This is a genomic window from Thalassiella azotivora (assembly GCF_054781695.1).
On the sequence record NZ_BAAGTX010000003.1, the window covers coordinates 57,672 to 170,552 of the forward strand.

At 75.3% G+C, this 112,881-nt stretch carries 110 protein-coding genes, 3 tRNA genes, 1 other RNA gene and 1 pseudogene (2 of these 115 running past the window's edge); 55 read left to right on the forward strand and 60 right to left on the reverse strand.

Going from position 1 to position 112,881, the window contains the following annotated elements; all coding sequences use genetic code 11:
- Both ACYVQV_RS02990 and glnA read right to left on the reverse strand, forming a co-directional pair.
- Positions 1 to 397: the 5' portion of an SDR family oxidoreductase gene (locus ACYVQV_RS02990; protein WP_461021777.1), read on the reverse strand. 359 nt of this gene lie to the left of the window's left edge; 397 of the gene's 756 nt are visible here — the first part of the coding sequence; the start codon lies at positions 395 to 397; its stop codon lies beyond the left edge, outside the window.
- A complete protein-coding gene (gene glnA / locus ACYVQV_RS02995; protein ID WP_461021778.1) occupies positions 394 to 1,749 on the reverse strand; it encodes a type I glutamate--ammonia ligase in 1,356 nt (451 codons plus the stop codon). Before glnA ends, ACYVQV_RS02990 begins: the two co-directional genes overlap by 4 nt.
- 194 nt (positions 1,750 to 1,943) lie before the next feature.
- Here glnA and ACYVQV_RS03000 point away from each other — a divergent pair, with 194 nt between their 5' ends.
- From ACYVQV_RS03000 to ACYVQV_RS03010, 3 genes are read left to right on the forward strand one after another with little or no spacing between them, the layout of a single operon-like run.
- Entirely contained in the window at positions 1,944 to 3,719 is a 1,776-nt protein-coding gene (locus ACYVQV_RS03000; RefSeq protein WP_461021779.1) for an NAD+ synthase, read from the forward strand.
- Positions 3,720 to 3,765: 46 nt separating this feature from the next.
- Positions 3,766 to 4,617 (forward strand): 3-methyl-2-oxobutanoate hydroxymethyltransferase, encoded by an 852-nt coding sequence (gene panB, locus ACYVQV_RS03005; protein WP_461021780.1) that lies wholly within the window; start codon positions 3,766 to 3,768, stop codon positions 4,615 to 4,617.
- 49 nt (positions 4,618 to 4,666) lie between these two features.
- Positions 4,667 to 4,846, forward strand: coding sequence for a DUF5302 domain-containing protein (locus ACYVQV_RS03010; RefSeq protein ID WP_461021781.1), 180 nt, complete (start codon positions 4,667 to 4,669; stop codon positions 4,844 to 4,846).
- Between the two features lie 19 nt (positions 4,847 to 4,865).
- Here ACYVQV_RS03010 and ACYVQV_RS03015 read toward each other — a convergent pair whose 3' ends face one another.
- Together ACYVQV_RS03015 and ACYVQV_RS03020 are read right to left on the reverse strand one after the other, a co-directional pair.
- A complete protein-coding gene (locus ACYVQV_RS03015; RefSeq protein ID WP_461021782.1) occupies positions 4,866 to 5,750 on the reverse strand; it encodes a TIGR03621 family F420-dependent LLM class oxidoreductase in 885 nt (294 codons plus the stop codon).
- Between the two features lie 76 nt (positions 5,751 to 5,826).
- On the reverse strand, positions 5,827 to 6,615 hold the full coding sequence (locus tag ACYVQV_RS03020) for a helical backbone metal receptor (RefSeq protein ID WP_461021783.1): 789 nt from the start codon (positions 6,613 to 6,615) through the stop codon (positions 5,827 to 5,829).
- Positions 6,616 to 6,700: 85 nt separating this feature from the next.
- Between ACYVQV_RS03020 and ACYVQV_RS03025 the strand changes: the two genes are divergently transcribed.
- On the forward strand, positions 6,701 to 8,272 hold the full coding sequence (locus ACYVQV_RS03025) for a phytoene desaturase family protein (protein ID WP_461021784.1): 1,572 nt from the start codon (positions 6,701 to 6,703) through the stop codon (positions 8,270 to 8,272).
- 25 nt (positions 8,273 to 8,297) lie between these two features.
- Here the strand turns inward: ACYVQV_RS03025 and ACYVQV_RS03030 are convergent, their stop codons facing one another.
- A complete protein-coding gene (locus tag ACYVQV_RS03030) occupies positions 8,298 to 8,708 on the reverse strand; it encodes an SRPBCC family protein (RefSeq protein WP_461021785.1) in 411 nt (136 codons plus the stop codon).
- A gap of 100 nt (positions 8,709 to 8,808) precedes the next feature.
- Positions 8,809 to 8,997 carry an SPOR domain-containing protein gene (locus ACYVQV_RS03035; protein WP_461021786.1) on the reverse strand — a complete coding sequence of 63 codons (189 nt, stop codon included), beginning with the start codon at positions 8,995 to 8,997 and terminating at the stop codon, positions 8,809 to 8,811.
- Positions 8,998 to 9,104: 107 nt separating this feature from the next.
- Here ACYVQV_RS03035 and map point away from each other — a divergent pair, with 107 nt between their 5' ends.
- Together map and ppgK are read left to right on the forward strand one after the other, a co-directional pair.
- Positions 9,105 to 10,007, forward strand: a complete 903-nt coding sequence (gene map / locus ACYVQV_RS03040) for a type I methionyl aminopeptidase (protein ID WP_461021787.1) — start codon at positions 9,105 to 9,107, stop codon at positions 10,005 to 10,007.
- 139 nt (positions 10,008 to 10,146) lie between these two features.
- Positions 10,147 to 10,905, forward strand: a complete 759-nt coding sequence (gene ppgK, locus ACYVQV_RS03045; protein WP_461021926.1) for a polyphosphate--glucose phosphotransferase — start codon at positions 10,147 to 10,149, stop codon at positions 10,903 to 10,905.
- Between the two features lie 54 nt (positions 10,906 to 10,959).
- Here the strand turns inward: ppgK and ACYVQV_RS03050 are convergent, their stop codons facing one another.
- Together ACYVQV_RS03050 and rnpB are read right to left on the reverse strand one after the other, a co-directional pair.
- Entirely contained in the window at positions 10,960 to 11,718 is a 759-nt protein-coding gene (locus ACYVQV_RS03050; RefSeq protein WP_461021788.1) for a hypothetical protein, read from the reverse strand.
- A 605-nt stretch (positions 11,719 to 12,323) separates the two neighbouring features.
- Positions 12,324 to 12,714, reverse strand: an RNA gene (gene rnpB, locus ACYVQV_RS03055) — RNase P RNA component class A.
- A 66-nt stretch (positions 12,715 to 12,780) separates the two neighbouring features.
- Between rnpB and ACYVQV_RS03060 the strand changes: the two genes are divergently transcribed.
- Both ACYVQV_RS03060 and ACYVQV_RS03065 read left to right on the forward strand, forming a co-directional pair.
- Positions 12,781 to 13,404, forward strand: coding sequence for a chloramphenicol phosphotransferase CPT family protein (locus tag ACYVQV_RS03060; RefSeq protein WP_461021789.1), 624 nt, complete (start codon positions 12,781 to 12,783; stop codon positions 13,402 to 13,404).
- A gap of 17 nt (positions 13,405 to 13,421) precedes the next feature.
- The gene (locus ACYVQV_RS03065) at positions 13,422 to 14,237 is read left to right on the forward strand and encodes a MerR family transcriptional regulator (RefSeq protein WP_461021790.1); all 816 of its coding nucleotides are present in this window, start codon (positions 13,422 to 13,424) and stop codon (positions 14,235 to 14,237) included.
- 23 nt (positions 14,238 to 14,260) lie between these two features.
- Here the strand turns inward: ACYVQV_RS03065 and ACYVQV_RS03070 are convergent, their stop codons facing one another.
- Complete coding sequence (locus ACYVQV_RS03070; RefSeq protein ID WP_461021791.1) at positions 14,261 to 15,655, reverse strand: RNB domain-containing ribonuclease; 1,395 nt, start codon at positions 15,653 to 15,655, stop codon at positions 14,261 to 14,263.
- A gap of 180 nt (positions 15,656 to 15,835) precedes the next feature.
- Between ACYVQV_RS03070 and ACYVQV_RS03075 the strand changes: the two genes are divergently transcribed.
- A complete protein-coding gene (locus ACYVQV_RS03075) occupies positions 15,836 to 16,609 on the forward strand; it encodes a YaaA family protein (protein ID WP_461021792.1) in 774 nt (257 codons plus the stop codon).
- A 24-nt stretch (positions 16,610 to 16,633) separates the two neighbouring features.
- Here the strand turns inward: ACYVQV_RS03075 and ACYVQV_RS03080 are convergent, their stop codons facing one another.
- The 6 genes and pseudogenes from ACYVQV_RS03080 to ACYVQV_RS03105 form a co-directional block, all read right to left on the reverse strand.
- Positions 16,634 to 17,929: an O-succinylhomoserine sulfhydrylase gene (locus ACYVQV_RS03080; RefSeq protein ID WP_461021927.1), complete on the reverse strand. Its 1,296-nt coding sequence runs from the start codon at positions 17,927 to 17,929 to the stop codon at positions 16,634 to 16,636.
- Positions 17,924 to 18,376: pseudogene (locus ACYVQV_RS03085) on the reverse strand (reverse transcriptase-like protein); the annotation flags it as partial. The pseudogene ACYVQV_RS03085 and the gene ACYVQV_RS03080, both read right to left, overlap by 6 nt.
- Positions 18,325 to 19,068, reverse strand: a complete 744-nt coding sequence (locus ACYVQV_RS03090; RefSeq protein ID WP_461021793.1) for a zinc ribbon domain-containing protein — start codon at positions 19,066 to 19,068, stop codon at positions 18,325 to 18,327. The pseudogene ACYVQV_RS03085 and the gene ACYVQV_RS03090, both read right to left, overlap by 52 nt.
- Positions 19,065 to 20,207 carry a Nif3-like dinuclear metal center hexameric protein gene (locus ACYVQV_RS03095; RefSeq protein ID WP_461021928.1) on the reverse strand — a complete coding sequence of 381 codons (1,143 nt, stop codon included), beginning with the start codon at positions 20,205 to 20,207 and terminating at the stop codon, positions 19,065 to 19,067. Before ACYVQV_RS03095 ends, ACYVQV_RS03090 begins: the two co-directional genes overlap by 4 nt.
- Positions 20,208 to 20,408: 201 nt before the next feature.
- Positions 20,409 to 20,481, reverse strand: a tRNA-Val gene (locus ACYVQV_RS03100).
- A gap of 155 nt (positions 20,482 to 20,636) precedes the next feature.
- Positions 20,637 to 21,113: a peroxiredoxin gene (locus ACYVQV_RS03105; RefSeq protein WP_461021794.1), complete on the reverse strand. Its 477-nt coding sequence runs from the start codon at positions 21,111 to 21,113 to the stop codon at positions 20,637 to 20,639.
- A gap of 71 nt (positions 21,114 to 21,184) precedes the next feature.
- Between ACYVQV_RS03105 and ACYVQV_RS03110 the strand changes: the two genes are divergently transcribed.
- Positions 21,185 to 22,162 (forward strand): maleylpyruvate isomerase N-terminal domain-containing protein, encoded by a 978-nt coding sequence (locus ACYVQV_RS03110; protein WP_461021795.1) that lies wholly within the window; start codon positions 21,185 to 21,187, stop codon positions 22,160 to 22,162.
- 59 nt (positions 22,163 to 22,221) lie between these two features.
- On the opposite strand, the gene ACYVQV_RS03115 is transcribed toward ACYVQV_RS03110, so the two are convergent.
- The gene (locus ACYVQV_RS03115) at positions 22,222 to 22,650 is read right to left on the reverse strand and encodes a DUF3052 domain-containing protein (RefSeq protein ID WP_461021796.1); all 429 of its coding nucleotides are present in this window, start codon (positions 22,648 to 22,650) and stop codon (positions 22,222 to 22,224) included.
- A 177-nt stretch (positions 22,651 to 22,827) separates the two neighbouring features.
- On the opposite strand from ACYVQV_RS03115, the gene ACYVQV_RS03120 reads away from it, so the two are divergent.
- Together ACYVQV_RS03120 and fdhD are read left to right on the forward strand one after the other, a co-directional pair.
- The gene (locus tag ACYVQV_RS03120) at positions 22,828 to 23,676 is read left to right on the forward strand and encodes an SMP-30/gluconolactonase/LRE family protein (RefSeq protein ID WP_461021797.1); all 849 of its coding nucleotides are present in this window, start codon (positions 22,828 to 22,830) and stop codon (positions 23,674 to 23,676) included.
- Positions 23,677 to 23,680: 4 nt separating this feature from the next.
- Entirely contained in the window at positions 23,681 to 24,535 is an 855-nt protein-coding gene (gene fdhD, locus ACYVQV_RS03125; RefSeq protein ID WP_461021798.1) for a formate dehydrogenase accessory sulfurtransferase FdhD, read from the forward strand.
- A 90-nt stretch (positions 24,536 to 24,625) separates the two neighbouring features.
- Here fdhD and ACYVQV_RS03130 read toward each other — a convergent pair whose 3' ends face one another.
- From ACYVQV_RS03130 to ACYVQV_RS03140, 3 genes are all read right to left on the reverse strand, one after another.
- Positions 24,626 to 24,814 carry a DUF1918 domain-containing protein gene (locus tag ACYVQV_RS03130; protein WP_461021799.1) on the reverse strand — a complete coding sequence of 63 codons (189 nt, stop codon included), beginning with the start codon at positions 24,812 to 24,814 and terminating at the stop codon, positions 24,626 to 24,628.
- 75 nt (positions 24,815 to 24,889) lie between these two features.
- Complete coding sequence (locus ACYVQV_RS03135) at positions 24,890 to 25,405, reverse strand: NUDIX hydrolase (protein ID WP_461021800.1); 516 nt, start codon at positions 25,403 to 25,405, stop codon at positions 24,890 to 24,892.
- The gene (locus tag ACYVQV_RS03140; RefSeq protein WP_461021801.1) at positions 25,402 to 25,824 is read right to left on the reverse strand and encodes a secondary thiamine-phosphate synthase enzyme YjbQ; all 423 of its coding nucleotides are present in this window, start codon (positions 25,822 to 25,824) and stop codon (positions 25,402 to 25,404) included. Before ACYVQV_RS03140 ends, ACYVQV_RS03135 begins: the two co-directional genes overlap by 4 nt.
- Before the next feature lie 202 nt (positions 25,825 to 26,026).
- Here ACYVQV_RS03140 and aceE point away from each other — a divergent pair, with 202 nt between their 5' ends.
- Positions 26,027 to 28,765, forward strand: coding sequence for a pyruvate dehydrogenase (acetyl-transferring), homodimeric type (gene aceE, locus ACYVQV_RS03145; protein WP_461021929.1), 2,739 nt, complete (start codon positions 26,027 to 26,029; stop codon positions 28,763 to 28,765).
- A gap of 127 nt (positions 28,766 to 28,892) precedes the next feature.
- Here the strand turns inward: aceE and ACYVQV_RS03150 are convergent, their stop codons facing one another.
- Positions 28,893 to 29,624 (reverse strand): hypothetical protein, encoded by a 732-nt coding sequence (locus tag ACYVQV_RS03150; protein ID WP_461021802.1) that lies wholly within the window; start codon positions 29,622 to 29,624, stop codon positions 28,893 to 28,895.
- Positions 29,625 to 29,815: 191 nt separating this feature from the next.
- Between ACYVQV_RS03150 and ACYVQV_RS03155 the strand changes: the two genes are divergently transcribed.
- From ACYVQV_RS03155 to fabF, 5 genes are all read left to right on the forward strand, one after another.
- A complete protein-coding gene (locus ACYVQV_RS03155; RefSeq protein WP_461021803.1) occupies positions 29,816 to 31,102 on the forward strand; it encodes a PucR family transcriptional regulator in 1,287 nt (428 codons plus the stop codon).
- 78 nt (positions 31,103 to 31,180) lie between these two features.
- On the forward strand, positions 31,181 to 32,203 hold the full coding sequence (locus ACYVQV_RS03160; protein WP_461021804.1) for an ACP S-malonyltransferase: 1,023 nt from the start codon (positions 31,181 to 31,183) through the stop codon (positions 32,201 to 32,203).
- The gene (locus ACYVQV_RS03165) at positions 32,200 to 33,219 is read left to right on the forward strand and encodes a beta-ketoacyl-ACP synthase III (protein WP_461021805.1); all 1,020 of its coding nucleotides are present in this window, start codon (positions 32,200 to 32,202) and stop codon (positions 33,217 to 33,219) included. Before ACYVQV_RS03160 ends, ACYVQV_RS03165 begins: the two co-directional genes overlap by 4 nt.
- A gap of 146 nt (positions 33,220 to 33,365) precedes the next feature.
- Positions 33,366 to 33,614: an acyl carrier protein gene (locus tag ACYVQV_RS03170; RefSeq protein WP_461021806.1), complete on the forward strand. Its 249-nt coding sequence runs from the start codon at positions 33,366 to 33,368 to the stop codon at positions 33,612 to 33,614.
- Positions 33,615 to 33,735: 121 nt separating this feature from the next.
- Complete coding sequence (fabF, locus tag ACYVQV_RS03175) at positions 33,736 to 34,977, forward strand: beta-ketoacyl-ACP synthase II (RefSeq protein WP_461021807.1); 1,242 nt, start codon at positions 33,736 to 33,738, stop codon at positions 34,975 to 34,977.
- A gap of 112 nt (positions 34,978 to 35,089) precedes the next feature.
- Here the strand turns inward: fabF and ACYVQV_RS03180 are convergent, their stop codons facing one another.
- The gene (locus ACYVQV_RS03180) at positions 35,090 to 35,593 is read right to left on the reverse strand and encodes a DUF3145 domain-containing protein (RefSeq protein ID WP_461021808.1); all 504 of its coding nucleotides are present in this window, start codon (positions 35,591 to 35,593) and stop codon (positions 35,090 to 35,092) included.
- A 331-nt stretch (positions 35,594 to 35,924) separates the two neighbouring features.
- Between ACYVQV_RS03180 and ACYVQV_RS03185 the strand changes: the two genes are divergently transcribed.
- Both ACYVQV_RS03185 and ACYVQV_RS03190 read left to right on the forward strand, forming a co-directional pair.
- The gene (locus ACYVQV_RS03185) at positions 35,925 to 36,350 is read left to right on the forward strand and encodes a hypothetical protein (RefSeq protein ID WP_461021809.1); all 426 of its coding nucleotides are present in this window, start codon (positions 35,925 to 35,927) and stop codon (positions 36,348 to 36,350) included.
- A 175-nt stretch (positions 36,351 to 36,525) separates the two neighbouring features.
- Entirely contained in the window at positions 36,526 to 37,173 is a 648-nt protein-coding gene (locus ACYVQV_RS03190) for a hypothetical protein (RefSeq protein WP_461021810.1), read from the forward strand.
- A gap of 205 nt (positions 37,174 to 37,378) precedes the next feature.
- Here ACYVQV_RS03190 and ACYVQV_RS03195 read toward each other — a convergent pair whose 3' ends face one another.
- Together ACYVQV_RS03195 and ACYVQV_RS03200 are read right to left on the reverse strand one after the other, a co-directional pair.
- Entirely contained in the window at positions 37,379 to 38,161 is a 783-nt protein-coding gene (locus tag ACYVQV_RS03195) for an ABC transporter permease (protein ID WP_461021811.1), read from the reverse strand.
- Positions 38,158 to 39,114, reverse strand: coding sequence for an ATP-binding cassette domain-containing protein (locus ACYVQV_RS03200; RefSeq protein WP_461021812.1), 957 nt, complete (start codon positions 39,112 to 39,114; stop codon positions 38,158 to 38,160). Before ACYVQV_RS03200 ends, ACYVQV_RS03195 begins: the two co-directional genes overlap by 4 nt.
- Positions 39,115 to 39,263: 149 nt before the next feature.
- Between ACYVQV_RS03200 and ACYVQV_RS03205 the strand changes: the two genes are divergently transcribed.
- Positions 39,264 to 42,137: a putative bifunctional diguanylate cyclase/phosphodiesterase gene (locus tag ACYVQV_RS03205; protein WP_461021813.1), complete on the forward strand. Its 2,874-nt coding sequence runs from the start codon at positions 39,264 to 39,266 to the stop codon at positions 42,135 to 42,137.
- On the opposite strand, the gene ACYVQV_RS03210 is transcribed toward ACYVQV_RS03205, so the two are convergent.
- Both ACYVQV_RS03210 and ACYVQV_RS03215 read right to left on the reverse strand, forming a co-directional pair.
- Positions 42,072 to 42,503, reverse strand: a complete 432-nt coding sequence (locus tag ACYVQV_RS03210) for a hypothetical protein (protein ID WP_461021814.1) — start codon at positions 42,501 to 42,503, stop codon at positions 42,072 to 42,074. The genes ACYVQV_RS03205 and ACYVQV_RS03210 overlap by 66 nt on opposite strands.
- A complete protein-coding gene (locus tag ACYVQV_RS03215; RefSeq protein WP_461021815.1) occupies positions 42,500 to 44,104 on the reverse strand; it encodes an LLM class flavin-dependent oxidoreductase in 1,605 nt (534 codons plus the stop codon). The genes ACYVQV_RS03210 and ACYVQV_RS03215 overlap by 4 nt, the downstream gene beginning before the upstream one ends.
- 138 nt (positions 44,105 to 44,242) lie before the next feature.
- Between ACYVQV_RS03215 and ACYVQV_RS03220 the strand changes: the two genes are divergently transcribed.
- Positions 44,243 to 45,040, forward strand: a complete 798-nt coding sequence (locus tag ACYVQV_RS03220; RefSeq protein ID WP_461021816.1) for a YwiC-like family protein — start codon at positions 44,243 to 44,245, stop codon at positions 45,038 to 45,040.
- A gap of 61 nt (positions 45,041 to 45,101) precedes the next feature.
- Positions 45,102 to 45,178 (forward strand) — tRNA-Ile (locus tag ACYVQV_RS03225).
- Between the two features lie 36 nt (positions 45,179 to 45,214).
- Here the strand turns inward: ACYVQV_RS03225 and ACYVQV_RS03230 are convergent.
- Entirely contained in the window at positions 45,215 to 46,420 is a 1,206-nt protein-coding gene (locus tag ACYVQV_RS03230; protein WP_461021817.1) for a VOC family protein, read from the reverse strand.
- Between the two features lie 90 nt (positions 46,421 to 46,510).
- Here ACYVQV_RS03230 and ACYVQV_RS03235 point away from each other — a divergent pair, with 90 nt between their 5' ends.
- Complete coding sequence (locus ACYVQV_RS03235; RefSeq protein ID WP_461021818.1) at positions 46,511 to 47,086, forward strand: DinB family protein; 576 nt, start codon at positions 46,511 to 46,513, stop codon at positions 47,084 to 47,086.
- A 15-nt stretch (positions 47,087 to 47,101) separates the two neighbouring features.
- Here the strand turns inward: ACYVQV_RS03235 and ACYVQV_RS03240 are convergent, their stop codons facing one another.
- On the reverse strand, positions 47,102 to 47,707 hold the full coding sequence (locus ACYVQV_RS03240) for a CueP family metal-binding protein (protein ID WP_461021819.1): 606 nt from the start codon (positions 47,705 to 47,707) through the stop codon (positions 47,102 to 47,104).
- A gap of 96 nt (positions 47,708 to 47,803) precedes the next feature.
- Positions 47,804 to 49,228, reverse strand: coding sequence for a hypothetical protein (locus ACYVQV_RS03245; protein ID WP_461021820.1), 1,425 nt, complete (start codon positions 49,226 to 49,228; stop codon positions 47,804 to 47,806).
- 111 nt (positions 49,229 to 49,339) lie between these two features.
- On the opposite strand from ACYVQV_RS03245, the gene ACYVQV_RS03250 reads away from it, so the two are divergent.
- The 8 genes from ACYVQV_RS03250 (at position 49,340) to ACYVQV_RS03285 (ending at position 55,035) form a co-directional block, all read left to right on the forward strand.
- Positions 49,340 to 49,816 (forward strand): TspO/MBR family protein, encoded by a 477-nt coding sequence (locus ACYVQV_RS03250; RefSeq protein WP_461021821.1) that lies wholly within the window; start codon positions 49,340 to 49,342, stop codon positions 49,814 to 49,816.
- On the forward strand, positions 49,813 to 50,694 hold the full coding sequence (locus ACYVQV_RS03255) for an oxygenase MpaB family protein (RefSeq protein WP_461021822.1): 882 nt from the start codon (positions 49,813 to 49,815) through the stop codon (positions 50,692 to 50,694). Before ACYVQV_RS03250 ends, ACYVQV_RS03255 begins: the two co-directional genes overlap by 4 nt.
- A 68-nt stretch (positions 50,695 to 50,762) precedes the next feature.
- Positions 50,763 to 51,950: an EAL domain-containing protein gene (locus ACYVQV_RS03260; RefSeq protein ID WP_461021823.1), complete on the forward strand. Its 1,188-nt coding sequence runs from the start codon at positions 50,763 to 50,765 to the stop codon at positions 51,948 to 51,950.
- A gap of 61 nt (positions 51,951 to 52,011) precedes the next feature.
- Positions 52,012 to 52,185 (forward strand): DUF1059 domain-containing protein, encoded by a 174-nt coding sequence (locus ACYVQV_RS03265; protein WP_461021824.1) that lies wholly within the window; start codon positions 52,012 to 52,014, stop codon positions 52,183 to 52,185.
- Between the two features lie 106 nt (positions 52,186 to 52,291).
- Positions 52,292 to 52,957 (forward strand): fasciclin domain-containing protein, encoded by a 666-nt coding sequence (locus ACYVQV_RS03270; RefSeq protein WP_461021825.1) that lies wholly within the window; start codon positions 52,292 to 52,294, stop codon positions 52,955 to 52,957.
- Positions 52,958 to 53,129: 172 nt separating this feature from the next.
- Positions 53,130 to 53,996, forward strand: coding sequence for a hypothetical protein (locus tag ACYVQV_RS03275; RefSeq protein WP_461021826.1), 867 nt, complete (start codon positions 53,130 to 53,132; stop codon positions 53,994 to 53,996).
- Positions 53,993 to 54,430, forward strand: coding sequence for a phage holin family protein (locus ACYVQV_RS03280; protein ID WP_461021827.1), 438 nt, complete (start codon positions 53,993 to 53,995; stop codon positions 54,428 to 54,430). The genes ACYVQV_RS03275 and ACYVQV_RS03280 overlap by 4 nt, the downstream gene beginning before the upstream one ends.
- Positions 54,406 to 55,035 (forward strand): DUF3618 domain-containing protein, encoded by a 630-nt coding sequence (locus ACYVQV_RS03285; protein ID WP_461021828.1) that lies wholly within the window; start codon positions 54,406 to 54,408, stop codon positions 55,033 to 55,035. Before ACYVQV_RS03280 ends, ACYVQV_RS03285 begins: the two co-directional genes overlap by 25 nt.
- Before the next feature lie 26 nt (positions 55,036 to 55,061).
- Here the strand turns inward: ACYVQV_RS03285 and ACYVQV_RS03290 are convergent, their stop codons facing one another.
- The gene (locus ACYVQV_RS03290) at positions 55,062 to 56,627 is read right to left on the reverse strand and encodes an SDR family oxidoreductase (protein ID WP_461021930.1); all 1,566 of its coding nucleotides are present in this window, start codon (positions 56,625 to 56,627) and stop codon (positions 55,062 to 55,064) included.
- Between the two features lie 171 nt (positions 56,628 to 56,798).
- Here ACYVQV_RS03290 and ACYVQV_RS03295 point away from each other — a divergent pair, with 171 nt between their 5' ends.
- Positions 56,799 to 57,860 carry a polyprenyl synthetase family protein gene (locus tag ACYVQV_RS03295; RefSeq protein WP_461021829.1) on the forward strand — a complete coding sequence of 354 codons (1,062 nt, stop codon included), beginning with the start codon at positions 56,799 to 56,801 and terminating at the stop codon, positions 57,858 to 57,860.
- A 4-nt stretch (positions 57,861 to 57,864) separates the two neighbouring features.
- A complete protein-coding gene (locus ACYVQV_RS03300; protein ID WP_461021830.1) occupies positions 57,865 to 58,794 on the forward strand; it encodes a phytoene/squalene synthase family protein in 930 nt (309 codons plus the stop codon).
- On the opposite strand, the gene ACYVQV_RS03305 is transcribed toward ACYVQV_RS03300, so the two are convergent.
- Positions 58,791 to 59,615, reverse strand: coding sequence for a YhjD/YihY/BrkB family envelope integrity protein (locus ACYVQV_RS03305; protein ID WP_461021831.1), 825 nt, complete (start codon positions 59,613 to 59,615; stop codon positions 58,791 to 58,793). The genes ACYVQV_RS03300 and ACYVQV_RS03305 overlap by 4 nt on opposite strands.
- A 208-nt stretch (positions 59,616 to 59,823) precedes the next feature.
- Here ACYVQV_RS03305 and ACYVQV_RS03310 point away from each other — a divergent pair, with 208 nt between their 5' ends.
- Positions 59,824 to 60,879, forward strand: a complete 1,056-nt coding sequence (locus ACYVQV_RS03310; protein WP_461021832.1) for a lysylphosphatidylglycerol synthase domain-containing protein — start codon at positions 59,824 to 59,826, stop codon at positions 60,877 to 60,879.
- Positions 60,880 to 60,900: 21 nt separating this feature from the next.
- On the opposite strand, the gene ACYVQV_RS03315 is transcribed toward ACYVQV_RS03310, so the two are convergent.
- Positions 60,901 to 61,203: a hypothetical protein gene (locus tag ACYVQV_RS03315; protein ID WP_461021833.1), complete on the reverse strand. Its 303-nt coding sequence runs from the start codon at positions 61,201 to 61,203 to the stop codon at positions 60,901 to 60,903.
- Positions 61,204 to 61,611: 408 nt separating this feature from the next.
- On the opposite strand from ACYVQV_RS03315, the gene ACYVQV_RS03320 reads away from it, so the two are divergent.
- Together ACYVQV_RS03320 and ACYVQV_RS03325 are read left to right on the forward strand one after the other, a co-directional pair.
- Positions 61,612 to 62,262, forward strand: a complete 651-nt coding sequence (locus tag ACYVQV_RS03320; protein WP_461021834.1) for a response regulator — start codon at positions 61,612 to 61,614, stop codon at positions 62,260 to 62,262.
- Positions 62,259 to 62,699 carry a response regulator gene (locus ACYVQV_RS03325; RefSeq protein ID WP_461021835.1) on the forward strand — a complete coding sequence of 147 codons (441 nt, stop codon included), beginning with the start codon at positions 62,259 to 62,261 and terminating at the stop codon, positions 62,697 to 62,699. Before ACYVQV_RS03320 ends, ACYVQV_RS03325 begins: the two co-directional genes overlap by 4 nt.
- Before the next feature lie 22 nt (positions 62,700 to 62,721).
- Here the strand turns inward: ACYVQV_RS03325 and ACYVQV_RS03330 are convergent, their stop codons facing one another.
- The gene (locus ACYVQV_RS03330; protein WP_461021836.1) at positions 62,722 to 63,528 is read right to left on the reverse strand and encodes a sensor histidine kinase; all 807 of its coding nucleotides are present in this window, start codon (positions 63,526 to 63,528) and stop codon (positions 62,722 to 62,724) included.
- 112 nt (positions 63,529 to 63,640) lie between these two features.
- On the opposite strand from ACYVQV_RS03330, the gene ACYVQV_RS03335 reads away from it, so the two are divergent.
- Both ACYVQV_RS03335 and ACYVQV_RS03340 read left to right on the forward strand, forming a co-directional pair.
- A complete protein-coding gene (locus ACYVQV_RS03335) occupies positions 63,641 to 64,621 on the forward strand; it encodes a universal stress protein (RefSeq protein ID WP_461021837.1) in 981 nt (326 codons plus the stop codon).
- A 382-nt stretch (positions 64,622 to 65,003) separates the two neighbouring features.
- The gene (locus tag ACYVQV_RS03340; RefSeq protein WP_461021838.1) at positions 65,004 to 66,053 is read left to right on the forward strand and encodes a universal stress protein; all 1,050 of its coding nucleotides are present in this window, start codon (positions 65,004 to 65,006) and stop codon (positions 66,051 to 66,053) included.
- A 98-nt stretch (positions 66,054 to 66,151) separates the two neighbouring features.
- Here the strand turns inward: ACYVQV_RS03340 and ACYVQV_RS03345 are convergent, their stop codons facing one another.
- The 11 genes from ACYVQV_RS03345 to ACYVQV_RS03395 all read right to left on the reverse strand — a co-directional run bounded on the left by ACYVQV_RS03345 (position 66,152) and on the right by ACYVQV_RS03395 (position 78,460).
- On the reverse strand, positions 66,152 to 67,528 hold the full coding sequence (locus ACYVQV_RS03345; protein WP_461021839.1) for a hypothetical protein: 1,377 nt from the start codon (positions 67,526 to 67,528) through the stop codon (positions 66,152 to 66,154).
- A gap of 209 nt (positions 67,529 to 67,737) precedes the next feature.
- Positions 67,738 to 69,111 carry a hypothetical protein gene (locus ACYVQV_RS03350; RefSeq protein ID WP_461021840.1) on the reverse strand — a complete coding sequence of 458 codons (1,374 nt, stop codon included), beginning with the start codon at positions 69,109 to 69,111 and terminating at the stop codon, positions 67,738 to 67,740.
- A 184-nt stretch (positions 69,112 to 69,295) separates the two neighbouring features.
- Positions 69,296 to 70,663, reverse strand: coding sequence for a hypothetical protein (locus ACYVQV_RS03355; protein WP_461021841.1), 1,368 nt, complete (start codon positions 70,661 to 70,663; stop codon positions 69,296 to 69,298).
- Positions 70,664 to 70,814: 151 nt separating this feature from the next.
- Positions 70,815 to 70,887, reverse strand: a tRNA-Asn gene (locus tag ACYVQV_RS03360).
- 73 nt (positions 70,888 to 70,960) lie between these two features.
- Positions 70,961 to 71,518: a hypothetical protein gene (locus ACYVQV_RS03365; protein ID WP_461021842.1), complete on the reverse strand. Its 558-nt coding sequence runs from the start codon at positions 71,516 to 71,518 to the stop codon at positions 70,961 to 70,963.
- Positions 71,519 to 71,542: 24 nt separating this feature from the next.
- Entirely contained in the window at positions 71,543 to 73,495 is a 1,953-nt protein-coding gene (dnaG, locus tag ACYVQV_RS03370; protein WP_461021843.1) for a DNA primase, read from the reverse strand.
- A gap of 20 nt (positions 73,496 to 73,515) precedes the next feature.
- A complete protein-coding gene (locus ACYVQV_RS03375; RefSeq protein WP_461021844.1) occupies positions 73,516 to 74,814 on the reverse strand; it encodes a deoxyguanosinetriphosphate triphosphohydrolase in 1,299 nt (432 codons plus the stop codon).
- Entirely contained in the window at positions 74,811 to 75,428 is a 618-nt protein-coding gene (locus ACYVQV_RS03380) for a YdcF family protein (RefSeq protein WP_461021845.1), read from the reverse strand. The genes ACYVQV_RS03375 and ACYVQV_RS03380 overlap by 4 nt, the downstream gene beginning before the upstream one ends.
- A complete protein-coding gene (dusB, locus tag ACYVQV_RS03385) occupies positions 75,425 to 76,588 on the reverse strand; it encodes a tRNA dihydrouridine synthase DusB (RefSeq protein WP_461021931.1) in 1,164 nt (387 codons plus the stop codon). Before dusB ends, ACYVQV_RS03380 begins: the two co-directional genes overlap by 4 nt.
- A 62-nt stretch (positions 76,589 to 76,650) precedes the next feature.
- Entirely contained in the window at positions 76,651 to 78,036 is a 1,386-nt protein-coding gene (locus ACYVQV_RS03390; protein WP_461021846.1) for a glycine--tRNA ligase, read from the reverse strand.
- A 64-nt stretch (positions 78,037 to 78,100) separates the two neighbouring features.
- Positions 78,101 to 78,460: an antibiotic biosynthesis monooxygenase family protein gene (locus ACYVQV_RS03395; RefSeq protein ID WP_461021847.1), complete on the reverse strand. Its 360-nt coding sequence runs from the start codon at positions 78,458 to 78,460 to the stop codon at positions 78,101 to 78,103.
- Between the two features lie 79 nt (positions 78,461 to 78,539).
- Here ACYVQV_RS03395 and ACYVQV_RS03400 point away from each other — a divergent pair, with 79 nt between their 5' ends.
- The 5 genes from ACYVQV_RS03400 (at position 78,540) to ACYVQV_RS03420 (ending at position 82,294) form a co-directional block, all read left to right on the forward strand.
- Positions 78,540 to 78,878 (forward strand): DUF6703 family protein, encoded by a 339-nt coding sequence (locus tag ACYVQV_RS03400; protein ID WP_461021848.1) that lies wholly within the window; start codon positions 78,540 to 78,542, stop codon positions 78,876 to 78,878.
- A gap of 69 nt (positions 78,879 to 78,947) precedes the next feature.
- Positions 78,948 to 79,967, forward strand: coding sequence for a metal ABC transporter substrate-binding protein (locus ACYVQV_RS03405; protein WP_461021849.1), 1,020 nt, complete (start codon positions 78,948 to 78,950; stop codon positions 79,965 to 79,967).
- Positions 79,964 to 80,770 (forward strand): metal ABC transporter ATP-binding protein, encoded by an 807-nt coding sequence (locus ACYVQV_RS03410; RefSeq protein WP_461021850.1) that lies wholly within the window; start codon positions 79,964 to 79,966, stop codon positions 80,768 to 80,770. The genes ACYVQV_RS03405 and ACYVQV_RS03410 overlap by 4 nt, the downstream gene beginning before the upstream one ends.
- A gap of 25 nt (positions 80,771 to 80,795) precedes the next feature.
- A complete protein-coding gene (locus tag ACYVQV_RS03415) occupies positions 80,796 to 81,827 on the forward strand; it encodes a metal ABC transporter permease (protein ID WP_461021932.1) in 1,032 nt (343 codons plus the stop codon).
- 71 nt (positions 81,828 to 81,898) lie between these two features.
- The gene (locus tag ACYVQV_RS03420; protein WP_461021851.1) at positions 81,899 to 82,294 is read left to right on the forward strand and encodes a Fur family transcriptional regulator; all 396 of its coding nucleotides are present in this window, start codon (positions 81,899 to 81,901) and stop codon (positions 82,292 to 82,294) included.
- A gap of 35 nt (positions 82,295 to 82,329) precedes the next feature.
- Here the strand turns inward: ACYVQV_RS03420 and ACYVQV_RS03425 are convergent, their stop codons facing one another.
- From ACYVQV_RS03425 to ACYVQV_RS03470, 10 genes are all read right to left on the reverse strand, one after another.
- A complete protein-coding gene (locus ACYVQV_RS03425; RefSeq protein WP_461021852.1) occupies positions 82,330 to 83,205 on the reverse strand; it encodes an isoprenyl transferase in 876 nt (291 codons plus the stop codon).
- A complete protein-coding gene (gene recO, locus ACYVQV_RS03430) occupies positions 83,202 to 83,933 on the reverse strand; it encodes a DNA repair protein RecO (RefSeq protein ID WP_461021853.1) in 732 nt (243 codons plus the stop codon). Before recO ends, ACYVQV_RS03425 begins: the two co-directional genes overlap by 4 nt.
- Before the next feature lie 48 nt (positions 83,934 to 83,981).
- The gene (locus ACYVQV_RS03435; protein ID WP_461021854.1) at positions 83,982 to 85,541 is read right to left on the reverse strand and encodes a diguanylate cyclase; all 1,560 of its coding nucleotides are present in this window, start codon (positions 85,539 to 85,541) and stop codon (positions 83,982 to 83,984) included.
- A gap of 154 nt (positions 85,542 to 85,695) precedes the next feature.
- Positions 85,696 to 87,432, reverse strand: coding sequence for a 2-isopropylmalate synthase (gene leuA, locus ACYVQV_RS03440; protein WP_461021933.1), 1,737 nt, complete (start codon positions 87,430 to 87,432; stop codon positions 85,696 to 85,698).
- Positions 87,433 to 87,642: 210 nt separating this feature from the next.
- Positions 87,643 to 88,674 (reverse strand): aspartate-semialdehyde dehydrogenase, encoded by a 1,032-nt coding sequence (locus ACYVQV_RS03445; protein WP_461021855.1) that lies wholly within the window; start codon positions 88,672 to 88,674, stop codon positions 87,643 to 87,645.
- A 114-nt stretch (positions 88,675 to 88,788) separates the two neighbouring features.
- Positions 88,789 to 89,709, reverse strand: coding sequence for a GTPase Era (gene era, locus ACYVQV_RS03450; protein ID WP_461021856.1), 921 nt, complete (start codon positions 89,707 to 89,709; stop codon positions 88,789 to 88,791).
- Complete coding sequence (locus tag ACYVQV_RS03455) at positions 89,706 to 91,022, reverse strand: hemolysin family protein (protein WP_461021857.1); 1,317 nt, start codon at positions 91,020 to 91,022, stop codon at positions 89,706 to 89,708. Before ACYVQV_RS03455 ends, era begins: the two co-directional genes overlap by 4 nt.
- Positions 91,019 to 91,480 carry an rRNA maturation RNase YbeY gene (gene ybeY / locus ACYVQV_RS03460; protein WP_461021858.1) on the reverse strand — a complete coding sequence of 154 codons (462 nt, stop codon included), beginning with the start codon at positions 91,478 to 91,480 and terminating at the stop codon, positions 91,019 to 91,021. Before ybeY ends, ACYVQV_RS03455 begins: the two co-directional genes overlap by 4 nt.
- Complete coding sequence (locus ACYVQV_RS03465) at positions 91,477 to 92,670, reverse strand: PhoH family protein (protein WP_461021859.1); 1,194 nt, start codon at positions 92,668 to 92,670, stop codon at positions 91,477 to 91,479. Before ACYVQV_RS03465 ends, ybeY begins: the two co-directional genes overlap by 4 nt.
- Before the next feature lie 85 nt (positions 92,671 to 92,755).
- Entirely contained in the window at positions 92,756 to 93,151 is a 396-nt protein-coding gene (locus ACYVQV_RS03470; protein ID WP_461021860.1) for an HIT domain-containing protein, read from the reverse strand.
- 228 nt (positions 93,152 to 93,379) lie between these two features.
- Between ACYVQV_RS03470 and ACYVQV_RS03475 the strand changes: the two genes are divergently transcribed.
- From ACYVQV_RS03475 to ACYVQV_RS03485, 3 genes are all read left to right on the forward strand, one after another.
- On the forward strand, positions 93,380 to 93,976 hold the full coding sequence (locus tag ACYVQV_RS03475; protein ID WP_461021861.1) for a SigE family RNA polymerase sigma factor: 597 nt from the start codon (positions 93,380 to 93,382) through the stop codon (positions 93,974 to 93,976).
- Complete coding sequence (locus tag ACYVQV_RS03480) at positions 93,973 to 95,031, forward strand: Gmad2 immunoglobulin-like domain-containing protein (RefSeq protein ID WP_461021862.1); 1,059 nt, start codon at positions 93,973 to 93,975, stop codon at positions 95,029 to 95,031. The genes ACYVQV_RS03475 and ACYVQV_RS03480 overlap by 4 nt, the downstream gene beginning before the upstream one ends.
- Before the next feature lie 257 nt (positions 95,032 to 95,288).
- Positions 95,289 to 96,230, forward strand: a complete 942-nt coding sequence (locus ACYVQV_RS03485; RefSeq protein ID WP_461021863.1) for a hypothetical protein — start codon at positions 95,289 to 95,291, stop codon at positions 96,228 to 96,230.
- Positions 96,231 to 96,378: 148 nt separating this feature from the next.
- On the opposite strand, the gene dnaJ is transcribed toward ACYVQV_RS03485, so the two are convergent.
- Together dnaJ and hrcA are read right to left on the reverse strand one after the other, a co-directional pair.
- Positions 96,379 to 97,494: a molecular chaperone DnaJ gene (gene dnaJ / locus ACYVQV_RS03490; protein WP_461021864.1), complete on the reverse strand. Its 1,116-nt coding sequence runs from the start codon at positions 97,492 to 97,494 to the stop codon at positions 96,379 to 96,381.
- A gap of 109 nt (positions 97,495 to 97,603) precedes the next feature.
- Complete coding sequence (gene hrcA, locus ACYVQV_RS03495) at positions 97,604 to 98,623, reverse strand: heat-inducible transcriptional repressor HrcA (RefSeq protein ID WP_461021865.1); 1,020 nt, start codon at positions 98,621 to 98,623, stop codon at positions 97,604 to 97,606.
- 231 nt (positions 98,624 to 98,854) lie between these two features.
- Here hrcA and ACYVQV_RS03500 point away from each other — a divergent pair, with 231 nt between their 5' ends.
- The 3 genes from ACYVQV_RS03500 to ACYVQV_RS03510 all read left to right on the forward strand — a co-directional run bounded on the left by ACYVQV_RS03500 (position 98,855) and on the right by ACYVQV_RS03510 (position 101,220).
- Positions 98,855 to 99,745, forward strand: a complete 891-nt coding sequence (locus ACYVQV_RS03500; protein ID WP_461021866.1) for a DUF3097 domain-containing protein — start codon at positions 98,855 to 98,857, stop codon at positions 99,743 to 99,745.
- A 123-nt stretch (positions 99,746 to 99,868) separates the two neighbouring features.
- Positions 99,869 to 100,498 (forward strand): DUF4870 domain-containing protein, encoded by a 630-nt coding sequence (locus tag ACYVQV_RS03505; RefSeq protein ID WP_461021867.1) that lies wholly within the window; start codon positions 99,869 to 99,871, stop codon positions 100,496 to 100,498.
- Positions 100,499 to 100,725: 227 nt separating this feature from the next.
- The gene (locus ACYVQV_RS03510) at positions 100,726 to 101,220 is read left to right on the forward strand and encodes a DUF4870 domain-containing protein (RefSeq protein WP_461021868.1); all 495 of its coding nucleotides are present in this window, start codon (positions 100,726 to 100,728) and stop codon (positions 101,218 to 101,220) included.
- A gap of 3 nt (positions 101,221 to 101,223) precedes the next feature.
- Here the strand turns inward: ACYVQV_RS03510 and hemW are convergent, their stop codons facing one another.
- Complete coding sequence (gene hemW, locus ACYVQV_RS03515; protein WP_461021869.1) at positions 101,224 to 102,525, reverse strand: radical SAM family heme chaperone HemW; 1,302 nt, start codon at positions 102,523 to 102,525, stop codon at positions 101,224 to 101,226.
- A gap of 85 nt (positions 102,526 to 102,610) precedes the next feature.
- Here hemW and ACYVQV_RS03520 point away from each other — a divergent pair, with 85 nt between their 5' ends.
- Complete coding sequence (locus ACYVQV_RS03520; protein WP_461021870.1) at positions 102,611 to 103,141, forward strand: GNAT family N-acetyltransferase; 531 nt, start codon at positions 102,611 to 102,613, stop codon at positions 103,139 to 103,141.
- Here ACYVQV_RS03520 and ACYVQV_RS03525 read toward each other — a convergent pair.
- From ACYVQV_RS03525 to lepA, 4 genes are all read right to left on the reverse strand, one after another.
- Positions 103,128 to 103,769, reverse strand: a complete 642-nt coding sequence (locus ACYVQV_RS03525) for an MOSC domain-containing protein (protein WP_461021871.1) — start codon at positions 103,767 to 103,769, stop codon at positions 103,128 to 103,130. The two genes, ACYVQV_RS03520 and ACYVQV_RS03525, sit on opposite strands and share 14 nt — an antisense overlap.
- 47 nt (positions 103,770 to 103,816) lie before the next feature.
- On the reverse strand, positions 103,817 to 105,622 hold the full coding sequence (locus ACYVQV_RS03530) for an AMP-dependent synthetase/ligase (RefSeq protein ID WP_461021934.1): 1,806 nt from the start codon (positions 105,620 to 105,622) through the stop codon (positions 103,817 to 103,819).
- A gap of 123 nt (positions 105,623 to 105,745) precedes the next feature.
- A complete protein-coding gene (locus ACYVQV_RS03535; protein ID WP_461021872.1) occupies positions 105,746 to 106,768 on the reverse strand; it encodes a DMT family transporter in 1,023 nt (340 codons plus the stop codon).
- Positions 106,769 to 106,770: 2 nt separating this feature from the next.
- Positions 106,771 to 108,663, reverse strand: coding sequence for a translation elongation factor 4 (gene lepA / locus ACYVQV_RS03540; RefSeq protein ID WP_461021873.1), 1,893 nt, complete (start codon positions 108,661 to 108,663; stop codon positions 106,771 to 106,773).
- Between the two features lie 47 nt (positions 108,664 to 108,710).
- Between lepA and ACYVQV_RS03545 the strand changes: the two genes are divergently transcribed.
- From ACYVQV_RS03545 to ACYVQV_RS03560, 4 genes are all read left to right on the forward strand, one after another.
- Positions 108,711 to 110,156 carry a CoA transferase gene (locus ACYVQV_RS03545; RefSeq protein ID WP_461021874.1) on the forward strand — a complete coding sequence of 482 codons (1,446 nt, stop codon included), beginning with the start codon at positions 108,711 to 108,713 and terminating at the stop codon, positions 110,154 to 110,156.
- Between the two features lie 10 nt (positions 110,157 to 110,166).
- Positions 110,167 to 110,784: a type II toxin-antitoxin system PemK/MazF family toxin gene (locus ACYVQV_RS03550; protein WP_461021875.1), complete on the forward strand. Its 618-nt coding sequence runs from the start codon at positions 110,167 to 110,169 to the stop codon at positions 110,782 to 110,784.
- A 199-nt stretch (positions 110,785 to 110,983) separates the two neighbouring features.
- The gene (rpsT, locus tag ACYVQV_RS03555) at positions 110,984 to 111,244 is read left to right on the forward strand and encodes a 30S ribosomal protein S20 (RefSeq protein WP_461021876.1); all 261 of its coding nucleotides are present in this window, start codon (positions 110,984 to 110,986) and stop codon (positions 111,242 to 111,244) included.
- 200 nt (positions 111,245 to 111,444) lie between these two features.
- Positions 111,445 to 112,881 carry the 5' portion of a short-chain fatty acid transporter gene (locus ACYVQV_RS03560; RefSeq protein WP_461021877.1) on the forward strand. It continues 3 nt past the right edge of the window, so the window shows 1,437 of its 1,440 coding nt (coding positions 1–1,437); its start codon is at positions 111,445 to 111,447; its stop codon lies beyond the right edge, outside the window.

The following is a 112,881-nucleotide window of genomic DNA, read 5'->3' on the forward strand; positions in this document are numbered from 1 at the left end:
CGCGCAGGACCGTCCAGCCCGTCCCCGAGCCCGCCACGGCCTCCTCGGCGGCGACCTTGGCCCGGTACAGCGGGAACGGCACGCGGTCCGAGCCGAGGATCGAGAGCAGGACCAGGTGCTCGGCTCCCGCGGCCCGCGCCGCCTCGGCCAGGCGCGCCGTCCCGGCGGCGTCCACCGCGGTGGGGTGCCGGGGGTCGCTGTGCAGGGCCACGACGGTGCGCACGCCGTCCAGCGCCCGGGCCAGGCCGTCGCCGGTGCGCAGGTCGAGCCGGCGCTGCAGCGCCGGGTCGCCGTCCGCCGAGCGGCTGGCCACCACGACCGGTACGTCCGCCGAGCGCAGGAGCGGGACGAGCCGCGACCCGACGAGCCCGCGGCCGCCGGTGACCAGGACCGTCACAGCACCGGCAGGTAGCGCCGCAGCTCGTACGGCGTCACCTGCATGCGGTACTCGTGCCACTCCTGGCGCTTGTTGCGCAGGACGAAGTCGAACACGTGCTCGCCCAGCGTCTCGGCCATCAGCTCGGACTCCTCCATCGCCTCGATCGCCGCGTCCAGGCTGGTCGGCAGCGGCCGGATCCCCAGCGCGCGGCGCTCGGCGTCGGTGAGCAGCCACACGTCGTCCTCGGCGCCCTCGGGCAGGTCGTAGCCCTCCTCGACGCCCTTCAGCCCGGCGGCGAGCAGCACCGCGAACGCCAGGTACGGGTTGGCCGCGGCGTCCAGTGCCCGGTGCTCGACGCGGCTGGACTGGCCCTTGCCCGGCTTGTACATCGGCACCCGCACGAGGGCGGAGCGGTTGTTGTGGCCCCAGCAGATGTACGACGGCGCCTCGCCGCCGCCCCACAACCGCTTGTAGGAGTTGACGAACTGGTTCGTGACGGCGCTGATCTCCGCGCCGTGGTGCAGGATCCCCGCGATGAACTGCCGTGCCGTGCGGCTGAGCTGGTACTGGGCGCCCGGCTCGTGGAAGGCGTTGCGGTCGCCCTCGAACAGCGACATGTGGGTGTGCATGCCCGACCCGGGGTGGTCGGCCAGCGGCTTGGGCATGAAGCTGGCGTACACGCCCTGCTCGAGCGCGACCTCCTTGATGACCGTGCGGAACGTCATGATGTTGTCCGCGGTCGTGAGCGCGTCGGCGTAGCGCAGGTCGATCTCGTTCTGCCCCGGCCCGCCCTCGTGGTGGGAGAACTCCACCGAGATGCCCATCGCCTCGAGCATGGAGATCGCGGCCCGGCGGAAGTCGTGGGCCGTCCCCCGCGGCACGTGGTCGAAGTAGCCGCCGCTGTCCACCGGGACCGGCTCGGCGCCGGAGCCGGGGTCGGGGCCGTCACCGCGGAACAGGTAGAACTCGATCTCGGGGTGCGTGTAGAAGGTGAAGCCCCGGTCGGCGGCCTTCTCCAGCGTCCGCTTCAGGACGTTGCGCGGATCGGCGAACGCGGGGCGACCGTCGGGGGTGAGGATGTCGCAGAACATCCGCGCCGTGCCCTGGGCGCCGTGGTCGTCGCCGCGCCAGGGCAGCACCTGGAACGTCGACGGGTCCGGCTTGGCCAGCATGTCGGCCTCGGACACCCGGGCCAGCCCCTCGATGGCGCTGCCGTCGAAGCCGATGCCCTCGGCGAAGGCCCCCTCGAGCTCGGCCGGGGCGATGGCCACGGACTTGAGGAAGCCCAGGACGTCCGTGAACCAGAGCCGGACGAACCGGATGTCGCGCTCCTCGATCGAGCGCAGGACGAACTCCTGCTGCCTGTCCATGGCTCCCCTTCGTCGCTGAGCGGTCCGGCGCGGACGCCTCCGGACCGTCCGGCGGTCCGTCTCGCGGTCCCGCCGCGGAGCAGTCTGCTACGGACCGCCGCCGGGCGGGCAGGGGCCCGCCACCCCGTGGACCGTGACCCGGGCCACGCGGCCGCGCCCGTGCGCCGGTGCGACCGGTCACTAGGGTGGCCGGTATGCCGCAGCTGCGACTCGCCATGGCACAGGTGGACCCCACCGTCGGCGACCTGGCGGGCAACGCCGCTCTGGTCCGGGAGTGGACGGCCCGCGCCGCGGACGCCGGCGCCCACCTCGTCGCCTTCCCCGAGATGGTGCTCACCGGGTACCCGGTGGAGGACCTGGCGCTGCGCTCGTCGTTCGTCGAGGCGTCCCGCGCCGCGGTCGGCGACCTGGCGCGCGCCCTCGCGGACGACGGCCACGGCGACCTGCCCGTCGTCGTCGGCTACCTCGACCGGGCGCAGGGCGCGGACGCCGACCTGGACGGCGACGGGGTCAGCGAGGACGGCCGCACCGGCGTCCCCAAGGGGATGCCGCAGAACTGCGCCGCCGTGCTGCACGGCGGCCGGGTCGTGGCCCGCTACGCCAAGCACCACCTGCCGAACTACGGGGTGTTCGACGAGTTCCGCATCTTCGTCCCAGGTCGCGACCTGACCGTCGTCCGGGTCAAGGGCGTCGACGTGGCGCTGGCGATCTGCGAGGACCTGTGGCAGGACGGCGGCCCCGTCGCCGCGACCCGCGACGCGGGGGCCGAGCTGCTGCTCGTGCTCAACGGGTCCCCCTACGAGCGGGACAAGGACGACACCCGCCTGGCGCTGGTCGAGCGGCGTGCCCGGGAGGCCGGCTGCTCGCTGGCCTACCTCAACCTCGTCGGGGGCCAGGACGACCTCGTGTTCGACGGCGACTCGCTCGTCGTGGACCCGCAGGGCCGGGTGCTGGCGCGCGCGCCCCAGTTCGAGCAGGACCTGCTGGTGGTCGACCTCGACCTGGAGTGCTCGACCGTCGACGCCGACCCGCCGCCGGCGGGTGTGCAGCACGTCGTCGTCGACGAGGAGCCGAGCGAGCCGTACGAGCCCCTGCCGGCCCCGCACGCCGACCGGCTGGACGACGTCGGCGAGGTGTACGCGGCGCTGGTGCACGGCCTGCGGGGCTACGTGCGCAAGAACGGGTTCCGCTCGGTCGTGCTCGGGCTGTCCGGGGGGATCGACTCCGCGCTCGTCGCCGCGGTCGCCGTCGACGCGCTCGGCGCGCCGAACGTCGTCGGCGTCGCGATGCCGAGCAGCTACTCCAGCCAGCACTCCCAGGACGACGCCCGTGAGATGGCCGACCGCACCGGCCTGTCGTTCCGGGTGCAGCCCATCGCCGCGATGGTCGACGCGTTCACCGGCCAGATGGACCTGCCGGGCGTCGCCGAGGAGAACCTGCAGGCCCGCGTCCGCGGTGTCGTCCTCATGGGGCTGTCCAACGTGGAGGGCCACCTGGTGCTGGCCACCGGCAACAAGTCCGAGCTCAGCGTCGGCTACTCGACGATCTACGGCGACAGCGTCGGCGGGTTCGCCCCGCTCAAGGACGTCGCCAAGTCGCTGGTCTGGGAGCTGTCGCGGTGGCGCAACGCCGAGGCGCAGCGACGCGGCGAGACCCCGCCGATCCCGGAGAACAGCATCTCCAAGCCGCCGTCCGCCGAACTGCGGCCGGACCAGGTGGACTCGGACTCCCTGCCTCCCTACGACGTGCTGGACCCGGTGCTCGCCGCGTACGTCGAGCAGGCGAAGGGACGCTCCGAGCTCCTCGCCGACGGCTTCGACCCCGAGGTCGTCGACACGGTCGTCGCCCTCGTGGACGGCGCGGAGTGGAAGCGCCGCCAGTTCGCCCCCGGCACGAAGATCAGCCGGGTCGCGTTCGGCCGCGACCGCCGGCTGCCCGTCACCACGCGGTGGCGCGAGGTCGAGTCCTGACCCGAGCCGGCCGACGACCACGACACCAGCCCCAGGAGCAGCGCCGATGAGCGAGACCCCCGCCCCCTACGGTTCCGGCCCGGCGGCCACCGAGCCCCGGCGCCGGGTGCGCGTCCACCACCTGCAGCAGCTGACGGACCGCGGTGAGCGGTGGGCGATGCTGACCGCGTACGACCAGTACACCGCGGAGGTGTTCGACGAGGCCGGCATCCCCGTCCTGCTCGTCGGCGACTCGGCGAGCAACAACGTCTTCGGCTACGACACCACCCTGCCGGTGACCGTCGACGAGCTGCTGCCCCTGGTCCGCGCCGTCAGCCGGGCCGCGCGCCGCGCCCTCGTGGTCGCCGACCTGCCCTTCGGCTCCTACCAGGAGTCCCCGCAGCAGGCGGTGCGCACCTGCGTGCGCTTCATGAAGGAGGGCCGGGCGCACGCGGTGAAGCTCGAGGGCGGCCGGGAGGTCGCCGAGCACGTCCGGCTGCTCACCGACTCGGGCATCCCCGTGATGGGGCACATCGGCTTCACCCCGCAGAAGGAGCACGTCCTGGGCGGCTACCGCGTCCAGGGGCGGGGCACGGCCGCGGAGGAGCTGGTCGCCGACGCCAAGGCGCTGCAGGAGGCCGGGGCGTTCTCCGTCGTCCTGGAGATGGTGCCCTCGGTGGTCGCCGAGCGCATCAGCCAGGACCTGACCATCCCCACGGTGGGCATCGGCGCCGGGGCGGGGTGCGACGCGCAGGTGCTCGTGTGGCAGGACATGGCCGGGTTGCGCGGCGGCCGGGTGCCCCGGTTCGTCAAGCGGTACGCGGACCTGCGGGGCACGCTCCTGGACGCCGCGCGCACGTACGCCGACGAGGTGCGCGGCGGGGTCTTCCCGGCGCCGGAGCACGGGTTCGAGGACTGACCGCGAAAAGCCCTGTCCCCGTCGCCCGCCGGCGGGGCAGGATGGCGGCATGAGCGAACCCAAGGAGACCCCGACGACGCCGGCCGAGGACGCCCGGGCGCGCTTCCGGGAGGCGCTCGACCGCAAGAACGGCAAGCACGCCGACCCGCTGGCCCACAACCCGACCGTGGCGCACCCGCACACCTCGCCGGCCAAGCCGCAGCGCAGCTTCCGCCGCAAGTCGGGCTGACGGGCCGCTCGGCCCTCGGTCAGCCCCGGGCGGCGCGGGCGACCGCGAACAGCCCCTGCGCCGACCGGCCGTGGGTGCTCCAGGAGCGGACCCCCCAGCGTCGCGACCGGCGCACCAGCTCGGCGGCCGCCTCGTCCGGGTCGGCGGCCAGCAGCAGGAACGGGCAGTCGAGCAGCTGGTCCACGCCGAACCCGCTGTCCTCGGCCAACCGCTCGGCCGACTCGACGGGGTCGGCGTCCACGACGACCCACTGCAGGAGCACGTCGAGCTCCGGCGCCCGGCCGTGCTGCTCCGCCACCCTGCGGACCAGGGCGACGCGCTCGTCGGTCGTGGCCGTGTCCGCGAGGGTGAAGGTGCCCGCGCGCTCGCCGGGCACCTGCAGCAGCCCGGCCAGCCCCACCAGGTCGGCGGTGCGGGCCGCCACCTGCAGGGCACGCTCCCCCATCCCGGCGACCATCACCGGCACGGGGCGCTGCTCGGGCCGCGGTGAGTGCCCCTCGTCGGCCAGCCGACGGCGCACCTCCTCGACGAGCTCCTCCGTGCGCCGCCAGCGCCGCTCGATGCCCGGGAACTCCAGCCCGGCGTCCTCGTGCTCGTGCCTCATGTGCCCGGCGCCGACGCCGAGCTCGACGCGGCCACCGCTGAGGACGTCGAGGGTGGCGACCTCGCGGGCCAGCAGCGCCGGGTTCCAGAAGTAGGCGTCGAGCACGTAGGTCCGCAACCTCACGGTCCTCGTCGCGGCGGCGGCGGTGGCGAGGACCTGGAACGGTGCGGGGGCACCGAGGTGGTCCGCCATCGTCACGACGTCCATCCCGGCGTCCTCGGCCGACCGCGCGAGGGCCTGCAGGCTCGCGCCGTCCGTCCAGTCCCGCAGGGACACACCGAACCTCAGGTCGTCGCTCACTCCCGCAGCCTCGTCACCCGGCGCCTCGGCGTCCAGACCTGTTCACCCACGGCGTGCGCCACCCGGGCCGCTCGGATCAGCCGGCGTGCTGCACGGGTGCGCCGAGCTGACGGGTCAGGACGTCGACGGCGTCCACGAGGCTCGGCCCGTACCAGGTCAGGTGCCGACCCGAGGCGAGCGCGCACGGCAGCCCCGGGAACGCCTCCGGACCGTCCTGCGCGGTGAAGGCGTACGGCTCGTCGGGCAGGACCACGAGGTCGTGCTCCGGCAGGTCCGCCAGGTCGACCCGCGGGTAGCGCTCCGGGTGCCCCGCCAGCACGTTGTCGACGCCCAGCCTGGCCAGCACGTCACCCGTGAACGTGTCGCGCCCGACGGCCATCCAGGGGCGCCTCCAGATCGGCACGACGGCTCGTCGACGGCGTCCGCCGGGACCGTCGCACCGGCCCGCCGCGGCGGCGTCCCACACCCGGCGGGCGTCGTCGAGCCACGCCGGCGCGCCCGCACCGCAGGCCGCGAGCAGCCGGGCGAGCGAGACCAGGGCGCCGTCGACGGTCCGCACGTCCGTCACCCACACGGCCAGGCCGGCGCCACGCAGGACGGCCAGGTCCTGCTCGCGGTTCTCCTCGGCGTTGGCGAGCACCAGGTCGGGGCGCAGGTCGACGACCGCCTCGACGTCCGGGTTCTTGGTCCCCCGCACGCGACGCACGTCGAGGTCGCCGGGGTGGGTGCACCAGTCCGTGGCCCCGACCAGCAGGCCCGGGTCGGTGGCCGCGACGGACTCCGTCAGCGACGGCACCAGCGACACCACCCGGCGCACGTGCTCGGGAACCTCGACGGGGTGGCCGGTGTCGTCGACGCGCAGCACGCCGCGATCCTCCCACGCCGTCCCGCCCGTCCGGCGCGGCGCGTCCGTCCTCGGGCCGCGGCGCGCCGCGGTTACGGTGACCGGCATGCCGCAGCCCCCCGCGCCCCCGGCCGCCCGCTACGACGCCGTGGTCGTGGGCGGCGGCCACAACGGCCTGACGGCCGCCGCCTACCTGGCCCGTGCCGGGCGCTCGGTGCTCGTGCTCGAACGGCTCGACCACGTGGGTGGCGCCGCCGTGTCGGCCCGGGCCTTCGCGGGCGTGGACGCCCGGCTGTCGCGCTACTCCTACCTCGTCTCGCTGCTGCCGCGGCAGGTGGTCGCCGAGCTCGGCCTCGACCTGACCCTGCTGCGCCGGCGGTACTCCTCGTACACGCCCGTGCGCCGCGGCGGGCGCGACACCAGCCTGCTGGTCGACCACGGGGACGCCGTAGCGACGGCTCGCTCCTTCCGCGACGTGACGGGGTCCGACGCCGACCTGGCCGGCTGGACCGACCTGTACGACCGCCTCGGCCGGTTCGCCGAGCGGGTCTTCCCCACCTTCACCGAGCCTCTGGTCTCCCGGGAGGAGCTGCGGCGGCGCGTCGACGACGACGCGACCTGGCGCCTCGTCGTCGACGAGCCGCTGGGCCACGGCGTCGACGCGGCGGTCGCGGACGACGCCGTGCGCGGTGTCGTCATGACCGACGGGCTGATCGGGACCTTCGCGAGCGTGGACGACGCGTCCCTGCAGCAGAACCGCTGCTTCCTCTACCACGTCGTCGGCAACGGGACCGGGGACTGGGACGTCCCGGTGGGCGGGATGGGCGCGGTCTCCGGCGCCCTGCACGACGCGGCCGTCGCCGCGGGTGCCACGGTCGTCGTCGGTGCCGAGGTGACCGCGGTCGACCCGACCGGCGAGGTCGAGTGGCGCACGGCCGACGGGGGCACCCACCGCGTCGGCGCCGGGCACGTGCTCGCCGGCTGCGCACCGGCGACCCTGGCGCGCCTGCTGGGCGAGGAGCCCGACGGCGAGGGACCGGAGGGCGCGCAGCTGAAGGTCAACATGGTGCTCAGCCGGCTGCCGCGACTGCGGGACGGCGTCGACCCGGTGGCGGCGTTCAGCGGCACCTTCCACGTCAACGAGTCCCGGACCCAGCTCGAGGAGGCGTACCGGCAGGCCGAGGCCGGGCGGGTCCCGGACCTGCCCCCGTGCGAGATCTACTGCCACTCGCTGACCGACCCGTCGATCCTGGGACCTGACCTGAGGGCCGGGGGCGCGCAGACCCTGACCCTGTTCGGTCTGCACATGCCCGCCCGCCTGTTCCGCGAGGACCCCGACGGCGCCCGCGAGCGCGCGCTGCGGGCCACGCTGGCGTCCCTGGACAGCGTCCTCGCCGAGCCGGTGGAGGACTGCCTGCTGCGTGCCCCCGACGGGACACCGTGCCTGGAGGCCCGCTCCCCCGTGGACCTGGAGTCCGACGTCGGCCTGCCGGGCGGCAACATCTTCCACCGCGACCTGGCCTGGCCGTTCGCCGAGACGGACGACGAGGTGGGGCGCTGGGGCGTCGAGACCGCTCACCGGCGGGTGCTGGTGTGCGGTGCCGGGGCCCGCCGCGGAGGTGGCGTCAGCGGCGTGCCGGGGCGCGCGGCCGCCATGGCCGTCCTCGACGCCACCTGACCGTCGTCCCGCGCCGCCGCAGGCCCTACCCGAGGGTGGACTCGAGCCGGGCGAGCGCCTCCTCCCAGCGCGTCCGCAGCACCTCGCGGTCGGCGTCGCCGGGCAGGTGCTCGTGCACCAGGTCGAGCCGCGTCCCCGAGTCCTCGGCGACGAGGTGCAGGTCGACGAGGGTGCGCGGCGCGCCGGCGTCGGCGTGCCAGGACACGCGCAGCTGCTCCATCGGGTGGTAGCTGCGCACGACGCCCTCGGTCCCGTCCTCGGCGTGCCACGGCTCGCCCTTGTTGCCCAGGGTGGCGCCGCGACCCAGCAGGTCCTCGGTGCCCTGGGCGCTGATCAACAGCTCCCAGACCTTCTCGACGGGAGCCCCCACGGAGCGGGTCACCCGCACCGGCTCCCCGGTGGTCTCCTCAGCGGTGGACTGGCTGGGACTGCTCACGGCGCCTCCTACGGCTCACCCATCCGGTCCGGCGGGACCGGGTCCGCACCTGACCCCCACAGCAGACCAGCAACCGGGCCGCGGCACAACGGGTGACCGGTCAGGCGTCGTCGTCGCCCTCCCACGCGCGGTCCTCGGCGTCCCAGCGCTCGGTGTTCTCGCGGGCGGTCTGCAGCGCCTGCTGCGCCTCCTCGCGGGTGCGGTAGGGGCCGAGCAGGTTGCGCCAGTCGCTCTGGTGCCCCTCCTCGACCTGCTGCGTCTCGACGTTGAACCAGTACTCCTGTGCCACGTGCCCTCCTCGTCCCACGACGCCCACGTCACGAATCCCACTGGCGGCGCCCACCGGCGGTGCTCACCGGCGGGTCGGCCCCACCGGCCCGCGCCTAGACTCCCAGCATGTCGTCCAGCACCACGGACCGCCCGTCCGCCCGACCACGCCGGCGGCTCGAGCCCGGCACCGTCTCACCCCGGAGGGCCGTCCCGGCGTCGATCCCGCGGCCGGAGTACGTCGACCGCCCCGCCCCCGCACCCTTCACGGGGTCCGAGGTCAAGGACGCCGAGACGGTCGAGCGGATGCGCGTGGTGTGCCGGCTCGCCGCGCAGGCGCTCGCCGAGGTCGGGCGCCACGTGCGCCCGGGGGTGACGACCGACGAGCTGGACCGGGTCGGGCACGAGTTCCTCCTCGACCACGGCGCATACCCCTCAACGCTGGGGTACCGGGGCTTCCCGAAGTCGTTGTGCACCAGCGTCAACGAGGTGGTGTGCCACGGCATCCCCGACTCGACGGTGCTGCAGGACGGGGACGTCTGCAACGTCGACATCACGGCCTACCTGGTGGTCGACGGCGTCGGGGTGCACGGTGACAACAACGCGACCTTCCTCGTCGGCGACGTCGACCAGGAGGTCCGCGACCTGGTCGACCGGACCCGCACGGCGACGGAGCGGGCGATCAAGGCCGTCGCCCCCGGCCGGGAGGTCAACGTCGTCGGCCGGGTGATCGAGTCCTACGCGCGCCGCTTCGGGTACGGGGTCGTGCGCGAGTTCACCGGCCACGGGATCGGGACGTCCTTCCACTCGGGGCTGATCGTGCCGCACTACGACGCCGCCCCCAGGCACGACGACGTCATCGAGCCGGGGATGACGTTCACGATCGAGCCCATGCTCAACCTCGGTTCGCACGAGTGCGAGATGTGGGACGACGACTGGACGGTGGTCACGCGCGACGGCTCGGTCTCCGCGCAGTTCGAGCACACCGTCCTGGTCACCGACTCGGGAGCCGAGGTGCTCACCCTCCCCTGACCGCGCCGGAGCGCCGCACGTCACCGGCACCCGGGTTGCGGGACCGCCCGTCCTCCGGTGGTCTGGTGCTCCGCGACCCGAGGAGGACGACGTGGCAGCAGGAGCGGACTCGGGCGCACGGCACGCCGGGCACCGGCACGTGGCCCCGCCCACCGGCCGGGCGATCGGCGTGGACGTCGGCGGGTCGGGGATCAAGGGCGCACCGGTCGACCTCGACCGCGGCGAGCTGGCCGCGGAGCGGACCAGGATCCCGACCCCGCAGCCCTCGACCCCGGACGCCGTCGTCCCGGTGGTCGCCGAGGTGGTGGGGGCCTGCGGCGACGGCCCGGTGGGGGTCACCTTCCCGGCCGTCGTGCAGCACGGGGTGGCGCGCACCGCCGCGAACGTGGACGACGCGTGGATCGGCGCGGACGTCGCGGCCCTGCTGCGTGAGGCGACCGGTCACGACGTGGTGGTGGTCAACGACGCCGACGCCGCGGGGGTGGCGGAGGCCCGCTGGGGGGCGGCCCGTGACGTCGACGGCGTCGTCGTCGTCACGACGCTGGGCACGGGCATCGGCAGCGCCGTGCTGGTGGACGGCGTCCTGGTGCCGAACACCGAGCTCGGTCACCTCGAGGTCGACGGGCACGACGCCGAGACCCGGGCGGCGGACTCCGCGCGCAAGCGCGAGGACCTCGACTGGCAGCAGTGGGCGGCACGGCTGCAGCGGTACTACCGGGTCGTGGAGGACCTGTTCTGGCCCGACCTCATCGTGGTCGGCGGCGGGGTGAGCAAGAAGCACGACAGCTTCCTGCCGCTGCTCGACCTGCGGACGCCGGTCGTGCCCGCGCAGCTGCGCAACCAGGCCGGCATCGTCGGAGCCGCGGCGATCGCCGCGGAGGAGGCGTCGAGTGGCTGACTGACCGCTCCACGGGCACCAGCGGGAGCAGTCGGGTCAGCCGGCTCAGCCGGGTCAGTCCGAACCGGAGCCGAGGGGCGCCTGCCCGGTGGGGCTGGCCGTGGGGGCGGGCGTCGGGGCGGTGGGAGCCGGCGCCGACGTGCCGGTGGTCGAGGTGGTCGAGGTGGTCGTCCCGTCCTTGGGCACGGTGTCGCCGTCGCCCCCGCCGGAGGGCGGCGGCGGGCTGGTGTCGGGCGAGCTGACGCTCGGCGGGGCGCTCGGGGTCGACGTGGTCGGCGGGGCGCTCGGGGTCGACGTGGTCGGCGGGGCGCTCGGGGTCGAGGTGGTCGGCGGGGCGCTCGGCGACGGGGTGCTGCCGGTCGTGGGCGAGGTGGTGGTGCCCGCCCCGGGCCCGGACGACGCGGTCGACCCGGTGGGGTGACCGGGCGTCGTCCCCGCGGGGGCGGCCACGCCCTCGGCGCCCCGGCGCTGGGTGCTCGCGGCGGCCTCGGCGGCCGTGTCGGTGATCCACGGGCTGAGCGCCGGCACCGACGGGTCGGCGGCGAGCGGGGGCGGGCTCGTGGGGGCGTCCGCGCGCCGCACGTCCGCACCGTCCGGCTCCGCGAGCGCGGCGCGGGCGGACGAGCGGCCGCTGACGTAGGCGCCCGCGAGGTCCTCGCCGTGGAGGGCGGCCAGCTGGGTGGCGCCGGCGTCGTCGGGGGCGGACATCCGGTTGCCCGCCGTGACGGCGGTGGCGGCGATCAGCGCGGCGGCCACGCCGAGGGCGACGAGCTCGGCGGGGTTGCTGCGCACACCGGCGAGACGCTCCCGCACGGTGACCACCTCCTTGCCGGCTCGACCACGGACCGCCCGGTCCGCTGGTGACGTCCGCTCCTGACGTCTGCTGCTGTCATCGGCACGCTAGGCCCCTGACTTGAGTGCTGTCTCGGATTCACCCGAACGGCCCAAGGAAACCACTCCGGCGGCGGCCTCCGGGTGCCCGTTTCCGCACGATCTCCCCTTTGGCCGGATACGTCCACCACCTGGATCGATGAACACGTCGTGACTGCGGCAAGACGCGCAGTCACGTCCGCTCGCCGCTGCTGCGGTCCGGTGACGGGGCTCGACCTGCGGCTCACTCTGGGTCACCATGTGAACGGTGTCACCGTCCGCCCCATCCTCAGGAGGTCCCCGTGCGCCGCTTCTGGTCGACCCTCGTCCTCGGCGTCTCCGTCGTGATCGCCTCGAGCCTGCCCGCGCAGGCCCTGACGCCGATCACCTGCTGCTCCTGGTGAACCGCTCGCGGTGATCCGGGCGCACGACCCCGCCCGGCAGCCGGCCCCGCAACCCGTCCCGCCGCCCGGTCCGGGCACCGGGGGCGTCGCACCGACGCGGTAGGTCCCGGGCGTCGGAGCCGACGCCCGGGACCGGGCCGGGTGCGGACGAGCCGGCCTGTACGCCGGGTTCTGTCCTCGGCACGGTTGCCCGTGGTCCGATGGGCGACCATCCATCTACGACGTGCGTCGCCGCACGCCTCCAGCGGCCTACCCGGGAGCTCGGGCGGGCAGCCCTCGGACGCTCCCTGTCTGGCCTTGCTCCGGGTGGGGTTTACCGAGCCGCACCGGTCACCCGGTGCGCTGGTGGTCTCTTACACCACCGTTTCACCCTTACCCCGCGCCGTGGCCGGAGCCCGTGCGCGTGGCGGTCTGCTTTCTGTGGCACTGTCCCGCGGGTCACCCCGGGTGGGTGTTACCCACCACCCTGCCCTGCGGAGCCCGGACGTTCCTCGGCAGGGCCCGCAGGCCCCGACGCGGCCGCCCGGCCGGCTCGTCCGCTCCCCCAGCCTAGCCGCCCCGGACCGGGCGCGGAGCACGCGACGAGCGCCATGATGAGCCCGTGACCCGTGACCGCGGCCGCGTCGTCGTCCTCAACGGGACGTCGAGCGCCGGCAAGAGCACGCTCCTGCGCGCCGTCCAGGACGCCGAGGACGCCCCGTGGCTGGACCTGGGCCTGGACCGGTTCCTCGGCACGCTCCCCCGCCGGTACCTCGGTCCGCGGTGGCCCGAGGTGCAGCGGTACCGGCACGGACCGGACGGCGCGATCAGCGCCGTCGAACCAGGGCCGGCCGGGGACCTGCTGACCCGGGCCATGCACCGTGCGGTGGCGGCCGCCGCACGGTCCGGCGCGGACGTCGTCGTCGACCACGTCCTGCTGTCCCCCGCGTGGGCGCGCGACCTCGTCGCGGCGCTGGACGGCCTGCCGGTGCTCTGGGTCCGGGTCGGGTGCCCCCCGGACGTCCTGGTCCGCCGCGAGGCGGAGCGCGGCGAGCGGACGCTGGGGCAGGCGGCCGCCCAGCTCCCCGTCGTGCACGCGGCGCTCGCCGCGGCGGACCGCGACTACGACCTCGAGGTCGACACCTCGACGACGTCCCCGCAGGAGGGGGCGGCGGCCGTCCTCGCGGCGGCGTCGACGCTGGCCGGCCGACCCCTCCCGAACCCGCTTGACCCTCACCCGACGTGAGCCGGGACGGTGGTGGCATGACCGAGGCACCGCACCAGGCAGACCGCCACCAGGCCGACCAGCAGACGTTGACGGTGGGCCGGCTGGCCGACCTGCTCGACGTGACCGTGCGCACCCTGCACCACTACGACGAGATCGGCCTGCTGCGACCCAGCGCCCGGACCGCGGCCGGGTACCGGCTGTACACGCCGGACGACGTGACCCGTCTGCAGCACGTGGTGGTCTACCGGAGGCTCGGGTTCGCCCTGGAGGAGATCGCGCTGCTCCTGGACGACCCCGACGCCGACGTCGCCGCGCACCTGCGGCGGCAGCGGGCCGCGGTCGAGTCCCGGCTGGAGGAGATGCGCGGTCTCGTCACAGCCATCGACCGAGCCCTGGAGGCCGAAGTGAGTGGAGTGAACCTGACCACGGAGGAGCAGCGGGAGCTGTTCGGGGACGGCTTCTCGGACGAGTACGCCGCCGAGGCCGAGCAGCGGTGGGGTGACACCGACGCGTGGCGGCAGTCGCGCGAGCGCACCGCCCGCTACACGAAGCAGGACTGGGAGGAGATCAAGGCCGAGTCCGACGCGATCAGCGCCGAGCTCGCCGCCGCGATGGGCGCAGGGGAGCCCCCGACGTCCGAGCGGGCGATGGACGCGGCCGAGCGCGCCCGCCGGCAGATCCACGACCGGTTCTACGACCTGACGCCCGAGTTCCACCGCAACCTGGGCGACCTGTACGTCACGGACCCGCGGTTCACCCGCACGTACGAGGAGCTGGCGCAGGGCCTGGCGCAGTACGTCCGCGACGCCATCCACGCCAACGCCGACCGGCACGCGGCCGACGGCGGCTGACCGCGGCGCGTCCGGCCGTCGTCTCAGGCGAGCGCGAAGCGCACGGTGCGGCTCACCGGGTCCGCCTCGGTGAGCCGCACCGTCACCTCCGTGCCGAGCTCGAGGGCCCCGTCGCAGGCCGCGAGGACGGGCGGGTCCGTGACCTGGACGAGACCGCGGTCGCCCTTGACCACCTCGACCACGACCGCCGGGAACGTCCGGCCGACGTCCCTGCGCAGCACGGCCGCCTCGGCGGCGTCGACCGCGGCGCGCTCCAGGGCACCGGCGACCCGGTCGCTGGCCGACATCGCCTCCGGCAGGTCGGGCAGCGCGTCCCGGACCCACCCCGGCACCTCCCGGCCCGCGCACAGCGCCTCGCAGACCAGGAGGCCGAAGCGGTCGACGAGGCGGCGCAGCGGCGCGGTGACGTGCGCGTACGGCGCGGCGACCGCGGCCTGCTGGACCACGTCCGGTGCGCCCCCGTCGACCAACGGCGTGTACGCCGCGCCACGAAACAGGGTGGCGGACTCGTGCAGCAGCGCCAGCTGCCGAGGGTCCGCCGGGTCCAGGCGCCGCAGGAACGCGCCCTGGTCGAGCTCGTCCGGCCACGGGCTACCCAGCGCCGCGGCCTGGCGGCGGAACCGCTCCAGGGTCCGCTCGTCCGGCGGCGGCATGGTGCGCAGCAGGCCCACGCCGCCGGTGAGCATGAGCTCGGCGGCGGCCATCCCGGTCATCAGCGACACCTGGGCGTTCCAGTCCTCGCTGCGCACGGGGGGCCTCAGCCGCAGCTCGTACCCGTCCGGGTGGACCACCACCTCCTGGTCGGGGATCGCCAGGCTCGCGCCGCCCCGCTCCTGCTCGAGGGCGATCCTCAGCTCGCCGACCTCGCGCAGCAGCAGCAGGACGTCGTCCGCGGTACCGGCCTCGACGTCCGCCTGGACCTGCTCGTAGTCGAGCTGGACGCGGCTGCGCACCATCGCCCGACGCACCTGCGCCGAGGTGGTGCGCCCCTCGGCGTCCAGGTCGATCGTCCAGACGAACGCCGGTGCGTCCTGGCCGGGCAGGAGGCTCGCGGCACCCTCGCTGATCACCGGCGGGTGCAACGGCACCCGGCCGTCGGGGGCGTACAGCGTCTGCCCGCGCCGGCGCGCCTCGGCGTCCACCGCACCCCCGGGCCGGACGAAGGCGGGGACGTCGGCGATGGCGTAGCGCACCCGGTACCCGGTCCCACGGCGCGACAGGTGCAGCGCCTGGTCGAGGTCGGTGGCCCCGGGCGGGTCGACCGTCACGAACGGCACCTCGGTCAGGTCCGCGTCCGGCAGGTCCGGGGCGGCCGCCGACTCCTGCGCCTCGGCGAGCACGTCCGGACCGAAGGCGTCGGGCAGGTCCAGCTCCGCGCGCACGGCGTCCATGGCGCGCGTCAGCTCCGTACCCTCCACGACGGCGTCCCTGGGGGCGGGTCCGTCGGAGCGGGTGCGTCGCACTCTCGTCGGGGCCATGGCTCTCCGTCCGCTGCTCGGTGCCGACCGGGCGACCCGGCCGTGGACCGCCACCCTAGGGACCGGCGACCGCTGCGGCCCGCCGGGTCAGGCGGCCCGGCGCCCGCCTACCCTGACGTCGTGCTCGTGCTGCTGCCGCCGTCGGAGGGCAAGGCGTCCCGTCGCCGCGGGACGCCCGTGGTCCCCCGCACCCTGTCCCGCCCGGAGCTCACGGACGCCCGCCTGCAGGTCCTCGACGCCCTGGAGAAGGTCAGCGCGCACCCGGACGCGCTGGAGCTGCTCGACGTCGGTGCGTCGCTGGCCGCCGAGGTGGAGCGCAGCACCCGGTGGCGGACCGAGCCCGCCCTGCCGGCGTCCGCGCTGTACACCGGGGTGCTGTACGACGCCCTCGACTGGCCGACGCTGCCCGCAGGGGCCAAGCGGCGCGCCGCCTCGCGCCTGCTCGTCGTGTCGGCCGCCTGGGGCGTGCTGGCGCCAGGCGACCGGGTGCCTCCCTACCGGTTGTCCATGGGCGTCGACCTGCCCGGACCAGGGCCCCTGGCCGCGTTCTGGCGCCAGCGGCTGACACCGGTCCTGGACCCCGAGGCCGAGGGCCGCGTCGTCGTCGACTGCCGCTCGGCGACCTACGCCGCGGCCTGGCGCCCCGACACCGGACGGGCCGCGGCCGTGGTCGCGGTCCGGGTCCTGCGGGAGAGCGCGGGCCGTCGCAGCGTCGTCTCGCACATGGCCAAGCACACCCGCGGGCTCGTCGCCCGTCACCTGCTGACCCGGGCCGGCCGGGACCCGCGGACCGCCGAGCAGCTCGCGGCGGCCGTGGGCGAGCGGTACGACGTCGAGCTCACGTCGCCGGCGCGCGACCGGACGCGCACCCTGGACGTCGTCGTCCGCGACTGACGGCCCGCGCGTCCGCCCGTGCCCTCAGCGCCGGCGCAGCGCCTGGTCGAGGTCCTCGAGCAGGTCCTCGACGTCCTCGAGGCCGACCGACAGCCGCACCAGCGCGTCGGTGATGCCGACGCGGGCGCGGCCCTCCGGGCCGAGCCGGCGGTGCGTCGTCGTCGCCGGGTGCGTCACGAGCGACTTCGAGTCGCCGAGGTTGTTGGAGATGTCGACGACCCGCAGCGCGTCGAGGACCCGGAAGGCGGCGTCCTTGCCGGACTCCCCCGCACCCGGCTCCAGCTCGAACGTGACGACGGTGCCGCCGCCGCTCATCTGCCGCAGGGCCAGGTCGTGCTGCGGGTGGGAGGGCAGGTACGGGTAGCGCACCCACCGGACACCCGGCTGCTCCTCGAGCCACTGCGCCACCCGCAGCGCCGCCGCGGTCGAGTGCCTGACCCGCATGCCGAGGGTCTCCATGCCCTTGGTCAGCACCCAGGCGTTGAACGGGCTCATCGACGGGCCGGTGTGCCGCATCAGGTTCTGCACGGGGCCGTCGACGAACTCGCGGCTGCCGAGCACCGCGCCGCCCAGGACGCGTCCCTGCCCGTCGAGGTGCTTGGTCGCCGAGTACACGACGACGTCCGCGCCCAGGTCGAAGGAGCGCTGCAGGACCGGGGTGGCGAACACGTTGTCCACGACCACCTGCGCGCCGGCCGCGTGCGCCAGGTCGCAGACGGCCCGCACGTCGACCAGCTCCTGCATCGGGTTGGACGGCGACTCGAAGAACACGGCGTCCGCGGGGGTGGACAGCGCCCGCTCCCACTGGGCGAGGTCGGGCCCGTCGACGAACTCGGTCTCCACGCCCCAGCGGGGCAGGATCTCGTCGAGGATGACGAAGCACGAGCCGAACAGGCTGCGGGCGGCGACGACCCGGTCCCCCGCCTTCAGCAGCGCGGCGAGCGCGGTGAACACCGCCGACATGCCGCTGGCGGTGGCGAAGCACGCCTCTGCGCCCTCGACGAGGCGCAGCCGCTCCTGGAAGGCGGCGACCGTGGGGTTGCCGTACCGGGAGTAGACGAAGCGGTCGACGTCACCGGCGAACGCCGCCTCGGCGTCCGCGGCCGTGTCGTAGACGAAGCCGGACGTGAGGAACATCGCCTCGGCGGTCTCGTGGAAGTCGGTGCGGTCGAGCCCGCCGCGCACGGCGAGCGTGTCGGGACGCAGTCGCGTCGGGTCGGCGGCCGGTGCCTCGGACGTCGGCTCGGACGTCGGCTCGGACGTCGGCTCAGCGGCGACGCGGTGCCGCTCCCAGGACTCCCCGCGGGCGGCGGCGTCCATCGCCTCGTTGGCCAGACGGTCGGCGTGGCCGTTCATCGCCCGCGGGACCCACGTGTACGTGACCTGCGCCGGGGGGAGCACCTCGCGGGCCCGCCGGGCGAGGCGTCGCATGTCCTCGTGCTTGACCTGCCAGCGACCGGACATCTGCTCGACGACCAGCTTGCTGTCCATCCGCACCTCGACCCTGGCGGACGGGTCCAGCGCGGCCACCGCCTCCAGCCCGGCGACGAGCCCGCGGTACTCCGCGACGTTGTTCGTGGCCCTGCCGATCGCGGCGGCGTCCTCGGCCAGCACCTCCCCGGTGGAGGCGTCCTTGACGACGGCGCCGTAGCCGGCGGGGCCGGGGTTGCCGCGCGAGCCGCCGTCGGCCTCGACGACGAGGGACCGGACGCCGCTCACAGCCCGGAGTCCGGGGTGCGCACCAGGATCCGGCGGCACTCCTCGCACCGCAGCACCTCGTCGGGCGCCGCGGCGCGGATCCGGCCGAGGTCGACGGGGGTCAGCTCCAGCCGGCAGCCCTCGCAGCGACGGGCCTTGAGCGCGGCGGCACCGAGACCGCCGCTGGCCTCCCGGACCCGCTCGTAGAGGGCGACCAGACCGCTGTCGAGGCCCTCGGCGACCTGCTCGCGCTCCGCCGCGACGCGGCCGGACTCGGCGTCCAGCTCGGCCAGCGCGGCGTCCCGCTCGGCGGTGACGCGGTCGGACTCGGCGGACAGGCCGGACTGCTCGGCCTCGAGCCGGGCGACCTCCGCCTCGGCCGCCTCCAACCGCTCCATCACCTCGAGCTCGGCGTCCTCCAGCGTCCGCTGCCGGCGGGCGAGCGACTCCAGCTCGTGCTGGAGCGCCTGCAGGTCCTTGGCGCTGCCCGCACCGGAGTCCAGGCGCTGCTGGTCGCGGTCCGCGCGCGTGCGCACCTGCTCGACGTCCCGTTCGGCCTTCGCGAGCTCGCGGCGCACGTCGTCCGCAGCGGTCCGGGCCGTGACGAGCTCGTCGCGCAGGACCGTGGCCCGGGCCCCGAGGTCGGCCAGCTGCTGGTGCTGGGGCAGGCTGCGCCGCCGGTGGGCGAGCTGGGCCAGCCGGGTGTCGAGGGCCTGGACGTCGAGCAGCCGGACCTGGTCCAGGGCGTTGGCGGTGGTCACCTGACGATTCCTCCAGAGCTGGGCACGCGGAACGTCCACGGGTCGGTGCAGGCCCCGGACACGGTGACGTCCACCGTAGTGCCGGCCTCCTCGAGGACCCCGCTCAGGCGGTCCGCGCACCCGTGCAGCCAGGGCCACTCGCTGGCCCAGTGGGCGACGTCGACCAGGTACGGCGGTCCCCCGCGGGCCTCCTCGCGGGCTTCGGACGCCGGGTGGTGGCGAAGGTCCGCGGTGACGAACACGTCCGCGCCGCTGGCGCGCACCTCGTCGAACAGCGAGTCGCCGCTGCCCCCGCAGACCGCCACCGTGCGGACGACGGCCGCCGGGTCACCGGCGACGCGCACCCCCTGCGCGGTGTGCGGCAGCGAGCGCGCGACCTCCCCGGCGAAGCGCTCCAGCGTCGTCGCCGCCTGCAGCGTGCCGATGCGGCCCAGGCCGCGCGGCGACGGCTCGTCCGCGAGCACGAGCAGGTCGTAGGCGGGCTCCTCGTAGGGGTGCGCGGACCGCAGGGCCGCCACCACGGACGACGCGGCACGGGCGGGCAGCACCACCTCCACCCGCGTCTCGGCCACCTCCTCGCGCCGGCCCGGCTCGCCGGTGTGCGGGCGGGCGGCGGGGCCGGGCTCGAAGGTGCCCGTGCCGGTGGTGGTCCAGGCGCAGCGGCTGTACTCGCCGATGTGCCCTGCCCCGGCCCCGGTGAGCGCGTCCAGCACGGCCGGCGCGGACTGCGCCGGGGAGAACGTCACCAGCTTCAGCCGCGGGTCCTGCGGCACGGGCACGAGCGGCCGCAGGCCGGTCAGGCCGAGGACGCGCGCGAGGGCGTCGGACACCCCGGGGACCGCCGCGTCGGCGTTCGTGTGCGCCACGTACAGCGCGCAGCCACCGCGCACCAACCGGTGGAGCAGGGCGCCCTTCCACCGGTCGGCCGCCACCGAGTGCACGGCGCGCAGCAGCAGGGGGTGGTGGACGACGAGCAGGTCCGCCGCGCCGGCGAGGGCCTCCTCGACGACCTCCCCGACGGGGTCGACGGCCAGCAGGACCCGGCGCACCTCGGCGTCCGGGTCGCCGCAGACCAGGCCCACGGCGTCCCAGTCCTGGGCCCACTGCCGCGGGTACAGCGCGTCGAGGTGGTCCACCACGTCCCCGAGCCGGGCCGTCGTGGACCCGGTGCCACCGGCCGCGTCGGCCTGGCCGGTCGGGTGGGTCGGGTCCGTCGGGTCGGTCGGGTCCGGTGTCGTGTCGGGGTCGCTGCGGGCCACGCGCGGGAGGCTACCTGCCCGACGCCGGCGCGGGGGCCGGGCGCCCGCCGGGCCGCCGACGCGGACGGGTGGGCAGGTGGGTGGGCCCGGCCGGGTTCGAACCGACGACACCCGCGGTGTAAGCGCGGTGCTCTACCAGCTGAGCTACAGGCCCTCACCCGGCGCAGGCCGGGTCGGGTGCGACCCGGCCTGCGCCGGGCGGCAGAGGGCCACGGCCGCCGTAGTCTCGGGCCAGCGGCGACCGTGGCGCCTCTAGGAAACCGTACGGCGCACCGTCACGGGAAGGGCGCGACCGGATCCGATGGCGCGTCAGAGCGCCGCGACGGCCTCGCGGTACGCCGCGAGGTCGCGGGCCTCCCCCATGCCGTTCACGACGGCCCAGCGCAGCACGCCGTCGCGGTCGACCAGGAAGCTGCCGCGGGTGGCCGACCCCGTCGTCTCGTTGAAGACCCCGTAGGTGCGCGCGACCTCGCCGTGCGGCCAGAAGTCGCTGAGCAGCGGGAACTCGTACCCCTCGGCCTGCGCCCACGCGCGCAGCGCGAACACCGGGTCGCAGGAGACGGCCAGGACCTGGACGCCGTCGGCGCGGAACGCCGCCAGGTCGTCGCGGATCTCGCACAGCTCGCCGGTGCAGATGCCGGAGAAGGCGAAGGGGTAGAAGACCACGAGGACGGCGGACTGCCCCGCGAAGGCGGACAGGCTGACGTCCTGACCGTCCTGGTCGCGCAGGGTGAAGTCGGGCGCGGGGGCGCCCACCGTGGGGGCGGCGGTGGCCGTCTCGGTCATCGGGGTCCTCTCGTCGGTGGCCGGCGCGGGCCACGGTGGCTGCGCCGGCGGTCGGGCGGCAGGATGACAGTGTGGCACCGCGTGCACGTGACCTCGTCCCCGAGCCCGGGGAGCGGGGGCTGGCGTCCTGCGAGCCGGTGGACGTGGCCGCGCTGCTGGGGCCGGCATGGGACGGTCTGGTGGGGATGGCCGCCGACGCCGACCTGGACGCGCAGACCCGCCTCCCGGGCTGGACGGTGCGCCACGTGCTGGTGCACCTCGGCCGGTGGGACGTCGACGAGCGCCGGCTGGAGCGCCTCGTCGCCGACGCCCGCGCGGGCACGGTCGGCACGGCCGACGACACCGACGCCCGCAACGCCGGGGTGGTCGCGGCGCACCACGACGCCAGCCGCGCCGAGGTCGTCGGCGCCCTGGAGGCCGCGCGCGACGCCGTCCTGGCCCTGCTCAGGGGACCCGAGGGCGCCGAGCTCGGCCGGCGGCCCGTGGCCTCCGTGGTGGGACCCCTGCCTCTGGCCGGGCTCCTGGTGGCCCAGGCCTACGAGCTAGCCGTGCACGGCCTGGACGTCGCCGACGCGACCGCGGGGACGGTCCCCGAGCAGCTGCTCGGCGCGGGCGTCGCGGGGATGACCGACGTGGTCGGTGCGCTCAGCGCCCGGCACCGCGTCGCGGCGACGTTCGCGGTGGCCACCCCGCAGGGCTGCTGGGCGACCGGGTCCGCCGAGGACGGGAGCTGGACCACGATCGAGGTGGACCTCGGTGTCCGACCGGCCCGGCTGGGCTGGCCGGCGCTGGCCGGCGAGGCCTCGGACGTGCTCGAGGCGGCCTCCGGGCGGGCGCTGGCGGCGCAGCTGCTCGCCACCCGCAGGCTGCGCGTGCACCACCCGGCGGGTCTGGTCAGGCTGCTGCCCGCGCTGCGTGACGTGCCCGGCCTGCCGGGTGGGTCGGCGCTGGAGGCCAGCCTGGGGGCGATCGGCCAGACGGGCCGCCTGCTCGCGCGGGTGTCGGCCGGGGTCACCGGCGGGGTGACGTCGGTGCTGCGGCGCGACTGAGAGGGCTGCGGCGGGACTGAGAGGCGAGCCGGACCGAGCGGGCGCCGGCCCGCGGCGTGTCAGGCGCGCCGGGTGCCGGGCGCGACCAGACGGGTGCCGGACCAGTCCTTCGTGGCGCTGACGCTCTTGGTCGCGTGCATCCCGGCGGTCGTGGCGGCCTCCTGGATGTCCGAAGGCTCCACGTGGCCGTCGCGGCCCGCCTTGGGCGTCAGGAGCCAGATGACCCCACCCTCGCCGAGGGACGGGATCACGTCCTGCAGCCCGTCGACGAGGTCGCCGTCCTCCTCGCGCCACCACAGCACGACGGCGTCGACGACGTCCTGCGCGTCCTCGTCCAGGAGCTCCTCGCCCGTGACGTCCTCGATCGCGTCGCGAAGGTCCTGGTCGACGTCGTCGTCGTAGCCGAACTCCTGCACGAGCTGGCCGGGCGTGAAGCCCAGACGCGTCGCCACACCCTGATCCGCCGCGGGATCCGCGGTCGCGCCCACGTGCTGCTCCCTGTCTCGAACGCTCCGACCCTGCCCGGGCCCTGTGCAGCGAAGGCTCTCACCTCCGCGCGTCCGACGGTAGTGCATCGGCCCTGGTCGGGCCCGGACAGGTCGCCCCGGCCGGTCCGGCGGGACGGACGCGTCGCGTCGGCGCCGCCGTCGTGCTCGACTGTGCCCGTGGACGACGTCGAGAACGTGACCGGGCCGGTGGCGCACCACGCGGAGGGCCCGTGCTGGTCGCCCACCTGGGGCGGGCTGCGCTTCGTGGACCTGACGGCCGGTGACCTGCTCACCCTGCACGGCGACCGCGTGCGACGCCGGCACGTGGGCGAGGTCGCCGCGTTCGTGCGGCCCCGCTCCGGCGGCGGCTTCGTCGTCGCGCTGGAGCGCACGCTGGCCCTCGCCGGCTCCGAGGACGACGAGCTGCGGCCGCTGCCACCGCTGTGGGAGGACCCGGGCGTGCGGTTCAACGACGGCGGGTGCCTCCCGTCGGGGACGCTGTTCGCCGGGTCGATGGCGTACGACGGCTCGCCCGGCCGGGGTGCGCTGCTGCGGGTGGGCACGGACCTGGGTGTCGCCCCGTTCGTCGAGCAGGCCGGGGTCGCCAACGGGTTCGGCGTCTCCCCCGACGGCTCCCGGGCGTACTGGGTCGACAGCACCACCCAGCGGGTGGACGTGTTCGACGTGGACGGCGACGCCCTCGTCGACCGTCGGCCCTTCGCGCACGTCGACGCCGAGGACGGGACGCCGGACGGCCTGGCCGTGGACGCCGAGGGCGGGGTCTGGGTCGCGCTCTTCGGCGGCTCCGTGGTGCGTCGTCACGACGCGGACGGCCGGCTCGACGCCGTGGTGCCGTTGCCGGTCTCCCAGGTCACGGCGTGCGCGTTCGGCGGCGAGGACCTGGACGTGCTGTACGTGACGACCTCCCGCCAGGGCCTGCCCGAGCAGGCGGAGCCGCAGGCCGGTTCGGTGTTCGCGGTCACGCCCGGGTGCCGCGGCCTGCCGGTGCTCCCCTTCGGCGGGTGACGACGTGGGCAGGGTGACGCGGCGGACCCCGGTGGTGAGGCTGCGCCTGCCCGACGACCCCCGGGGGCGTCCGCTGGTCACGACCCGCCCCGACGCGGTCGCGGTGGAGGAGCCGCTGGAGATCCGCGTGGACGGCGAGCCGCTGGTGACGACGATGCGCACCCCCGGCCACGACCTGGACCTGGCCCTGGGGTTCCTGCTGACCGAGGGGCTCCTGCCCGGGCCGCAGGCCGTCGCGACCGGGGTGCACTGCTCCGACGTGGACGAGCAGGGGTCACCGACGTTCAACGTGCTGGAGCTGACCCTCGCTGCCGGGGTGGCGCCCCCCGACCTGGCCGGCCGCCGGACCTTCGGCGTGACGTCCGCGTGCGGCGTGTGCGGGTCGGCGTCGGTCGACGCCGTCCGCGAACGGGGCGCGCCGGACCTGGGCGGGGACGCGGTCACGGTGGACGCCCGGGTGCTGGCCGGGCTGCCGCAGCGACTCAGGGAGGTGCAGGGCGCCTTCGAGCGCACCGGCGGCCTGCACGGCGCCGCGCTGTTCGAGGCGGACGGGACGCTGGTCGCGGCGGCCGAGGACGTCGGGCGGCACAACGCCGTCGACAAGGTGCTCGGCCGCTGCGCGCGCGAGCGGGGCTGGCCGCTGACCGGCACGGTGCTCGCGCTGTCGGGGCGCGCCTCCTTCGAGCTCGTCCAGAAGGCGTGGGTGGCCGGGGTCCCGGTGGTGGCGGCGGTCTCGGCGCCGTCCTCGCTCGCCGTCGAGGTCGCCCGCAGCGCGGGCCAGACGCTCGTCGGCTTCCTGCGACCGCCGACGCTGAACGTCTACGCCGGGCCGCAGCGCGTGCTCGGCGCCGTCGGCTGAGCCGAGGGGCTCCGACCGGCCGTGACCGGCTGTGACCGACCGTGACCGGCCGCTGACCGGCCGGTCACCCTGTGCGCGTCACCCGCACCCTCAGCCGCTCGCCGACCGCACGGACGTGTCGGGACCGGGCACGAGCACGCCCTCGTGCCCGTCGGCGTGGCGCACCCGGTACGGCGGGCCGCCGTCCTCGCCGAGGACCTCGACGACCTCGCACTCCTCGTCCGCCTGCCCGACGACCTTGCCGTGCATCGTGAGCCGGTCTCCGACTGCTGCCCGCATGTCGACCTCCCCGCGGCTGGGTGACCCCTCCACGGTACGAGCCCGCCGCCCGGTGCGGAACACCCCGGCGCGGGGTCAGCCCACCGCGCGCAGCAGGTCCAGCAGGTCCGACGGGTGCACGACGTCGCCGGTCCGCTGCAGCTCCGCCGCGGTCCACCACCGGTGGTCCACGACGCTGCGCCGCTCCACCTCCGTCCAGGCGGACCGGTCGACGTGGACGTCGGCGGCCGGTGCCCGCACGACGAAGAAGCTCTCCTGCTGGCGGTACCAGCGCCCCTCGAAGGAGAACCCGCACACGCGGGTCGCGCGCACCCGGCCGACGTCCGCGGCGACCACGCCGGTCTCCTCCCGCAGCTCGCGGCGAGCGGCCGCGGCCAGGTCCTCGCCGGGGTCGACGCCCCCGCCCGGGGTGAACCACCAGGTGCCCAGGTCCGGCCGGGCGGGGTCGCCGCCGCGGAACAGCAGCGTGCGCCCCCGCTCGTCGAGCAGGACGACGCGCGCCGCGGTCCGCTCGACGACGTCCTGCCGGGCGCCGGCGGGCGGGGCCGCGTCGTCGGCCAGCCGCAGCGGGCGGGCGGGCCGGTGGCTCACGCGGGCAGGTAGGACAGCCGCACGCGCCGGTCGGGGTTGTCGGCGTTGGTGTCGACGAGGCACACGCTCTGCCACGTGCCCAGCGCCAGCCGGCCGTCGACCACGGGCAGGGTGGCGTACGGGGCGACGAACGCGGGCAGGACGTGGTCGCGGCCGTGCCCGGGCGAGCCGTGCGCGTGCCGCCACCCGTGGCCGGCCGGCCCCTCGGCGGGCAGGACGGCGGCCAGCGCCGCGAGCAGGTCGTCGTCGGACCCGGCGCCGGTCTCGATCACCGCGACCCCGGCGGTGGCGTGCGGGACGAACACGTGCAGCAGGCCGTCGCCGGCGCCCGCGTCGGCGAGGAAGCGCCCCACCTCGTCGGTCAGGTCGTGCACCCGCTCGTCGCTGCCGGTGCGGATCTCGAGGACCTCGGTGCGCATCCAGCGCACGCTACCGGGGAGGCCGCCCGCCGCTCGTCAAGAGGGGGTCGATGTGACGTGGCGCGCACGGAGGGACAGGATGGACCCGTCACCGCACGCGACCGCACCCGACCCACCGGTCACCGGCCGCGCGCGTCGCACGAGTGGAGAACGAGGTCCCGACGTGGCAGGACGCGAGGAAGCCGGCCCCATCCTCAACGGGATGCCGAGCCAGCTGCCCGACATCGACCCCGAGGAGACGGCGGAGTGGCGCGAGTCGCTCGACGGAGTCGTCGACGAGCGCGGCCGCCAGCGGGCCCGCTACCTGATGCTGAGCATGCTGCAGCGGGCGCGGGAGCGGCAGGTCGGCGTCCCCAGCCTGACGGCCACCGACTACGTCAACACCATCCCGCCGGAGTCGGAGCCGTGGTTCCCCGGTGACGAGGAGGTCGAGCGCCGCTACCGGGCGTTCCTGCGCTGGAACGCGGCCGTGATGGTGCACCGGGCCCAGCGTCCCGACATCTCCGTGGGCGGCCACATCTCCACCTACGCGTCCTCCGCGACGCTGTACGAGGTCGGCTTCAACCACTTCTTCCGCGGCAAGGACCACCCCGGCGGCGGCGACCACGTCTTCATCCAGGGCCACGCCTCCCCCGGCATCTACGCCCGCGCGTTCCTCGAGGGCCGCCTCTCGGAGGGCCAGCTCGACGGGTTCCGCCAGGAGCTGTCGCACCCGGGCGGCGGGATCCCGTCCTACCCGCACCCGCGCCTGATGAAGGACTTCTGGGAGTTCCCCACGGTCTCGATGGGCATCGGCCCGATGAACGCGATCTACCAGGCGCAGTTCAACAAGTACCTGCACGCCCGCGGGATCAAGGACACCTCCCAGCAGCAGGTGTGGGCGTACCTCGGCGACGGCGAGATGGACGAGCCGGAGAGCCGGGGCCTGCTGCAGGTGGCCGCGTTCGAGGAGCTCGACAACCTCAACTTCGTCATCAACTGCAACCTGCAGCGTCTCGACGGCCCGGTCCGCGGGAACGGCAAGATCATCCAGGAGCTGGAGTCGTTCTTCCGCGGTGCCGGGTGGAACGTCATCAAGGTCGTCTGGGGTCGGGAGTGGGACCCGCTGCTCGGCGCCGACCGCGACGGCGCGCTGGTCAACCTGATGAACCAGACCCCGGACGGCGACTACCAGACCTACCGGGCCGAGGACGGCGCGTTCATCCGCGACCACTTCTTCGGCCGCGACCCGCGCACGCAGCGGATGGTCGAGAAGATGTCCGACGAGGACATCTGGAAGCTCAAGCGCGGCGGGCACGACTACCGCAAGGTGTACGCGGCGTACAAGGCCGCGGTGGAGCACACGGGGCAGCCCACGGTCATCCTCGCGAAGACCATCAAGGGCTACGGCCTGGGCACGCACTTCGCCGGCCGCAACGCCACGCACCAGATGAAGAAGCTGACGCTGGACGACCTCAAGGGCCTGCGCGACAGCCTGCGCATCCCCGTGTCCGACGAGCAGCTCGAGGCCGACCCGTACCTGCCGCCGTACTACCACCCCGGCGAGGACTCCGAGGAGGTCCGCTACCTGCGCGAGCGCCGGCGCGTGCTCGGCGGCTTCGTGCCGGAGCGGCGCGTCGACGCCAAGGCGCTCGAGCTGCCCGGCGACGACGCGTACAAGGTCGTCAAGCGGGGGTCGGGCAAGCAGAGCGTCGCGACCACGATGGCGTTCGTCCGCCTGCTCAAGGAGCTGATGCGGGACAAGGAGTTCGGCCGTCGCGTCGTCCCGATCATCCCGGACGAGGCGCGCACGTTCGGGATGGACTCGTTCTTCCCGACCGCGAAGATCTACAACCCGCACGGGCAGAACTACGTGTCCGTCGACCGCGAGCTGATGCTCGCGTACAAGGAGTCCGAGCAGGGCCAGATCCTGCACGTCGGCATCAACGAGGCGGGGTCCGTCGCCGCCTTCACCGCGGCGGGCACGTCGTACGCCACGCACGGCGAGCCGATGATCCCGGTCTACATCTTCTACTCGATGTTCGGGTTCCAGCGCACCGGCGACGGGCTGTGGGCGGCGGGCGACCAGATGACGCGCGGCTTCCTGCTGGGGGCGACCGCGGGGCGCACGACGCTGACCGGTGAGGGGCTGCAGCACGCCGACGGGCACTCGCTGCTGCTGGCCTCGACGAACCCCGCGGTCGTGTCCTACGACCCGGCGTACGCCTACGAGCTCGGGCACGTGGTGCGCGACGCCCTGGAGCGCATGTACGGGGCGGACGGGGCCCACGCCGACGGCGGCGCACGCGACCGCGACGTCATGTACTACCTGACGGTCTACAACGAGCCGATGCCCCAGCCGGCGGAACCGGACGACCTGGACGTCGAGGGTGTCCTGCGCGGGATCTACCTGCTCTCCCCCGGCCAGCGCACCGAGGGCCGTCCGCGGGTGCAGCTGATGGCCTCGGGCGTCGCGGTGCCGTGGGCCCTGGAGGCCCAGGAGCTCCTCGGCAGGGACTTCGGCGTCGACGCGGACGTCTGGAGCGTCACGTCGTGGAACGAGCTGCGGCGCGACGGCCTGGCCTGCGACGAGTGGGCGTTCGACCACCCCGGCGAGGAGCGGCCCACCCCGTTCGTCGCCCAGCGGCTCGCCCAGCACGACGCGACAGGCCCGGTGGTGGCGGTCTCGGACTGGATGCGGGCCGTCCCCGACCAGATCCGCCAGTACGTGCCGAACGAGTTCGTGTCGCTGGGCACCGACGGCTTCGGCCTGTCGGACACCCGCCCGGCGGTCCGCCGGCACTTCCACGTCGACGGTCCGTCGATCGCCTACCAGGCGCTGGCGGAGCTGGCGCGTCGCGGCGAGGTCGAGCGCGACGTGCCGGGGCGGGCGTACGAGCAGTACCGGCTGCACGACGTGACGGCCGGGACGACGGGCAACAACGAGGGCGACTCCGGCTGAGCCCCGCCCCGCGCGGCCCGCACGTGACGAGGCCCCGGTCCCTGCGGACCGGGGCCTCGCTGCGTCCCCTCGACATCCCCTCGACCTGACCCTGGAGGACGGGTCGACGGTGGTCAGGCGCCGGTGGTCAGGACCGGCGCCTCGGGTCCGCGGAGTGGATCTGCGCCTCGAGCTCGGCCCGCAGGGGGCCGACGCGACCCTGGTCGGGGTGCTGGGACAGCGCCTCGAGGTGACGGCGCGCCTCGGCGATCCGCCCCGCCTCGACGGCGGACTGGACCAGGTGGCGGCCCGCCTCGACGTCGTGCTCGCGCGGACGCCAGTGCCCGACCCCGAGCCCCAGCGCCTCGTCCGGCAGGCCCACCTCGCGCAGCATCGCGAGCCCCTCGGCCAGGGCGCGGCCGCTGTGGTCGCGCTCGGCGGCGGTCCCCAGCCGCCGCAGCGCGCCCTCGCGGTCGTCGTGGATCGACAGCCTGGCGAGCTCGATCAACGGGTGCCACGCCCGGTGGTTGCCCGCCAGCTCCTCCGACAGCGCCCAGACCGCGTAGGTCGCGGCGCGCTCGGGGTCCTGCGGCGGCGTCGGCGGGTCCTGCGACAGGGTCTGGCCCGGGGCCGTCTCGGTGACGTGCCCCTCGACGGCCCGGCGACGGACGATCTCCACCAGCTCGTCGAAGGCCGCCTCGTCGTTGGGGTCGTCGTGCAGCCGCATGCGCAGCGCGTTCTCGCGCGCCAGGTCCGCCGGGGGGCGGCTCGTGCTGCGCCGGCGCGCACCGGCCCGCCCGCTCACCGAGCGCAGCGCGGGCTTGAGTCGTTGCGGTGTGACGCGGGAGACCCGCTGTCGCACCCGGTCGAGGATTCCCATGCCGTCCTTCCCGCGTGCCGTCCGGCCGGGCCTTCGGGGCGACGCGTCGCCCTCGGCCTGCACCGACAATAGCCAACGGCCCCCGGTCACGCCCGTGCGCGAGCCCGCGCGCCCGGGGTTGTCGCTGTCCGACAAAGCCGCCACCCGGTCGGGTGAACGCCCCGTCCGGCGCCTCCACCTAGACTCGCGCCGTGGCGCAGCGGGTGAGCGAGGCGTCCCTGCGCAGGCTGCGGCAGGGCGGCAGCCGGTTGTCCACGGTCGCGCTGCGCCGCCTCGACGAGCTGCTGCCGTGGTACCGGGCGATGCCGCCGGAGGACCGCTCCTGGGTGGGTCTGGTCGCCCAGGCCGGGATCTCCGCGTTCACTGCCTGGTACGCCGACCCGACGACGCCGCCGCAGGTCACCGCCGACGTCTTCGGTACCGCGCCGCGCGAGCTGACCCGCTCGGTCACGTTGAGCCAGACCCTGCAGCTGACCCGCACGATCGTGCAGGTCGTCGAGGAGAACGTCGACCTGCTGGCGCTGCCCGGCGAGGAGCAGGTGCTGCGCGACGGGGTGCTGCGCTACTCCCGGGAGGTCGCGTTCGCCGCCGCCGAGGTGTACGCGCACGCCGCGGAGGCGCGCGGCGCGTGGGACGCACGCCTGGAGGCCCTCGTCGTCGACGCCCTGCTGCGCGGGGACACCGACGAGGCCCTGCGGTCGCGGGTCGCCGCGCTCGGCTGGCAGGGCCACGACGCCGTCGCCGTCGTCGTCGGGACGACCCTGCCCGGGGAGGCCGACGACGCCGTCGCCGAGGTCCGGCGTGCTGCGCAGAGCGCCGCCGACGACGCCCTCGTCGGGCTGCAGGGCGACCGCCTGGTCGTCGTCCTGGGCTCCTCCGGTGACCCTCGGGACGCCGTCCCGGCCCTGCTCACGCGCTTCGGACCGGGCCCCGTGGTGGTCGGGCCCGTCGTGCCGGGGCTGTCGGCGGCCGGGCGCTCGGCCCGCACCGCCCTGGCGGGGTTGGTGGCCGCGCGCGGCTGGCCGCAGGCGCCCCGCCCCGTGCACGCCGACGACCTGCTGCCCGAGCGCGTCCTGTCCGGCGACGTCACCGCACGGCGGGCGCTGCTGGACCGCGTCCACCGCCCGCTGGTGGCCGCCGGCGGCGCGCTGGCCGACACCGTCGCCACGTACCTGGAGCACGGACGCTCCCTGGAGGCCACGGCACGGACCCTCTTCGTGCACCCCAACACCGTGCGCTACCGGCTCCGCCGCGCCGCGGACGTGACGGGTTGGAACGCCATGAACGCCCGCGAGGCGTACGTGCTGCAGGTGGGGATGACCATCGGGCTGCTCGCCGACGGGCCGCCAGCGGCGCACCGCCGTCCCCCGGAGGCACCGGTCACCGCTCCACCAGCCGCACCACCAGCCGGCCCACCGGTCGCGGCCGCCGGCGCCGGCGACGTCTCGTCGCCCGCGGCTCCACTTCCCCACTTGTAGGATCCCTACAAATCCCGGTCACTCACTTGGTCGGCGTCGTGACGACCACGGCGCCGGGCGGCCCGGGAGTCTGGGACCGTGCTCGCTCTCCTCTGCCCCGGTCAGGGCTCCCAGACCCCCGGCATGCTCTCGCCCTGGCTCGAGCTGCCCGGCGCCGCGGACCAGCTCTCCGCCCTCTCGGACGCCGCCGGCCTCGACCTCTCCGCGCACGGGACGGTCTCCGACGCCGACACGATCCGGGACACCGCCGTGGCGCAGCCCCTCATCGTCGCCGCAGGTCTGCTGAGCCTGCAGGCCCTGCTCGCCGCGCTCGACGACGGCGCGGACGCCGGTGCGCTCGCCGGAGGCGGCCGGGCGTTGGCCGACGCGGTCAGCCGGCGCGTGGACGTCGCCGCGGGGCACAGCGTCGGCGAGCTCACGGCGGCTGCCGCGACCGGCGTCCTGACCCCCAGCGACGCGGCCGGGCTCGTCGCCGCGCGCGGACGAGCGATGGCGCAGGCGAGCGCCGCGACGCCCACCGGCATGAGCGCCGTCCTCGGCGGCGACGCCGACGAGGTCACCGCCACCCTGGGCCGGCACGGCCTGGTCGCCGCGAACGTCAACGGCGCCGGGCAGGTGGTCGCCGCCGGCACCCTCGACCGGCTCCAGGCCCTCGCGGACGACCCGCCCGCCAGGGCCCGCGTGATCCCGCTGCAGGTCGCCGGGGCGTTCCACACCGAGCACATGGCCCCCGCCGTGGAGGCCATGGAGCAGGCCGCCGCCGGCACCACCCCCGCCGACCCGCTGGTGCGGCTGCTGTCCAACGCCGACGGGGAGGTGGTCACCGACGGCGCCGACGCGCTGCGCCGCCTCGTGCGGCAGGTGCGCAACCCGGTGCGCTGGGACCTGTGCCAGGACACCCTCGCGGACCTCGGCGTCACCGGGCTGCTTGAGCTCACCCCCGCGGGGACGCTGACCAACCTGGCCCGGCGCACCCTGCGCGGCGTGCCCGCCGTGGCGCTGAAGACCCCCGACGACCTCGAGGCCGCCGCCGCCCTCGTGACCGAGCACGGCGGCCAGCCGCCGTCCCCCACCCCCGCACCCTCCGGGAGCGACGCATGAGCACACCGAGCCCCCAGACCGCGACCCTGCTGGCGCCCCGTGGCGCCGAGCACGCCCGCCTGCTGTCCGTCGGGTCGTACCGGCCCGAGCGGGTCGTCACCAACGACGAGATCTGCGAGCACATCGACTCCTCGGACCAGTGGATCCGCGAGCGGTCGGGCATCGTCTCGCGGCGCTTCGCGGCCCCCGACGAGAGCGTCACCGACATGGCCGAGCACGCCTCGCGCGTCGCCCTGGAACGGGCCGGGATCAGCGGCGCCGACGTCGACGTCGTCCTCGTCGCGACGGTGACGCACCCGTACCAGACGCCGTCCTCGGCCGCGCTGCTGGCGCACCGCCTGGGCGCGACGCCGGCCGCCGCCCTCGACGTGTCCGCCGCGTGCGCGGGGTTCTGCTACGGCGTCGGGCTCGCCTCCGACATGGTCCGGGCGGGCAGCGCACGGCACGTCCTCGTCGTGGGGGTGGAGAAGCTGTCGGACTTCACCGACAGCCACGACCGGTCCACCGCGTTCATCTTCGGTGACGGCGCGGGGGCCGTGGTGGTCGGCCCGTCGGACGTGCCGGGGATCGGGCCGACGCAGTGGGGCTCGGACGGCAGCGCGTGGGACGTCATCTCCCAGAAGCACTCGTGGATCGACGTGCGCGACCACACCACGGAGTGGCCGGCGCTGAGGATGGCCGGGCAGAGCGTCTTCCGCTGGGCGGTCTGGCAGATGGCCCCGGTCGCCCGCAAGACCCTCGAGGCCTCCGGCGTCGCGCCGGAGGACCTCGCGGCGTTCATCCCGCACCAGGCGAACGTGCGGATCATCGACGCGATGGTCAAGCAGCTCGGCCTGCCCGAGTCGGTCCCGGTGGCACGCGACATCGTCGACACGGGCAACACCTCGGCGGCCTCCATCCCGCTCGCGATGGACCGGATGCTGAGCGAGGGTGAGGCTGCGTCGGGCGGGCTCGCGCTGCTCATCGGCTTCGGCGCCGGCCTGGCGTACGCCAGCCAGGTCGTCGTCCTGCCCTGACCACCGGCACCGCACTGACCCGGCCCCGCACAGACCCCCGCCCGCGAGGGCGGGTCGCACGACCCGCCGTGGCCGCCGCGACGGCGTCCACGGCACGGCAGCCCCGGCGACGACCGGGCACGGACGAGACGAAGGAGCACCGCACGATGGCGCAGAGCGAGCAGGAGATCCTCGACGGGATCGCCGAGCTGGTCAACGAGGAGACCGGCCTGCCCAAGGAGTCCGTCGAGATGGACAAGTCCTTCACCGACGACCTGGACATCGACTCGCTGTCGATGACCTCGATCGTGGTGCAGGCCGAGGACAAGTTCGGCGTGAAGATCCCGGACGACGACATCAAGAACCTGCGGACCGTGCGCGACGTCGTCGCCTACGTGCAGCAGGCGCAGGGCTGACCCGCACCTCGACCAACCGGCACCAGCCCGCACCAGCCCGCACCGCACCGGCCCCGTCGACCACGGGGCCGGTGCGGGCGGCTCCCGCCCCCACCACCACCCCCGACCAGGAGGCAGATCCATGACCGGTCAGCGCGCCGTCGTCGTCACCGGCCTGGGGGCGACGACCCCCCTCGGCGCGGACGTCCCCAGCACCTGGGAGGCCGCGCTCGCGGGCCGTTCGGGCGCCCGCACCCTCACCCAGGACTGGGTGGCCGGCTACGAGCTGCCGGTGACCTTCGCCGCGTCCCTGCACACGCCGGCCACGGAGGTGCTGCCCCGTCACGAGGCGAAGAAGCTCGACCCCTCGGGGCAGTACGCGATGGTCGCCGCCCGCGAGTCGTGGCAGGACGCCGGCGCGCCCGAGCTCGACCCGGAGCGCCTCGGCGTCGTGTTCGCCACCGGGATCGGCGGGGTCTGGACGCTCCTCGACGCCTACGACACGCTGCGCGAGCGCGGCGCCCGCCGGCTGTCGCCGATGACGGTCCCGATGCTCATGCCGAACGGTGCCGCCGGCGCCATCGCGATCGAGATGGGTGCCCGCGCCGGCGCCCACAGCCCCGTGTCGGCCTGCGCGTCCGGCGCGGAGGCGGTCGCCTACGCCGCCGACATGATCCGCCGGGGCCGGGCGGACGTCGTGGTGGCCGGTGGCACGGAGGCGGCGATCCACCCGCTGCCGATCGCCGGGTTCGCCGCGATGCGCGCGCTGTCGACCAGCAACGACGAGCCGGCCACGGCGTCGCGGCCCTACGACGCGGCCCGCAACGGGTTCGTGCTCGGCGAGGGCGCGGGCAGCCTGGTGCTGGAGTCCGAGGAGCACGCCAGGGCGCGCGGCGCCCGGGTGTACGCGCACGTGGTGTCGGCGGGGCTGACCTCCGACGCCCACCACATCGCCGCCCCGGACCCCGTCGGGGCGGGGGCGACCCGGGCCATGCGCGACGCCCTGCGGGACGGCGACTTCTCGGCGTCCGACGTGGTGCACGTCAACGCGCACGCGACCTCGACCCCGGCCGGTGACGTCGCGGAGGCCGCGGCCCTGCGCGCGGTCCTCGGCTCGGCGGTGGACTCGGTCGTGGTCTCGGCGACGAAGTCGATGACCGGGCACCTGCTGGGTGCGGCGGGCGCGGTGGAGAGCGTCCTGAGCATCCTGGCGCTGCACCACCGGCTGGCCCCGCCGACGATCAACGTGACCGACCTCGACCCCGACGTGGCCCTGGACGTCGCGCTGGACAAGCCGAGGGAGATCGGGGAGGGCGTGGCCCTGAACAACTCGTTCGGGTTCGGCGGCCACAACGTGGCGGTGGCGTTCCGCACCGCCTCCTGACCGACCCGTCCGCGCGGGGTCGCGGACCCCGAGGACGGACGGCTCGACGCACGGACCCCGGCGCCACCGAGCGCTGCCGGGGTCCGGGCGCGTCGCCGGGCGTGCGGGCGGTTCAGCCCACCCGGTGCAGCCAGCGCACCGGGGCTCCCTCGCCCGCGTACCGGAAGGGCTCGAGCTCGTCGTCCCACGCGCGGCCGAGGGCGAGATCGAGCTCGTGCCGCAGCACGTCGGGGTCGTCCGCCCCGGCGAGCACCGCCGCGCGGACCCGGTCCTCGGGCACCACGACGTTGCCGTGGGCGTCGGTGACCGCGTGGAAGATCCCGAGCTCGGGGGTGTGGCTCCAGCGGCCGCCGTCGACCCCCGGGCTCGGCTCCTCGGTGACCTCGTAGCGCAGGTGGGCCCACCCGCGCAGCGCCGACGTCAGCGTCGCCCCGGTGCCCGGTCCCGACTGCCACGAGAGCTCGGCCCGGTAGGTCCCGGGGGCGGCCGGCTGCGGCGTCCAGTCCAGGCCGACGCGCACGCCGAGGACTCCGCCCGCCGCCCACTCGACGTGAGGACACAGAGCACGCGGCGCGGAGTGCACGAACAGGACGCCGCGCGTGGTCGCAGCAGACATACCGACCTCCTTGGCTGGCTCGAGGTACGTCTTCCCCTACGGACCGCGAGCGCTGCACCGGGATCGGCGTGCGTGCTGCCGGACGGCGTCCGACGCGGCCATTGTGCCCCAACGACCTCCACCGCACCAGCGACACCCCCGACATCGACTCTGACGCCACGCGACCGATCGGTGACAGGCTGTGATGCGAGTCGTGTCACAATGTCGTGGGCAACCGGTGGGACCTCGCGGGTGAAGTGACGTGCCACCGCTGCCGATAGGTCGAGTGCACCGGCACCGAGCCGGGCTGAGCAGGGCCACCGACGCGAGGCCACTGAGGGGTATGGGGACCGTGGACGATTCCGAGCTGCTGGTGTCCGAGGTGTACGACGAGGGCGTCATCTCGGAGGTCATCCGACCCGCTGCCGTCGTCCCCGAGGAGTCGGCGCGGGCGATCCTCGTCGAGCTGGCGCTCCAGGACGTGCTCAACGGCGGCGTCTGGCAGTCCGAGCCCAGCGTCTGGAGCCGGTACGACCGCCCGTGGAACGGCCAGGGCCACCCGGGGGACGCCGAGCTCATCGGCAGCATCCAGGTCGCGTACGGCACCCCGACCAAGTACGAGATCACGATCTACCGCGTCACCGTGACCCGCTTCGGCACGGAGCACGGCTGGAGCGTCGAGTCCCTCTCGGACGACGCCCTGAAGTTCGGCAACCTGACGCTCGACGAGTGCCCCCGGGCCACGCTGGCGCCCCCGCCGAAGCCCTTCCGCTTCTGAGCGCCACGCACCGCGCACCCCTGACCGCTGCCCCTCCCCCGCCGGCTACTGATCGTCAGACGTTTCTGGTGGTGATCACCACCAGAAACGTCTGACGATCAGTTCGGTGCGGGGAGGTCGCGGGTGCGGCGGTGGCGGGGTGACCGGTGACCGCTCGCGGTGACACCCTGGGCGGGTGAGCACCGACGCGCCCGGACCGCACCGCCCCCGGCGCCCCACCCTGCTCGGGCCCGCGGCCCTGGACTCCGCCGCCGGCGGTGCCGACCCCGCCGAGCGCGCCCGCGCGGCGCACACCACCGCGTGGCTGCTCGTCGAGGGCGCCCGCAGCAGCGACGACCAGCAGGTCGTCGACCGGGTCGTCGACCTCGCCGACGAGCACGGACTCGAGCTGCTCGCCGACCTGTGGGCCGACTCCCCCGCGGACTCGCTGCCCGGCGTCCTGTGGAGGTTGTACGTGCTGCGGGCTTGGGTCGAGGCGGACCCCGTCGGGGCGTCCCGCGAGTTCGCCGAGGGACGGCGCCGCACGCCGGTCCTCGAGGTCGTGGCCGGCGTCGCCGACCCGCCCGGACCTGAGCAGGTGCGGCAGATGCTGGCCGACGTCCTCACCGGCGTGTCGCGCGGCGACCTGGCCGTGACGATGGAACGCGCCGCCGCCTTCGCCCGGATCGTGTCCGCCGGCCGGGCCGAGCTGACCGCGGAGGCGGCCCCTGCGCCCTCCGGTGCCTCTCCGGGGGCGTCGGTGCGGTCGGCTGCGCGGATGCTGCGCACGGCCGAGCAGCTCGAGCACGCCGCCGACCGCTACCGGCAGGGCAGGCTCACCTGAGCGGGGGAACACCCACGGCGTCCCACCGGTTACGCTCGACGTGCGTCGGGCTGCGGTAGCCCCGGGCTCCACCTGAAGCCGCTACGAGCGGCCACGCGCCGAGAGGCGCTCCCGGTCCGGCGCACAGCAGAACGGCGAGGCCGGCTGCCCGAGGGGCAGCCGGCCTCCGTCGTCCCGGTTGGTCCTGGTCCTGGTCCGAACGACCTCAGGCGTCGCGGCGCTCGAACAGCGCCCACGCGGGTGCGAGGACGAGCAGGGCGAACGCCGCGAACACGGCCCCGTTCTCGACCCGGCTCAGCGGACCCGGACCCGAGGCACCCGCGACCTGCTCCAGGGGCAGGCTCTGCGCCAGCTGCGACCCGGCACTGAACGGCAGGAACCGGGTCACGGGCTGCAGACCGTCGAGCGCGGGGATGAAGGTCAGCCCGAACAGCACGGGCTCGATGACCAGAGGGAGCACGAAGAGCAGCGGCAGCACCAGCGCAGTGACGCGCGCCAGCAAGGTCGCTCCCAGGCCCACGACGGCCCAGAGCACGAGCAGGACGACGTAGCCCACCATCGCCGCCCGCCCTCTGCCGTCGATCTCAGGGGCGCCACGTGTCACCGCGAACACGGCGTAGTTGGCGACGAGTCCGGCGATGGCGACCAGCACAGCCGCGACCACGACGACCGCGAGCTTCGCGGCTACCAGGACGCTGCGGCGGGGTAGCGCCGAGAGGGTGGGCCGGATGGTGCCGTGCCGGTACTCGTGCCCCATGGACAGCACGCCGAGGATCCCGACGAGGACGGCAGGGATGGGCAGGGGGAACAACGCGACACCGCCCGTCATGACGGCCACCTCGATCCCGGACGCGAGGTCCTCCTCGCGTGAGAACCACCCGACGAGCCCGGTCACGACCGCGGGCAGCCCGATCGCCAGCCCGACCAGCCAGTACGTCGAACGCACGGTCCGCAGCCGGACCCACTCGAAACGCAGCGCGTCGATCATCGGACGGCCCCCGTCCCGTCGTGAGGGAAGTGCCGTACGGCGGCTCCCGGCTGGTCGGGCGTGCGGTACTCGCTGGACTCGCCGGTCGCCTGCAGGAAGGCCTGCTCCAGGGACGCCGTCCGCGTGGTGAGCTCGTGCAGCGCGATGCCGTGGCCGGCGGCCACGTCGCCCACCTGCTGGGGCGTCACGTCGTCCAGCAGCGCCGCCCCGTCCCCCGTGGGCTGGTCCCGCGCCCCGAGTGGCCGCAGCAGCTCCACGAGCTCGCCCAGCCTGGGGCTGCGCACGAGCACCTGCGTCGTCGAGAAGCGGCTGACGAACGTGGGCACGTCGCCGGTGTGGATCAGCCGTCCGCGCCCGATGACGACGAGCTCGTCCGCCATCAGCGCCATCTCCGACAGCAGGTGGCTCGACACGAACACCGTGCGCCCGGACGCCGCGTACGCCTTGAGGAAGTCCCGTAGCCAGTGGATGCCCTGGGGGTCGAGCCCGTTCGCCGGCTCGTCCAGGATGAGCGTGTGCGGGTCACCGAGCAGCGCCACCGCCAGCCCGAGGCGCTGACCCATGCCCAGGGAGAACCCCTTCGGCCGGCCGTGCGTGACGGAAGCGAGACCCACGAGCTCGAGGACGTCGTCGGCCCGCTGGGCGGGGATGGCGTTGGCCGCCGCGAGCATCCGCAGGTGGTTGCGCGCGGTGCGCGTCGGGTGGAAGGCCTTGGCCTCCAGGACGGTCCCGACCTCGCGCAGCGGGTGGCGGATCTCGCGGTAGCTGCGTCCGTCGAAGAGCGTGCGACCGGATCCCCGGTCCAGGTCGAGCATGAGCCGCATCGTCGTCGACTTGCCCGCCCCGTTCGGTCCGAGGAAGCCGGTCACCCGCCCCGGCTGCACCTCGAAGCTCAGGTCGTCGACCGCCCGCTTGCTCCCGTACGTCTTGCCCAGCCGCTCGGCTGTGATCACCGTGTCCCCGATCGTCGTGTGGTCCGCGGGCGGCACCGTACTGGACGGGCGTCCTGCCCCGGGACCGACGAAGGTCGGACGCGCGGCCACCCGAACGGTGGATCACGGTGGGACGCGTCGCTGTCGATGAGGTGTCGGGAGGTGGTCTCGTGGAACCGCGAGAGACGTCGGGCGCGACGACCAGCCTGATCGTCCGGTACGTGCGCAGGGCCGGGGGCGAGGACGCCGTCCGGGCCCTGGTCGAGCGCGCCGGGGTGGAGCAGAGCGCGGCCGAGCTCGAGGACGAGGCCCGGTGGGTGTCCTACGACACCCGGATCCGGCTGCTCGAGGCCGCCGTCGACGTCCTCGACGACCCCGAGACGCCGTTCCGGATCGGCACCACGGCGCTCGAGCACGCCCTCAACCACGCCCTGGTCCTGATGGTCCGCACCCTCGGCTCCCCGCGCCAGGTGTACCGCGGGGTGGCCGCCCTGATCCCGAAGTTCTCCTCGACGTCCACGATGCGGGTGCTGGAGTCCGGCCCCGACCACGCCGTGCTGTCGTTCACGCTGCACGACGGGTACGAGCACTCACGGCTCGACTGCGCCTACGCGCAGGGCCTGCTGTCGGTGGTCCCAAAGGTCTTCGGCCTGCCGGCCGCGCGGATCGTGCACGACGAGTGCGAGTCGGACGGCCACCCCACCTGCGTGTACCACGTGACCTGGTCGCGTCGACGGCGGATGCGCTGGCTGCCCGGCAGGCGCACGAGCAGCCAGGACGCCGAGCTGCGCGCCCTGCGCGGCCAGCTCGAGGCCCTGCAGTCGGCGGCGTCCGACCTGGTCGACAGCGACGGTGTCGACCAGATCCTGCAGCGCATCACCGAGCGCGCGGCTGCCGCCGTCCTGGCGCCGGCCTACCTGCTCGCCGTCACCGACCGCACCGGGGGGCCGCCCCTGGTGCACCACGCGGGCCTCGACCCGCAGCAGGTCCCGGCACTGGCCGAGCAGCTCCTGACCACCGGGCGGCTCCCGGACGCCGTCGTGGTCGACGTCCAGTCCGCCCGCCGTAGCCACGGCCGGCTGGCCGCCGTGTACGGCAGCCGCCGGGCGCACGTCGCCGTCGAACGCTCGCTGCTGGGCTCCTACGCCCGGCACGCCGCGGCCGCCCTCGACCTCATCGAGGCGCTGGAGGACAGCAGGTCCGACGAGCGGCGCGCCCGGGCCGTGCTCTCCCTCGCCCACCAGCTGGCCTCGGCGGGCGACGCGCAGACGGTGGCGCACGTGGTCTGCTCGGCCCTGCCCGACGTGGTCGGCAGCGACAGCAACAGCTTCATGCTGTGGGACCCCGCTCAGGGGGTGATGCAGCCGATCGCGTCGGAGGGCCACTCGGACGAGCGCCGGGAGTTCCTGCTCGGCTACCAGGTGCCGGTGCACTCCACCCCCGAGCTCGCCGCGCTGCTGGGACGGCGCGACCCCATGGTGCTCGCCCTCGGCTCGGTCAGCGAGCCGCTGCACCGGCTGATGGCCGCGCTGGGGCTGCAGAACGTCGTGGTCGTGCCGCTCGTCGCCGGCGACGCCCTGCTCGGGGTGACGACGACCTCCTACCGCAACGGCCTGCCCGCCAACGTCGACGACGTGCTGGCGCGCCTGCAGGGCGTCGGGGACCAGGCCGCCACGGCGTTGCGCAACGCCCAGCTGCTGCAGACGGTGCGTCACCAGTCGCTGCACGACTCGCTGACCGGGCTGCCGAACCGGCGCCTGTTCACGCAGCGGATGGACGACGCGCTGCGTGCCACCGGGGAACGGGACGCCGTCGCCCTGCTCTTCTGCGACCTCGACCGGTTCAAGCAGGTGAACGACTCCCACGGCCACCACGCCGGCGACGAGCTGCTGCGCCAGATCGCCGCCCGGCTGCTGGGGACGCTGCGCCCCTCGGACACCGTCGCCCGGATCAGCGGCGACGAGTTCGCCGTGCTGCTGCCGTCGGTACCCGACGCGGACGTCGCCACCGAGCTCGCGCACCGTGTCGTCGCCTGCTTCGAGCCCCCGTTCCGGCTCGAGGGCCGCGACGTGCGCGTCACCACCAGCGTGGGGATCGCCGTCCACCACGGCCCGGACGGCCGCGGGGACCTCCTGCTGCGCGCCGCGGACGCCGCCATGTACGACGCGAAGCAGCGCGGCCGCAACCAGATCGCCGTCTCGGGCCAGCGCACCGCCACCGAGCTCGGTGGCGGCTCCCTCGAGGCCGAGCTGGAGCACGCCATCGCGGCCGGCGAGCTGGTGCTGTTCTTCCAGCCCGTGGTCCAGGTGGCCCGGGCCAGCGGCCTGCCCGTCGTCGGCGCCGAGGCCCTCGTCCGCTGGCAGCACCCGCGCCTGGGTCTGCTCGGCCCGGCGGCGTTCCTCCCGCTGGCCGAGGAGTCCGGCCTCGTGGTGGACCTGGACCTGTGGGCCCTGGGCGCAGCCTGCTCGGCGCTGTCCGGGTGGGGGCCACGCGGCGGCCCCATGCACGTCGCCGTCAACCTGGCGGCCCCGACGCTGCTGGACCCCCGCCTGCCGGAGGCGGTGCGCTCCGCGCTCGCCGTCCACGGCGTGGACCCGCAGCGGCTGCACCTGGAGGTGGTGGAGTCCCGGTCGCTGTCCAACCTGCCCGGCGTGGTCGAGCGGCTCGTGGAGCTGCGGCAGATCGGCGTCCGGGTGTCCCTGGACGACTTCGGGACCGGTTACTCCACGCTCGCGTGGCTGCAGCAGCTGCCCGTCGACCAGATCAAGATCGACCGGTCGTTCATCGCCGCCCTGCCCGACCACGCCCCCTCGATGGCCGTCGTGCGCGGCGTCGTCGAGCTGGCCCGCGGTCTCGGCGTGGAGGTGGTCGCCGAGGGCGTGGAGGACGAGCGGCAGCTCGCGGCGCTGCGCGACGCCGGGTGCGACCTGGCGCAGGGATACCTGCTCGGCAGGCCGGGGCCGCAGTCCCCGGTGGTCTCACCGCAGCCGGTCGAGCTCGTCGCGCAGGCCACCGGGTCCCAGGACCCTCACCCCGGCGGGTAGCCGTCGCCGCAGGCCCCGGTCGGCTGTCACCACGACGACCGGTCCGGCGGCGCCCGCGACGTGCTCGACGAGCGCGTCGTCCCCGCTGCCCGCGGTCCTGACCGCGACGACGCCGTCCGGCACCGGCACCCCACGGGCACGTCCCTCGAGGACGGCGACGACGCGGTCCACCCTCAGCGGGTCCTGCCGGGCGTCCGGCCCGCCCAGGACGCGTCCCGGCAGCCGCGCGAGGGCCGCGACGAGGCGCTCGCTCGCCCTGGCCCGGTCGCGCCACCAGCCGTCGGGCCGTGCACCGAGCACGTTCGCGACGTCGACCACGAGGGTGACGCCGGACCCGGCCGGCGCGCCGCGGTCGTGACCGGTCACCGGAACCCGTGCCGGGCGAGCGGCTCGACGAGCTCGCGCTCCTCGTACGCCAGGTGCGACAGCAGCGTGTCCGTCAGCAGGTCGACGGCCGCGCGCAGCTGCGCCCCGCCGTCGGTGGAGGCGACGAACGCCACCAGCGCCCGGTCGACCCCTTCCAGCACGTCGTGGATCGCATGGTGCTCCTGCTCCAGCCGGTCGATCACCGGCTCCAGCGCCGGCTCCGCGCCGCGCAGGTGGGGGAACATCCCGACGTCCTCGATCGTGTGGTGGGTGGTCACCACCCGGCAGTAGGACTCGCAGTACGTGCCGAGCGTCCACTTGTTCTGCCGCATCGTCATGACGTTGACGTGCGAGCGCGCCGCGCCGGCGTCGAGCGTGCCGGCCAGCACCTGCTCCATCAGGTCGCGCACCTGGGCGAGCTCGCCGCGCAGCATGTCGTGGACGTCGACGAGGTGCTGGCCGCTGGCCTGCTGCTGGGCGGTGTAGGTGGCGTCGGGGTCCGGCGCCGGGGCGGTGGGACGGCTGCCCTCGTCCCAGACGCGGACCTCGGTCAGGCGCGTGCCGTCGTCCGGGGTGGGGACGACGCCCAGCCCGGCTGGGACGGACGGTGCCGTCGGAGTCCCCGGGGCGGAGGCTCCGGTGGACGTCGGGTCCGGCGCCCCCGTCGTGCCGGCCCCGCCCGTGCCGGCGGTGCCCTCGGTGCCGGCGGTGCCGCCGCGGCGGCCCCCCTCGACGGCCTCCCGGACGGCGGGCGCCACCTCGGCGGCGAACCGCCGGATCGTGTCGGGGTCGTCCGAACCGAGGACGAACGTGCTCGTCCCCAGACCGAGGGCGAGCTCGGTGAGCTGCTCCGCCCACTCACCGGCGTGACCCGCGAGGAACTCGCGGCTGGTGCGGCCGAAGGTGCCCGAGACGTTGTAGAGGCGCCGGACCTCGGCCGGGTCGCGGCCGGCGGCGGCCGCGGCCTCGTCGACGGTGCGGGTCATCACCGCGAGGGCGTCGGGGTCGGCGTAGCCGCTGCTGGGCAGCCAGCCGTCGGCCCGGCGCGCGGTCAGCCGCAGCATCCGCGGCTTGTACGCCCCGAGCCAGATCTCGACGGGGTGCGCGGGCGCCGGGCCGGTCCGGGCGCCGTGGACGCGGTGGTGGCGACCGTCGCTCGTGGCGCTGCGCCGCTCGGTGTCCCACAGCCCCCGGACGACGTCGAGGGCCTCCTCGAGCGCGGTGACCGCCTCCCCCGGCGCGAGCCGGCCACCGCCCAGCGAGGCGACGCCCTCCCAGAAGGCGCCCGACCCCAGGCCGAGCTCGACCCTGCCGCCGGTGAGCAGGTCGAGGCTGGCGACGGACTTGGCCAGGACGGCCGGCGGGCGCAGCGGCAGGTTCGCGACGTTCGGGGCGACCGCCACGCGCTCGGTCCGGGCGGCGACGACGGCCAGCAGCGTCCACGCGTCCAGGAACCGCGGCTGGTACGGGTGGTCCTGGACGGTCACGAGGTCGAGTCCCACCTGCTCAGTCAGCTGGGCCAGGGCGACGACCTGCCCGGGTCGCTCGGCGGTGGGGGTCAGGAACGTGCCGAACCTGAGCTCCTGGCCGTAGTCCGTCACCGGTCGCCTCCGGGGTCGTCGTGCGCTGCCGGGGGCAAGTCTCCCCCGACCCGCCGTCGGCGGCTTCCCCACGGTCCGGGCGGTGGTCGTGACCAAGGTCCCTGGGGCGGGCGCCGACCCCTCCGTAGCGTCGTGCGGGTGACCTCGACCGCCGTGCGCCCGGACGACCGCCCCGCACCCGCGTCGGCCACTGGCTCGCCGAGCCGGGCACGGCGTCGAGCGGTGCGCCGCTACGTCCCCCCGCAGCACGGGGCGTGGGCGATGCTGCTCGTGCCGTTCACCGCGGGGGTGCTGCTCGGGGGCCCGGCGTGGGTGCACCTGCCGCTGCTGGTCGCCTGGGTGGGTGGCTACCTGCTGTCGTACTACGCGCTCCTGGCGGTGAAGACGCGGCGCGTGGCCCGGGTGCGCGCGCAGCTGCGGCTGTACGCGGCGGTGACGGTCCCCGCGGCGGCGGTGCCGGTGCTCGTCCAGCCTCGGCTGCTGTGGTTCGGGCTCCCGCTCGCCGGGCTGGTGGCGGTGAACGCCTGGTACGCCTGGCGGCGAGACGAGCGCTCGGCCGTCAACGACCTGGCCGGGGTCGTCCAAGGCGTCCTGATGGTTCCCGTGGCGGTCGTGGCCGCCGGCGGGTCGGCGTGGGACGTCGCCCCCGCCTCCGCGGTCCTGCTGCTGTACTTCGCGGGGACCGTTCCCTACGTGAAGACGATGATCCGGGAGCGCGGCAGCCGGTCCTGGCTGCTCGGCTCGGTCGGCTACCACGGCGTGGCGACCTGCCTGGCCGGCGCGGTCGCGGTCCCGTTCGCGGCGCCCTTCGCGTGGCTGATGGTCCGTGCGGCGGTGCTCCCCGGGCGGGGTTGGACACCCAAGCGCGTCGGCGTGCTGGAGATCGTCCACTCGCTGCTGCTGCTCGTCCTGGTCGTGGCGCTGCTGCGGCCGTGAGGCGGGACGTCGCCGGGTCGCGGCGAGCGCTACATTCGGCCCCGCCGGACGGTCACCACCCGGGGCAGTAGCTCAGCCGGTCAGAGCAGCGGACTCATAATCCGTCGGTCGTGGGTTCGAGCCCCACCTGCCCCACCACCCCACCTGCGCCACCACCCCCACCGGCCCCGACGATCACGGCGCACCGACGACGACCAGCTCGTTGCCCTCGGGGTCGGTGACGAGCCAGCGTCCGGCCGCCTCGTCGAGGAGCCGGCCGCCCGCGGCGAGCGCCGAGGCCACACGGGCGCGCGCGGCGTCCGGGGGCACGGCGAGCTCGCAGTGGATGCGGTTGCGCTGGCGGCGCCGGTCCGTCTCGAAGGCGTCGAGGTCCTGCAGCACCACGACCGGGCCCAGCCGGCGCGGGTCATGGACGTCGGTGACGTGGTCCCGGCGGTCCGGGACGTACCCGAGCGCGGCGACCCAGAACGCGCGGACGGCCGCGACGTCGACGGCGTCCAGGACGACCTGGGTGAACCGGGCCCGACCCGCGTCCGCGGTGGCGCCGAGCCCTCGGGCGGCGGTCTGGAGCGCCGCCGCGAGCGCCTCGAAGTCGACCTCGAGGCCGTGGGCGTCGCGCTCCCACTGGTCCTTGCCGCTGTCCAGCAGCACGAGGCCGGGGCGCAGGTCGAGCAGCAGCGGGAACCCCGCCTCGTCGGCCAGTCGCGCTGCCGCGGCGGCGAGGTCGCGCTGCTGCTGCACCGACGCGGTGCGGTAGCACGCGACGGCGCTGAACACGACCTGCCAGTCGCGGGTGCCGTCTGCCTCACCCAGCGGTGAGCCCGGGACCAGGTCGACCTCGTTGCCGTCGGGGTCGGTGTGACGCACCCCGTACGGCCCCGCGGGCTCGCCGGGGGCGGACGCCTCGACCGCCTCGGCCGGGCGCACCACGTCGAGGTGGATGCGACTCCGCAGCGGCAGGGCCTCGGTGGACGGCCGGATCCGCAGGGCCGGGTCCCGCTGCAACGGGTCCTGCAGGGCGCCGTCCGGCCCGGGCACGTAGTCCAGCACCGGCTGCCAGAAGCGCCGCAGGGCGGCCGGGTCGGGCGACTCGACGACGACGTCCAGCTGCTGCGGCACGGCGGGGTCCCCGATGAGGCCGAGGTCCCGCGCGGCACCCGACACCGCCTCGGCGTGCGCGCCGGCGTCGACGCGGACCCGTGCCCCCGTCGGGCGCACGTCGACCGCGGCCACGGCCGACAGCGCCGCCACCCGCCCGGCCAGCTCCGCTGCCGTGACCAGGGACGGCGCGGCGAACCACCCGGTCGCGACGCCGTCGACCACCCACCAGTCCGATCCGTCGCCCGATCCGCTGGTGCCCGTGCCACCCGTCCTCGTCATGCCGGGCACCGTAGACGCGCATCCGGACGACCTGCTTCCGGATCGACCCGATGTCCGCGGGATGTCAGCGGCGAGGGGCAGGATCGCCCCGTGGACGACAAGGAGACCCTGCACCGGTACCTGCGCCGCCAGCGCGACGACCTGCTCGCGACGCTGGACGGGGTGGACGACTACGACGCCCGTCGGCCGCTCACGCCCACCGGCACGAACCTGCTGGGGCTGGTCAAGCACGTCGCGACCGTGCAGCTCGGCTACCTCGGGGAGGTGTTCGGGCGTCCCGCCGCCGAGGACCTGCCGTGGGACGCCGACGACGCCGAGCCGGACGCCGACCTGTGGGTGCCCGCTGAGCAGACCCGGCAGGACGTGGTGGACCTGCACCACCGGTCCGCCGCGCACGCCGACGCCACGATCGGGGCACTGCCGCTCGACGCGCCAGGGCACGTCCCCTGGTGGGGCGAGCGCGGCGCGGTGACGCTGCACCTCGTGCTGGTGCACCTGTGCGTCGAGGTCGCCCGGCACGCGGGTCACGCCGACGTCCTGCGGGAGTCCCTGGACGGACGGGCGGGGATGCGTCCGGGCGACCCGAACGTCACCGACCGCACGCAGGCGCAGTGGGCGGAGCACCGCGACCGCGTCGAGCAGGCCGCACGCCGGTTCCGCGCCTGAGAGGCGCCGGTTCGGTCAGGCGAGCTGCAGGGTCGTCACGCAGGTCGGGTCGTCGGGCCCGGTGCCCACCGGCACCTCGCCGGACAGCTCGCCGGCCGTGACCTCGAGGGTGCCCTCGACACCCCGGGGCAGCCACAGACCGACGAACCCGTTGCCCACGGTCGTGCGCTGCTCGTCGAGCAGCACCTCGCCCTCGGTGCTGGTGACGACGACCCGCACGTCCTCCTCGACCATCTCGCCCTGGCAGGTGGTCAGGCTGTGGAAGAAGCAGTCGTGCGTGCCGTCCACGTACGGGGCCACCGAGACGTAGAACCGGTCGTCAGGCATCGGGAGGCTGACCTCGTCCTCGGCGTCGGACAGCAGCAGCTCGTCCGGGCGCACCGACGCCATCAGGTCGCTCGGCCGGTCGGGACCGCTGAGCCGCTCGAGGTGGTCGACGACCTCGGCCGCGTCGGCGTCGGCGAGCACGTCGAGGCCGTGCTCGGCGAGCAGGGACGCCGCCGCGGACGCGGACCGACCGGACCGGTCGGCCGGGTCGGACGGGTCGTCGTCCGCGGCGCCGCCGCAGGCGGCGACCAGGAGAAGGGGGACGGCCACGAGGGCGTGGGCACGGCGCAGCACAGGGAACCTCCGGTGGTGGGCTTCGGGTCAACGGTAGGTGGTGCCGGCACCCCGGACCCGGGCCGATGGTCCCGAACCGCGAGGGTCCGACGGCCGTCAGCCGACGCCTTCGCAGGCCCCTTCGCCGGGCACGTCGAGCGGCCCGAAGCCCGTCCCCCACAGGCGGTCGGCGAGCTCGTACGCGGCGGCGGCGCGCCCGGCGACCCGCTCCCCGCGACGCACTCCCCCCTCACCGGGGGACCAGCGGACCGCCGCCCACGCTCCCACGCCCAGCAGCTCCAGCACCCCCGCGGGGCCCGGCTCGCCGTCCCACGGCTCCAGCGGAACACCGGCGACGGTGGGCTCGGCGAGCGCCACCCGCACCGGCTCGGCCGGCGGTGGCACCGCCCAGGTGAACGCCCGCACCCGGGCGCCGCGGTGCCCGTCGGCGACCGAGAGCACCAGCCCCTCCAGCTCGGCCGCCGTGACCCCGGGGTCGTGTCCGCTGACCACCGCCCGCTGCAGGGACGTCAGCGGCAGGTCCGGCAGGCCCTCGGTCAGCAGCAGCAGACCGACGCTGGTCCGGGCGTTGAGCTCGGTGGGGCGCCAGCCGCGCGCGGTGAGCACACCGTCCAGCCCGAACGCCCCGCGGTACCCGACGGCGGACGCGACGTGGTGCCCGACCCGCCTGGCCACCTCCCGCATCTCCTCGCGCGCGGGCGGCGGCGGGTCCCACCAGGTGGACAAGCCGCCGTACAGGACCCCCTGGCCGTCCCGGCGCAGCAGGTTGACCAGCTCCACGGGCCGGAACACCGCGACCCCGTCGGGCAGGACCACGCCGTGCACGCTGCACGGGACGCCGTCCAGGAAGGGCATCACGCGCACCGACCTGCACCGCGGTGCCAGCTCGCTCACCGCGGCCTCGACATCGTCGTCCGTGCGCGCGCGACGCACGAGGTCCGCTCCCCCGGCCACACCGGTGCTGGTGTCCCCGGACAGGACGACGCCCGCGCCGGCGTCCAGGTCGCGCAGGGCCGCCAGCGCGGCCGGCACGTCGCACGGCACCACCCGGCTCGGCGCGCGCGCGACCCCGGCGCCGTCCCAGACGGAGTCCACGACCGTCTTGTCCTCGAGCCGACCCCACTGCGGCCGCCGCCCACCGACCACCCGGCGACCGAGGACCGCGTCCTGCTCGGTGAACGACGTCGCCAGCCACAGCGCCTCGCGCCGCGGGTCGACCTCGTCCAGCACGCGCTCGACGTGGGGCGGCAGGGCCCGCAGGGCCCGTTCCTCGGCGCGGATCGCGTCGGAGACGATCGCGGGGGCCGGGACGTCGACGTGCACGACCCGGCACGGGCTGTCCGGCGCGGCCGGCTCCGGAGCCCCGGGGAAGCGCGAGGCGACCAGGACGACGTCGCGCACTCCCGCCTCGCGCAGGGCCTCGACGTACCCGAGCAGCGAGCCGAGGGGCGCGACCCCGAGCACGACGACGTGGTCGCGCAGAGGCCTGTCGAGGTGCGCACGCCACGCAGCCACGTCCACGTCGGTCCCCGTCCGTCCCGGGCGGCCCGCAGCCGCCGGTCAAGAGCCTAGCGAGCGCACCCGTCCGGGACCTGGCTCGCACACCACCCGCGACGGAGGCACAGTGGACCGATGCGCCTGAGCACGCTGCTGCGGACCGGTCTCGCCTGCGCCGCCACGGCCACCCTGGGCGCGGTGGCGACCGACCCGGACAGCCGCTGGTACCGCTCGCTCGACCGGCCGGACTGGCAGCCTCCGGCGCCGGTCTTCCCCCTGGTGTGGACGCCGCTGTACGCCGACCTGGCGGTCGCGTCCGCGGCGGTGCTGTCGGACGACGCCGCACCCGCTGCGGGACGGGCGGCCTACGCACGTTCCCTCGCGGTGAACCTGACCCTCAACGCGGGCTGGAGCTGGCTGTTCTGGCGGGCTCGGCGCCCCTGGCTGGCCGCCGCGGAGTGCGCGGTCCTGGCTGCCAGCTCGGCCGACCTCGCGCGCCGGGCCGGCGCGGTCCGGCCCGGCGCGGGCGCGGCGCTCGCCCCGTACGCCGCGTGGTGCGGGTTCGCGACGGTCCTGAGCAGTGCCATCGCCCACCGGAACCCGCGGTCGTGACGGCCGTCGTGGAACGGGCCCGCGCCCGCCTCGGCGCGGCCCTGTTCGAACAGGTCGCCGGGCCGGACGGCCCGCGGCACCGCCAGCGCATCCACGGCTCCCCCGGCCCCCGCTGGTTCACCGAGGACCGACCGGTCCGACGCGTCCACGCCGACGCCTCGATGTTCGTCGGTGGCCTGCGGGCCCTGCTGCTGCAGGCGCTGCACCCCCTGGCCATGGCCGGGGTGGCCGCGCACTCCGGCTTCCGCGGGGACCCCTGGGGCCGCCTCGCGCGCACCAGCACCTTCCTCGCGGTCACGACGTTCGGGACGGCCCAGGACGCCGAGCGCGCCGTCGACCGGGTGCGGGCCGTGCACCGCGGCGTCCGCGGCAGGGCGCGCGACGGGAGGGCGTACGCCGCGTCCGACCCGCACCTGCTGGAGTGGGTGCACCTCGCCGAGGTGGACAGCTTCCTGGTGGCCCACCAGGCGTACGGGGCCGAGCCGCTGGACGCGGCCGGGCTCGACGGCTACGTCGCCGACACCGCCGTCATCGCGCGGGCCCTGGGCGTGCCGGACCCACCGGTCACCCACGACGCGCTGCGGGACCGGCTCGAGGCGTACCGGCCGGAGCTGGCGGCGACGCCCGAGGCCCGGGACGTCGCCCGCTTCCTGGTCTTCTCGCCGCCGCTGCCGCTGCCGGTCAGACCCGCGTACGCCCCGCTCGCGGCCGCGGCCGTGGGGCTGCTGCCGCCCTGGGCGCGGCGGCCGCTGGGACTGCCCTGGCTCCCCGTCGCCGAGGCCACCGTCGTCCGGGCGATGGGGACGGCGGCGACGGGCGCGATCCGCTGGGCGTTGTCGCCGGTGCCCTCGACCACCCCGGCCGGCGGGGCGGCCTGACCGCCCGGCCTGCGGACGGCGCCGACCAGGACCCCTCAACCCGGGCCCGGACCGGCCGATGGGTACCCGTGGCACCGACCCCCGACGAGCCGGCGCAGTGGCGTGAGCTCGTCGTCGGCGTGCTCGCAGACCCCGAGCGGTTGTCGTTGGTGTTCCAGCCCATCGTCGGTCTCGCGGACGCGCGCGTCGTCGGCTACGAGGCGCTGTCGCGCTTCGACGGCCCCCCGGGTCTGACCCCCGACCGCTGGTTCGCCGCGGCCGACCGGCTCGGTGTGGGTGCCGACCTGGAGGCCGTCGCGGTGCGCAAGGCGCTGGACGTGCGCGCGGACCTGCCCGCCAACTGCTTCCTCACCGTCAACGTCAGCCCCCACCTCGTCACCGAACCGGCGCTGCGCGACCTGCTGCTGGGGTCGGGTTCCCTGGCGCCGCTGGTGATCGAGCTGACCGAGCACCGCGACGTCGACGACCCGGCGCCGCTGGTGCGGCTGCGGGACGAGGTCGCCGACCGCGGCGGCCTGCTGGCGCTGGACGACGCGGGGTCGGGCTGGTCCGGCCTGCAGCAGATCACCCGGCTGCGACCGCACCTGATCAAGCTGGACCGGGCCCTGGTCCAGGACGCCGACACCGACGAGGTCCGGCTCGCCCTGGCCGAGGTGCTCGGGGAGTTCGCCGGTCGGATCGACGCCTGGCTGCTCGCCGAGGGCGTGGAGACCTGGGGCGAGCTCGAGGCGTTCCTGCGCCTCGGCGTCCCCCTCGCCCAGGGGTACCTGCTGGGACGGCCCGCCCCGGGGTGGACGCAGCTCGACCCCGCCGCCGCCGCGCGGCTGCGTGCCGCGGGGTCCCGGGTCCGGTTGCGGGAGAACGTCGCCAGCCTCGTGGAGGAGGTCTGGCTGGACGGCGTCGACGGTCCCCGCACCGACCAGGTGGGGGTCCGGTTGGACGCGTGGGGCCGACCGGACCGGCTGCTGCTGCCCTCACGCCGCAGCGCCCGGTCCCGCGCCGTCGCGCCGGCCCAGACCGGGGCCCGGACGCGCGGGGCCCTCGACGAGGACCGCGCCACCCACCGCCTGGCGCCCGTCACCCTGCGCGTCCCGCCGTCCGCGTCCGTGCACGAGGTCGCCCGGCGTCTGGTCACCCGGGGCGAACCGGAGCGGTTCGACCCGGTCGTCTGCGTCGACGAGACCGGCCGCCCGCTCGGCGTCGTCCGGGTCGAGCGGATCCTGCTGCGGCTCGCCGAGCTGCAGCCCCCCGGCTGACGCGCACGTCTGCCGGACCACACCCCGGCGCCGCCCGGCGCCCCAGAGAAGGAGCCCTCCCGTGAAGCAGTTCTCCTGCGGCGACGTCGTCCCCGGGTGCACCCGGACGTTCACCGCGCCGGACGACGACGGCGTGCTCGCGCAGGTCGCCCAGCACGCCGCCGACGACCACCAGCTCCCCCGGGTCCCGCCCGAGCTCGCCGAGCAGGTGCTCAGCCGCGTCGTCACCGTCTGACGGCGGACGCCGGGCCGCCGCGACGAGCGGCCGCCCGGCGGTGCATCCGGCGCCGGGACGGGGACGGAAGTGAGGGCGTCAGGTCCGCTCTCACCGAGGAGACGCCATGTCCCTGTCCCGCACCGCCGCCGCCGTCGTCGGAACCGCCGCGCTCGCCGTCACCGGTGTCGCCGCACCCGCCGCGGCCGCACCCGCCGACGCCCCGACCAGCACGACCGCCCCGACCGGCACGACCAGCCTCGCCGAGGTGCTCGCGGCCGACGGCGCCGACTTCGACCGCAACCCGTTCGACTACGACATCCTCGACGGGGCCGTCCGCGCCGTCCTGGCCGCCAAGCCCGACAGCCCGGTGGCCGTGCTGGCCGACGGCTCCGTGCCGCTCACCGCGTTCCTGCCGGACGACCTGGCGTTCCGGCTGCTCCTTCTCGACGTGGCGCACCAGGCTCCTCGCTCCGAGGAGGCCGTCCTCAACGGCCTCGCCACCGCCGTGGGCGTGGACGCGGTCGAGACCGTCCTGCTCTACCACGTCGTGCCCGGCGCCACGATCGACAGCGCCACCGCACTCGCCTCCGACGGCGCCGACCTCACCACGGCGCAGGGCGGCACCTTCCAGGTGGACGTGCTGTCCACCAAGGGCAAGGTCGTGCGGCTCAAGGACGCCGACCGCAACGACATCGACCCCTTCCTGGACCGCAGGGACCTGGACCTCAACGCGGGCAACGCGCAGATCGCGCACGGCATCTCGTTCGTGCTGCGCCCCGCCGACCTCTGAGCGCCCCACCCACCGTCGCCCCGCGAGCCGTCCGCCACCGACGGCCGCGGGGCGACGCCGCGCCAGGGGTGTCGCAGTGGCCGGCGCCCGCACGCCGGCGCAGGGGGGATGCGGGCATACCGGACCCGCCGCGGGGTACCTCGTCCTCCAGTCGACCCCAGGAGGAGAAGCGATGACGAACCAGCCCCCCGGACCGGGCGCAGGTGGGCCCACGACCACGTCCGGGCCCACGACCGCGTCCGGGTCCACCAGCCAGGGCGCCGCTTCCACCAGCCAGGGCGCCGCTTCCACCAGCCAGGGCGCCGCTTCCACCACCGACGCCGCGAAGGAGTCTGCGAGCCAGGTGAAGGACACCGCGACGGCCGAGGCCCAGCACGTGGCCGGCACCGCCGGCGAGGAGGCGCGCAAGGTCGTCGAGGAGGTGCAGCACCAGGCCCGGGACCTCCTCGGCGAGCTGCGCACCCAGGTCGGCGACCAGACCCGCACCCAGAAGGACCGGATCGCGCAGGCGCTCGCCGAGTTCACCGACGAGCTGGACGCGATGATCGAGGCCGGCGGTCGCTCCGGGATCGCCTCGGAGCTGGCCCGGCAGGTCAGCAGCCGGGCGGGTGACCTCCGCAGCGCCCTCGAGGGCCGCGAACCCGGCGACGTCCTCGACGACGTCCGGCGGCTCGCCCGGCGCAGGCCGGGGACGTTCCTGCTCGGCGCCGTCACCGCGGGCGTGCTCGCCGGCCGGCTCACCCGCGGCGGCGTCCAGGCCCACCGCGACGAGGACGGCACGGGGACGACCGCCGGCGCGGACGGGACCCTGCCGGTCCCGCGGCCGGACACGGCACCCGCCACCACCGGCGTGCCGCCCGTCGGCGCGCCACCGCCCGGCGCAGGGACCGGTGCGGGAGCCGGCGCAGGGGCGGCCGGAGCGTACGAGCGGGTCGACCCGACGACGGGCAACCCGGTCGCGCAGGACCCGGTCGAACCCGGCCTGTCGTCGCCCGGCCGCCCCGGCTCCACGCCCCGTCCCGGTGGGCTGACGCCGTGACCGCACCCGCACCCGGACAGGACCCGGGCACCCAGCACGCCGCCCCCGCCGGGGGTGACGACCGCTCGCTCGGCGAGATCGTCGGCGACATCGCGAAGGACCTCAGCACCCTCGTGCGGCAGGAGATCGACCTGGCGAAGACCGAGGCCAAGGCCGAGGTCACCAAGGCCGGCAAGGGCGCCGGGCTGCTCGGCGGCGCCGGGGTGGCGGGGAACCTGTTCCTCGTCTTCGTCTCCCTCGCGCTGGTCTTCCTCCTCGACCGGGTGATGCCCCTCGACCTCGCGGCGCTCGTCGTGGCCCTCCTGTGGGGAGCCGTCGCCGCCGTCATGGCCCTGATGGGCCGGAAGAAGCTGCAGGAGGCCGACCCCACGCTGCCGGCCACCACCCAGACGATCAAGGAGGACGTCCAGTGGGCGAAGACACGCAACGGCTGACGCACGACATCGAGGGCACCCGGCACGACCTCACCCGGGACGTGGACGCGTTGTCCGACCGGGTCAGCCCCAGCCGGGTGGTGGAGCGGCGCAAGCAGGCCGCCCGCAGCAGCCTCGGCTCCCTGCGCGACCGGGTGATGGGGTCGGCGAACGACGCCGGCCACTCGGCCGGGGGGACGGCGTCGTCCGTCAGGGGCCGGGCCGGTGACGTCGCCAGCGGCGCCTCGGACGCGGCCAGCGGCGCGGTGGACACCGCCCGGGAGAGGACCGAGGGCAACCCCCTCGCTGCGGGCCTCATCGCCTTCGGCGTCGGCTGGCTCGTCTCCTCCCTGCTGCCCGCCTCCGAGAAGGAGCAGCGCCTGGCCTCCCGGGCGGAGGAGGCCGCCAGGGAGCACGCGGCACCGCTCGCCGACGAGGCCAAGCAGGTGGGCCGCGACGTCGGCGAGCAGATGAAGGACAAGGCGTCCCACGCGGCGGACGAGGTCCGCTCGACCGCTCAGGAGGGGGCGCAGCGGGTGACGCAGGAGGGCCGCTCCTCTAAGCAGACCGTCACGGAGGAGACCCGCGACCAGGGCTCGTCCGTACGGGACCGGGCCGGCGGCTGACCGACCGGGGACGGCCGGCCGGTGGCTCAGCCGCCGGCCGGCCGCTCGGCGTCCGCGCGCTCGGCGTCCGCGCGCTCGGCGTCGACCTGCTCGGCGGCCCGGGCGATACCTCGCTGCATCCCCCCGAAGACGACGCCGTGGAACGGCGTCACCACCGCCCAGTAGAGGTGCCCCGCCAGCCCGCGGGGGTGGAACAGGGCCCGTTGCCGGAAGGTGCTGCGCCCCGAGGGCTCCGGCTCCACCCGCATCTCGAGCCAGGCCAGGCCCGGCAGCCTCATCTCGGCGCGCAACCGCAGCAGCCGCCCCGGTTCCACGGCCTCGACCCGCCACCAGTCCACGGCGTCCCCGACGACCAGCCGGCGCGGGTCGCGACGGCCACGACGCAGTCCCGGACCGCCCACCACCCGGTCGAGCAGGCCACGGACCCGCCAGCCCAGCGACCAGGAGTACCAGCCGTTGCGACCGCCGACGCCCTCGACGACCTGCCACAGCGCCTGCGGTGCCGCCTGGACGGCGGTCGCGCGCTCGTCCACGTACAGCGAGCCGCCGGCCCAGTCCGGGTCCTGCGGCAGCGGGTCGCTCGGCGCCCCGGGCGTGGAGGCGGACGACCAGGACGTCGCGACGTCCAGGTCCTGCACGCGCGCCAGCGCCAGCCGCACCGCCCGCTCGAACCCGACGAGGCCCTCCGGCGGGTCGGGGACGTACCGCCGGATGTCGTGCTCCTTGACGACCACCTCGTGCACCAGGCTGTCGACGAGAGGCCGGGCGATCGCGCTCGGGACCGGCGTCACCAGACCCACCCAGTGGCTGGACAGCGACGGGGACAGCACCGGCACCGGAACGATCCGCCGAGGCGCCAGACCGGCCGCACGGGCGTAGCCCTGCATCATCTGCCGGTACGTCAGGACGTCCGGCCCGCCCACGTCGAAGGCGCGGTTGACCTGCGGCGGGAGGGACGCCGCCCCCACGAGGTACCGCAGCACGTCCCGGACGGCGATCGGCTGGATCCTCGTGTCGACCCACCGGGGGGTGACCATCACGGGCAGGCGCTCGGTGAGGTACCGCAGCATCTCGAACGAGGCGGAGCCGGAGCCGATGATGACCGCAGCCTGCAGCACCGCCGTCGGCACGCCGCTGCCGAGCAGGATCTCCCCCACCTCGCGCCGGCTGCGCAGGTGCGCCGACAGCTCGCCCGTCGGGTGCAGGCCGCCGAGGTACACCAGCCGTGCCACCCCCGCCCGGCGGCAGGCGTCCGCGAAGGTGCGGGCGGTCTTGGCGTCCCGGTCGGCGAAGTCGCGCCCCGTGTCCAGCGCGTGGATGAGGTAGTACGCGACGTCGACGCCGTCCAGCGCGGCCGCGACCTGCTCCGGCTCGGTCGCGTCGGCGCGCGCCACCTCCACGCGGTCCGCCCACGGCCGACCGGCCAGCCGGTCGGGGTGGCGGGCCATCACGCGCACCCGGAAGCCGGCCGCGAGCAGCTCGGGTACCAGCCGGCCACCGATGTACCCGGTCGCGCCGGTCACCAGCGCCAGGCGTCCCCGGCCCCCGGCGCTCCCCGCGTCCCCGGGCGGGTCCCCCGCCAGCTCGCCCACCGCGTCGTCGCCCACCCGCCCCACCGCGTCGTCGCCCACCCGCCCCACCGCGTCGTCGCCCACCCGAGCAGTCTCGGGGGGCCCCGGTCCCCTCGCATCCGGACCGGTTGCGCTGAGGTTGCATCCGAACAGGCCCGGCCGTAGGAAGTAGCACTAGACGACGGGAGTCCCATGACGACGACGACCTCCCGCCCCGCCACCCTGCCGGGCGACGAGCTGACCGCACTCCTACCGCACGTGCTCGACGACCTGCTGCGCAGCCGGACGACGGAGTGGTCCGGCGCGCCCCGCGCCGAGGAGCTCCTCGACGACCTGCGCGCCTCGGTGGGTGGCGGCAAGCTGCTGCGGCCACGGTTCTGCTACCTGGGTCACCAGGGCGCCGGCCGCGGCGCGTCCGCGGTCGCCGTCGCGCCGGTCAGCGCCGCGCTCGAGCTGCTGCACGCCTTCGCCCTCGTGCACGACGACGTCATGGACGGGTCCGCGACCCGGCGCGGGGCCCCGGCGCAGCACGTGCGACAGGCCACCCGGCACGCCCGTCTCGGCTGGCGCGGGGAGCGGCGCCGGTACGCGGAGGGCACGGCCGTCCTCGTCGGCGACTTGGCCTTCGCACTGGCGCAGCGCGTGGCCGGCGACCTGCCGGCCGACGGCCGTCGGGTCTGGCACGACATGTGCGGCGAGCTCGTGCTCGGCCAGTACCTGGACGTGCGCGGCACGGCGGCCGGGGAGACGGGCGCCGAGTACGCCTGCACCGTCGCGATGCTCAAGTCCGCCCGCTACACGGTCGTCCGCCCGCTGCAGCTCGGCGCCAGCGTCGCCGGGGCCCTGCCCGAGCTCGAGGGCGTCTACACGGCGTACGGGGAGCCGCTGGGGCTGGCGTTCCAGCTGCAGGACGACCTGCTGGGCACGTTCGGCGACCCGGCGGTCACCGGCAAGCCGGCCGGTGACGACCTGCGCGAGGGCAAGCCGACGCTGCTGCTCGCGCTGGCCCGCCAGGGCTGCGCCGACCGCGAGCGCGCGCTGCTCGAGCGCGCCGGCGCCGACGACGTGACGGACGCGGAGGTGGCGGCCATCACCCGCGTCTGCGAGACGAGTGGCGCCCGCGCCGAGGTGGGGCTGCGCATCGACCGGTGCGTGCAGCAGGCCCACGACGCCCTCGCGGACCCGGTGCTGTCCCCGACCGCCCGTGACGCCCTGCACGCCATGGTGGACGTCGCCGTCCGCAGGGACCGGTGACCGCGTGACCGCGACGGCCCCCCGCCCCGCCGCCCGCCCGGCACCCGGTGACGCCGACCTGGCGGCGTCGTACCGGCGGTGCGCCCGCATCGCCCGCCGGTTCGGCAAGACCTACGCCACCGCGGCGCGGCTGCTGCCCGCGTCGGAGCGCCGGCACGTGCACGCCGTGTACGCGTTCTGCCGGCTCGCCGACGACATCGTCGACGACCTCGACGACCGGCCGCGCACCGAGCGGGTGGCCGCGCTGGCCGCCTTCGGTGACCGGTGGCGCGCCGACCTCGCCGCCGGTCGCAGCGACGACCCGGTGCTCGTGGCGGTGCTGGCCACCGTGCAGGAGACGGGCATCAGCCCGTCCTGCTTCGACCGCTTCCTCAGGTCCATGGAGATGGACCTGACGGTGAGCACGCACGCCACGTACGCCGACCTCGAGCGCTACATGGACGGCTCGGCCGCGGTGATCGGCGAGATGATGCTCCCGGTCCTGGGGGGACGTGGGCCGCAGGCGACGCACGCCGCCCGCAGCCTCGGCGTGGCCTTCCAGCTGACGAACTTCCTGCGCGACGTCGGCGAGGACCTCGAGCGGGGGCGGGTGTACCTGCCGCAGGAGGACCTCGACCGCTTCGGGGTCGACCCGTTCGAGCGACGGGTGACCCCCGCGTGGCGCGAGCTCATGCGGTTCGAGATCGACCGGACGCGCAGGATCTACCGCGAGGCCGACGCGGGGATCCCGCTGCTCTCCCCGCGCGGCGCCCGGTGCGTGTGGACGGCGCGCGTGCTCTACGCGCGCATCCTCGACCGGGTCGAGGACGCCGACTACGACGTGTTCACGCACCGCGCCACCGTCCCGGGGCACCGCAAGGCCGCCGTCGCCGTCGGGTCGCTGCTGCGCCCGCCGCCGGGTCGTCGCGGCGCCGGACGCCCCGGCGGCGCCTAGCGCGCCGTGCCCCCGGGCGACGTGCCACGCCGCGTCCCCTCACCCGGCGTCCCCTCCCACTGCGTCGTCGCCACGTAGCCGGTCAGCACCACCACGTGCAGGAGCCACACCCACAGCCCGACCGCGGTCACGGCACCCACGGCGGTGGCGCCACCGAAGGGGGCGCCGAGGTCGATGGGCAGGGACAGGAACAGCACGAACCCCTGCAGGAAGCCGGCGACGAACGCGCCCGTGGCCAGCCCGCCGCCCAGCGCCAGCCTCCACGGGACCTCGCGCGCCGCCACCACGCGGAACGACCACACCAGTGCCGCCGACACCACCAGCCAGTCGACGTTGAGGGCCACGTACACGCCGAGGACGCCTCCCCCGACCCCGCGGGAGAACAGCTCCGCGACCAGGGGCGTGACCGCCAGCACCGCCAGCAGCAGCAGCGGCGCGACGGCGAGCAGGGGCAGCGTCGCCAGCCTGCCGCGCCAGCCGGTGAGCGTCTCCCGCCCGTCCGTCGGCGGCGCGACGACGAGGTAGGCGCGGCGCAGCCCCTCGCCGTACAGGCTGGCGGGCAGCACGCTCACGGCCACGACGAGCCACGACACCTCCGCGGCCGCCAGCACGAGGTCGGGTGCCAGCCGGTCGGCGCCCAGCGCGGACGGCAGCGCCTCGCCGAGCGCGCCCGCCAGCTCCTCGATCCGGGACTCGCCGACCAGCGCCGACGCCAGGCGCGCGGAGAGCAGCAGGAGCGGCGTCGCCGCCACACCGGCGTAGAAGGTCAGCCCCGCCGCGACCAGCAGCAGGTCGTGCCCGTGCAAGGCGGACGCGGTCACGCCGGGCAGGGCTCGCAGGCGCTTCCACGCCGAAGACCCGGTGGGGCCCACCGACGGCGGCTCGGTCCGTGGCACCTGCGCAGGGTGCCACCCTCCGTGGCCGACCGCGCCCCGGGGAGACGAAAGTCTGGGGCGGTGCAGCCGGGTGGACGATGCCCCGTCCCGGCGGTCGGTGGGTGGATGGTCGCGTCACCACCGAGGAGGGCCCGTGACCACGCTGACCGGCGGCACCCGTCCCCGCCCACGCGGGGCCGTCGTCCTGCCTGCGCGCGCCGTTCCCCTCGGGGCGCTGGTCGCCACGGTGCTGCTGGTGCTGCACGCACTCGACCCGCAGGTGGTCCTGTCGCACCTCACCGGCGCGGCCGGTGGCGTCGGCGAGGAGCTGCGGTCGGTGGGCCGCACGGCGCTCGGCGCCGACGGGCGCTGGGTGGCGGTCGCCGCCGCCGGGAGCGCGACGTCCTTCGTCGCCGCCGCCGCCGTCACCGCGGCCACGAGCCCGGTCCGGCTACCCTTCCGGACGGCGGTGGGGGCCCAGCTCGCCGCGGCGGCGACGCGCCTGGTCGCCCCCGGCGCGGCCGGTGTGGTCGGGGTGACGGCGCGCGTCATGGTCCGCCGCGGCGCCCGCGTCGTGCAGGCCGCGACGGCCGCCGCTGCCGCCCAGGTCGCCCAGCTGGCGCTGACCCTCGTCCTGCTCGCCGCCGTGCTGGTGGTGGACGGCGACGGGCTCGGCCGGGCTGGTCGGGACCTGACCTCACCCGCACCCGGGTGGTGGCCGGCGGCGGTCGCCGTCGTCGTCGTGCTGACCGTCGTGGCGGGGGCGGCGCTCCCCCGGCCCTCCCATCGCCTGCACGGTGCCGCGCGCCGGCTGCGCGCCGGCGCGCGGGAGCTGCGCGTGACCGGGCGGGAGCTCGCGTGCACCCTGCGACGGCCGGTCCGCGCCGCCGCCCTGGTGCTGGGCGCCACCGGGCTGACGGCCGCTCTCGGGCTGAGCCTGTGGGCCGCCACCCGCGCGGCCGGCGCGGACGCCGGCGTCGCCGCCGTCCTCGTCGTGCTGCTGGTCGGGACCACGCTGGGCTCGGTCCTGCCGACCCCCGGTGGGGTGGGCGGCGTCGAGGGCGCGACGGTCGCCGGGCTCGTGGGGGTCGGGCTGACCCTCGAGCAGGCCGTCACCGCGGTCCTGGTGCACCGGCTCGTGACGTTCTGGTTGCCCGTGCCCGTCGGCCTCGTGGCCCTGGTCACCCTGCGACGAGCGGGAGCGCTCTGACGTCACCGCGCTGGGGACCGGTCAGGGCAGCTCGATGACCTCCGGCGGACCGACCAGCCGGGCGCGGGCCATGGCCTCCACGGCGTCGGCGAGCCCCGAGCGGACGCCGAGCCGGACCAGCTCGTCCGCGCAGCGCACGACGCACGAGATGACCGCGCCCGCGCTGACGCGACCGGACAGCTCACGGACCAGCAGCTCGGTCCGGCGCAGCAGCTCCTGCCGCTCCGCCACGACGACGGCCGCGCCGGCGCGCTCGCCGGTCCGGGGTCGGCCCCACCCCGTCGACGACGTCGGCGCGCCGGACGGCTGGCGCCCTCGCACCACGTGGGCGCGTGAACGCGTCCCGGCGTGCGTCCCACCCCGCACCCCGGGACGCGGGTCGGCGGTCGACGTTGCCGCCCCCGTCGCCGGTCCGGGCGAGCTGCCCACCTGCGTCCCCACCACGGCCCCAGCCAGCATCGGCGTCCCTCCGACGTCCACCCCGTCACCCCGTGCCCAGCAGCCTGCCTGCCCGCCGTCGGCGCGGACAGGCCACAAGGCACCGGTCGTCCTGACGCGATCACGTCATGTCGTCGACCGCTCACCCACGGGTAACGTGGTGCGGTCATCGACGCACGGTCATCGACGCACCAGGCCGCCGCCGGTGACCGTCCGACACCCCGCGCGGACAGTCCGGCGCGGTGACCGTCCGGCGGCAGGCGCGCGAGCACCGGTCGGACCTACCCTCGGCACATGGGCACGGGACCGGTGACGGTCCTCATCGTCGAGGACCACGCGATGGTTGCGGCAGGACTCGCCGCCGTCCTCGACGACGACCCGGAGATCCGCGTGATCGGCACCGAGCACGACCTCGCCGGCGCGTGCAGGCGGCTGCGCACGGCACCCGCGGACGTCGTCCTGCTCGACTTCCGGCTACCGGACGGCCGCGGCGGGGACGCGGTCGACGAGCTGCTGAGCGCCGCCCCCGACGCCCACGTGCTGACCGTCACCGCGGTGCCGGAGGCGCACGCGCTGGCGGAGGTCGTGGCGGCCGGCGCGATGGGCTTCGTCCGCAAGGACGCCCGGCCCGACGAGCTGCTGCGGGCCGTGAAGGCGGTGGGCGCCGGTGGGGCGTGGTTCAGCCGGGAGGCGATGGCTCGGATCGTGCGGCTGCGCCAGGGCACCAGCAGCCGTCCCGCCCTGTCCGGGCGGGAGACGGAGGTGCTGCAGGCCCTGGCGAACGGCGTGCCCGTCCCGCGCATCGCCGACGACCTGCACCTGTCCCAGCACACCGTGCGCAACCACCTGCGCAGCGCGATGACCAAGCTCGAGGTGCACACCAGCCTCGACGCGGTGGTCCGGGCGGCGCGCGAGGGACTCATCGACCTCGGGCTCGACCCGTGACCCGCCCGCCCGTGGACGTGCCCGGGGACCCGCCCGGCACCGACCAGCCCGGACGACGCCCCCGCCACGTGGTGCTGGTGGACGACGACCCGCGCTTCGTCGGCGCCCTCGCCGACCTGCTCGGGGACCACGACGACCTGACGGTCCTGGCAGCGGTCGTCTCCGCCGACCAGGCGCTGGACGTCGTGACCGGTGCGGACGTCGACGTGGTGGTCGTCGACGTGCAGATGCCCGGCGACGGCGGGGCGGGCCTGACCCGGCGGCTGCTCGAGCACGACCCCGGGCTCGTGGTCCTCGCGCTGTCCGCGGCCGCCGACCCGCGCTCGCGCGCGGCGATGCTGGCGGCCGGCGCGCGCGCCTACTTCGTCAAGAGCCCGCCGTGCGACGACGTGGTCACGGCGGTCCGGACGGTGCCCGTCCGGACCACGGCCACCTGACCGCACCAGCCCCCGGCCGCAGTCAGTCCAGGACCAGCGGGATGCGGTGCACCACGCGCGTCCCCGCACCGGGTGCGGTGTCCAGCTCCCAGGAGCCGCCGACGGCTTCGGTCAGCTCGGCGCTGCCTCGCAGGCCCAGGTGCCCCGGCCGCGCCTGCCGCACGCGCGCCGGGTCGAAGCCGACCCCGTCGTCCGCCACGCACAGCTCCAGCTCCGTCCCGGTCGAGCGCAGCACCACCTCCAGGGTCGTGGCGCGCGCGTGGCGGACCGCGTTCCAGGCCGCCTCGCGGAACAACCGGTAGGCCAGCACCCGCACGGCCCGGTCGGCGGGCTCGGGTCCGTCCACCTCCACCGACCAGGTCAGTCCAGCCGGTTCCACGGTCTCCTCCAGGTAGAGGCAGACCGCCGACTCCAACCCCTCGTCGTCCAGGGTCGGCGGGTGCAGCTCGAAGACCATCCGGCGCAGCCTCGCGACGGCTGCGGACAGGTCCGCGTCGACCTGGTCGAGCAGCGCGAGGGCGCGCTCGTCGACCGTCCCACCCGCCGTCCCGCCGGCGGCGAGGTGACGGCGCAGGCGCTGCAGGCGCAAGGACGCCGCGACGGCCGCCTGCACCGTGTCGTCGTGGATGCCGGTCGCCAGCTGCCGCCGCTCCTCCTCCTGCCCCACGAGGAGGTTGCGGCGCGAACCCCCCGCTCCGCCGGCGCTCGCGCGCCTGCGCAGCCACCGGCCCAACCGCCCCCTCGCCACCACGGGGTGCGCGCGGCCGCCGTCCGCCCCCGGCCACCCCGCGGGCGGTCGGGACGCGTGAGACGAGGCGTCGTGTCCCACGGCGCCATTGTGCCGCCGGCCGCGCCCGCGTGGCGGGACCTTCGCCCGTACCGGCCGCCGGACGCGGCGCGGAGGCTGGTGGGACGAGGGGGACGGTCGAGAGGAGCCCGACATGAGCACCACGAGCAGCGGCACCCGCCCGGCGGCCGCGCCGGCGCAGCACCGCGCCACCGACCCCGTGCCCGACTACCCGTCCGCCCCCGAACGAGGCGCGCTGCTCGCCGCACCCCGTCCGGCCCCGGGGACCGGACGCGTCGTCGTCGGCGACGACCGCACCCACCACAGCCGCCGGGCCGTGGAGTTCGCGGTGCGCGAGGCGGAGCTGCGCGGCGAGGCCCTCACGCTCCTCACCGTCGTCACGCAGCCGTTCGACGCCTCCCGTGAGGTGGCGGCGCAGCGCCGTGAGCACGGTGAGCTCCTCGCCCAGGCACGGGCGCACGTCGACGCGGTCGCGCACGGCCTGCGTACCACCCACCCGCGCCTGCGCGTGGACGCGGTGGTCCTCGTCGACCCCCGGCCCGCCGACCTGGCGGCGCTCCTGGAGGGCACCGGGCTGCTCGTCGTCGGGGCCCGGGGTGCGCACGGCCCGCGGGCCTTCGGCCTGGAGTCCACCAGCCGCAGCATCCTCGGTCGCGTCGGTGTCCCCGTCACGGTGGTCCCGGACGACGGTCACGAGCCGGCCGAGCCGGCGGACCAGCCAGTGGTCGTCGCGGGTGTCCCCGACGGGCCGCTCGGCGTGGAGGTGCTGCGGCACGCCGCCGCGGAGGCGCGGCTGCGCGACGGCAGGCTGCGCGTGGTGCACTCTTTCGCGCCCGAGACGTCGGGTGGCCGCGACCTGGCGGCCGCACGCAGCGTGGTCTCCCACGCGCTGCGCGCCGCGGGCACGGACCCGTGCCTGCCGGTGTCCCGGATCCTGACGTCGGAGCCGGCCGCCGCGGCGATCGCCCGGCACGCGGACGGCGCGGACCTCGTCGTCGTCGGCTCGCGGGGACGGCTCGCCCTCGCCGGCCTGACCAGCGACTCGGTGAGCCGGTCGGTGCTCGACGCGGCGGGGTGCCCGGTGCAGGTCGTCCTGGCCGGCGACCCGGGCTGACGGGCTGCCGACCCGGACCGGCGGACCGCCGGGTGGTCCGCGGCGCATGGTGCGTGGCGGGGGTCTCACTCCCCAGGGCGAGGGGTCGGGCGCGGCGCCTATGCTCGTCGCGCACGGGTCGAGCCGCCGCACCGAGGGGTCCACCTGTGCCGTCCGCGAACCGACCGACCGACCCGAGCCGGCCCCCGGCGCACCGGCCGTCCCCTGCAGGGACCGGTCCTGGGGGCGGGCCCTGCGCCGAGCACCTCTTCCAACCCGGCCACGCCGCGGCGGCCACCCACGCCCGGGTACGGGGCTGGCCCTCGGTGTACGTCGCGGTGTGCGTGCTGTGCGGCGCCTCCGTCGACCTGCTCGCCGCGTCACCTCCCGCGCCGGCGCCTCCATGAACGGTGATGAGGAGCCCCCCGCCGGGACCTTCGCCCCTCGCGGCCGCGCGACCGGCCGACGAGGCTGGGAGCGGACGCCGGACCTGCACCGGCGCTCGGGGACGGAGGGCGTGATGGACGTCGACGGGACGGTCGTCGTGGGTTACGACGGCTCCAGCAGCTCGCAGGAGGCGGTGGTCTGGGCCGCGCGGGAGGCGGTGCGCCGGGCCCGGCCGCTCGCGGTCGTGTACGCACTGGACTACGCCCGGTTGGCGGTCGCGGGGGCCGGGGCGATGGCGTGGTTCCCCGGCGTGCTGGAGGACTCCGCGCAGGACGTGGCCGCCGAGGGCGTCGACGTGGCGCGGAAGGTCGAGCCGTCCGTCGACGTGCGCCCGGTCGCCCACCTGGGCGGGGCGACGACGGCCCTGGTGGAGGCGTCGCGGACCGCTCACCTGGTGGTGCTGGCCACCCGCGGTCACGGTCGCGTGGTCGGGGGGCTGCTCGGGTCGGTGGCCTTCGCGGTGACCTCGCACGCACGGTGTCCTGTGGTCGTCGTCCGCGGTGAGACCGAACCCGTCGGACCCGGTCGGCCGGTGGTCGTCGGCGTCGACGGCAGTCCCGCTGCGCAGGCGGCGCTCGAGCACGCCGCACAGGCCGCCGCGGCCGCGGACGCGCCACTGAGGGTGGTCGCCGCGTGGTCCGCGGCACCGGCCCACGACTGGGAGACCACGTACTGGGCCCGGGCCTTCCCCGGCCAGGACCCGGAGGACGTCGTCCGGCGCGCGGCGTTGACCCACCTCGCGGAGGCGCGCGACGCCGTGACGCACGGCCACCCCGAGCTGGACGTCACGACCGACGACGTGGAGGGCGCGCCCTCCGAGGTCCTGACCCGCGCCTCGGAGGGCGCGGGCCTGGTCGTCGTCGGGGCGCGTGGGCGAGGAGGGGCGGCCAGCCTGCTGCTCGGGTCCGTGAGCCGGGGCCTCGTGCACGCGGCGCACTGCCCGGTGCAGGTCGTGCACGTGCCGGCACGGGCCACGACCGAGGTCACGACCGAGGCCACGGCCTGAGTCGACGCACGGCGACGGAACGCCGACGGCCCCTCACCTGCTGGTGCAGGTGAGGGGCCGCTCGGCGTTCTCGTGCTGACGGGGTCCGTGCGGTCAGGTCACTCGAACCAGCCGAACACGTCGACGAGGACGTGCGTGCTCCCCTCGGCGTTGAACACCGAGAACCCGTTCTGCGTGCTGTTCGTCCGGGCGACCGTGGCGTTCGGCCGCGTCTCCCCGCGGTTGAGGTTGAGGGTCGACGACCCCGGGACTCCTGGCTCCGGGGACACGCCGAGCCACGTCGTCGCGGTGGCGTCCACCCCCGTCACGTTGGCGACCACGGCCCGGGCCCCCGGAGCAACGGCGTCGGTGGGGACGGCGCGGTACGTCCAGCCGTCCAGCGCACCACCGGCGCCGCCCACGCCGCTGCGCGTGTCGAGCACCCGCGAGGGAGCAGACGGGGTGAACCGGTACCCGTCCCACTCGGTGTCTTGCGCGTCGTACCAGCCGAGCACGTCGACCACGATGTCCGTCCAGCCGTTGGAGTTGTAGACGCCCATCACCAGCACGCCGTGCTCGTCCGTACCCACCGGGACGACGGCGAGGTTGGGGGTGCTCTGCCAGGCCGCGAAGTTGATGTTGGACACCTCACCGGTGCCGGACGGTCCGATCAAGCTGACGTAACCGTCCGCGGTCGGGTTCACCGCCGTGACGTTGACGACTACGGACGTCGCCCGCGCGGTGTCGACGCCTGAGACCTCCACGGGGACGAGCCAGGCCTCGTTCGACTCCCACGCCTGACCCCCCAGGCGGCTGTCGTACGCGCGCGTGGGCTCGATCGGGTGGTAACCGCCACCGAGCGCACCGTCCGCGGTCGCGTAGTAGCCCTGGACGTCCACCAGCAGGTGGGCCGACCCGGCCGCGTTGAACAGCGAGACGCTGCCCCGCTCCCCCAGAGCCACGGTGACCAGGTTCGCCCGGTTCTCACCACCGCGCAGGTTGAGGTTGGACGTCGCGGGACGCGGCGCCCCGGTCGGCCACGCCGCCACCCACGTCGGAGCGGTCGTCTCGACCGCGGTGACGTTCAGAACGACCGCCGACACCCCCGTCGTCGGCACCCCCGCGCGGCCCGCGACGAGGAGGTCGATGCTGCTGCCGCCAGCAAGTGGGCCGCGACGCGCCCCGAGGCCGGAGCGCGTGTCGAGCAACCGGTCGGGCTTGACCGCGTGGAACGTCCCCTCGTTGCCGTCGAAGGCGGCCGACGCCCCCGCCTCGGCAGGTGCCTGCGTCCCTTGGCCGAGCGACGGTGCCCCGGACAGCGCAGGCGGCGGGGCCAGCTCGCCGTCACTGCGGCGCGGGTGGTCGGGAGTCGTCAGGGGAGCGGACGCAGTGACCGCGGGGCCGGACGCACCGGCGGCCAGGGAGGGAACCGGGACGAGGGCCCCGGCGACGGTCAACGTGGCGGCGGTGAGAACGGTCGCGATCTTGGGCTTCACGCCGCGCATCATGGCGCACCCGACCGACACCGTGACGGGTGTTTCCGCAGAACGTGACGCGGACACGACGCAGCGGCGACGCACCGTGGCCATGTGCTCGCGGAGCGTGCCGGAACGGCGACGGCCCCTCACCCGCTGGTGCAGGTGAGGGGCCGTCCGGCACTCTCCGGGGGCACCCTTGGGAGCGGCGACTGCCAGGTCAGGTCAGGTCACTCGAACCAGCCGAACACGTCGACGAGGACGTGCGTGCTCCCCTCGGCGTTGAACACCGAGAACCCGCTCTGCCCGCTGTTCGTCCGGACCACCGTGGCGTTCGGCCGCGTCTCCCCACGGCTCAGGTTCAACGTCGACGACCCGGGGACACCCCACTCCGGCGACACCCCGAGCCACGTCGTCGCCGAGGCGTCCACCCCGGTCACGTTGGCGACCACGGCCCTGGCGTTCGGAGCCACGGCACTCGTGGGGGCCGTGCGGTACGTCCAGCCGCCCAGGGCGCCACCGCCGATGCCGGTGCGGGTGTCCAGGACCCGCGAGGGAGCCGACGGCGTGAACCGGTACCCGTCCCACTCCGTGTCCTGCGCGTCGTACCAGCCGAGCACGTCGACCACGATGTCCGTCCAGCCGTTGGAGTTGTAGACGCCCATCACCAGCACGCCGTCTGCGTCGGTACCCACCGGGACGACGGCGAGGTTCGGGGTGTCCTTCCGCGCCGTGAAGTTGATGTTGGACACCTCACCGGAGCCGGACGGTCCGAACAGACCCACGTAACCGTCCGCGGTCGGGTTCACCGCCGTGACGTTGACGACCACGGACGTCGCCCGCGCGACGTCGAGACCCGGGACCTCCACAGCGACGAGGTAGGCCTTGTTCGGGTCCCATGCCTCGCCCCAGGGGCGGCTGTCGTACGCGCGCGTGGGCTCGATCGGGTGGTAGCCACCACCGAGCGCGCCGTCCGCTGTGGCGTAGTAGCCCTGGACGTCGACCAGCAGGTGGGCCGACCCGGCGGCGTTGAACAGCGAGATGCTGCCGCGCTCCCCCAGAGCCACGGTCACCAGGTTCGCCCGGTTCTCACCACCACCCCGCAGGTTCAGGTTGGACGTCGCCGGACGCGGGGCCCCGGTGGGCCACGCCGCCACCCACGTGGGAACGGTCGTCTCGACCGCGGTGACGTTGACCACGACCGCCGACACTCCCGTCGTCGGCACACCCGCACGACCCGCGACGAGGAGGTCGATGCTGCTGCCGCCGGGCAGGGCGCCGCGACGCGCCCCGAGGCCGGAACGCGTGTCGAGCAGCCGGTCGGGCTTGACCGCGTGGAACGTCCCCTCGTTACCTTCGAAGGCGGCCGACGCCGCCGCCTCAGCAGGTGCCGGCGCTCCGTCGCCGACCGACGGTGCCCCGGACAGCGCAGGCGGCGGGGCCAGCTCGCCGTCACCGCGGCGCGGGTGGTCTGGAGTCGCCAGGGGGGCGGTCGCGGTGACCGCGGGGCCGGACTGGCCGGCGGCCAGGGAGGGGACGGGGACGAGGGCCCCGGCGAGGGTCAACGTGGCGGCGGTGAGAACGGCCGCGATCTTGGGCTTCACGCCGCGCATCATGGCGTACCCGGCCGACACCGTGACGGGTGTTTCCGCGGGACGTGACGCGGGCGCGACGCATCGTCGCCAAACGGTCGCGCAGCGTGCCGGAACGGCGACGGCCCCTCACCCGCTGGCGCAGGTGAGGGGCCGTGCGGTCCTCCTCGTGCTGACGGGGTGCCGCCCCGTCAGGTCACTCGAACCAGCCGAACACGTCGACGAGGACGTGCGTGCTCCCCTCGGCGTTGAACACGGAGAACCCGTTCTGCGTGCTGTTCGTCCGCGCGACCGTGGCGTTCGGCCGCGTCTCCCCGCGGCTGAGGTTCAGCGTCGAGGACCCGGGCACACCCCACTCCGGCGACACCCCCAGCCACGTCGTCGCCGAGGCGTCCACCCCGGTGACGTTGGCGACCACAGCCTTGGCGTTGGGAGCCACGGCGCTCGTCGGGACCGTGCGGTACGTCCAGCCGCCCAGGGCACCACCGCCCCCACCGACACCGGTCCGGGTGTCCAGCACCCGGGCAGGAGACGAGGGCGTGAACCGGAAGCCGTCCACGTCGCTGTCCTGCGCGTCGTACCACCCCAGGACGTCGATGACGACGTCCGTGATGCCGTTGGAGTTGAAGACACCGATGCTCAACGTCCCGTCCACCTCCACCCCGACCTCGACGACGGCGACGTTCGGGGTGGTCTGGCCGGCGCGGAAGTTGACGTTGGAGACCTCACCGGAACCGGTCGGGCCGTACAGGGACAGGTAGCCGTCCGCGGTCGGGTTCACCGCCGTCACGTTGACGACCACGGAGGTCACGCGCGACGCGTCGATGCCAGGCACCTCGACGGGAGCGAGCCAGTCGCCACCTGGCTCCCACGCCTCGCCCCAGGGGCGGCTGTCGTACGAGCGCGTCGGCTCGATCGGGTGGTAGCCGCCGCCGAGGGCGCCGTCGGCCGCCGCGTAGTAGCCCTGCACGTCCACCAGGAGGTGCGCCGAGCCGGCCGCGTTGAACAGCGAGATGCTGCCGCCCGCACCCAGGGCCACGGTGACCAGGTTCGCGCGGTTCTCGCCCCCGCCCCGCAGGTTCAGGTTGGACGTCGCGGGCCGCGGAGCGCCGGTCGGCCACGCCGCCACCCACGTGGGAGCGGTGGTGCCGACCGCGGTGACGTTGACGACGACCGCCGACACCCCCGTCGTCGGAACCCCCGCACGGCCCGCCACGAGCAGGTCGACGGTCCCGCCGGCGGGGACCGCGGCCTTCGGGGCACCGAGGCCCAGCCGGGTGTCGAGCAGCCGCTCGGGCACCAACGGGTGGAACGTCCCCGCGTTGCCGTCCACGGCAGCCTGGGGCTCCGAACCGGTTGGGGACTGCTGGGCAGCGGACGAGGTCGCACCGGACAGCGCCGGGGCCGGGGCCAGCTCGCCCTGGCCGCGCTGCGGCTCGGAGACGGTCAGGGCGGAGGGCGCGACCGTGCGGTCGGCTCCCGCCGCCAGGGAGGGGACGGGGACGAGGGCCCCCGCGATGGTCAGGGTGGCGGCGGTGAGCACGGCCGCGGTCTTGGGCTTCACGGTTCGAATGATGCGGCACACCCCCGACGCTGTGACGACCGTTCGCCCACGATGTGACGCGACCGGGCCCCGCGTTCACCCGCCCGGCAGCTGGCCGGGGCCCGGACGGACGACGGCCCCCCACCTGGTGCAGGTGAGGGGCCGTCAGGTGCTCCCGCGACTGGACTCGAACCAGTAACCGTCCGATTAACAGTCGGATGCTCTGCCAATTGAGCTACGCGGGAAGGACGCACCCCGTCAGGGGGCGGTGGAATCGTAGCAAAGCGGCAGGTGTGGTCCGTCCACCCCGTCCCCCGCTCAGGTCAGCGGACCCACCTGGTCCTCGAGCACCGCACGGCCCTGCGCGACCGCCGCCGCGACGTCCGGGGCGTCCAGGTCGGTGCCCCGGTCGGGCAGCACCTGCAGCACGAGGGCGTCACCCACCCTGCGCGCGACGAGCCGCGCGCCGCCGCGACCGGCGACCTCGACCCGGTGCGTCGCCACGACCGTCGCGTCCACCCGTTCGCGGACCACCTGCAGCCACCGTCGCGTCGCGGGCGCGGCCGGCCGCTCCGGCCGGACCCAGGTGGTGCGACCGCCGACCCAGACCACCGCCAGGACGCCGTCGACGTCGTCCCAGGCCGCCGTGTCGACGTCCGACCAGGGGCGGTCCAGCACGGCACCGTCCGCGCCGACCAGCGCGAACCCGCGGTCCGTCCCCACGGCCCACCCGCCCTCGGCGGTGGGGCTCGCCGCCAGCACCCGCTCCCGGCGCCCCAGCGCGAGGGCCACCAGGACCTCACCCGGCGGGCCGCCCGCCTCGCCCCGCACCAACCGGCGCAGCCGACCACCCCAGCCCCGCCGACCCGTCGGCACCGCGTCACCGTCACCCACCGTCGGTCACTCCTGCCGCAGCGCCCGGCGCTGCTGCTCGAGGGCCTGCAGCTCGGCGAGGATCGCCGCCTGGTCGGCGTCCTGCGCGCGCTGCAGCCGTGAGTGCAGCGCGGCCTTCGCCCGACCGATCTGCACCTCCCGCAGCGCGGTGACGATGGACGCGGCGTAGCGGGCCAGGCCGACGTCCGTGGGCGTCGCCGGCAGCGGCGCGACGGCGAGCTCCGTGATCAGCCCGGACAGCACGGTGGGCGTCTGCTCGCGGACCCGCTCGGCCCAGGACGGGTCGGGCGAGGACGGCGGCGGGCCGGCGACCGTGACGGCGTCGAAGACCGCCCGGTACGCGGCCGCCGTGAACGTCTCCGCGTCCAGCATCGAGAGCTCACCGGCCGGGACGAGGTGCGGCACCTGCAGCACGACCTCCAGGACCTGGCGCTCGGTGCGCCTCACCGGGTCTCGGGGGTCCGGACGGCGGTACCCCGGCGGGGGTGGCGACGTCACCTCCGCCGTGGCGGAGCCGGGCTCACCGGGCCCGCGGGCCGCCGGCCCGCCCGGGGCCCCCGCGGCTGCCCCGGCCGGTCGGGGGGCGTCCGGCTGGCGCTGCCGCGGTGGCGTCTGCGCGGGCTTCACGCCGGCCTTCAGCGCCCGCGCGACGGTGGAGCGCACCTCGTCCACGTCCATCCCGAGCCAGCCCGCGAGCTGACGGGAGTACTCTGGCCGCAACGAGCTGTCGCGGATCTGCGCCACGACCGGGGCCGCGGCCCGCAGCGCCTGGACCCGGCCCTCCGCCGTGTCGAGGTCGAAGCGGGCCAGCGTGGAGCGGATCGCGAACTCGAACAGCGGCTGGCGGGTCGCCACCAGCTCCTGGACGGCGTCCGGCCCCTTCGCCTGCCGCAGGTCGCACGGGTCCAGGCCGTTCGGCTCCACGGCCACGAACGTCTGGGCGACGAACCGCTGGTCCTCCTCGAACGCCCGCAGCGCGGCCTTCTGGCCCGCCTCGTCCCCGTCGAAGGTGAACACCACCTCGCCGGAGTAGGCGTCGTCGTCCACGAGCAGCCGGCGCACCACCTTGATGTGGTCGGTGCCGAACGCGGTGCCGCACGTGGCCACGGCGGTCGGCACCCCGGACAGGTGGCAGGCCATCACGTCGGTGTACCCCTCGACCACGACGACCTGCTTGCGCCGGGCGATCTCCCGCTTGGCCAGGTCGATCCCGTAGAGCACCTGGGACTTGCGGTACAGCGGGGTCTCTGGCGTGTTGAGGTACTTGGGGCCCTGGTCCTCCTCGAGCAGCCTGCGGGCGCCGAAGCCGACCGTGGCGCCGGTGATGTCGCGGATCGGCCAGACCAGCCGCCCGCGGAAACGGTCGTACGGCCCGCGCCCGGAGCCCTGGCTGAGCAGCCCGGAGGTGACCAGCTCGACGTCGGTGAACCCCCGGCCACGCAGGTGGCGGTGCAGGGCGTCCCACCCCTGCGGGGCGAAACCCACCCCGAACTGCTCGGCGGCCTGCCGGTCGAACCCCCGCTCGGCCAGGAACCGGCGGCCGACCTGCGCCTGCGGTGACGCCAGCTGCTCGCGGAAGAAGTCCTCCGCGGCCCGGTGGGCGTCCAGCAGCCGCTGGCGGCGGCCGGTGTCCTCGGAGCGGGCGGGACCGCCGTCCTCGTAGCGCAGCTGGACCCCGACCCGGCCGGCGAGCCGCTCGACCGCCTCGGTGAAGGTCAGGTGGTCGACCTTCTGCAGGAACGAGATGACGTCGCCGCCCTCGCCGCAGCCGAAGCAGTGGAAGAAGCCCACCTGCGGGCGGACGTGGAACGAGGGCGTCCGCTCGTCGTGGAACGGGCAGAGCCCCTTCATGGAGCCGACCCCGGCGGACTTGAGCGTGACGTGCTCGCCGACGACCTCCTCGATCCGGGCGCGCTCGCGGACGGCGTCCACGTCCTCGCGTCGGATCCGGCCTGCCACGAGCGGAGTCTAGGTGCCGCTCAGCCCCCGGCGCGGCGCGGCCTGCACAGCCGCCGGTGCCACGCCACGGCGCTGGCGTCGGTGAGCACCGACACCTGGTCGACGACCGTCCGGAGCCGGGCGGCGTCGTCGTCGGCCTCGGCGGCGGCGCGCAGGTCCGCGGCGTACGCGGGCTCCAGGGCAGCCGGACCGGCCTCCACCAGCGCCCCCGTCAGCTCGGTGACGACGGCCCGCTGCCGCTCGTACACGCGGCGGCGCCCGTGCGCCCGCATCACGAAGACGGCGGCCGTCGCCTTCAGGACGGCGATCTCGGCCAGCGTCCCGGACGGGACGACGACGTCGGCGGCGTGCCGCCGCAGCGGCCCGGGCCCGAACGCCTCCCTGGTCGCCAGCTCCGCCGCCGCGCAGAACCGCCCGATGAGCTGGCTGGTCATGTCCTTGAGCGCGGCCAGGCCCGCCCGCCCGCCGTCGAAGCCGTGCACCCAGTACGGGGTGGCGCGCAGCCGCTCCAGCGCCGTGTCCAGGTCCGCCTCCCCCAGCCGCGGCGCGTACCCGACCGCGGCGGTGCGCAGCACCTGCTCGCGGGGGCCGTCCCGCCCGAGCAGCCCGGGGTCGAGCCAGCCGCCGACGACGGCGTCCTCGACGTCGTGGACGCTGTACGCCACGTCGTCGGCGAGGTCCATCACCTGCGCCTCGAACGACCGGCGCGCGGACGGCGCCCCCTCGCGCAGCCAGCGGAACACCTCGAGGTCGCCGTCGTAGACCCCGAACTTCGCCCCGCCGTCCGGGGCCTCGCCGCGGCGCCACGGGTACTTGGTCGCGGCGTCCAGGCTGGCGCGGGTGAGGTTCAGCCCGGCGGGTCGCTGCGGCGGCCCGGGGTCCACCACCTTCGGCTCGAGGCGCGTCAGCAGCCGCAGCGTCTGGGCGTTGCCCTCGAACCCCCCGATCCCCGCGGCGACCTCGTCGAGGACCCGCTCGCCGTGGTGGCCGAACGGCGGGTGCCCCAGGTCGTGGGCCAGGCAGGCGGCGTCCACGACGTCCGGGTCGCAGCCGAACGCGGCGGCCAGCTCCCGGCCAACCTGCGCCACCTCCAGGCTGTGGGTCAGCCGGGTGCGGGCGAAGTCGTCGGTGCCCGGGCCGACGACCTGGGTCTTGGCACCGAGCCGCCGCAGCGCCGAGGAGTGCAGGACGCGGGCCCGGTCGCGGGCGAAGTCACCGCGTCCGGGCCGCTTGCGCGGCTCGGTCACCCAGCGCTCGCGGTCGGCCGGGCCGTACCCGTCCCCGGCCGGCGCCGCCGCCTGGTCGGGAGGCACGCTCACGTCGTCACCCGCAGCCAGATCCAGTGCAGGTAGGCGGCCGTCTCCCGCGCGGTGTACGTGACCGTGGACCAGCCGCCCGCCGTGGACGGCCCGCTGGTGGTGGGCGAGCTCACCGCGTCGACCCCCTGGTGGCGCAGCATCTCCGTCGAGCGCAGCGAGTGCCATGGGTCGGTGACCACGACCGCGGTCTCCCACCCGCGGTCGCGCATCTCCGCGGCGGCCGCCCACAGGCTGCCGCGGGTGTCGACGCCGCGCGCCACGACGACCACCGCGTCCTGCGGGACACCGCGGTCGACCAGCCAGTCGCGCCCCGCCTCCGCCTCGGTGAACTCCTCCCCCGGCTGCCCCCCGCCGGTGGTGACCACGGCCGGGGCGACCCCCTGCTCGTACAGCGCCAGGGCGTGCTCCAGCCGCGGTTCGAGGTACGGGCCCGGCCGGCCGTTGAACTGCGCGGCACCCAGGACGACGATCGCGTCGCTGGGTCGGCGGTCGTCCTCGTCGGAGTGGGCCAGGACGCGCGCGGCGGTCACGGCGACCAGGGCGACGACCCCCAGGACGACGAGGAGCAGCGCGGCCCGCAGCAACCGGAGCACACCCACGGGACCCGCGCTCACCCGCCGCTCACCGACAGCTCGGCCTCGCGCACGGCGTCCAGCGACGCGCCGGTGAGCTCGCGGCCGTCCAGCCACCCGTCCGGCAGGGCGACCCGCTTGGCGGCCGCGGTGCGACCGCGCGGGCCCTCCGCGGCCTCCCCCGGCCACGGCTCGTCCGGGTCGAGGTCGGCCACCAGGGCGTCCAGGGCGGCGAGGTCGGTGACGGTCGCCAGGCCCGTCCGCACCCGATGCCCCACCGGGTACCCCTTGAGGTACCACGCGACGTGCTTGCGGATGTCCCGGCAGGCGCGCAGCTCGTCGCCGTAGTGGTCGGTCAGCAGCTCGGCGTGCCGTCGCATCGTCGCGACGGCGAAGCCGAGCGGCGGGCGGACCCGCTCCGGCCGCCCCTCGAAGGCCGCGGTCAGGTCCGCGAACAGCCAGGGCCGTCCGAGGCAGCCGCGTCCCACGACGACACCGTCGCACCCGGTCTTGGTGACCATGGCCACGGCGTCCTCCGCCGACCACACGTCGCCGTTGCCGAGCACCGGGACGTCGGCGGGCAGCGCGTCGCGCAGCCGGCTGACCGCGTCCCAGTCAGCGGTGCCCGAGTAGAACTGCGCCGCCGTGCGCGCGTGCAGCGCGACCGCGGCGGCTCCCTCCTCGACGGCCGAGCGGCCGGCGTCCAGGTAGGTCAGGTGCTCGTCGTCGACCCCCTTGCGCATCTTCACCGTGACGGGCACACCGGCGGGCTCGGCCGCGCGCACCGCGGCGCGGACGATGGCGGTGAACAGGTCCGACTTCCACGGCAGCGCGGCCCCGCCGCCCTTGCGGGTGACCTTCGCGACCGGGCAGCCGAAGTTCAGGTCGACGTGGTCGGCGTGGTCCTCCTGCACGAGCAGGCGGACGGCGGCACCGACGGTCGCCGGGTCGACGCCGTACAGCTGCACGCTGCGCGGGGACTCGTCCGGGTCGTGCCGGATCAGCCGCATCGACTCCGGCGTCCGCTCGACGAGCGCGCGGGAGGTGACCATCTCGCTGACGTAGACCCCGCCGGGACCGAATCCGCGGCAGAGGGCCCGGAAGGCCTGGTTGGTGATGCCGGCCATCGGCGCCAGCACCACGGGCGAGGGCACCGTGTGCGGGCCGATGCGCAGCGGGGGCAGGGTCGGGGGCACGGGCACAGTCTTTCGCACCCGCCCCCCGCTCCCAACCCGCGGGCGGGCCGGGCCCCCGACCCCGGGCGTCAGCAGCCCAGCAGCCGCGGCGCCAGGTAGTCCGTCACCTTGTCGAGGGCGACCCGCTCCTGCGCCATGGAGTCGCGCTCGCGGATCGTCACGGCCTGGTCCTCGAGGGTGTCGAAGTCGACCGTGATGCAGAACGGCGTCCCGATCTCGTCCTGCCGGCGGTAGCGCCGGCCGATCGCGCCCGCGTCGTCGAACTCGACGTTCCAGCTGCGCCGCAGCTCGGCCGCGAGGTCCTTCGCCTTCGGGGACAGCGCCTCGTTGCGCGACAGCGGCAGCACCGCCGCCTTGACCGGCGCCAGCCGGGGGTCGAGCCGCAGCGACACCCGCTTGTCGACACCGCCCTTGGTGTTCGGCGCCTCGTCCTCGGTGTAGGCCTCGACGAGGAAGGTCATCAGCGAGCGGGACAGGCCGGCCGCCGGCTCGATGACGTACGGCGTCCACCGCTCGCCCTTGGCCTGGTCGAAGTAGGACAGGTCCGTGCCGGAGTGCTGGGCGTGGGTGCCGAGGTCGAAGTCGGTGCGGTTGGCGATCCCCTCGAGCTCACCCCACTCGGAGCCGGCGAACCGGAACCGGTACTCGATGTCGACGGTGCGCTTGGAGTAGTGGGAGAGCTTGTCCTTCGGGTGCTCGTAGTGGCGCAGGTTCTCCCGCGAGATGCCGAGGTCGACGTACCACTCGGTCCGCTGGTCGATCCAGTACTGGTGCCACTCCTCGTCCGTTCCCGGCTCGACGAAGAACTCCATCTCCATCTGCTCGAACTCGCGGGTGCGGAAGATGAAGTTGCCCGGCGTGATCTCGTTGCGGAACGACTTGCCGATCTGGCCGATGCCGAACGGCGGCTTCCTGCGCGCGCTGGACATGACGTTGAGGAAGTTCACGAAGATGCCCTGCGCCGTCTCGGGACGCAGGTAGTGCAGCCCGGACTCGTCCTCGACGGGGCCGAGGTACGTCTTGAGCATCATGTTGAAGTCGCGCGGCTCCGTCCACACCCCGCGGTTGCCGCAGGACGGGCAGGGGATGTCCTCGAGGCCGTTCTCCGGCGCGCGGCCCTTCTTCTCCTCGTACTCCTCCTGCAGGTGGTCGGCCCGGAACCGCTTGTGGCACGACCGGCACTCGGTGAGCGGGTCGGTGAACGCGCCCACGTGCCCGGAGGCGACCCACGTCTGGCGGGGCAGGATGATCGAGGAGTCCAGGCCGACGACGTCCTCGCGGCCCGTGACGACGGACCGCCACCACTGCCGCTTGATGTTCTCCTTGAGCTCGACGCCGAGCGGGCCGTAGTCCCAGGCGGAGCGGGTACCGCCGTAGATCTCCCCGGAGGGGTAGACGAAGCCCCTGCGCTTGCAGAGGCTGACGACGGACTCGATCGTGCTGGGTGCGGCCACGGTGCGGATCACTCCATCCGGCTGGGTGTCGGCGGACCCGGGCGAGCGCCCGGGGTCGACCAGCCTAGCGGCCGGGACCGGGCCTCCCGGCGTCCGCCGGGGCCCGGTCGGAGGCCGCCGTCGAGGCCGCCGCGCCCACCGGCTGGTCGACCAGCACCTCGTACGCGCCGGGCTCGTCGACGGCACGGTGCATCAGCGGCGCGGTGCGGACCTTGACCTCGTAGGACCCGAGCGCGCGGCGGTAGGCGCCGACCCCCTCCCACCGGGTGACGACCACCCACCGGTCCACCTCGTCGGTGCTGCGCCCGACCTGCCCGCCGAGGTAGCCGGGGCGGGCCGCGAGGGCCTCCAGCACGGGGCCGGCCAGCGCGAGGAACTCCTCGGCGTCGGACTCCGCCACCGTGTAGCGGTTGACCACGAGCACGGCGGACCTCCGGGGTGTCGACGGGCGTCGGGAAGCATCGAGGGGCGCCGGGGGCCCGGAGCTCTGCCACGATGCTGGCATGGTCGCGCCGTCACCCCCCGAACGCCACCGGCCGGACGGCGCCGGCGGGCGCACCGGGAGCGAGCGCCGGCGGGAGCGGGCCGCTGCCGCGACGCTGCCGGTGCTGGAGCGACTGCGCGCGGTCCCGGTTCCGGTGACGGCGCTGGCGGTCGGGGCCCTGCTGCTGGGCGCGCTCCTGCTGGGGTCGTGGCCGGGTGGCCTGCTGCTGCTGCTCGTGGTCGGCGCGCTGGGCTGGATCACGTGGCTGGTGTGGCCGCGGCTGTCCACGGGGCACCGGGTGCTGCGCGCCGGTGTCCTCACGGTGCTGCTCGTCACCGCGCTGGCGCGGCTCACCTGACCGACCTCCGGGGGCCGGTGCCTGAGAACCGTTTTGACTTCCTCGCCATCGCGAACTGATAATCGTTCTATGCAGCGACCTCGTGCCCTCACCGCCCTCCTGCTCGGCTCGGCTCTCGGCCTCGGCGCCTGCGGGACCGCCGACGGGTCCTCGGGGACCGGGGACGGCGGGGTGCCGGTGGTCGCGAGCTTCTACCCCCTCGAGTACGCCGTCGCCCAGGTCGGTGGCGACCGGGTGTCGGTGACCAACCTGACCAAGCCGGGCGCCGAGCCGCACGACCTCGAGCTCGCCCCCCGCGACGTCGCGCGGCTCTCCGACGCCGCGCTGGTCGTCTACCTGGCGGACTTCCAGCCCGCCGTCGACGACGCCGTCGAGGCCGAGGCGGCCGACCACGCCCTCGACGTGACCGACGCGGCCCGGCTGTCGGACGGCGACGACGGCGCGGACGCCGACCACCCGGACGAGCACGCCGACGACCACGCCGACGACCACGCCGAGGACGAGCACGCCGACGAGCACGCCGACGAGCACTCGGACGAGCACGCCGACGACGACCACGGCCACGGCGCCACCGACCCGCACTTCTGGCTCGACCCCACGCGGCTGGCCGACGTCGGTGACGCGGTCGCCGAGCGGCTCTCCGCCGTCGACCCCGACGGCGCGGACGCTTACCGCGCCAACGCCGAGGCCCTGCGCGCCGACCTCGAGGCCCTCGACGCCGAGCTCGAGGCCGGCCTGGCCGGGTGCGCGAGCCGCGACCTCGTCGTCAGCCACGAGGCGTTCGGGTACCTCGCGGACCGGTACGGCTTCGAGCAGGTCGGGATCAGCGGCCTGAGCCCCGAGAGCGACCCGCGGCCCCAGGACCTCGCCGCCGTCACCGAGTTCGTCACCCAGCACGCGGTCAGCACCGTCTACTACGAGACGCTCGTCGACCCCGCCGTCGCCCGGACCGTGGCCGAGGAGACCGGTGCCCGCACCGCCGTCCTGGACCCGATCGAGGGACTGACCGACGAGTCGGCCGGCTCGGACTACCGTGAGGTCATGCTCGCCAACCTGGAGACGCTGCGCGAGGGGCAGTCCTGCCCGTGACGGGCGGGCCCCCGACCCCCGTCGTGGCGCTGCGGGGCGCGACGATCGGTTACGCCGGCACCCCCGTGGTGCGCGACGTCGATTTGCGGGTGGACGCCGGTGAGGTGGTGGCCGTGCTCGGCGCCAACGGCTCGGGCAAGTCCACCCTGGTGCGGGGCCTGCTGGGCCTGGCCCAGCTGCAGTCCGGGGCCGTCGAGCTGTTCGGCGTGCCCGTGCAGCGGTTCCGCGACCGCGCCCGGATCGGCTACGTCCCCCAGCGGCACACGGTCGGCGGCACCGTGCCGGCCACGGTGCGCGAGGTCGTGTCGTCCGGCCGGCTGCCGCGGTTGTCGGTGCTCGGCCGGCTCGGGCGACGCGACCGGCAGGCCGTGGACGAGGCCATCGCCACGGTGGGGCTGGCCGACCGGGCGACGGCGTCGGTGGCCGAGCTGTCCGGCGGGCAGCAGCGGCGGGTGCTCATCGCCCGGGCCCTGGCCAGCGAGCCGGACGTCCTGGTGATGGACGAGCCGACCGCGGGCGTCGACACCTCGCACCAGCGCAGCCTCAGCGAGACGCTCCGCTCGCTCGCCGACCGCGACGTGACGATGCTCGTCGTCACCCACGAGGTCGGTCCGCTCGTCCCCGTCGTCAGCCGCGCCGTCGTCATGCACGAGGGCAGGCCGCGCTACGACGGCCCGCTGCTGCCGTCGATGGTGGGGGCGTCCGACGGCCTGCTCGAGCTGGCCGAGCACACCCACCACGACGACGAGGACGAGACCACCGCGCGCCCGGGATGGGTCGCCGAACCGACCTGGGGGGCGTGACGTGGAGCTGCTCGAGACGGCCTTCATGCAGCGCGCGCTGCTCGCGGCGCTGCTCGTCGGCCTGACCGCACCCGTCGTGGGCACCTTCCTGGTGCAGCGACGGCTCGCCCTCATCGGCGACGGCATGGGGCACGTGGCCCTGGCCGGCGTGGCGGCCGGGGTGCTGACGAGCACCAGCCCGGTGTGGACGGCGCTCGTCGCGGCGGTCGCGGCCGCCGTGCTGATCGAGGTGCTCAGGGCGCAGGGCCGCACCAGCGCGGACGTCGTCCTCGCGGTGCTGTTCTACGGCGGCATCGCCGGTGGCGTCGTCCTGATCAGCCTGTCGCCCGACGGCAGCGCCGCCAACCTCAACGCCTACCTGTTCGGCGCCATCACCACGACGACGACGTCCGACCTGTGGGTGTTCGGGCTGCTCGGGACCGTCGTCCTGGGCACCGTCGCGCTGCTCGCGCCGCGGCTGTTCGCGGTCAGCAACGACGAGGAGCACGCGCGCGCCACCGGGCTGCCGGTGCTCGGCCTCAACCTGACGCTCGCCGTCCTGACGGCCGTCACCGTCGTCGTGTCGATGCGCGTCGTCGGCCTGCTGCTCATCTCGGCCCTGATGATCGTGCCGAACGCGGTGGCCCAGCTCGTGGCGCGCAGCTTCCGCGGCACGCTGCTGACCGCCGTCGTCGTCGGCGTCATCACCAGCGTCGGCGGTGTCGCCACCTCGTACTACGCCAACACCCCGTCCGGCGGCACGATCGTCGTCCTGGCCATCGGCGTCTTCCTGCTGACGGCGCTCGGGACGTGGGCCCGCGCCGCACTGGCCCGTCGTCGCGACCCCCGCGCCGGGTACCACCCGCACGAGCACGGTGCGGGGTGCGGCCACCCCACCGTCCCGCACGGCGACCACGTCGACTTCGTGCACGACGGGCACCGGCACGCCGCCCACGGCGACCACTACGACGAGCACTGCCCGCCGGGCGGGCCCACCGGCCGCACCGCGGGCGGGGACGAACCGGAACCCGCCGGCCGGGGGCCGGCCGGGACGTCGGCGCGTCCGGACCTACGATGACCAGCGCCCCCACCGGGGCCCGGCGCGCCGACCGGCGGCCCCCCGGGACGACCCCACGCGAAGGTGCAGGCATGCCCGTCCAGGCTCGTAAGGCCAGCCGCCAGCGCACGGCCGTTCAGGAGTTCCTCGACACCCAGGAGACGTTCCGCAGCGCCCAGGACATCCACGCCGACCTGCGTGAGCGCGGCACCAGCATCGGCCTGGCGACCGTGTACCGGGCCCTGCAGGGGATGGTGGAGGACGGTGAGGTCGACGTCCTGCGCACCGACGACGGCGAGGCCGTCTACCGGCGCTGCGGCAGGCACCACCACCACCACCTCGTCTGCCGGGGCTGCGGACGCACCGAGGAGGTCGAGGACGCCCCCGTGGAGCGCTGGGCCGCCCGGGTCGCCGACGCGCACGGGTTCACCGACGTCGAGCACCAGGTCGAGGTCTTCGGCACCTGCGCCGAGTGCGCCAGCGCCTGACCCCCTTGCGCGGCTGACCCGACCCGGGGTCGGCCTCAGGCGCCGGGCGTCGGCGGACCCGGCTGACCGCCGCGTCCGTCCGCGGCGTCCACCGCTCCCCCGTACCGGCGGTCCCGGCGGGCGTACGCCTCGATCGCGCGCCACAGGTGCCGGCGGTCGACGTCCGGCCACAGCTCGTCCAGGAAGACCAGCTCCGCGTACGCCGACTGCCACAGCATGAAGTTCGAGATCCGCTGCTCACCGGAGGTGCGCAGGAACAGGTCGACGTCCGGCAGGTCCGGCTCGTCGAGGAAGCGCTGCACCGTCCGCTCGTCGACCCGCGTCGGGTCCAGCCGCCCCGCCGCCGCCTCGACGGCGATGGCCCGGGCCGCGTCGGCGATCTCCGCACGGCCGCCGTAGTTGATGCACATGTTCAGGGTCAGCCGGTCGTTGTGCCGGGTCAGCCGCTCGGCCTCCTCCAGCTCGCGGATGACGCTGGTCCACAGCCGCGGACGGCGGCCCGTCCAGCGCATCCGCACCCCCCAGCGCGCCATGTCGTCGCGACGTCGCCGCAGCACCTGCTTGTTGAAGCCCATGAGGAAGCGCACCTCCTCGGGGGAGCGCTTCCAGTTCTCGGTCGAGAACGCGAACACCGACAGGTGGCGCACCCCGATCTCCAGGGCGCCGGCGACGACGTCGAACAGCGCCGACTCCCCCGCCTCGTGGCCGGCCGTGCGCGTCAGGCCCCTGCGGTTCGCCCAGCGACCGTTGCCGTCCATCACGATCGCCACGTGCGCGGGCACCAGCTCGACCGGCACCGTCGGCGGGCGCGCGCCGGTGGCGTGCGCCGGCGGCGCGACCGGCTGCTGCGCCGTCCCGGCCCCGGGCGTCGACCCTGCTGCGCGGCGTGCCCGGCGTCCCGACGTCCTCATGCCCGCTCCACCAGCCGCAACGACCGGACCCCCCGCTCCAGGTGCCACTGCAGGTAGGCGGCGACCAGACCGCTGCCCTCCCGCCGGGACCGCGTGTCGCTGGCGTCGGCGACGTCCCAGTCCCCGGTGAGCAGCGCCGCCAGCAGCGCGACGGTCGCCGGCGCCGGTGCCGCCGACCCCGGTGGACGGCACTGCGGGCACACGGAGCCTCCCATGGCCACCGCGAAGGCCCGGTGCGGACCGGCGGCGCCGCAGCGCGCGCAGTCCTCGAAGCTCGCCGCCCACCCGGCGACCGCCATGGACCGCAGCAGGAACGCGTCGAGGACGAGGGTGGGGTCGTGCGCGCCGTCCGAGAGGGTCCGCAGCGCGCCGAGCAGCAGGAGGAACTGCTGGGTCGCGGGCTCCCGCTCCACCGGTGTCAGGCGCTCGGCGGTCTCGAGCATCGCCGTCCCGGCGGTGTACCGCGCGTAGTCCCCGGCCACCGTGCGGGCGTACGGCGCCAGCGTCTCCACCTGGGTGACGACGTCCAGCGACCGGCCCGCGTACGCCTGGACGTCGACGTGCATGAACGGCTCCAGCCGCGCCCCGAAGCGGCTCGACGTGCGCCGCACCCCCTTGGCCACGGCGCGGACGCGACCGGTCGACCGCGTCAGCAGGGTGACGACCCGGTCGGCCTCCCCCAGCTTCTGGGTGCGCAGCACGACACCCTCGTCGCGGTACAGGCTCACCGGGTCATCGTCCCACCACCGCGACGCGGCCCGCCCCCGCCCCGCCGCTCAGAACACCACGAGCTGGTCACGTCCGGCGCGCTTGGCGCTGTACAGCGCCGAGTCGGCCGCCCCGAGGGCGTCCGGGGCCGGCAGCGAGGTCGCCAGGCCCACCGAGACGGTCACCCGCAGCCCCGGGGCGAGGTCGTGCCACGAGGACTCCCGGACCGCCTGCAGGATCCGTCCGGCGATCGTCCGGGCGGCCGCGGGGTCGCCCGACACGACCACGAGGAACTCGTCGCCGCCGTAGCGCACGACGACGTCCTCGACCCGGCAGTGGGTCCGCAGGATGTCGGCCAGGCGCAGGATCACCAGGTCGCCGACCTCGTGCGAGAAGGTGTCGTTGACGTCCTTGAACCGGTCGATGTCGACGAACACGACGGACAGGTCCCGGTCGCTGCCGGCGACGTGCTCGGCGAGGCGGCGCCGGTTGCCCAGGCCGGTCAGGGGGTCCTCGAGCACCTCCTGCTCCATGCGGCCCGTGCGGTCCATCAGCTCGCGCACCCGCATCCGCGCCTGCAGCGCCGAGAACCGGCCCTCCCGGTCGTGCCACATCCGCTCCATCACCGCCCGGGCGAGCCACCGCCACCGGCCCACCGCCGGGTGGTAGCCGGACTCGGCCTCGTCGACCTCGGCCGTGGCCGTCAGCGCGGCGGCCGCCCAGACGTCGCGGCCGGCGCGCTCCGCGCCGCGGACCGCCGCCGCCAGGTGCTCGCGGGCGACGGCGAACCGCCCGCGCCCGGCGAGCACGCGACCGAGGGTGAGCTCGCTCAGGTCGCGCTCCACCGTGCCCGCCCGCTGCGGGCCGGACGCCAGGGCGTCGCGGACGGCGGACTCGGCCAGCCCCGGTTCACCCCACCGCTCCCACACGACCGCCTGGTACAGCAGCGCCTTGGCGTGCATGTCGTCGTCACCGCACACCCGGGCCAGGGCCTGCATCCTCAGCGCCGTGGACAGCGCGACGCGGTACCGGGCGCGGGCGTCCGCGTCGCGGCCGACCAGGTCCACCGTCGCGCCCCACTGCAGGTGCAGCAACGCCGTCTCCTGCTGCACGAGCAGGTCGAGGTACGGGTCGGACGTCGACCCCGCGGCGAGCATCTCCTCCGACTGCTCGAAGAGCATGAGCGAGCGCAGGGCGATCGCCACGGCCATCCCCGCGGACATGTGGTTGTAGCGGTTCGACGGGTGCCTCGCGACGAGGTACGCCCCCTCCGCGAGGGCGTCCATCGCCCGGGTCATCTCGCCCGTCGACGTGCAGGCCTCCGCGAGCAGCGCCAGACCCTTCGCGCGCCAGTACGGCTCGACGACCGGGTCGACGTCGGCGAGCAGCTCCTGGGCCCACGTGACGGCCTCGGCGTGCCGGCCCGACTCCTGGGCGGCGATGCCGGCCACGTACCGCAGGAACCGCACGGTCCGCTCGTCGCCCGCGGCGGTGGCCAGTGCCAGCCCCTCGCGGGACCTGCTCACGGCGGCGTCGTTGCGGCCGTGGGTGTACAGCAGGTGCGCGGCGGCGGCCAGGTGGTGCAACGGCCCGAAGTCGCCGTGGAGCACCAGGGAGGTCCCCGACAAGTCCCCGTGCCCCCTCGTCTCGCCCGCCGGGGCCGTGCGTCCCGGTCCTTGAACGGTACAACGACGTGCCGTCGCCCGCCCGGGTGCGATCCCCCGGACGGGCGACGGACGGGACGGTGGGCGGACGACGGACGGAGGACGGGCGGGAGGCGACTCAGCCCGCGGCGCGCTCGGCGCGGTTGACGGCCGAGACCACCGCCTTGAGCGACGCCGTCACGATGTTCGGGTCGATCCCGACGCCCCACAGGACCCGGTCGCCGACCTCGCACTCGACGAAGGCCGCCGCGACGGCGTCCCCGCCCGAGCTCATCGCGTGCTCGGCGTAGTCCAGCACCCTGACGTTGACGTCGAGGTCGGACAGGGCGGTGACGAACGCGGCGATCGGGCCGTTGCCGATGCCCTCGAGCGTGCGCTCGCGCCCGCCGTCCGTGACGTCCACCGACAGCCGGTCCGCGCCGTCCACCTCGGACGTCGAGCGCATCCCCAGCAGGCCGAAGCGTCCCCAGGTGGGGCGCCCCTCGGCGGCGGGCAGGTACTCGTCCTCGAACACGCTCCACAGGTCGGCCGCCGAGATCTCCCGGCCCTCGCCGTCGGTGTGGTGCTGGACGACCTGGCTGAACTCGATCTGCAGCCGCCGCGGCAGCTCGAGGTTGTGCTCGGTCTTCATCAGGTAGGCCACGCCGCCCTTGCCGGACTGGGAGTTCACCCTGATGACCGCCTCGTACGAGCGGCCGACGTCCTTCGGGTCGATCGGCAGGTACGGGACCGCCCACTCGATGTCGTCGACGTCCGCGCCCTGCGCCGCGGCGTCCGCGGCCATCGCGTCGAAGCCCTTGTTGATCGCGTCCTGGTGGGAGCCGGAGAAGGCCGTGTACACCAGGTCCCCGCCGTAGGGGTGGCGCTCGGGGACGGGCAGCTGGTTGCAGTACTCCACCGTGCGGCGGATCTCGTCGATGTCCGAGAAGTCGACCTGCGGGTCAACGCCCTGGCTGAACAGGTTCAGGCCGAGGGTCACCAGGCACACGTTGCCCGTCCGCTCGCCGTTGCCGAACAGGCAGCCCTCGATCCGGTCCGCGCCGGCCATGTAGCCGAGCTCGGCGGCGGCGACGCCGGTGCCCCGGTCGTTGTGCGGGTGCAGCGACAGCACGACCGAGTCGCGACGGGGCAGGTTGCGGTGCATCCACTCGATGGAGTCGGCGTAGACGTTGGGCGTGGCCATCTCGACCGTGGCGGGCAGGTTCATGATCATCGGCCGGTCGGGGGACGGGTCGATGACGTCGATGACCTTGGAGCAGACCTCGACCGCGAAGTCGAGCTCGGTGCCCGTGTAGGACTCCGGCGAGTACTGCCAGTGGATCTCGGTGTCGGGGGTGTGCACCTCGGCGTACTTCATCGACAGCCTCGCCCCCTGGGTGGCGATGTCGGCGATCCCGTCGCGTCCCATGCCGAACACGACCCGGCGCTGCAGGACGGACGTCGAGTTGTAGAAGTGGACGATCGCGCGGTCGGCCCCGCGGATCGACTCGAACGTGCGGTCGATGAGGTGCTCACGGCACTGGGTGAGGACCTGGATCGTCACGTCGTCCGGGATGAGGTCGCCCTCGATGAGCTGGCGCACGAAGTCGTAGTCCGTCTGGCTCGCCGACGGGAACCCGACCTCGATCTCCTTGTACCCCATCCGCACGAGCAGCTGGAACATCGCCAGCTTGCGGCTGGGGTTCATCGGGTCGATCAGCGCCTGGTTGCCGTCGCGCAGGTCCACCGCGCACCACCGGGGGGCGCTGGTGATGCGGGCGTCGGGCCAGGTCCGGTCCGGCAGGTGGACGGGCAGCTGCTCGGCGTACGGGCGGTACCGGTGGGTCGGCATCCCGGAGGGCTGCTGGGGGTGCATCACGGTGGGTCACTCCTCGGTGGGCGGCTCGGACGACCGGAGGCAGCACCGGACTCCGCGACGAGGGGACCGGTCTGGTTACTGACCCTCGCCGCGGCAGCCAAGGAGGAGGCTGGAGCGCACGCACCGAGCGTACTCCCGTGGTCACGCAGGGGCCGAACGCAGCGGACGCCGGTCCCATCATGTGGGACCGGCGTCTCGTGGTGGACGTCAGGAGCGGCGGCGGAGGAGCTCCTCGGCGACCTGCACCGCGTTCAGCGCCGCGCCCTTGCGCAGGTTGTCGCCGACGACGAAGAGCACCAGGCCGCGGCCGCCGGGCACGCTCTGGTCCTGCCGGATCCGGCCCACCAGGCTCGGGTCGGTGCCGGCCGCGGCCAGCGGCGTGGGGACGTCCGCGAGCGCGACCCCCGGCGCGTCCGCGAGCAGGGAGCGGGCCTCGTCCGGGGTGATCGGCTGCTCGAACTCGGCGTGCACGGCGAGGCTGTGGCCGGTGAACACCGGAACGCGCACGCAGGTGCCGGCGACGGCGAGGTCGGGCAGGTGCAGGATCTTGCGCGACTCGTTGCGCAGCTTCTGCTCCTCGTCCGTCTCCCCGCTGCCGTCGTCCACCAGCGAACCGGCGAGCGGCAGCACGTTGAAGGCGATCGGGGCGGCGTAGGCGCTCGGTTCGGGCATCGCCACGGCGTCCCCGGCGAAGGCGAGCTCGGCCGCCTTGTCGGCGACGGCCTGCACCTGGGTCTCCAGCTCCCGGACGCCCTTGCCGCCGGAACCCGACACCGCCTGGTACGACGCGACGGTCAGCCGGGTCAGCCCCGCGCGGCGGTGCAGCGGCGCCAGGACCGGCATGGCGGCCATCGTGGTGCAGTTGGGGTTGGCGACGATGCCCTTGGGCAGGTCGTCGAGGTCCTCGGGGTTGACCTCGCTGACGACGAGCGGGACCTGCGGGTCCATCCGCCAGGCCGAGGAGTTGTCGACCACCACGGCGCCCGTGGCCGCGACCTTGGGGGCCAGCTCGCGGGAGGCCGCTCCCCCGTTGGAGAACAGCGCCAGGTCCAGGCCGGAGAGGTCGGCGGTCGCCGAGTCCTCCACGGTGACCTCGCCGCCCTTCCACGGCAGGGTCGTGCCCGCCGAGCGGGCGGAGGCGAGGAACCGTACCTCGTCCGCGGGGAAGGACCTCTCCTCCAGCAGGGCACGCATGACCCCGCCGACCTGACCGGTGGCTCCGAACACTCCGACGCGCATGGGGGCCACGATACGTCCGGCCTTCCGGACGCCGTGCCGGGCGACCACGGGTCGGACGGCGCGACCACGCACGCGTCGGAGCCGTCAGACGCCGAGCCGTCAGGAGCCGAGCCGTCAGAAGCCGAGCCGGCGCAGCTGCTTGGGGTCGCGCTGCCAGTCCTTGGCGACCTTGACGTGCAGCTGCAGGTTCACCGGGACGCCGAGCAGCGCCTCGATCCCCCGCCGGGCCGTCGAGCCGACCTCGCGGAGGCGAGCGCCCTTGCGGCCGATGACGATCCCCTTCTGGGAGTCCCGCTCGACGAACACGGTGGCGTGCACGTCGAGCAGACCGTCGTCGCGGTCCTCGCGCTCGATCACCTCCTCGACCACGACCGCCAGGCTGTGCGGGAGCTCGTCACGCACGCCCTCGAGCGCCGCCTCGCGCACGAGCTCGGCGACCATCACCGCCTCCGGCTCGTCGGTGAGCTCGCCGTCGGGGTACAGCCGCGGCCCCTCGGGCAGCGGCGCCGCGAGCAGGTCCGCGACGACGTCCACCTGGTAGCCCTCGGTCGCGGAGACCGGGACGACGTCGTGCCACTGCCCGAGCTCGCTGAGCTGGACCAGGTGCTCGGCCAGACGGGCCCGGTCGACGGCGTCCGCCTTGGTCGCGATCGCGACCACCGGCGTGCGCCGGCGTCCGCCGTTCAGGTCGGCGAGCTGCTGGGCGATGAACCGGTCACCCGGACCGACCCGCTGGTCGGCGGGGACGCAGAACCCGACGACGTCCACCTCGTGCAGCGTCTCCAGCACCAGGTCGTTGAGCCGCTGGCCGAGGAGGGTGCGCGGCCGGTGCAGGCCGGGGGTGTCGACGATGACGAGCTGGGCGTCCGGCCGGTTCACCACCCCGCGGATCGTGTGCCGCGTCGTCTGCGGCCGCATCGAGGTGATCGCCACCTTCTGCCCGACGAGCGTGTTGGTGAGCGTCGACTTGCCGGCGTTCGGTCGCCCGACCAGGCAGGCGAAACCCGACCGGTGCGCGGGCGGGGAGGCGGTCACCGGGTCACCTCGGCGTCGTCCCGGCTCGCGGCGGGTTCGACCCGGCGCACGAGGAGGGTGGCGATCCGGTTCCGGCGGCCCTCCCGGCGCTCCGCGACCAGCTCCAGACCGCCGACGACCGTCGTCGCGCCCGGGATCGGCACCTTGCCCAGGCCCTTGGCCAGCAGGCCACCCACGGAGTCCACCTCGTCCTCGTCGATCTCGATCCCGAAGAGGTCCGCGACCTCGTCGATGGGTGTGCGGGCGCTGACCCGGTAGGCGCCGTCCTCCAGTGCCTCGACGCCGGGCGCCTCCCGGTCGTACTCGTCGGCGATCTCCCCGACGATCTCCTCGATGAGGTCCTCGATGGTGACCAGGCCCGCGGTGCCGCCGTACTCGTCGACGACGAGCGCGACGTGCCCGGAGGTGCGCTGCATCTCGCGCAGCAGGTCGTCGACGGGCTTGCTCTCGGGCACGAACACGGCCGGGCGCATCACCTCGTCGACCCCGGTCACCGCGGCGTCGGCGCCCGGCCCGCCACCGGCGGGGTGCAGCCGCCGCGCGACGTCCTTGAGGTAGAGCACGCCCAGGACGTCGTCGGCGTCCTCGCCGACCACCGGGACCCGGGAGAACCCCGAGCGCAGGAAGAGGTCCATCGCCTCGTCCAGACGCGTGTCGCGGTCGAGGGTGACCATGTCGGTGCGCGGCACCATCACCTCCCGCACCAGGGTGTCGCCCAGCTCGAAGACGGCGTGCACCATCTCCCGCTCACCGGCCTCGATCACCTGGGACTCGGTCGCGAGGTCGACCATCTCCCGCAGCTCGACCTCCGAGGCGAAGGGGCCGTCCCGGAAGCCGCGGCCCGGGGTCAGGGCGTTGGCCAGCAGCACCAGCCCGCGCGCGAGGGGGCCGAGCAACCGGGTCACCGACCTGAGCAGCGGGACCCCCGCGCAGGCGACCCGCTCGGCGTGCTGCCGGCCGAGCGTGCGTGGGCTGACCCCGACGGCGGAGAACGACACCACGGCCGTCACGCCGGTCGCCACCAGGGCCACCACCCACCAGGGGGACAGGACGCTCGCGGTGACGAGGGTGATGCAGACGGCCGCCCCGGCCTCCATCACCAGCCGCAGGAAGACCGACACGTTGACGAGCGGGGCCGGGTCCTCCAGGACCTCCACGACGTCCACCGCTCCCCGGCGCCCGTCGACGACGAGCCGGGCCGCCTCCGCGCGGGTGATCCGCCCGAGGGCCGCCTCCGTGGCCGCGAGGAGCGCCGCGAGCAGGAGGAGCAGGACCGCCAGCCCGACGAGGAGCCCGAGCGGACCGTCGATCACGCGCGCCCCCGCTGCGACAGGAACGTCAGCAGCAGCCGGCGCTGCAGCCCAAACATCTCCTTCTCCTCCTCGGGCTCGGCGTGGTCGTAGCCGAGCAGGTGCAGGATCCCGTGCGTCGTCAGCAGCAGCAGCTCCTCGGCCGTCGCGTGCCCGGCGGCCGCGGCCTGGCGGGCGGCCACCTCCGGGCACAGCACGACGTCGCCGAGCAGACCCGGCCCGCTGGGCGCTCCCTCGCGGCCCGGTCGCAGCTCGTCCATCGGGAAGCTCAGGACGTCGGTCGGACCCGGCTCGTCCATCCACTGCACGTGCAGGCGCTCCATCGCGGCGGCGTCCACCAGCAGCACGGACAGCTCCGCCTGCGGGTGCACGTGCATGGCGTCCAGGACGTGCCGGGCGAGCTCACCGACCTCGACCTCGTCGACCTGCGCACCCGACTCGTTGACGACCTCGACGCTCACCGGGACTCCCCGGCCGGCCGGGTCGGCGGGCGCCGGCGGGTGCGGCCGGGCGACCCGGCGGCGTCCCCCCGGCTGTCGGCGCGGCCACCCCCACGACCGTCGCCCGAGGGCGCGCGCCGCTCGGCGTCCCACCGGCTGTAGGCGTCGACGATGTCGCTGACCAGGCGGTGCCGGACGACGTCGCCGCTGGTCAGGTGCATGAAGGAGACGTCCTCGACGCCCTCGAGGATCCGGCTGACCACCCGCAGGCCCGACTCGGTCCCACCGGGGAGGTCGACCTGGGTGACGTCGCCGGTGACGACCATCTTCGAGCCGAAACCGAGCCGGGTCAGGAACATCTTCATCTGCTCGGGCGAGGTGTTCTGCGCCTCGTCGAGGATGATGAACGCGTCGTTGAGGGTGCGGCCGCGCATGTACGCCAGCGGTGCCACCTCGATCGTCCCGGCCGCCATCAGCCGCGGGATCGAGTCCGGGTCGATCATGTCGTGCAGGGCGTCGTACAGCGGCCGCAGGTAGGGGTCGATCTTCTCGGTCAGCGTCCCGGGCAGGAAGCCGAGCCGCTCACCCGCCTCCACCGCCGGCCGGGTCAGGATGATCCGGTTCACGGCCTTGTTCTGCAGCGCCTGGACGGCCTTCGCCATCGCCAGGTACGTCTTGCCCGTGCCCGCCGGGCCGATCCCGAAGACGACGGTGTGCGCGTCGATCGCGTCGACGTACCGCTTCTGGTTGAGCGTCTTCGGCCGGATCGTGCGCCCCCGGTTCGACAGGACGCTCAGGGTGAGCACGTCCGCGGGCCGTTCGCCGCCCGCGTGCCGCAGCATGCCGATCGAGCGCTCGACCGCGTCGGGCGTCAGGGTCTGGCCACCGGACAGGACGGCGAGCATCTCGTCGACCAGGCGCTCGACCAGCGCCACCTCCCCCACCCGGCCCGTGAGGGTCACCTCGTTGCCCCGCACGTGGACGTCGACCCGCGGGAACGCCCGCTCGACCACGCGCAGCAGCTCGTCGCGGGTGCCCAGCAGGGACACCATGGAGACGTCGGACGGCACGACGATCCGGTGCTGGGTGTCGCGACCGCCGGACGGCGCCGCAGGGGCCGCACCCGGTGGCGGCGCCTCGGACGGCGGGGCGTCGCCGCCGGCGGCAGCCGACCTGTCGTGGACTCGTGGACCGGGGGGTTGGTCGGACATGGGTCGGGCCGGTGGGCCCTGCTCCTCGGGACGTCGCGGTGCGGACCCCTTGATCGTACCCGCGCCGACCGCGCTCAGCCGGTCCTCACCCCGGGGGCCAGGTCATCGACCGGCCGCCCAGGACGTGCCCGTGCACGTGGAAGACCGACTGGCCTGCGCTCGGACCGGTGTTGAAGACCAGGCGGAACTCCCCGCCCGCCTCGTCCGCGGCCACCTGGCCGCCGACGCGGACCAGCTCGGCGAGCGTCTCGCCGTCCGCGTGCGCGAGCGCACCGACGTCCACGTGGTGGTCGCGCGGGACGACCAGCACGTGCAGCGGCGCCTGCGGGGAGACGTCGCGGAACGCCAGCACCCGGTCGGTGGCGACGACGACGTCGGCCGGGACGCTGCCGTCGACGACGCGGCAGAAGAGGCAGTCGGGGTCCGACGTGGGGGCCGGCCGGTCACCGCCGCGCGTGTCCTGCGGGTTCTCGGTGCTCATTGCGCCACCCTAGACACCGCACCACCCACGTGGCGCAGTCCGGCTCGAGGGCGTCAACCCACGGGCCGCCTCGCGCGTGGTGCGGGTGTGACAGCAGCGACAGCGCCGCCGGCCCCGGACGCGCCCCTGGTCGACCCCCAGGACGTGTCCGGGCGCGCCGGGTGGTCCGGCACCGGCCCACGGGCGGGCCGCCGGACCCCGTGGTGGGCTCGGGGAGAGGAGACGGGGATGCCGGCTGACGGCGCCACGCCCCCACCCGACCGCCGGCGCCCCGGACGCGACCTGCCCGGCCCCGCCGCCCCGCACCCCGACGAGTCCGTGACGTGGACGCCGGACGAGGCGGTCCGCGCGCTGTACGCGACGCACTGGGTGCCGATGGTCCGGCTCGCCCACCTGCTGCTGGGCGGCTCCAGCGCCGCGGAGGAGGTCGTCCAGGACGCGTTCGTGGCCCTGCACCGGCGCTGGCCGCGGCTGCGCGACCCCGCGACGGGCGCGGCCTACCTGCGGACGAGCGTCGTCAACGGGTGCCGTTCCGTGGGCCGCCACCGCTCGGTGGAGCAACGCCACCGCCAGCCCGGCGCCCCCGAGCCCGCCGGGCCGGAGGAGCGCGCCGTCCTGGCCACCGAGGGGCGCGAGGTGGTCCGCGCCCTGCACGGGCTGTCCCGGCGGCAGCGGGAGGTCCTGGTGCTGCGGTACTGGGCCGACGCCTCCGAGGCCGAGATCGCCGACGTCCTCGGGATCAGCGCGGGGGCCGTCAAGAGCCACGCCAGCCGGGGGCTGACCGCGTTGCGGGCGGCACTCGGCGAGGACGGGAGGACACCGTGACCGGCGTCCCCGAGGACCTGGACCCGATGGTCGCCCGGCTGCGCCGGGCGCTGGCAGAGGAGGCGGACATGGTGCACCCCGACGAGGACGGCCTCGACCGGATCACCGAGCGGACCGAGGCGGACCGGGGCAGCCGGCCCAGCTGGGTGCCCTGGGTCGCCGGCCTGGCGGCCGCCGTGGTGGCGGGCTCGGTCTTCGGGGCCGTCCTGCTGCTCGGCGACGACGACGAGGCACCGCCGGCCGCCGCCCCCACGAGCACCGCGACCGCCTCCCCCGGCCCCTCGGAGCCGTCCGGCGACGGGACGGCCGAGCCGACCGGCACGCTCAGCGGCGTACCCGTGTACTGGGTGGGGCAGTCGAGGACCCGACCGTGGCTCTACCGCGAGTTCCGGGACGTCCCCGACGTCGGCGGGCCGGTCGCGTCCGCGGTCGCGGCCATGACCCGCCAGGAGCCGCTCGACCCGGACTACTCCACCCCCTGGCAGCCCGCCTCGCGCGTGGAGGTCACCCAATCCGGCGACGCGCTGACCGTCGACCTGTCCGCCGACGCGTTCTCCGGCACGGACGTCGGCAGCGAGGTCGCCGCGCTCGCCGTCCAGCAGCTCGTCCACACCGCCACCGCCGCGGCCGAGGTCGCCGGGACCCCCGCGTCCACGGTGACGATCACGGTCGACGGCGAGCCCGCGGACGCCTGGGGCGTCGTCCGCGTCGGCGAGCCGGAGAGCCGCGCACCGCAGGTGGACGTGCAGGCGCCGACCTGGATCGTGACCCCGCAGCACGGCGCCACCGTCCCGGCCGGTGCGGTCGAGGTCGTCGTGTACGGGACGGCGTTCGAGGGCAACTTCCTCTGGGAGGTGCGTGACGGCGCCGGGACCGTGGTCGCGGACGGCTTCCTGACGGCCGGAAGCATGGGCACGTACGACGAGGGCACGTTCACCGTCGACCTGACGCCGGGCACCTACACGGTGGAGGTCTACCAGCCCGACGAGTCGGGCGGCGAGAGCCCCGAGGGCCCGCGGATGTTCCCCGACACCAAGGAGATCACCGTCGAGTGACCCTCGGCGGCCCCCGTCGCCCCGTCCCGGTTGCCCTCGTCACCGACCCCTCCTCTCCCGCGGCCCTCCTCCCCGACCTACTGATCGTCAGACGTTCCTGGGGGTGATCACCCCCTACGGAGTCTGACGATCAGTGCGGGCGGGGAGGAGGGTGCACGCACGACGAGTCCTCCACAGCACCGGCCGGCCGGAACCCTGTCCACAGGTCGAGCCTCGGTCCGGTGCACGGAGGCGCTGCGCCGTCGCACGGTGCCGGCGTGAGAACACCACAAGGGCTCGAGGCGCTCCTCGTGCGGCAGCGCGGCATCGTCCACCGACGGCAGCTGTACGAGGGCGGACTGACCCGCGAACAGCTGCGCTGGGCCCTCGGCCGCCGGTGGACCGCCGTGCTGCCGGGCGTCGTGGCCACGTTCACCGGTGCCCTGGACGACGACCAGCAGCTCGTCGCTGCCCTGCTGTACGCGGGTGACCCGGCGATCCTCACCGCAACCGAGGCTCTGCGGCTCCACGGGGTCCGGTACCTCCCGCGTCGTCGCACCATCCGAGTGCTGGTCAGGGAGCGGCGGCGCCGACGACAGGCAGGGCAGGTGGTCGTGCAGCCGACGGTCCGGTTCGACGCCGGGTCGTCAGTCCGCGGCTTCCCCGCGGCCACGCCGGCGCGGGCGCTCGTGGACGCGGCCACGGAGCTGCGCGACCAGCCGAGCACCACTGCGGTGGTTCTGGACGTCGTCCAGCGCGGCCTGTCGACCGTAACCGCGCTCCGCCACGAGATCGAACGAGGACCCGTGAGAGGCAGCGGCCGGGTGCGGCGTGCTCTCGCTGCCGCCGAGCTCGGCGCGTGGTCCCGCCCGGAGGCGGACCTGCTGGCCGTCGTGGGGACGAGCGCGGTGCTCCCTCCGCCGGCGGTGAACCCTCTGCTGGTGACACCGACCGGTCAGGTCGTGGCGCGCCCGGACCTCTGGTTCGGGGAGGTGGGACTAGCCGTCCAGGTGCACAGCCGCGAGCACCACACGGTCGGCCTCGCGTTCGACCGAACGCTGCGCACCGACTCCCTGCTGACAGCCGCCGGCGCGACGGTGCTGGCCTTCACCCCGGCGCAGATCCGGGACGACGCCGCCACCGTCCTGTCCACGGTGGAGGTCACCTACCGGCGTCTGGCCGACGCAGGGACCGGGTGCGCCCTGCTGGAGTCAGCCTGATGCGACCCGGTCCCCACCCGGCCCTTGCTCGTTCATCACCGCCCAGTGCCCACTGATCGTCAGACGTGAATGGGGGTGATAGCCCCCATCCACGTCTGACGATCAGTTCGGGCGGGAGAGAAGCGAACAAGCGGGAACGCCCGGGGGCTCAGCGGCCGGCGAGCTTGTCCTTCAGCCGTGAGAACACGCCGCCGTGGGTGACGGCGAGCCGTCCCTCGGGGGCCTCCTCGCCGCGCAGCTCGGCGAGCCGGCGCAGCAGCTGCACCTGCTCGTCGTCGAGCCGGGTGGGGGTCTGCACGTCGACGTGCACGTGCAGGTCGCCGCGGCCGCCGGCGCGCAGGTGCTCCACGCCCATGCTGCGCAGGGTGTGCACCTCGCCGGGCTGGGTGCCGGGACGCAGGTCGATCTTCTCGACGCCGTCCAGGGTGGTCAGCTCGACGGTCGCCCCGAGCGCTGCGGTCGTCATCGGCACGACCAGGGTGCAGTGCAGGTCGTCGCCGCGCCGGGTGAAGGTCTCGTCGGGCTTCTCCACGATCTCGACGAAGAGGTCGCCGGGCGGGCCGCCACCGGGACCGACCTCGCCCTGGCCGGCGAGCTGGATCCGGGTGCCGGTGTCCACGCCCGCGGGCACCTTGATCCGCAGGGTGCGGCGGGTGCGCACCCGGCCCTCGCCGGAGCACTCCAGGCACGGCTCGGGGATGACCGTGCCGTAGCCGCCGCACGCGGGGCACGCGGACGTCGTCATCACCTGGCCGAGCAGCGAGCGCGCCATCCGCTGCACCTGCCCGCGGCCGTGGCAGACCTCGCACTCGCGCGGCGACGTCCCCGGCCGGCAGCAGGTGCCCTGGCACGTCTGGCACAGCACCGCCGTGTCGACCTGCACCTCGCGCTCGGAGCCGAAGACGGCCTCGCGCAGGTCGACCTCCAGCCGGATCAGCGCGTTCTGGCCGGGACGCTGCCGGGACGCCGGCCCGCGGGCGCCGGCCTGGCCGAAGATCGTCTCGAAGATGTCGCTGAACCCGAACCCCGGTCCGAACCCGGCCCCGGGTCCGGTCGCGGCGTCCCCGCCCATGTCGTACGCCCGGCGCTTCTCGGGGCTGGAGAGCACCTCGTAGGCGCGGGAGACGTCCTTGAACCGGTCCGCGGCCTCGGGGCCGGGGTTGACGTCGGGGTGCAGCTGGCGGGCGAGCCGGCGGTAGGCCTTCTTGATGTCCTCGGGCGAGGCGTCCCGGCTGACGCCGAGCACCTCGTAGTGGTCGCTCACGGGTGGGGTCGCTCCCTAGGGTCTCGGGCGCTGGTCGGGCGGCGGGTGCACCGCCGGTCGGTGGCAGGTCGGGGCAACGGCGGGCGCTGCCGCGCGGACGGCGGCGGGCTCACCCGGCGATGATCCGCGACACGTAGCGGGCCACGGCGCGGACGGCGGCCATCGTCGTCGGGTAGTCCATCCGGGTCGGGCCGAGGACCCCGAGGCGGGCCACGGCGTCACCGCCCGTGCCGTAGGCGCTGGACACCAGGGACGTGCCGAGCAGGCCCTCGTGGTCGTTCTCGTGGCCGATCCGCACGGACACCCCGCTGGTCGGGTCGTCGGCCATCTCGGACAGCAGCCGCAGCAGGACGACCTGCTCCTCGATGGCCTCCAGCACCGGCGACAGCGAGGTGAAGTCGGTGCCCGCGCGCGCCAGGTTCGCGGTGCCGGCCAGCACCACCCGGTCCTCGCGCTCGGCGGACAGGGAGTCCTCGACGGCCGCGAGGACGGCGCGCACGAGGTCGCGGTCCTCGGGCCGGAACGCCTCGGGCACCGCCTCGAGGCGGCCGGGGACGGCGCTCATCGGCTGCCCGGCCGCGACGTCGTTGAGGCGCGCCCGCAGCTCGCCGACGACCTGCTCGGGGACGGGCACGCCGATGTCGACCATCCGCTGCTCGACCCGGCCGGTGTCGGTGATGAGGACGACGAGCAGGCGCGTCCCGCCGAGCGGCACGAGCTCGACGTGGCGCACGGTGGACCGGCTCAGTGACGGGTACTGGACGACGGCGACCTGGTGGGTGAGCCGGGCGAGCGCGCGCACGGTGCGCTCGAGCACGTCGTCCAGGTCGACGGGGTCGGAGATGAGGGTCTGGATGGCGCGCCGCTCTGCGGCGCTGAGCGGCTTGACGCTGGCCAGCCGGTCGACGAACAGGCGGTAGCCCTTGTCGGTGGGGACCCGCCCGGCGCTGGTGTGCGGCTGGGCGATGTACCCCTCCTCCTCCAGCGCGGCCATGTCGTTGCGGATGGTGGCCGGCGAGACGCCGAGGTTGTGGCGCTCGACGAGCACCTTGGAGCCGACGGGCTCCCGGGTCTCCACGTAGTCCTCGACGATGGCCCGCAGCACCGACAGCCTGCGCTCGTCACTCACCCGCTCCACCTCCTCGGTCGCTCGTCCCGCCTGCCCGACGTCCGGTCCCGCCGCCCTGCCCGTCGTCCGGGGCGGCCCGGCCGGGACCGGCGCGCCGTGGGCGTCGTCGTCCCCGCGCCCGGCGGGCCCAGGCTGGCACTCTGGCGCTCGGAGTGCCAAGTCTACGCGCTGCCCCGCGGTTCGTCGTCGTGTCGACCCCGGCGGGCGGGCACGCGCCCCTACCCTGCCCCGGTGACGACGCCCGCTCCCCGCCCCGGGGCCCAGACCGACGACCGCTACGGCAGCGACGTGCTGGCCGGGGGGCCGCCGCGCCGCCGGGAGCTGCCGGAGGTGCCCGCCGACCGCGACCTCGTCGTGGAGGACGCGGAGACCGGGTGGTGCGGTGCCGTCGTCAGGGTGGAGAAGAGCGGCGGGGTGCACGTCGTGGCGCTGGAGGACCGCCGCGGTCGCACCCGCTCCTTCCCCCTGGGACCCGGCTTCCTGCTGGAGGGGTCGCCCGTCCGCCTGGTGCCGCCGCGGGCCGCGGCGGCACCCACGCGTCCCGCGCGCACGGCCTCCGGGTCGACGGCCGTGCACGGCGCGCGCGCCCGGGTCGCGCGCGGGTCGCGGATCTGGGTCGAGGGCCGGCACGACGCCGAGCTGGTCGAGAAGGTGTGGGGCGACGACCTGCGGATCGAGGGCGTCGTGGTGGAGCCGCTGGACGGCGTCGACGACCTGGCCGCGGAGGTCGCCCGGTTCGCGCCCGGACCGGGCCGCCGGCTGGGTGTGCTGGTGGACCACCTGGTCGACGGCAGCAAGGAGGCACGGATCGCCCGCGAGGCCCTGGCGGACTCCCGCTACGCCCCGCACGTGCTGGTCGTCGGGCACCCGTACGTCGACGTCTGGCAGGCCGTCCGTCCGCAGCGCCTCGGCTGGTCGCAGTGGCCGACGATCCCCCGGGGACGGTCGTGGAAGCACGGCGTCCTGGCCGAGCTCGGTTGGGAGCACGACACCCAGGCGGACGTCGCGCGGGGGTGGAAGCGCATCCTGGGCACCGTCCGCGACTACAGCGACCTCGAGCCGGCCCTGCTCGGTCGCGTCGAGGAGCTGATCGACTTCGTCACGGCGGACCCGGGGGCCTGAACGGCGAGGCGGGGGTTGTCCCCCGGGGCATCTGGCCGGGGAACCGGGTGGGACGCCGCGTCCGTCACTCCTAGCGTGGGAGCACCGGGATCCGACCGGTCCCCGGCACCACGAGGAGAGACGATGAGCACCCCCGAGCACGAGCGTCCCGCGCAGCCCGCCGACCGTCCCGCAGCCCCCGGCGCGCCCGGGCAGGGTCCCGCGCCGGCTCAGGGCACCGGCCCCACGCCGCCCGGTGGCGCGACGCCGTCCGGTGGCCCGACGCCACCTCCGGGGCCGCCACCTGGCCCGCAGCCCGGCGGCTACCCCGGACCGTCCGGCGGCTACCCCGGACCGTCCGGTGGCTACCCCGGTGCTCCTGGTGGCTACCCCGGCGCCCACCCCGGGCCGCAGGGGCCGCCGCGACCCGACGCGATGAGCCCCGACCAGGAGCGGACGTGGGCGGTCGTGTCGCACCTGTCGGCGTTCGCCGCCGCGTACGTCGCCCTGGGGTTCCTCGGCCCGCTGGTCTGCATGCTGGTGATCGGCGACCGCTCCCCCTACGCGCGCCGGCAGGCGGTCGAGGCCCTCAACTTCAACCTGACCTGGCTGATCTACATCGTCGTATCGGCGGTGCTGCTGATCGTGCTCGTCGGGTTCGTCCTGCTGCCGCTCGTCGGCATCGCCTACCTGATCCTGGTGATCCTCGGAGCCGTCGCAGCCAACCGCGGCGAGGAGTTCCGGTACCCGCTGACGATCCGCTTCGTGAGCTGACCGGGCGCCGCCCGGACGTCGCGATCCGGGCGCGAGCCGAAACGGTCGGTGAGCGCCCGGTGACGGCGCGCCGACGGTCCAGCAGGACCGGCTGCACGCGCGTGTTCCGACTCGATGACGCTTCCCCGATACGGGCCCGCGGGCGAGCCGCGCACCGCTAGCGTGACCGCCGCACGCACACACCGCGGCACCGGGGACGCCGGTGCGCGACGACAGAGCGAGGACACGTGAGCGACCAGCCGCAGGCACCCCAGGACCCCTACAGCCAGGCGGGGGCCCCCGGCCCGCAGCAGGGCGGGACCCCGCAGGGTCAGCCGCAGCAGGGCTACCCCCAGCAGGGTTACCCCCAGCAGGGCTACCCGCAGCAGGCTCCCGCTGGGCAGGGGCTCTCCACCGAGATGAGCCCGTCGGACCAGCGGATGTGGGCGATGCTGGCCCACCTCGGCGGCATCCTCTTCGGCTTCCTCGCGCCGCTGATCGTGTGGCTGGTGCAGAAGGACCGGGGCGCCTACGTCGCGGACCAGTCCAAGGAGGCACTGAACTTCCAGATCGCCGTCGCCATCGGCTACGTCGTCAGCGTCGTCCTGAGCGTCATCGGCATCGGCGTCCTGCTCTTCTTCGTCGTCTGGATCGGCTCGCTGGTCTTCGCGATCCTGGCCGGCCTGGCCGCGAACAAGGGCGAGAACTACCGCTACCCGGTGACCATCCGCTTCATCAGCTGACGCTCACCCGTCCGCCGGCGACCGGGTCGGCGCGACGGCAGGATCGGCCACCCGCGGCGGCTCCTGCCACCCCAGCAGCACCCGGACCACCGAGTCCGCCAGCAGCCGCCCCCGCCGGGTCAGCACGACCCGGTGCGGGGCGGCTGCGGCGTCCAGCCACCCGGCGCGCACCAGGTCGGGGACGGCGGCCCGCCCGGGTGCGGGGACGGCGCCGCTGGCCAGGCCGTCGGCCAGGCGCACCCCGAGCATGAGCCGCTCGAGCGTGCCCGCGTCGTCGTCGACGACCTCGCGGGCGTGCGCCGGGCTCGTCCCCCGGGCGAGGCGCTCGGCGTACGCCGCGGGGTGCTTGACGTTCCACCACCGCACGCCGCCGACGTGGCTGTGCGCGCCGGGGCCCACGCCCCACCAGTCGTCGCCCCGCCAGTAGCCGAGGTTGTGCCGGCACACCCGGTCGGCGGCCCGGGCCCAGTTGCTCACCTCGTACCAGCCGTACCCCGCCGACGTCAGGACCTCGTCGGCGACCTCGTACTTGACGGCCTCGTCGTCCGGGTCGGGTGCGGCCAGCTCGCCCCGCCGGACCTGGGCGGCCATCCGGGTGCCCTCCTCGACGACGAGCGCGTACGCGGAGACGTGGTCCGGCTCCAGCGCCAGGGCGTCGTCCAGGCTGGTCCGCCAGTCGTCGACCGACTCGCCCGGCGTGCCGTAGATGAGGTCGAGGCTGACCTGGAGGCCCGCGTCGCGCGCCCAGCGGACGGCGTCCGCGACCCGCGCCGGGTCGTGGGTGCGGTCGAGCGCGGCCAGGACGTGCGGCACGGACGACTGCATGCCGAAGGACACCCGCGTGAACCCGCCCGCGGCCAGGGCGGCCAGCGAGTCGGCGGTCACCGAGTCCGGGTTGGCCTCCGTGGTGACCTCGGCGCCGGGTGCCAGGCCGAGGTCGTCGTCCACGCGCCGCAGCAGGGCCACGAGGTCCGCCGCAGGCAGCAGCGTCGGGGTCCCGCCACCGACGAAGACCGTGGACACGGGCCGGCCGCCGGCCCCGGCGCGGTCCAGGACGGCGGCGGCCAGCCCGACCTCCTGCGCGGCGGCCGCGGCGTACCCGCCGACCGAGGCGCCGGGCAGGTCGACGGGTCCGAGCTCGGAGCGCGTGTAGGTGTTGAAGTCGCAGTACCCGCACCGCACCCGGCAGAACGGCACGTGCACGTACAGCCCGAGCAGCCGGTCCGCGGCGCCGTCCGCGACGGACGGGGGCAGGGTGCCGTCGGCGGGGACGGGGTCGCCGACGGGCAGGCTCGGTGGGCTCACCCCTCCATGGTCGCCCACCGCGGGCGCTGCCCGTCGACCCCCTGACTGTCGGGGAGGGCGGGCCGCCGCACCTAGGCTTCGCCGCGTGGACGACGAGCCCGCGGTGCGACTGCACCTGCTGTCCGAGGACGACGACCTGGCGCGGGCCGTGACGGCCCTGGCGCCGACCGAGGAGCAGGAGCCGTTCAGCAGCCGCGCCGCCGTGACCCTGCCGGAGGCGCTCGCCGACCCGGACCGGCACCCGTTCGCCGTGCTCGCCGGTGACGACCCGGTCGGCTTCGGGGTGCTCGACCGTCGCGGGTACCTCGCGGACGTCGTCGACTCCCCCGAGCGCGCCGTGCTGCTGCGCGGGTTCTACCTCGACGCAGGCGCCCAGGGCCGGGGGTGGGGCACGCAGGCGGCCCGGCTGGTCCCGGCGCTCGCCGCGGACCTGCCGACCGACACGCACCCGCGCCCCGAGCTGGCGGTGCTGACGGTCAACGTCCGCAACGAGCGGGCGCTCGCGTCGTACCTGCGGGCGGGGTGGGTGGACACCGAGCGGCGGTACCTCGGCGGGGACCTGGGGCCGCAGCACCTGCTCGTCGCCCGGGTGCCGCGGGCGGTCAGGCTCGCGTGAGGGCCCGCTCGATCCCGTTGCGCAGCGGACGGGGGACGGACCAGCCGGAGGACTGCTCGTAGTCGACGAGGGCGCGGGCGTCGCGGGGGTCGCGCCGGACGAACCAGCCGCTGACGGTCACCCCGTGGCCCGGTCTGGAGACGACCTGCACCCGGTCGCCGGCGCCGACGTCGCCGGCCTCGACGACCCGCAGGTAGGCCCCGGTGCGCCCGTGGTCGGCGAACCGCCGGACCCACCGCTCCTCGCCGAGCCACCGGGCGAACGTCGAGCACGGGACGCGCGGGGCGGTCACCTCGAGGAGCAGGCCGTCACCGACGAGCCAGCGCTCGCCGATCTCGGCGTCGTCGACGGCCACGTCCCGCGTGCGCAGGTTCTCCCCGAACAGCCCGGGAACGACGTCCCGTCCGATCTCGGCGGCCCAGTACGCCGCCTCGGCGTCGTCGAAGGCGTACACCGCCTGGTCCGGTCCGCCGTGGTCCGCGCGGTCGGCCTGGACGTCGCCGCGCACCCCGAGCCGGCGCACGGGCACCCGCCCCTCGACGGGGCGCTTGTCGATGGCGGTGACCCCGTGCGGGGACTCGTCGAGGTGCAGCTCGGCGACGCGGCAGACGGCGAGGACTCGGCCCATGGACGCATCCAACCAGGCCGGGCCCGGGTCGCCGACCACGTCCGGCGTCAGCCCTCGTACATCGAGTCGAGGACGTCGGCGTAGCGGCGTTCGACGAGCCGGCGCTTGAGCTTCATCGACGGGGTGAGCGCCCCGTCCTCGACGGTCAGGTCGGCGGGCAGGACCTCGAAGCGCTTGATGGTCTCCCACCGGTTGAGGGTGGCGTTGAGCCGCTCGACGTACCCCTCGAGCTCGGTGCGCATCCGCGCGGACCGCACGACGTCGGCGTAGGACGCGCCGGCCATGTCGTTGGCCTCGGCCCAGCCTGCGACGGCGTCGGGGTCGAGGGTGACGAGGGCGGTGACGTAGTTGCGGTTGTCCCCGTGCACGACGATCTGGCTGGCCAGCGGGCAGATCGCCTTGAACCGGCTCTCGATGGCGGACGGCGCGACGTACTTGCCGCCGGAGGTCTTGATGAGGTCCTTCTTGCGGTCGGTGATCCGCAGGTAGCCCTCGTCGGTGATCTCGCCGATGTCACCGGTGCGCAGCCAGCCGTCGGCGGTGAGCACCTCGGCGGTCTCCTCGGGACGGTTGTGGTAGCCCTCCATGACGCCCGGCCCGCTGAGCAGCACCTCGCCGTCGTCGTCAATGCGGACCTGCGTCCCGGCCAGCGGCCGGCCGACGGTGCCGAACCGGTACCCGTCGGGCCGGTTGACGAAGCTGGCTGCGGAGGTCTCGGTCAGCCCGTACCCCTCGAGGACGACGATGCCGGCGGCGTGGAACCACTCGCCGATCTCCCGGGAGAGCGCCGCGGACCCGGAGACGAAGTAGCGGATCCGGCCGCCGAACCGGTCCCGGATCTTGGCGAACACCAGCCGGTCGGCGAGCCTGTGCTTGACGGCGAGCAGGCCGCCCGGCTCCTCGCCGCGCAGACGCATCGCGGAGACCTCGCGGCCCACGCCGAAGGCCCAGGCGAAGATCCTCGCCTTGGCGCCGCCCTCCCCGACCGCGGTGGTCACGACGCGGGAGTGGACCTTCTCGTAGATCCGCGGCGCGCCGGCCATCAGGGTGGGTCGCACCTGACCGAGGTTCTCGACGAGGGCGTCGAGGTCGCCCTCCACGACGGTCGGGGTGCCGACGGCCAGCTGGCCGGACAGGAGCACCTTGCCGAAGGAGTGCGACAGGGGCAGCCACAGGTAGTGCAGGTCGTCGCGGGCCATGACGCCCGTCGCGGCGATCGCCGCGCCCTCGTAGACCCAGGAGGACTGGCGCAGCCGCACGCCCTTGGGCCGGCCGGTGGTGCCCGAGGTGTACATCAGCGTGGCGAGGTCGGCCGGTCCGACGGCGGCGCAGGCCTTCTCCACGACGTCCGACTGCTCCTGGAGCAGCGCCCGGCCGCGTTCCCGCAGCGCGTCGAGGCTGAGGACGTGCTCGTCCTGGGTCACGCCGTCGGAGTCGATGACGACGACCGTGCGCAGGTTCGGCAGCGACCCCCAGTGCTCGCGGACCTTGTCGAGCTGGGCGGCGTCCTCGGCGACGACGAGGACGGAGCCGGAGTCGTCGAGGATGTACTCGACGTCGTCGGCCCCTGTCGTGGGGTACACGGTGGTGGTGGCGGCACCGGCGCGCATCACCCCCAGGTCGGCGAGCACCCACTCGATCCGCGTCCCCGAGGCGATGGCGACACGGTCCTGACCGCGCACCCCGAGGGCGAGCAGCCCGGCAGCGACCTCGTCGACGAGCTGCGCCGTCCGGGCCCAGGTCAGGGACTCCCAGCCGTCACCACCGGACCGGAACCGGAAGGCCTCCGCGTCGGGGGTCTGCTCGACCCGGCGGGCGAAGAGGGCCCCGACGGACGGCGGCGCGCTGGCCATCTCCCGCTCGAGGGCGCGCTGCTCGGTCTCCGGGGCCGTGCACGCCGTGGTCTGGAGCGTCACGTCACGTCCTCCCGCTCGGGGGCCTGCGCCCGTGGTCGCTGGTCTGTGGTCGCCGTCACACTAGGACGTCGCGCGGTCCGTCGGGGGGACTTCGACCCCTTCCCGCGCGCCCCGAGCCCCCGGTCCTGCGCTGCGTGAGCGGGGAATCACCGAGAGCACCAGCAGCCCGGTGACGAGCAGCGACCCGCCGAGCAGGAACGACGACCCCGCCGGCTCCCCGAGCAGCCCGATCCCGAGGGCGGCCGCGGTCAGCGGCTCGGCCAGCGTCAGGGTCGAGACCTCCGACGCGCGCAGGTGCCGCAGCCCACGGGCGAACAGCAGGTACGCCAGCGCCGTGGGCACCACCCCGAGGTAGAGCGCCGTCACCGCGCCCGACGGCGTCACGACCCATCCCAGGTCGAGGAACGGCAGCACCGGCAGCACGAGCGCACCGGCCGCCCCGAACGCCGCACCCATCGTCGTCTCCACCGACCAGCCGGCGTCCAGCAGCCCCTTGCTCGCCAGCGTGTAGACCGCGTACGACGCGCCGGCGCCGACGGACGCGAGCAGCCCCCAGGGGTCCGTCGTGGACGCCGCTGCGGCGGACGGGCCCGCCAGCGCGCCGGACAGCACCGCCACACCGGCCGCGGCCAGCGTCGTGGCCGCCACCCACCGCCGGCCGGGCGCGCGCCGGGTCAGCGACCACTCCAGCAGCCCGGTGAGCACGGGCGCCGAGCCGAGCGCCACCAGCGTCCCCACCGCGACGCCGTTGGCGCGCACCCCGACGAAGAACGTGGGCTGGTACGCCGCGACCCCGACGGCGGCCACGGCCACGAGGAGCGCGCGGCGCCGTCCGAGCGTGCTCGACCACCCCCGGGCGGTCCGCCGGGCCGTCGCACGGGCCGGGGCAGCACGGCGCGCCGACCACAGCCCGACGAGCGCGAGCGCCGCCCCGCCGACCACCGCGCGGACGACGCCCACCGCGACGGGCGAGGCGTCGTCCGGCCCGAGCGCCTGGGCGGTGCCCGTCGTCCCGAAGGCGACGGCGGCGGCCAGGACCAGCAGGCGCGCCGCGGCGGCGGGTGGCGCCGCACCGGCGGCCACCGCTACTTCTTCGCCTTCTCCTTGGCGTCCCCCGCGTCGGAGGACAGCGCGGCGATGAAGGCCTCCTGCGGGACCTCGACCCGCCCGACCATCTTCATCCGCTTCTTGCCCTCCTTCTGCTTCTCCAGGAGCTTGCGCTTGCGGGTGATGTCACCGCCGTAGCACTTGGCCAGCACGTCCTTGCGGATGGCGCGGATCGTCTCGCGGGAGATGACGCGGGCGCCGATGGCGGCCTGGATGGGCACCTCGTACTGCTGGCGCGGGATGAGCTCGCGCAGCTTGCCGGCCATCATCGTGCCGTAGGCGTACGCCTTGTCCTTGTGGACGATCTGGCTGAACGCGTCGACCTGCTCGCCCTGCAGGAGGATGTCCACCTTGACCAGGTCGGACGTCTGGTCGCCGGCGGGCTCGTAGTCCAGGGACGCGTACCCGCGCGTGCGGGACTTCAGGTTGTCGAAGAAGTCGAACACGATCTCGGCGAGCGGGAGGGTGTAGCGCATCTCCACGCGCTCCTCGGACAGGTAGTCCATCCCGAGCAGGGCGCCGCGGCGCTGCTGGCACAGCTCCATCACCGTCCCGATGAACTCGGACGGCGTGAGGATGGTGGCGCGCACGACCGGCTCGCGGACCTCGGCGATCTTGCCGGTCGGGTACTCGCTCGGGTTGGTGACCGTGACCTCGGTGCCGTCGTCCAGGGTCACCTCGTACACGACGGACGGCGCGGTGGAGATGAGGTCGAGGTCGAACTCGCGCTCGAGCCGCTCGCGGACGATCTCCAGGTGCAGCAGGCCGAGGAAGCCGATCCGGAAGCCGAAGCCGAGCGCCGCCGACGTCTCCGGCTCGTAGACCAGGGCGGCGTCGTTGAGCTTGAGCTTGTCGAGGGCGTCGCGCAGCGCCGGGTAGTCGGACCCGTCGATCGGGTAGAGGCCGGAGAACACCATCGGCTTGGGGTCGGAGTAGCCGCCGAGCGCCTCGGGCGCCGGCTTGGCCGCGTTGGTGACGGTGTCGCCGACCTTGGACTGGCGGACGTCCTTGACGCCGGTGATGAGGTAGCCGACCTCCCCCACCCCGAGGCCCTTCGTCGGCTCCGGCTCCGGGGAGGAGACGCCGATCTCGAGCAGCTCGTGGGTCGCGTGCGTCGACATCATCGCGATCTTCTCGCGCGGGTTGAGCTGCCCGTCGACGACGCGGACGTACGTGACGACGCCCCGGTACGTGTCGTAGACCGAGTCGAAGATCATCGCGCGGGCGGGTGCGTCGGCGTCCCCGACGGGGTTCGGGATCTGCCGGACGATCTGGTCGAGCAGCTCCTCGACGCCGACGCCCGTCTTGCCGGACACCTTCAGGCAGTCCTCGGGCTCGCCGCCGATGAGCTTCGCGAGCTCCTCCGCGAACTTCTCCGGCTGGGCGGCCGGCAGGTCGATCTTGTTGAGCACCGGGATGATCGTGAGGTCGTTCTCCATCGCCAGGTAGAGGTTGGCGAGGGTCTGCGCCTCGATCCCCTGCGCGGCGTCCACGAGCAGGATGGCGCCCTCGCACGCGGCCAGGGAACGGGACACCTCGTAGGTGAAGTCGACGTGCCCCGGCGTGTCGATCATGTTCAGCGCGTACGCGGTGCCGTCGACCTCCCACGGCATCCGCACGGCCTGCGACTTGATGGTGATGCCGCGCTCGCGCTCGATGTCCATCCGGTCCAGGTACTGGGCCCGCATCGCCCGCTCCTCGACGACACCGGTGATCTGCAGCATCCGGTCGGCCAGCGTCGACTTGCCGTGGTCGATGTGGGCGATGATGCAGAAGTTCCGGATCAGGTCCGGGGGCGTGGCGGCCGGCTGCGGGGCCACGCGGGCGATCGGGGACACTCTCGACGACCTCACTGCTCGGGGACGCGTCATCGTCCCACGCCCCGCAGCGAGGGTGCGCCTCGGAGGTGACCGCCCGGATGACCCCGCCGACCGACGGACCGACCGAGGGGGCACCGGCCGCCGAGGACGGCGCCGCGCCCGTACCGCCGGAGCCGACGGGCTCCCGGTTCCCGGTGACCGACCTCGCCGTGACGTCGGTGCACCGCGCCCTGGACGGTGCCGCCGCGCTGTGGTCGGCCCGGACCGGCGCGTCGCCGCCGGCCGTCGGGCTGGACGCCGGGGAGGTCGTCCACGCCGTCGCGTCGGAACGTCACCTCACCGTGGACGGCGTCACGCCACCGTTGTGGGACCCGCTGGCCGGCGCGTACCGGACGGCGGACGGCTGGGTGCGGCTGCACACCAACTACGCCCACCACCGGGCCGCGGCCCTGGCCGCCCTGGGGCTGGCGGACCGCGAGCCGGCGGGCCCGGAGCCAGCGGACCGACGCGACGAGCACCTGCGCGAGACGGCCGCGGCCCGCCTGGCGACCCTGCGCGCCGTCGACGTCGAGGACGCCGTCGCCGCCGCGGGCGGCGCCGCGTCCGCCCTGCGCGCACCCCGGCGGTGGCGCGCGACGGCGCAGGCCGCCGCCGTGGACGCCCACCCCCTCGTCGGCCGGACGCCGTTGCTCGGCCCGCGCACCCACGTCGGCACCGACGCTCACGCCGGGCACGGCGCACTCCGCGACCTGCGCCGGTGCGACCCGGGCGACGACCCCACCCGGCCCTGCACCGGGGTGCGGGTCCTCGACCTGACGCGGGTGATCGCCGGGCCGACCGCCGGGAAGGTCCTCGCGGCACTGGGCGCGGACGTCCTGCGCGTCGACCCGCCCGGTTTCGCCGAGGTGCCGGTGCTCGTCGCCGACACCACCGCGGGCAAACGGGCCACCGCCCTGGACCTGCGCGCGGACGGGGACGCCGCGACGTTCGCCTCCCTGGTCGCCGCGGCGGACGTCGTCCTGCTGGGTCTGCGTCCCGGGTCGGCGGTGTCGGCAGGCTGGAGCCCGGCGCGGCTGGGCGCCCTGCGACCGGGTCTGGTGCTCGGCCGGCTGTCCGCGTGGGGCGATACGGGCCCCTGGGGCGACCGCCGGGGGTTCGACAGCCTCGTGCAGGTGGCCACCGGGCTGGCGTGGCCGGCGTCCGGGCAGGGCCCGCCGGAGCCGCTGCCGGCGCAGGTCCTCGACCACGCGAGCGGGTGGCTGCTCGCCGCCGGCGTGCTGGAGGCCCTGACGGACTCCGTGACGACTGAACCGGCGGCGGGCGCCGTCGTGGACGTCGTGCTGGCCCGCACCGCGCACGAGCTGCTCGACGCCCCGCCCCCGGGTGGTGGCGGGACGTCGCCCGGTGCCGCCCGGACGGAGGTCGTGGACAGCGCCCTCGGCCGGATCTCGCGCGTCGTCGCGCCGGGCCGCCTCGCCGGCCGTCCCCTCACCTGGGGCGGTCCGCCCGTCGTCCTGGGCAGCGCTCCCGCGGTGTGGCTCTAGGGTCGGCCCGGTGAGCACGTTGAGCAGGATCGCCTCACGGCTGGCCCGGGCCGCCGTGCGCGCCGGCAGCCAGGAGCTGCGCCGCCGCGCCCGCGCGGACCGTCGAGGGACGCCCGGGAGCACCGCCGGTCCGCGGCCGGTCCCCCGCCCGCCGGGTCCCGGCAGCCGCCGTGACGCCCCGGACGACACCGGTCCTGACGACGGACCTGACAGCGGGGGCTACCCTGGCGACTTCACCGGGCGCGCGCGGATCGAGTACGCGCCCCGCAGCGACGGCGACCCCGACCCCGGCGAGGTGGTGTGGACCTGGGTGCCGTTCGAGGAGGACCACACCCGCGGCAAGGACCGGCCCGTGCTGGTCGTCGGCCGCGACGGCCGGTGGCTGCTCGCGCTGATGCTCACCAGCCGCGACCACGACCGCGACGCCGCCGACGAGGCCCGGTGGGGACGGCAGTGGGTGGACGTCGGCACCGGCGGCTGGGACGCGCGCCGCCGGCCGAGCGAGGCGCGCCTGGACCGGGTGCTGCGCGTCGACCCGGCCGGGGTGCGGCGCGAGGGCGCGACCCTGGACCGCGTCCGCTTCGACGAGGTCGCCGCCGGACTGAGGCGGCTGCACGGCTGGACCTGACCCCCGCCCCGCCGCGAAGGCGCGCGGATTCGGCCGCTCCGGTGCCCGCTGGTACCCTGGGTGGTCGCGTGTCCGCTCGGTCGTGCGGGTACCGCTCCAGCAGTCCTACGGCCGCGCCGCGGACGACGATCCCCACCGTCGACCGCTGCCGGGGCCGATGCCCTCACCGACCTGTCCGATCGCAACAGAGAGACCATTCGTGGCCAACATCAAGTCCCAGATCAAGCGGATCAAGACGAACGAGAAGGCGCGGCTGCGCAACAAGGCCGTCAAGTCCGAGCTGAAGACCGCCGTGCGCGCCTTCCGCGAGGCCGCCGCCTCGGGCGACAAGGAGAAGGCGGCCGCCGCGCTCGCGCACGCCACCCGTCGCCTCGACAAGGCCGTGAGCAAGGGCGTGATCCACAAGAACCAGGCCGCCAACCGCAAGTCGGCGCTGTCGAAGGTCAACAACGGCCTCTGACCCACCGGACCGCCTGGTCCACGCAGCACGGGACGGCGTCACCCCACGGGGGTGGCGCCGTCCTCGCGTTCCCGGAGGACGCCGGCGGCCCGTCGCACGCGGCGCCTGGGGACGCCGCGGCGGCTCATCGGCGTGTCCGTTCCGCTTGACCGGCCGGTAAGGGAGCAGGATCGGCTCGTCCCTCGACGAGGAGGTCCGCCGTGCTCAGAACCCTGTCCAGGCCCCTGGTCGCCGGCGTGGAGCGCTGGCTGCCCAGCGCCCTGGTGTTCGCCGTCGCCCTGACCGCCGTGGTCGGCGTCCTCGCCCTGGCCCTCACGGACACCGGCCCGGTGGACGTGCTGCGCGGCTGGGGCGACGGCCTGACCGGGCTGCTGGCCTTCATGACGCAGATGGCCCTGATCCTGCTGCTCGGGCACACGCTGGCCAACACGCGGCCGGTGCGGCGGCTGCTGGTGCGCGCCGGCGCCCTGCCCCGCACCCCGGTGCAGGCGTACGCGTGGGTGACGCTCGCCGCGGCGCTCGGCTCGCTGCTGTCGTGGGGCCTGGGCCTCGTGGTCGGTGCGCTGCTGGCCCGGGAGGTCGCCGAGCAGGGCCGCGAGCGCGGGCTGCGGCTGCACTTCCCGCTGCTGGTGGCCTGCGGGTACGCGGGCTACGTGGTGTGGCACATGGGGTACTCGGGGTCCGGGCCGCTGGCGGCGGCCACCCCGGGGTCGTTCGTCGAGGAGCAGATCGGCACCACGATCCCGGTGGCCCGGACGATCTTCGCGTCGTGGAACCTCGTGGCGATCGCGGTCACGGTGGTCGTGGTCGTCGCCGCCATGGCGTCGCTGCGGCCGCGGTCCGAGGACGACGTCGTGGAGCTGCCGCCGGACGTGGCCGCGGCCCGGGCGCAGGACGCCTCCCCGACCCGGCCCGGCGCCGCGGACGCGGGAACGGACACGGGGACGGGTACCGGAGCGGGCCCGGCGACGGGCGCCGCCACCGGCACGGTCGCCGGCGAGGGCCGGCGCAGCCCGGCCGAGCGGGTGGACGGCTCGCGGGCGATCACGACGTTCGCGGGGGTGCTCCTCACCGCGTACCTGGTCGCGTACTTCGCCCAGGAGGGTTTCGCGCTGACCCTCGACATCGTCAACTGGACCTTCCTGGCGGCCATCCTCCTGCTCGTGGGCTCCCCGACCGAGCTGGGGACGCTCGTCATGGACGCCGCCCGCAACGTCGGCGACATCCTGCTGCAGTTCCCGCTGTACGCCGGGATCCTCGGGATCATGACGACGAGCGGGCTGATCACCGTGTTCAGCGACTTCTTCGTCGAGCTGGCGTCGGCGGAGACCCTGGGCCTGTGGGCGTTCCTGTCCGGCGGGATCGTGAACATGTTCGTGCCCAGCGGCGGTGGGCAGTTCGCGGTCCAGGCGCCGATCTTCCTGGAGGCTGCCGAGCAGCTGGGGACAGCCCCGGAGGTGGTCATCATGGGCATCGCGTACGGCGACCAGTGGACGAACATGATCCAGCCGTTCTGGGCGCTGCCGGTGCTGGCGATCGCCCGGCTCGGGATCCGCGACATCCTCGGGTACACGACGATCGCGCTGCTCGTGTCGGGGGTCGTGTTCGGCGCCACGATGGTGCTCGTCGGCGCCGGC

What these genes read in the sequence shown, in the direction of transcription:
- ACYVQV_RS03170 (WP_461021806.1), top strand. Translation starts at nt 33,366, where the DNA reads ATGGCGCAGAGCGAGCAGGAGATCCTCGACGGGATCGCCGAGCTGGTC.
- lepA (WP_461021873.1), bottom strand. Translation starts at nt 108,663, where the DNA reads ATGACGCGTCCCCGAGCAGTGAGGTCGTCGAGAGTGTCCCCGATCGCC.
- ACYVQV_RS03250 (WP_461021821.1), top strand. Translation starts at nt 49,340, where the DNA reads ATGCGCCTGAGCACGCTGCTGCGGACCGGTCTCGCCTGCGCCGCCACG.
- panB (WP_461021780.1), top strand. Translation starts at nt 3,766, where the DNA reads ATGAGCGAGACCCCCGCCCCCTACGGTTCCGGCCCGGCGGCCACCGAG.
- ACYVQV_RS03180 (WP_461021808.1), bottom strand. Translation starts at nt 35,593, where the DNA reads ATGTCTGCTGCGACCACGCGCGGCGTCCTGTTCGTGCACTCCGCGCCG.
- ACYVQV_RS03525 (WP_461021871.1), bottom strand. Translation starts at nt 103,769, where the DNA reads ATGGGCCGAGTCCTCGCCGTCTGCCGCGTCGCCGAGCTGCACCTCGAC.
- ACYVQV_RS03065 (WP_461021790.1), top strand. Translation starts at nt 13,422, where the DNA reads ATGACCGAGGCACCGCACCAGGCAGACCGCCACCAGGCCGACCAGCAG.
- ACYVQV_RS03105 (WP_461021794.1), bottom strand. Translation starts at nt 21,113, where the DNA reads ATGACCGAGACGGCCACCGCCGCCCCCACGGTGGGCGCCCCCGCGCCC.
- ACYVQV_RS03010 (WP_461021781.1), top strand. Translation starts at nt 4,667, where the DNA reads ATGAGCGAACCCAAGGAGACCCCGACGACGCCGGCCGAGGACGCCCGG.
- ACYVQV_RS03415 (WP_461021932.1), top strand. Translation starts at nt 80,796, where the DNA reads ATGCAGCGCGCGCTGCTCGCGGCGCTGCTCGTCGGCCTGACCGCACCC.
- ACYVQV_RS03505 (WP_461021867.1), top strand. Translation starts at nt 99,869, where the DNA reads ATGAGCACCCCCGAGCACGAGCGTCCCGCGCAGCCCGCCGACCGTCCC.
- leuA (WP_461021933.1), bottom strand. Translation starts at nt 87,432, where the DNA reads ATGCACCCCCAGCAGCCCTCCGGGATGCCGACCCACCGGTACCGCCCG.
- map (WP_461021787.1), top strand. Translation starts at nt 9,105, where the DNA reads ATGTCGTCCAGCACCACGGACCGCCCGTCCGCCCGACCACGCCGGCGG.
- aceE (WP_461021929.1), top strand. Translation starts at nt 26,027, where the DNA reads ATGCCGAGCCAGCTGCCCGACATCGACCCCGAGGAGACGGCGGAGTGG.
- ACYVQV_RS03000 (WP_461021779.1), top strand. Translation starts at nt 1,944, where the DNA reads ATGCCGCAGCTGCGACTCGCCATGGCACAGGTGGACCCCACCGTCGGC.
- ACYVQV_RS03130 (WP_461021799.1), bottom strand. Translation starts at nt 24,814, where the DNA reads ATGCGGGCAGCAGTCGGAGACCGGCTCACGATGCACGGCAAGGTCGTC.
- fabF (WP_461021807.1), top strand. Translation starts at nt 33,736, where the DNA reads ATGACCGGTCAGCGCGCCGTCGTCGTCACCGGCCTGGGGGCGACGACC.
- ACYVQV_RS03420 (WP_461021851.1), top strand. Translation starts at nt 81,899, where the DNA reads ATGCCCGTCCAGGCTCGTAAGGCCAGCCGCCAGCGCACGGCCGTTCAG.
- ACYVQV_RS03405 (WP_461021849.1), top strand. Translation starts at nt 78,948, where the DNA reads ATGCAGCGACCTCGTGCCCTCACCGCCCTCCTGCTCGGCTCGGCTCTC.
- ACYVQV_RS03150 (WP_461021802.1), bottom strand. Translation starts at nt 29,624, where the DNA reads ATGGGAATCCTCGACCGGGTGCGACAGCGGGTCTCCCGCGTCACACCG.
- ACYVQV_RS03025 (WP_461021784.1), top strand. Translation starts at nt 6,701, where the DNA reads ATGCCGCAGCCCCCCGCGCCCCCGGCCGCCCGCTACGACGCCGTGGTC.
- glnA (WP_461021778.1), bottom strand. Translation starts at nt 1,749, where the DNA reads ATGGACAGGCAGCAGGAGTTCGTCCTGCGCTCGATCGAGGAGCGCGAC.
- ACYVQV_RS03425 (WP_461021852.1), bottom strand. Translation starts at nt 83,205, where the DNA reads ATGAGGACGTCGGGACGCCGGGCACGCCGCGCAGCAGGGTCGACGCCC.
- ACYVQV_RS03320 (WP_461021834.1), top strand. Translation starts at nt 61,612, where the DNA reads ATGGGCACGGGACCGGTGACGGTCCTCATCGTCGAGGACCACGCGATG.
- ACYVQV_RS03165 (WP_461021805.1), top strand. Translation starts at nt 32,200, where the DNA reads ATGAGCACACCGAGCCCCCAGACCGCGACCCTGCTGGCGCCCCGTGGC.
- ACYVQV_RS03400 (WP_461021848.1), top strand. Translation starts at nt 78,540, where the DNA reads ATGGTCGCGCCGTCACCCCCCGAACGCCACCGGCCGGACGGCGCCGGC.
- ACYVQV_RS03445 (WP_461021855.1), bottom strand. Translation starts at nt 88,674, where the DNA reads ATGCGCGTCGGAGTGTTCGGAGCCACCGGTCAGGTCGGCGGGGTCATG.
- ACYVQV_RS03340 (WP_461021838.1), top strand. Translation starts at nt 65,004, where the DNA reads ATGAACGGTGATGAGGAGCCCCCCGCCGGGACCTTCGCCCCTCGCGGC.
- ACYVQV_RS03275 (WP_461021826.1), top strand. Translation starts at nt 53,130, where the DNA reads ATGACGAACCAGCCCCCCGGACCGGGCGCAGGTGGGCCCACGACCACG.
- ACYVQV_RS03270 (WP_461021825.1), top strand. Translation starts at nt 52,292, where the DNA reads ATGTCCCTGTCCCGCACCGCCGCCGCCGTCGTCGGAACCGCCGCGCTC.
- ACYVQV_RS03475 (WP_461021861.1), top strand. Translation starts at nt 93,380, where the DNA reads ATGCCGGCTGACGGCGCCACGCCCCCACCCGACCGCCGGCGCCCCGGA.
- ACYVQV_RS03470 (WP_461021860.1), bottom strand. Translation starts at nt 93,151, where the DNA reads ATGAGCACCGAGAACCCGCAGGACACGCGCGGCGGTGACCGGCCGGCC.
- ACYVQV_RS03140 (WP_461021801.1), bottom strand. Translation starts at nt 25,824, where the DNA reads ATGCGCACCGAGGTCCTCGAGATCCGCACCGGCAGCGACGAGCGGGTG.
- ACYVQV_RS03080 (WP_461021927.1), bottom strand. Translation starts at nt 17,929, where the DNA reads ATGGACGCCGCCGCCCGCGGGGAGTCCTGGGAGCGGCACCGCGTCGCC.
- ACYVQV_RS03335 (WP_461021837.1), top strand. Translation starts at nt 63,641, where the DNA reads ATGAGCACCACGAGCAGCGGCACCCGCCCGGCGGCCGCGCCGGCGCAG.
- ACYVQV_RS03530 (WP_461021934.1), bottom strand. Translation starts at nt 105,622, where the DNA reads ATGGCCAGCGCGCCGCCGTCCGTCGGGGCCCTCTTCGCCCGCCGGGTC.
- ACYVQV_RS03545 (WP_461021874.1), top strand. Translation starts at nt 108,711, where the DNA reads ATGACCCCGCCGACCGACGGACCGACCGAGGGGGCACCGGCCGCCGAG.
- ACYVQV_RS03465 (WP_461021859.1), bottom strand. Translation starts at nt 92,670, where the DNA reads ATGTCCGACCAACCCCCCGGTCCACGAGTCCACGACAGGTCGGCTGCC.
- ACYVQV_RS03230 (WP_461021817.1), bottom strand. Translation starts at nt 46,420, where the DNA reads ATGACGAGGACGGGTGGCACGGGCACCAGCGGATCGGGCGACGGATCG.
- ACYVQV_RS03295 (WP_461021829.1), top strand. Translation starts at nt 56,799, where the DNA reads ATGACGACGACGACCTCCCGCCCCGCCACCCTGCCGGGCGACGAGCTG.
- ACYVQV_RS03195 (WP_461021811.1), bottom strand. Translation starts at nt 38,161, where the DNA reads ATGATCGACGCGCTGCGTTTCGAGTGGGTCCGGCTGCGGACCGTGCGT.